Origin of the sequence: Xanthomonas sp. NCPPB 2632 (assembly GCF_041228075.2) — a bacterium.
Taxonomy (GTDB): domain Bacteria; phylum Pseudomonadota; class Gammaproteobacteria; order Xanthomonadales; family Rhodanobacteraceae; genus Luteibacter.
The window spans coordinates 744,763-860,105 of record NZ_CM192979.1 but is presented as its reverse complement, the minus strand read 5'-3'; the positions used below and the strand labels follow the sequence as shown (position 1 = coordinate 860,105).

At 66.9% G+C, this 115,343-nt stretch carries 99 protein-coding genes and 1 other RNA gene (2 of these 100 only partly in view); 28 read left to right on the top strand and 72 right to left on the bottom strand.

Features of this window, described 5'->3' with window-relative positions; translation table 11 throughout:
* The 22 genes from AB8808_RS03775 to clpB form a co-directional block, all read right to left on the bottom strand.
* Positions 1–218 carry the start of an RICIN domain-containing protein gene (locus AB8808_RS03775; RefSeq protein ID WP_369926869.1) on the bottom strand. It extends 277 nt beyond the left edge of the window, so only the first 218 of its 495 coding nucleotides appear in the window; the start codon lies at positions 216–218; its stop codon lies beyond the left edge, outside the window.
* 176 nt (positions 219–394) lie between these two features.
* Positions 395–1,078 carry a 7-cyano-7-deazaguanine synthase QueC gene (gene queC, locus AB8808_RS03770; protein ID WP_369926867.1) on the bottom strand — a complete coding sequence of 228 codons (684 nt, stop codon included), beginning with the start codon at positions 1,076–1,078 and terminating at the stop codon, positions 395–397.
* A 21-nt stretch (positions 1,079–1,099) separates the two neighbouring features.
* Positions 1,100–1,792, bottom strand: a complete 693-nt coding sequence (queE, locus tag AB8808_RS03765) for a 7-carboxy-7-deazaguanine synthase QueE (protein WP_369926865.1) — start codon at positions 1,790–1,792, stop codon at positions 1,100–1,102.
* A 4-nt stretch (positions 1,793–1,796) separates the two neighbouring features.
* Positions 1,797–2,675: a tol-pal system protein YbgF gene (ybgF, locus tag AB8808_RS03760; protein ID WP_369926863.1), complete on the bottom strand. Its 879-nt coding sequence runs from the start codon at positions 2,673–2,675 to the stop codon at positions 1,797–1,799.
* A 3-nt stretch (positions 2,676–2,678) separates the two neighbouring features.
* The gene (pal, locus tag AB8808_RS03755; RefSeq protein ID WP_036137489.1) at positions 2,679–3,188 is read right to left on the bottom strand and encodes a peptidoglycan-associated lipoprotein Pal; all 510 of its coding nucleotides are present in this window, start codon (positions 3,186–3,188) and stop codon (positions 2,679–2,681) included.
* Between the two features lie 244 nt (positions 3,189–3,432).
* Complete coding sequence (tolB, locus tag AB8808_RS03750) at positions 3,433–4,761, bottom strand: Tol-Pal system beta propeller repeat protein TolB (RefSeq protein ID WP_285403629.1); 1,329 nt, start codon at positions 4,759–4,761, stop codon at positions 3,433–3,435.
* Positions 4,762–4,872: 111 nt separating this feature from the next.
* Positions 4,873–5,814 carry a cell envelope integrity protein TolA gene (gene tolA / locus AB8808_RS03745; RefSeq protein ID WP_369926861.1) on the bottom strand — a complete coding sequence of 314 codons (942 nt, stop codon included), beginning with the start codon at positions 5,812–5,814 and terminating at the stop codon, positions 4,873–4,875.
* Positions 5,801–6,253, bottom strand: a complete 453-nt coding sequence (gene tolR / locus AB8808_RS03740; protein ID WP_036137496.1) for a protein TolR — start codon at positions 6,251–6,253, stop codon at positions 5,801–5,803. Before tolR ends, tolA begins: the two co-directional genes overlap by 14 nt.
* Positions 6,254–6,262: 9 nt before the next feature.
* A complete protein-coding gene (tolQ, locus tag AB8808_RS03735; protein WP_036137499.1) occupies positions 6,263–6,946 on the bottom strand; it encodes a protein TolQ in 684 nt (227 codons plus the stop codon).
* Between the two features lie 33 nt (positions 6,947–6,979).
* Positions 6,980–7,384, bottom strand: coding sequence for a tol-pal system-associated acyl-CoA thioesterase (gene ybgC / locus AB8808_RS03730; protein ID WP_369926859.1), 405 nt, complete (start codon positions 7,382–7,384; stop codon positions 6,980–6,982).
* Entirely contained in the window at positions 7,381–8,421 is a 1,041-nt protein-coding gene (ruvB, locus tag AB8808_RS03725; protein WP_369926857.1) for a Holliday junction branch migration DNA helicase RuvB, read from the bottom strand. The genes ybgC and ruvB overlap by 4 nt, the downstream gene beginning before the upstream one ends.
* A 77-nt stretch (positions 8,422–8,498) precedes the next feature.
* Positions 8,499–9,275 (bottom strand): hypothetical protein, encoded by a 777-nt coding sequence (locus AB8808_RS03720; RefSeq protein ID WP_369926855.1) that lies wholly within the window; start codon positions 9,273–9,275, stop codon positions 8,499–8,501.
* Position 9,276: 1 nt separating this feature from the next.
* On the bottom strand, positions 9,277–9,639 hold the full coding sequence (locus AB8808_RS03715) for a hypothetical protein (RefSeq protein WP_036137510.1): 363 nt from the start codon (positions 9,637–9,639) through the stop codon (positions 9,277–9,279).
* A gap of 195 nt (positions 9,640–9,834) precedes the next feature.
* Complete coding sequence (locus tag AB8808_RS03710; RefSeq protein ID WP_285403614.1) at positions 9,835–11,736, bottom strand: potassium transporter Kup; 1,902 nt, start codon at positions 11,734–11,736, stop codon at positions 9,835–9,837.
* A gap of 3 nt (positions 11,737–11,739) precedes the next feature.
* On the bottom strand, positions 11,740–12,339 hold the full coding sequence (ruvA, locus tag AB8808_RS03705; RefSeq protein ID WP_036137514.1) for a Holliday junction branch migration protein RuvA: 600 nt from the start codon (positions 12,337–12,339) through the stop codon (positions 11,740–11,742).
* The gene (gene ruvC / locus AB8808_RS03700; RefSeq protein ID WP_369926853.1) at positions 12,336–12,857 is read right to left on the bottom strand and encodes a crossover junction endodeoxyribonuclease RuvC; all 522 of its coding nucleotides are present in this window, start codon (positions 12,855–12,857) and stop codon (positions 12,336–12,338) included. Before ruvC ends, ruvA begins: the two co-directional genes overlap by 4 nt.
* 41 nt (positions 12,858–12,898) lie before the next feature.
* Positions 12,899–13,648, bottom strand: coding sequence for a YebC/PmpR family DNA-binding transcriptional regulator (locus AB8808_RS03695; protein WP_369926851.1), 750 nt, complete (start codon positions 13,646–13,648; stop codon positions 12,899–12,901).
* Between the two features lie 49 nt (positions 13,649–13,697).
* Positions 13,698–14,342 (bottom strand): esterase/lipase family protein, encoded by a 645-nt coding sequence (locus AB8808_RS03690; RefSeq protein WP_369926849.1) that lies wholly within the window; start codon positions 14,340–14,342, stop codon positions 13,698–13,700.
* Between the two features lie 20 nt (positions 14,343–14,362).
* Entirely contained in the window at positions 14,363–16,132 is a 1,770-nt protein-coding gene (gene aspS, locus AB8808_RS03685) for an aspartate--tRNA ligase (protein WP_369926847.1), read from the bottom strand.
* Positions 16,133–16,206: 74 nt separating this feature from the next.
* Entirely contained in the window at positions 16,207–16,800 is a 594-nt protein-coding gene (locus AB8808_RS03680; protein WP_369926845.1) for a DUF3011 domain-containing protein, read from the bottom strand.
* 107 nt (positions 16,801–16,907) lie between these two features.
* On the bottom strand, positions 16,908–17,231 hold the full coding sequence (locus AB8808_RS03675; RefSeq protein WP_369926843.1) for an FmdB family zinc ribbon protein: 324 nt from the start codon (positions 17,229–17,231) through the stop codon (positions 16,908–16,910).
* 18 nt (positions 17,232–17,249) lie between these two features.
* On the bottom strand, positions 17,250–19,838 hold the full coding sequence (clpB, locus tag AB8808_RS03670; RefSeq protein ID WP_369926841.1) for an ATP-dependent chaperone ClpB: 2,589 nt from the start codon (positions 19,836–19,838) through the stop codon (positions 17,250–17,252).
* Between the two features lie 168 nt (positions 19,839–20,006).
* Here clpB and otsB point away from each other — a divergent pair, with 168 nt between their 5' ends.
* Together otsB and otsA are read left to right on the top strand one after the other, a co-directional pair.
* Complete coding sequence (gene otsB, locus AB8808_RS03665; protein ID WP_369926839.1) at positions 20,007–20,792, top strand: trehalose-phosphatase; 786 nt, start codon at positions 20,007–20,009, stop codon at positions 20,790–20,792.
* Positions 20,789–22,210, top strand: a complete 1,422-nt coding sequence (gene otsA / locus AB8808_RS03660) for an alpha,alpha-trehalose-phosphate synthase (UDP-forming) (RefSeq protein WP_369926837.1) — start codon at positions 20,789–20,791, stop codon at positions 22,208–22,210. The genes otsB and otsA overlap by 4 nt, the downstream gene beginning before the upstream one ends.
* 6 nt (positions 22,211–22,216) lie before the next feature.
* Here the strand turns inward: otsA and pgeF are convergent, their stop codons facing one another.
* Together pgeF and rluD are read right to left on the bottom strand one after the other, a co-directional pair.
* Complete coding sequence (gene pgeF / locus AB8808_RS03655; RefSeq protein ID WP_369926836.1) at positions 22,217–22,951, bottom strand: peptidoglycan editing factor PgeF; 735 nt, start codon at positions 22,949–22,951, stop codon at positions 22,217–22,219.
* A gap of 2 nt (positions 22,952–22,953) precedes the next feature.
* The gene (gene rluD, locus AB8808_RS03650) at positions 22,954–23,928 is read right to left on the bottom strand and encodes a 23S rRNA pseudouridine(1911/1915/1917) synthase RluD (protein ID WP_369926834.1); all 975 of its coding nucleotides are present in this window, start codon (positions 23,926–23,928) and stop codon (positions 22,954–22,956) included.
* Between the two features lie 69 nt (positions 23,929–23,997).
* Between rluD and AB8808_RS03645 the strand changes: the two genes are divergently transcribed.
* Positions 23,998–24,825: an outer membrane protein assembly factor BamD gene (locus AB8808_RS03645; protein ID WP_369926832.1), complete on the top strand. Its 828-nt coding sequence runs from the start codon at positions 23,998–24,000 to the stop codon at positions 24,823–24,825.
* An 84-nt stretch (positions 24,826–24,909) separates the two neighbouring features.
* Here AB8808_RS03645 and AB8808_RS03640 read toward each other — a convergent pair whose 3' ends face one another.
* Together AB8808_RS03640 and AB8808_RS03635 are read right to left on the bottom strand one after the other, a co-directional pair.
* The gene (locus AB8808_RS03640) at positions 24,910–26,526 is read right to left on the bottom strand and encodes an NAD+ synthase (protein WP_369926831.1); all 1,617 of its coding nucleotides are present in this window, start codon (positions 26,524–26,526) and stop codon (positions 24,910–24,912) included.
* 72 nt (positions 26,527–26,598) lie between these two features.
* Entirely contained in the window at positions 26,599–27,294 is a 696-nt protein-coding gene (locus AB8808_RS03635) for a M15 family metallopeptidase (RefSeq protein ID WP_369926829.1), read from the bottom strand.
* An 85-nt stretch (positions 27,295–27,379) separates the two neighbouring features.
* On the opposite strand from AB8808_RS03635, the gene AB8808_RS03630 reads away from it, so the two are divergent.
* The 4 genes from AB8808_RS03630 to AB8808_RS03615 are packed head-to-tail and all read left to right on the top strand — an operon-like array spanning position 27,380 to position 31,848.
* Positions 27,380–28,537, top strand: coding sequence for a DUF819 family protein (locus AB8808_RS03630; protein ID WP_369926827.1), 1,158 nt, complete (start codon positions 27,380–27,382; stop codon positions 28,535–28,537).
* Between the two features lie 14 nt (positions 28,538–28,551).
* Complete coding sequence (locus tag AB8808_RS03625) at positions 28,552–29,967, top strand: SH3 domain-containing protein (protein WP_369926825.1); 1,416 nt, start codon at positions 28,552–28,554, stop codon at positions 29,965–29,967.
* Positions 29,968–29,974: 7 nt separating this feature from the next.
* On the top strand, positions 29,975–31,066 hold the full coding sequence (locus AB8808_RS03620; protein ID WP_369926823.1) for a dipeptide epimerase: 1,092 nt from the start codon (positions 29,975–29,977) through the stop codon (positions 31,064–31,066).
* 26 nt (positions 31,067–31,092) lie between these two features.
* Positions 31,093–31,848, top strand: a complete 756-nt coding sequence (locus AB8808_RS03615) for a L,D-transpeptidase family protein (RefSeq protein ID WP_369926821.1) — start codon at positions 31,093–31,095, stop codon at positions 31,846–31,848.
* Positions 31,849–32,267: 419 nt separating this feature from the next.
* Here the strand turns inward: AB8808_RS03615 and sucD are convergent, their stop codons facing one another.
* Positions 32,268–33,140, bottom strand: a complete 873-nt coding sequence (gene sucD, locus AB8808_RS03610) for a succinate--CoA ligase subunit alpha (RefSeq protein WP_036137555.1) — start codon at positions 33,138–33,140, stop codon at positions 32,268–32,270.
* 13 nt (positions 33,141–33,153) lie between these two features.
* Positions 33,154–34,314 (bottom strand): ADP-forming succinate--CoA ligase subunit beta, encoded by a 1,161-nt coding sequence (sucC, locus tag AB8808_RS03605; RefSeq protein WP_369926819.1) that lies wholly within the window; start codon positions 34,312–34,314, stop codon positions 33,154–33,156.
* A gap of 273 nt (positions 34,315–34,587) precedes the next feature.
* On the opposite strand from sucC, the gene AB8808_RS03600 reads away from it, so the two are divergent.
* Positions 34,588–36,231 carry a sensor histidine kinase gene (locus AB8808_RS03600; protein WP_369926817.1) on the top strand — a complete coding sequence of 548 codons (1,644 nt, stop codon included), beginning with the start codon at positions 34,588–34,590 and terminating at the stop codon, positions 36,229–36,231.
* Positions 36,232–36,298: 67 nt separating this feature from the next.
* Entirely contained in the window at positions 36,299–37,702 is a 1,404-nt protein-coding gene (locus AB8808_RS03595; protein ID WP_369926815.1) for a sigma-54-dependent transcriptional regulator, read from the top strand.
* Here AB8808_RS03595 and AB8808_RS03590 read toward each other — a convergent pair.
* The 5 genes from AB8808_RS03590 to AB8808_RS03570 all read right to left on the bottom strand — a co-directional run bounded on the left by AB8808_RS03590 (position 37,653) and on the right by AB8808_RS03570 (position 44,580).
* Positions 37,653–38,048, bottom strand: coding sequence for a hypothetical protein (locus AB8808_RS03590; protein ID WP_369926813.1), 396 nt, complete (start codon positions 38,046–38,048; stop codon positions 37,653–37,655). The genes AB8808_RS03595 and AB8808_RS03590 overlap by 50 nt on opposite strands.
* Before the next feature lie 122 nt (positions 38,049–38,170).
* Positions 38,171–39,733, bottom strand: a complete 1,563-nt coding sequence (locus AB8808_RS03585) for an ATP-binding response regulator (RefSeq protein WP_369926811.1) — start codon at positions 39,731–39,733, stop codon at positions 38,171–38,173.
* Between the two features lie 21 nt (positions 39,734–39,754).
* Positions 39,755–40,207, bottom strand: coding sequence for a response regulator (locus AB8808_RS03580; RefSeq protein WP_369926809.1), 453 nt, complete (start codon positions 40,205–40,207; stop codon positions 39,755–39,757).
* A complete protein-coding gene (locus AB8808_RS03575) occupies positions 40,204–42,000 on the bottom strand; it encodes a sensor histidine kinase (protein WP_369926807.1) in 1,797 nt (598 codons plus the stop codon). The genes AB8808_RS03580 and AB8808_RS03575 overlap by 4 nt, the downstream gene beginning before the upstream one ends.
* Positions 42,001–42,234: 234 nt before the next feature.
* Entirely contained in the window at positions 42,235–44,580 is a 2,346-nt protein-coding gene (locus AB8808_RS03570; RefSeq protein ID WP_369926805.1) for a GH92 family glycosyl hydrolase, read from the bottom strand.
* A 170-nt stretch (positions 44,581–44,750) separates the two neighbouring features.
* Here AB8808_RS03570 and AB8808_RS03565 point away from each other — a divergent pair, with 170 nt between their 5' ends.
* The 4 genes from AB8808_RS03565 (at position 44,751) to AB8808_RS03550 (ending at position 49,420) form a co-directional block, all read left to right on the top strand.
* The gene (locus AB8808_RS03565) at positions 44,751–45,800 is read left to right on the top strand and encodes a LacI family DNA-binding transcriptional regulator (protein WP_369926803.1); all 1,050 of its coding nucleotides are present in this window, start codon (positions 44,751–44,753) and stop codon (positions 45,798–45,800) included.
* Positions 45,801–45,910: 110 nt separating this feature from the next.
* Entirely contained in the window at positions 45,911–47,146 is a 1,236-nt protein-coding gene (gene fucP, locus AB8808_RS03560) for an L-fucose:H+ symporter permease (RefSeq protein WP_354515752.1), read from the top strand.
* Positions 47,147–47,219: 73 nt separating this feature from the next.
* Complete coding sequence (locus AB8808_RS03555) at positions 47,220–48,200, top strand: carbohydrate kinase family protein (RefSeq protein WP_369926801.1); 981 nt, start codon at positions 47,220–47,222, stop codon at positions 48,198–48,200.
* On the top strand, positions 48,197–49,420 hold the full coding sequence (locus AB8808_RS03550) for an AGE family epimerase/isomerase (protein ID WP_369926799.1): 1,224 nt from the start codon (positions 48,197–48,199) through the stop codon (positions 49,418–49,420). The genes AB8808_RS03555 and AB8808_RS03550 overlap by 4 nt, the downstream gene beginning before the upstream one ends.
* A 189-nt stretch (positions 49,421–49,609) precedes the next feature.
* Here AB8808_RS03550 and ku read toward each other — a convergent pair whose 3' ends face one another.
* The 3 genes from ku to AB8808_RS03535 all read right to left on the bottom strand — a co-directional run bounded on the left by ku (position 49,610) and on the right by AB8808_RS03535 (position 53,003).
* Positions 49,610–50,632, bottom strand: coding sequence for a non-homologous end joining protein Ku (gene ku / locus AB8808_RS03545; RefSeq protein ID WP_369926797.1), 1,023 nt, complete (start codon positions 50,630–50,632; stop codon positions 49,610–49,612).
* 68 nt (positions 50,633–50,700) lie between these two features.
* Complete coding sequence (locus AB8808_RS03540) at positions 50,701–52,611, bottom strand: CocE/NonD family hydrolase (RefSeq protein WP_369926795.1); 1,911 nt, start codon at positions 52,609–52,611, stop codon at positions 50,701–50,703.
* Between the two features lie 164 nt (positions 52,612–52,775).
* Positions 52,776–53,003 carry a hypothetical protein gene (locus AB8808_RS03535; protein ID WP_369926793.1) on the bottom strand — a complete coding sequence of 76 codons (228 nt, stop codon included), beginning with the start codon at positions 53,001–53,003 and terminating at the stop codon, positions 52,776–52,778.
* 311 nt (positions 53,004–53,314) lie between these two features.
* Between AB8808_RS03535 and AB8808_RS03530 the strand changes: the two genes are divergently transcribed.
* Entirely contained in the window at positions 53,315–56,299 is a 2,985-nt protein-coding gene (locus AB8808_RS03530) for an autotransporter family protein (RefSeq protein ID WP_369926791.1), read from the top strand.
* A gap of 63 nt (positions 56,300–56,362) precedes the next feature.
* Here the strand turns inward: AB8808_RS03530 and AB8808_RS03525 are convergent, their stop codons facing one another.
* A complete protein-coding gene (locus tag AB8808_RS03525) occupies positions 56,363–57,241 on the bottom strand; it encodes an EamA family transporter (RefSeq protein ID WP_369926790.1) in 879 nt (292 codons plus the stop codon).
* 121 nt (positions 57,242–57,362) lie between these two features.
* Between AB8808_RS03525 and AB8808_RS03520 the strand changes: the two genes are divergently transcribed.
* A complete protein-coding gene (locus tag AB8808_RS03520; protein WP_369926788.1) occupies positions 57,363–58,493 on the top strand; it encodes an aminotransferase class I/II-fold pyridoxal phosphate-dependent enzyme in 1,131 nt (376 codons plus the stop codon).
* A gap of 115 nt (positions 58,494–58,608) precedes the next feature.
* Here AB8808_RS03520 and ssb read toward each other — a convergent pair whose 3' ends face one another.
* The 6 genes from ssb to AB8808_RS03490 all read right to left on the bottom strand — a co-directional run bounded on the left by ssb (position 58,609) and on the right by AB8808_RS03490 (position 64,969).
* The gene (ssb, locus tag AB8808_RS03515) at positions 58,609–59,229 is read right to left on the bottom strand and encodes a single-stranded DNA-binding protein (RefSeq protein WP_369926786.1); all 621 of its coding nucleotides are present in this window, start codon (positions 59,227–59,229) and stop codon (positions 58,609–58,611) included.
* Positions 59,230–59,341: 112 nt separating this feature from the next.
* Positions 59,342–59,869, bottom strand: a complete 528-nt coding sequence (locus AB8808_RS03510; RefSeq protein ID WP_369926784.1) for a fimbrial protein — start codon at positions 59,867–59,869, stop codon at positions 59,342–59,344.
* Positions 59,866–62,292: a fimbria/pilus outer membrane usher protein gene (locus AB8808_RS03505; RefSeq protein ID WP_369926782.1), complete on the bottom strand. Its 2,427-nt coding sequence runs from the start codon at positions 62,290–62,292 to the stop codon at positions 59,866–59,868. The genes AB8808_RS03510 and AB8808_RS03505 overlap by 4 nt, the downstream gene beginning before the upstream one ends.
* 16 nt (positions 62,293–62,308) lie before the next feature.
* Positions 62,309–63,037, bottom strand: coding sequence for a fimbrial biogenesis chaperone (locus tag AB8808_RS03500; RefSeq protein WP_369926780.1), 729 nt, complete (start codon positions 63,035–63,037; stop codon positions 62,309–62,311).
* 29 nt (positions 63,038–63,066) lie between these two features.
* Entirely contained in the window at positions 63,067–63,597 is a 531-nt protein-coding gene (locus AB8808_RS03495) for a fimbrial protein (RefSeq protein ID WP_369926778.1), read from the bottom strand.
* Positions 63,598–63,763: 166 nt separating this feature from the next.
* The gene (locus AB8808_RS03490) at positions 63,764–64,969 is read right to left on the bottom strand and encodes an MFS transporter (RefSeq protein ID WP_369926777.1); all 1,206 of its coding nucleotides are present in this window, start codon (positions 64,967–64,969) and stop codon (positions 63,764–63,766) included.
* Positions 64,970–65,098: 129 nt separating this feature from the next.
* Here AB8808_RS03490 and AB8808_RS03485 point away from each other — a divergent pair, with 129 nt between their 5' ends.
* On the top strand, positions 65,099–66,097 hold the full coding sequence (locus AB8808_RS03485; RefSeq protein ID WP_369926775.1) for a polyprenyl synthetase family protein: 999 nt from the start codon (positions 65,099–65,101) through the stop codon (positions 66,095–66,097).
* A gap of 4 nt (positions 66,098–66,101) precedes the next feature.
* On the opposite strand, the gene AB8808_RS03480 is transcribed toward AB8808_RS03485, so the two are convergent.
* From AB8808_RS03480 to ubiH, 3 genes are all read right to left on the bottom strand, one after another.
* Positions 66,102–66,899 carry a dienelactone hydrolase family protein gene (locus AB8808_RS03480; RefSeq protein WP_369926774.1) on the bottom strand — a complete coding sequence of 266 codons (798 nt, stop codon included), beginning with the start codon at positions 66,897–66,899 and terminating at the stop codon, positions 66,102–66,104.
* 64 nt (positions 66,900–66,963) lie between these two features.
* Complete coding sequence (locus tag AB8808_RS03475; RefSeq protein ID WP_369926772.1) at positions 66,964–68,175, bottom strand: UbiH/UbiF/VisC/COQ6 family ubiquinone biosynthesis hydroxylase; 1,212 nt, start codon at positions 68,173–68,175, stop codon at positions 66,964–66,966.
* Positions 68,172–69,383 carry a 2-octaprenyl-6-methoxyphenyl hydroxylase gene (ubiH, locus tag AB8808_RS03470; RefSeq protein WP_369926770.1) on the bottom strand — a complete coding sequence of 404 codons (1,212 nt, stop codon included), beginning with the start codon at positions 69,381–69,383 and terminating at the stop codon, positions 68,172–68,174. Before ubiH ends, AB8808_RS03475 begins: the two co-directional genes overlap by 4 nt.
* 84 nt (positions 69,384–69,467) lie before the next feature.
* Here ubiH and AB8808_RS03465 point away from each other — a divergent pair, with 84 nt between their 5' ends.
* The 7 genes from AB8808_RS03465 to AB8808_RS03435 all read left to right on the top strand — a co-directional run bounded on the left by AB8808_RS03465 (position 69,468) and on the right by AB8808_RS03435 (position 77,294).
* The gene (locus tag AB8808_RS03465; RefSeq protein WP_036137628.1) at positions 69,468–70,028 is read left to right on the top strand and encodes a cob(I)yrinic acid a,c-diamide adenosyltransferase; all 561 of its coding nucleotides are present in this window, start codon (positions 69,468–69,470) and stop codon (positions 70,026–70,028) included.
* A gap of 149 nt (positions 70,029–70,177) precedes the next feature.
* Positions 70,178–72,757 (top strand): LPS-assembly protein LptD, encoded by a 2,580-nt coding sequence (locus AB8808_RS03460; protein ID WP_369926768.1) that lies wholly within the window; start codon positions 70,178–70,180, stop codon positions 72,755–72,757.
* A 30-nt stretch (positions 72,758–72,787) separates the two neighbouring features.
* On the top strand, positions 72,788–74,164 hold the full coding sequence (locus AB8808_RS03455) for a peptidylprolyl isomerase (RefSeq protein WP_369926766.1): 1,377 nt from the start codon (positions 72,788–72,790) through the stop codon (positions 74,162–74,164).
* A gap of 7 nt (positions 74,165–74,171) precedes the next feature.
* Positions 74,172–75,167 carry a 4-hydroxythreonine-4-phosphate dehydrogenase PdxA gene (pdxA, locus tag AB8808_RS03450; protein ID WP_369926764.1) on the top strand — a complete coding sequence of 332 codons (996 nt, stop codon included), beginning with the start codon at positions 74,172–74,174 and terminating at the stop codon, positions 75,165–75,167.
* Positions 75,164–75,943: a 16S rRNA (adenine(1518)-N(6)/adenine(1519)-N(6))-dimethyltransferase RsmA gene (gene rsmA / locus AB8808_RS03445; protein ID WP_369926762.1), complete on the top strand. Its 780-nt coding sequence runs from the start codon at positions 75,164–75,166 to the stop codon at positions 75,941–75,943. Before pdxA ends, rsmA begins: the two co-directional genes overlap by 4 nt.
* A 52-nt stretch (positions 75,944–75,995) precedes the next feature.
* On the top strand, positions 75,996–76,379 hold the full coding sequence (gene apaG / locus AB8808_RS03440) for a Co2+/Mg2+ efflux facilitator ApaG/CorD (RefSeq protein ID WP_369926760.1): 384 nt from the start codon (positions 75,996–75,998) through the stop codon (positions 76,377–76,379).
* 63 nt (positions 76,380–76,442) lie between these two features.
* The gene (locus AB8808_RS03435) at positions 76,443–77,294 is read left to right on the top strand and encodes a symmetrical bis(5'-nucleosyl)-tetraphosphatase (protein WP_369926758.1); all 852 of its coding nucleotides are present in this window, start codon (positions 76,443–76,445) and stop codon (positions 77,292–77,294) included.
* Positions 77,295–77,372: 78 nt separating this feature from the next.
* Here the strand turns inward: AB8808_RS03435 and secA are convergent, their stop codons facing one another.
* Both secA and AB8808_RS03425 read right to left on the bottom strand, forming a co-directional pair.
* Positions 77,373–80,096, bottom strand: coding sequence for a preprotein translocase subunit SecA (secA, locus tag AB8808_RS03430; protein WP_369926756.1), 2,724 nt, complete (start codon positions 80,094–80,096; stop codon positions 77,373–77,375).
* A gap of 133 nt (positions 80,097–80,229) precedes the next feature.
* On the bottom strand, positions 80,230–81,162 hold the full coding sequence (locus AB8808_RS03425; protein WP_369926754.1) for a M23 family metallopeptidase: 933 nt from the start codon (positions 81,160–81,162) through the stop codon (positions 80,230–80,232).
* A gap of 29 nt (positions 81,163–81,191) precedes the next feature.
* On the opposite strand from AB8808_RS03425, the gene AB8808_RS03420 reads away from it, so the two are divergent.
* Positions 81,192–81,650, top strand: a complete 459-nt coding sequence (locus AB8808_RS03420) for a DciA family protein (protein ID WP_369926752.1) — start codon at positions 81,192–81,194, stop codon at positions 81,648–81,650.
* A 1,124-nt stretch (positions 81,651–82,774) separates the two neighbouring features.
* Here the strand turns inward: AB8808_RS03420 and lpxC are convergent.
* The 16 genes from lpxC to rnpB form a co-directional block, all read right to left on the bottom strand.
* Positions 82,775–83,686: a UDP-3-O-acyl-N-acetylglucosamine deacetylase gene (lpxC, locus tag AB8808_RS03415; protein ID WP_036137646.1), complete on the bottom strand. Its 912-nt coding sequence runs from the start codon at positions 83,684–83,686 to the stop codon at positions 82,775–82,777.
* A 321-nt stretch (positions 83,687–84,007) separates the two neighbouring features.
* Positions 84,008–85,192 carry a cell division protein FtsZ gene (gene ftsZ / locus AB8808_RS03410; protein ID WP_036137648.1) on the bottom strand — a complete coding sequence of 395 codons (1,185 nt, stop codon included), beginning with the start codon at positions 85,190–85,192 and terminating at the stop codon, positions 84,008–84,010.
* A gap of 134 nt (positions 85,193–85,326) precedes the next feature.
* Positions 85,327–86,562, bottom strand: coding sequence for a cell division protein FtsA (gene ftsA / locus AB8808_RS03405; protein ID WP_036137650.1), 1,236 nt, complete (start codon positions 86,560–86,562; stop codon positions 85,327–85,329).
* 8 nt (positions 86,563–86,570) lie between these two features.
* The gene (locus AB8808_RS03400; protein ID WP_369926749.1) at positions 86,571–87,311 is read right to left on the bottom strand and encodes a cell division protein FtsQ/DivIB; all 741 of its coding nucleotides are present in this window, start codon (positions 87,309–87,311) and stop codon (positions 86,571–86,573) included.
* Complete coding sequence (locus tag AB8808_RS03395; RefSeq protein ID WP_369926747.1) at positions 87,308–88,285, bottom strand: D-alanine--D-alanine ligase; 978 nt, start codon at positions 88,283–88,285, stop codon at positions 87,308–87,310. The genes AB8808_RS03400 and AB8808_RS03395 overlap by 4 nt, the downstream gene beginning before the upstream one ends.
* On the bottom strand, positions 88,282–89,721 hold the full coding sequence (murC, locus tag AB8808_RS03390) for a UDP-N-acetylmuramate--L-alanine ligase (RefSeq protein ID WP_369926746.1): 1,440 nt from the start codon (positions 89,719–89,721) through the stop codon (positions 88,282–88,284). Before murC ends, AB8808_RS03395 begins: the two co-directional genes overlap by 4 nt.
* A complete protein-coding gene (murG, locus tag AB8808_RS03385) occupies positions 89,718–90,821 on the bottom strand; it encodes an undecaprenyldiphospho-muramoylpentapeptide beta-N-acetylglucosaminyltransferase (protein WP_369926744.1) in 1,104 nt (367 codons plus the stop codon). Before murG ends, murC begins: the two co-directional genes overlap by 4 nt.
* Entirely contained in the window at positions 90,818–92,038 is a 1,221-nt protein-coding gene (gene ftsW, locus AB8808_RS03380) for a putative lipid II flippase FtsW (RefSeq protein WP_036137663.1), read from the bottom strand. Before ftsW ends, murG begins: the two co-directional genes overlap by 4 nt.
* A gap of 6 nt (positions 92,039–92,044) precedes the next feature.
* Positions 92,045–93,127, bottom strand: a complete 1,083-nt coding sequence (gene mraY / locus AB8808_RS03375; RefSeq protein ID WP_369926742.1) for a phospho-N-acetylmuramoyl-pentapeptide-transferase — start codon at positions 93,125–93,127, stop codon at positions 92,045–92,047.
* Positions 93,117–94,481, bottom strand: a complete 1,365-nt coding sequence (locus tag AB8808_RS03370) for a UDP-N-acetylmuramoyl-tripeptide--D-alanyl-D-alanine ligase (RefSeq protein ID WP_369926740.1) — start codon at positions 94,479–94,481, stop codon at positions 93,117–93,119. The genes mraY and AB8808_RS03370 overlap by 11 nt, the downstream gene beginning before the upstream one ends.
* Positions 94,478–95,971: a UDP-N-acetylmuramoyl-L-alanyl-D-glutamate--2,6-diaminopimelate ligase gene (locus tag AB8808_RS03365; protein WP_369926738.1), complete on the bottom strand. Its 1,494-nt coding sequence runs from the start codon at positions 95,969–95,971 to the stop codon at positions 94,478–94,480. The genes AB8808_RS03370 and AB8808_RS03365 overlap by 4 nt, the downstream gene beginning before the upstream one ends.
* The gene (locus AB8808_RS03360; protein WP_036137672.1) at positions 95,968–97,776 is read right to left on the bottom strand and encodes a peptidoglycan D,D-transpeptidase FtsI family protein; all 1,809 of its coding nucleotides are present in this window, start codon (positions 97,774–97,776) and stop codon (positions 95,968–95,970) included. The genes AB8808_RS03365 and AB8808_RS03360 overlap by 4 nt, the downstream gene beginning before the upstream one ends.
* Positions 97,773–98,045 carry a cell division protein FtsL gene (ftsL, locus tag AB8808_RS03355; RefSeq protein WP_036137674.1) on the bottom strand — a complete coding sequence of 91 codons (273 nt, stop codon included), beginning with the start codon at positions 98,043–98,045 and terminating at the stop codon, positions 97,773–97,775. The genes AB8808_RS03360 and ftsL overlap by 4 nt, the downstream gene beginning before the upstream one ends.
* Positions 98,042–98,965: a 16S rRNA (cytosine(1402)-N(4))-methyltransferase RsmH gene (rsmH, locus tag AB8808_RS03350; protein WP_369931323.1), complete on the bottom strand. Its 924-nt coding sequence runs from the start codon at positions 98,963–98,965 to the stop codon at positions 98,042–98,044. The genes ftsL and rsmH overlap by 4 nt, the downstream gene beginning before the upstream one ends.
* A gap of 44 nt (positions 98,966–99,009) precedes the next feature.
* Positions 99,010–99,456 (bottom strand): division/cell wall cluster transcriptional repressor MraZ, encoded by a 447-nt coding sequence (gene mraZ, locus AB8808_RS03345; protein WP_036137675.1) that lies wholly within the window; start codon positions 99,454–99,456, stop codon positions 99,010–99,012.
* Positions 99,457–99,793: 337 nt separating this feature from the next.
* Positions 99,794–100,160, bottom strand: an RNA gene (gene rnpB, locus AB8808_RS03340) — RNase P RNA component class A.
* A 975-nt stretch (positions 100,161–101,135) separates the two neighbouring features.
* On the opposite strand from rnpB, the gene rsmI reads away from it, so the two are divergent.
* From rsmI to AB8808_RS03325, 3 genes are all read left to right on the top strand, one after another.
* A complete protein-coding gene (gene rsmI, locus AB8808_RS03335) occupies positions 101,136–101,963 on the top strand; it encodes a 16S rRNA (cytidine(1402)-2'-O)-methyltransferase (RefSeq protein ID WP_369926735.1) in 828 nt (275 codons plus the stop codon).
* Positions 101,964–102,063: 100 nt separating this feature from the next.
* Positions 102,064–103,866 (top strand): penicillin-binding protein activator, encoded by a 1,803-nt coding sequence (locus AB8808_RS03330; RefSeq protein WP_369926733.1) that lies wholly within the window; start codon positions 102,064–102,066, stop codon positions 103,864–103,866.
* A 28-nt stretch (positions 103,867–103,894) separates the two neighbouring features.
* On the top strand, positions 103,895–104,269 hold the full coding sequence (locus AB8808_RS03325; protein WP_369926731.1) for a YraN family protein: 375 nt from the start codon (positions 103,895–103,897) through the stop codon (positions 104,267–104,269).
* A gap of 330 nt (positions 104,270–104,599) precedes the next feature.
* Here the strand turns inward: AB8808_RS03325 and AB8808_RS03320 are convergent, their stop codons facing one another.
* The 3 genes from AB8808_RS03320 to AB8808_RS03310 form a co-directional block, all read right to left on the bottom strand.
* The gene (locus AB8808_RS03320; RefSeq protein ID WP_369926729.1) at positions 104,600–105,271 is read right to left on the bottom strand and encodes an HAD family hydrolase; all 672 of its coding nucleotides are present in this window, start codon (positions 105,269–105,271) and stop codon (positions 104,600–104,602) included.
* Between the two features lie 74 nt (positions 105,272–105,345).
* Positions 105,346–108,087, bottom strand: coding sequence for a putative bifunctional diguanylate cyclase/phosphodiesterase (locus tag AB8808_RS03315; protein ID WP_369926727.1), 2,742 nt, complete (start codon positions 108,085–108,087; stop codon positions 105,346–105,348).
* A 58-nt stretch (positions 108,088–108,145) separates the two neighbouring features.
* Positions 108,146–108,922: an iron-containing redox enzyme family protein gene (locus tag AB8808_RS03310; RefSeq protein WP_369926725.1), complete on the bottom strand. Its 777-nt coding sequence runs from the start codon at positions 108,920–108,922 to the stop codon at positions 108,146–108,148.
* 225 nt (positions 108,923–109,147) lie between these two features.
* On the opposite strand from AB8808_RS03310, the gene AB8808_RS03305 reads away from it, so the two are divergent.
* Positions 109,148–111,199 (top strand): M13 family metallopeptidase, encoded by a 2,052-nt coding sequence (locus AB8808_RS03305; protein WP_369926723.1) that lies wholly within the window; start codon positions 109,148–109,150, stop codon positions 111,197–111,199.
* Between the two features lie 111 nt (positions 111,200–111,310).
* On the opposite strand, the gene AB8808_RS03300 is transcribed toward AB8808_RS03305, so the two are convergent.
* The 5 genes in view from AB8808_RS03300 to AB8808_RS03280 are tightly spaced (at most 2 nt apart) and all read right to left on the bottom strand, a layout consistent with a single transcriptional unit that may run on beyond the window.
* Positions 111,311–112,045 (bottom strand): ABC transporter permease, encoded by a 735-nt coding sequence (locus tag AB8808_RS03300; protein ID WP_369926721.1) that lies wholly within the window; start codon positions 112,043–112,045, stop codon positions 111,311–111,313.
* Entirely contained in the window at positions 112,042–112,971 is a 930-nt protein-coding gene (locus AB8808_RS03295; protein ID WP_369926719.1) for an ABC transporter ATP-binding protein, read from the bottom strand. Before AB8808_RS03295 ends, AB8808_RS03300 begins: the two co-directional genes overlap by 4 nt.
* Positions 112,968–114,098 carry an ABC transporter permease gene (locus tag AB8808_RS03290; RefSeq protein ID WP_369926717.1) on the bottom strand — a complete coding sequence of 377 codons (1,131 nt, stop codon included), beginning with the start codon at positions 114,096–114,098 and terminating at the stop codon, positions 112,968–112,970. Before AB8808_RS03290 ends, AB8808_RS03295 begins: the two co-directional genes overlap by 4 nt.
* Positions 114,095–115,039, bottom strand: coding sequence for a glycine betaine ABC transporter substrate-binding protein (locus tag AB8808_RS03285; protein WP_369926715.1), 945 nt, complete (start codon positions 115,037–115,039; stop codon positions 114,095–114,097). The genes AB8808_RS03290 and AB8808_RS03285 overlap by 4 nt, the downstream gene beginning before the upstream one ends.
* A 2-nt stretch (positions 115,040–115,041) precedes the next feature.
* Positions 115,042–115,343: the 3' portion of a glycoside hydrolase family 31 protein gene (locus tag AB8808_RS03280; protein WP_369926713.1), read on the bottom strand. The gene runs 2,302 nt beyond the window's last position; only the last 302 of its 2,604 coding nucleotides appear in the window; its start codon lies beyond the right edge, outside the window; the stop codon is at positions 115,042–115,044.

Below are 115,343 nucleotides of genomic sequence, written 5' to 3'. Positions count from 1 at the left end.
TAGCGGCCGCCATCGCAGATCGAGAGATTTACCTGTCCACCCTCCGTGGCCGTGACGCAACGCGAGGGTGGATTAAGAACGCTGAAATAGGCAACCCACGTAAAGGGCCCGCCTGTGAGCATGGCCTGCGCATCCTGCTTATCACTCACCGCCGCCATGGCGGACGATGCATACGCAAAGTAAACCGCAGCTGTCGCTATAAGCAAAGCCTTCTTCATGTTCCATGTCCCCATCGATTCGGCACGTACGGATGACAGAGGTCCAAAGCCCTCGCCGTTGTCATGGCAATTGAAACCGAGCCACGTCATGCGTCGACCTTATCAGCACTTTTGCAAGCGCCTCTTTCTGCTGCCGAAAATGGGCCTGGGAATCACATGAGCTGGCATTCAGCGCATCAGGCGTAGTGCGTCGGGTCCGGCACGCCGGCCTTGGCAAATCCTTCCGCGCGCAACCGGCAGGCATCGCAGTGCCCGCAGGCCCGGCCCTGCGCATCGGCCTTGTAGCAGCTGACCGTGGCCGAGAAATCCACACCCAGGCGCATGCCTTCGCGCACGATGTCGCCCTTGCCCATCTGCATCAGCGGGGCATGGATGCGGATGCCCGCGCCTTCCACACCGGCCTTGGTGGCCACATTGGCCAGGGCCTGGAACGACTCGACGAATGCGGGGCGGCAATCCGGGTAGCCGGAGTAATCCACGGCATTGACGCCGCAGAAGATGTCCGACGAGCCCAGCACCTCGGCCCAGCCCAGCGCGATGGACAGCATGATGGTGTTGCGCGCCGGCACGTAGGTCACGGGGATGCCTTCGCCGCCGTCCTTGGGCACGTCGATGTCCGCCGTCAGGGCGGAACCGCCAATGCTGCGCAGGTCGATGTGCACGGTCTTGTGCGTCACGGCACCGAGCATGCCGGCCACCCGCGCGGACGCTTCCAGTTCGGAGCTGTGCCGCTGACCGTAAGCCACGCTCAGGGCATACACCTCGAAACCCTGCTCGCGGGCCATGGCGATGGTGACCGCCGAATCCATGCCGCCCGACACGAGGATCACGGCCTTGCGGGGAGAGGTCGAAGCATTCATGGCAATACCCTTGCAGTCGTATCAGTGGCCGGCGGCGTCGTTCCACAGCAGCTTGTGCAGCTGCAGCTGGAAGCGCACGGGCAGGCGTTCGGCGAGGATCCACTCGGCGAGTTCGCGCGGCTGGACGTTGCCCCACACCGGGGAAAACAGCACCATCGCGCGGCGATCCAGCGCGTGCTCGCGGACGATGTCGCGCGACCATTCGAAGTCGCCGCGACTGGCGATGACGAACTTCACCTGGTCGTGCGGCAACAGGTGATCGAGGTTGGACCAGAGGTTCCGCGCGCTTTCGCCGGAATCCGGGGCTTTCAGGTCCATGACCTTACGGACGCGCGGATCGACATCGGCCACATCGAGTGCGCCGGAGGTTTCCAGGGAGACCTCGTGGCCCGCATCGCACAGCTTGCGCAGCAGGATGTGGCAGCGCTTCTGCGCCAGCGGCTCGCCGCCGGTGACGCAGACATGGCGCGCGCCGTAGCGGGCCACCTCGGCGACGATGGCATCGATGTCGTGCCACTGGCCGCCGTGGAAGGAATATTCGGTATCGCACCACACGCAACGCAGCGGGCATCCGGTAAGGCGTACGAATACCGTGGGCCAGCCGATGGCGTCGGCCTCACCCTGCACGGAGTGGAATATCTCGGTGATCCGCAGCCGCTCCGCGACGGGCGAAGCCGGCGGGACAGCCGCCGGTAGTACGGTGCTACCGGTCATGGGATCAGTTGGCCGTCTGGCGCTGCAGGCGACGCAGGCGTTCCTGTGCGAGGCCGGCGGCCTTGGTGCCCGGATACTTGGTGCCGACCTGCTTCAGCGTGGCGATGGCGGCATCCTGCTGCTTCAGCTCGATCTGGCAATACCCGACCTTGAGCAGGCCGTCGGAGACCTTGTCGCTCTGCGGATACTGCTTCACCAGGCGCTGGAAGGCCTCGATGGCCACAGGGTAGTTCATGGTCACGTAGTACGACTCGCCCAGCCAGTAATAGGCATTGGGGGCCAGCGGGCTATCCGGGTACTTGACCAGGAAGTCGCGGAAACCACGCGACGCGGTGACGTAATCGCCCGCGCGCAGCGACTTGAACGCGGCGTCGTACGCGGCTTGCTGGTCGGCATTGGCCGGCTGGGAGGGCGCGCCTGCGGCAGCAGCGGCAGCGGTGCTGCCAGCGGCGGCGCCCGCGGCGGCGGCACCCGGAACGGCGTTGCCCTGCGCTGAGGCGGCCGGGGGCTGCGCCGGCGACGGCGTGCCCTGTGCGGCGGCGGCCGGCTGGGCCGGTGCACCACCCTTTTCGATACGACCCAGCCGCGAATCGACATCCGCGTACTGTGCCTTCTGGGAATCCTGGAGTTGCTGGTTCTGGTGCTGGAGCTCTTCGATCTGGCCCTGCAACTGGGAGACCTGCTGCTGCAGATCGTTCACCTGGTTGACCAGGGTGGTCGTGCCGGCCTGGGCCTGTGACTGCTGCTCCAGCCGCGCAACGCGATCGGCGAGACTGAGACGGGTGTCCTGGGCGGTGACGGGCAGAGCAAAAAGCATGGCGGACGCAAGTGCGCCCGCCATGCCAAGCCTGGCCATGTAACTGGTAGCCAGAGTCTTCTTCATCACTTACTTCGCGGTGTAGACGATCTCGACGCGACGGTTCTTGGACCAGCAGTCATCATTGTGCTCACGGCAGGTCGGCTTCTCTTTGCCGTAGCTGGTGACGTTGACCTGGCCAGCCGAACCACCGGCAGCCTGGATGGCGCTGGACACGGCATTGCCGCGACGCTCGCCGAGGCCCAGGTTGTATTCACGCGTGCCACGCTCGTCGGTGTTGCCTTCGAGGGTCATGGCCGACTGCGGACGATCCTGCAGGTACTTGGCGTGGCAAGCGATGATCTGCTGGAACTCCGGCTTCACTTCGTTCTTGTCGAAGTCGAAGTAGACGACGCGCTGACGCAGGCAAGCGTCGGTGTCGAGGTCGGACGGCTGGTACTTGCCGTCGTTCATCGGAGCCTGGGTCTGAGCGACCGGCTGCGATTCGGTCGGAGCGACCGGCTTGACCTGCTTCTTGGAGCAAGCGGCCGCGCCCACGCAGAGCAGGGCAGCCAGGGTGACAGTAACAGTCTTATTCATGGGACGTTCCTTAAAACAGTTGAGTTCCGACAGTCGGTTTTCGGGTTCGGGACAGGCACCGCCGGTTGTCCGGCTGTTTTTCTACTTACATCTACGCCGACGGGGCGCTGTCCCGCACCCTGCGTCTTCGCTCCGGCAACCGCCTTGCGGCGCCCGCCGGTTAATTGTCGTCCGCAGAAAGGGCGCGGATGCCCGCGCCCCTCCCTGGACGTTACCGATACCACGTTCCCATAGGAACGTGGTGTCAGCGCTGTCGATAGGGTCCCCACGACGGCTCGCGCACGTCGCCGTCCGAAAGGACAAGGCGCTGACGCACGGCACCGTCTGCCGAAACCGCATACAGGACACCACGCGTACCCTGCGATGCAGCGTAAAGCAGCATGCTGGCGTTGGGCGCGAAGCTGGGCGAATCGTCCACGTTACCCGGGGAAACGAAGCGCACCTGCCCGCCCAGACTGCGGTCCATGATGGCGATACGATACACGTTCCCGTTGCCCTGCACCATCGCAATCTGCTTGCCGTCGTAGCTGACCGAGGCGCTGGCGTTGAAACCACCCTGGAAGGTGAGGCGCGTGGCGGCGCCGCCGGAAGCCGACATCTGGTAGATCTGCGGCTTGCCCGAGCGATCGGAGGTAAACAGGATGCTCTGGCCGTCCGGGGTGAAGGTCGGCTCGGTGTCGATGGCGAAGTTGTTTGTCAGCCGCGTCTCGGTGTGGCTGGCCACGTCGATCACGAAGATCTCCGGATTGCCCACATACGACAGGCTGACGGCCAGCTTGCGACCGTCCGGCGACCAGGCCGGCGCACTGTTGATGCCACGCGGATGCGAGGCGATCAGGCTGCGCGAGCCGGTGGAGATGTTCTGCACGTAGACCGCCGAATTGCCGCTTTCGAACGACACATACGCGATCTTGCTGCCGTCCGGCGACCAGGCCGGCGAGAGCAGGGATTCACGCGAGCGAGCCACCACCTGCGGATTGAAGCCGTCGGAATCCGCGACGATCAGCGAGTAGGTAGCGTTGTTACCCACGCCCACGGCCGTGATGTAGGCGATGCGGGTCCAGAAGGCGCCGCGCACGCCAGTGATCTTTTCATAGATCTGGTCGGCAATCTGGTGGGCCACGCCGCGCAGGTCGCCGGCGGGTGCGGTGAACGACTGGGCCAGCAGGCTCTGCTGCTTGTTGACGTCCCACAGCTCGTAGTCGACCTTGAGGTTGCCACCGCCAGCGTCGCTGATGCGGCCGATGGTGATGAAATCCTGCTTGAGCAGACGCCAGGTGGCGAACTTGATGTCCGCGCCCTGCGACGGCGTTTCGACGATGTCGGCCTTGTCCAGCGAACGGAACTTGCCCGAGCGGTTGAAATCCGCGCGGATCACGTCGGCCACGTCGGTAGGCAGTGGCGCGCCACCGGCCTGGGCAAACGGCACGACGGCGATCGGAGTGGCCGTCTTCAGGCCGCCCACGATGTCGACGTTCAGCGACTGGGCGGCTGCCGGACCGGCCACGAAGGCAGTCAGGGCAACCAGGAGGAGAGCTAGGCGGGGGAGCATTCTGCGCATGGGCGGATTCATTGCGACCTGGGAATGAGGGACGGCGACGGCATGTTAACCCGCTGGCGAATGCCAGCATGACCCGATTATGAACCGCCCCGCCCGGCGCCTGCCGGGACGGGGCGCGTTAGATCATTGCGGCCGGAACGTGAAGGTGAGGTTGCGCTGAAACACGTCTTCGAAGCCTTGGTACGGCAAGGGCTGCGCACGCAGCACCGCGTTCTCGATCGAGGCCCGGCCGGCAGCGTCGTACGGACAGCTGGCATCCGCCTTCGCACTGAGCACCTGGCCACCCGGTATCTGGGTGATGTGCACCATGCAGGGAGCATCCGGCATGTTGTCCGGGCGCAACCAGTTGGGCGTCACGGCGTTCTGGATCGCGGCGATATAGAGGGCCTGCTTGCTGTCGTCCTTGCCGGCCTGGCCGGTCTGGACCTTGTCGGCGTACGGCAGGTTTTCACGCCCGTCGTCCTTCGCATTGGCGAGATCCTGCAGTTGCTGTTCGGCCTGTTTCTTCTTGCTGTCGGCCTGCTTCGTCTGCGACTTGGCGGCGTCCAGCTGCTTGAAGATCTCGTCGATCTGCTTCTGCTTTTCCTTTTTCTTCTCTTCCTGCTGTGCATCCAGCTCGGCCTGGCGCTGGCGCTGCTGTTCTTCCTGCAGGCGCTTGGCGTCCTCAGCCTTCTGCACGGCGTCGTCGACCACCTTTTCCTGGTCCTTCAGGGCCGGCACCTTCGGCGGCGGCGGCAGGGTCTCGACCTTGGGCTTCTCCGGCTGCGGCGGCGTGGGCGTGGGCTGTGCCGGCGGCGGCGGCACCGTGTTGGGCACCGGCTTGGCCGTGTGCTTCGGCGGCGGCGCGCCAGTGGGGCCGATCAGCGTGGCCTCGATGATCTGGCCGGGCAGCTGGATCGGCGCGGGACACTTCAGCGGGTTCCATTCCGCGGGCAAGCCCAGGGCATCGGCCCACTTTTCGTAGTCCGAGCACGGGATGATCGCGAGGCCCAGGAAGGCCACGATGCCGATGTGCAGGAGCGCGGCGAGGACAACCGCGCGCGGCGTACCGTTACGGTTTTCCATTCTGCGCGCCCGACTCCGGCTGGCTCATCAGGCCGATCTTGGAGACGCCCGCTTCCTGGAGGATCGGGAGGATCTGGTAGACCTTGCCATAGCCCACGCGCTGGTCGCCCGCCACCAGGACCTGGAGCTCGGGGTTGGCATCGTGGAAGGCGGTGATCTTGCTCTTGAACTCGTCCGCGCTGACTGGCTCGCGCTTGGTGCCGTTGGCGGTGAGGTATATCTGGCCACCCTCGTCGACGGAAACGACGACCGGGTCCTTCTTGTCCTGCAGGGACTTGGCGTTGGTCTGCGGCAACTGGATATCCACGCCGAGGTTCATCATCGGCGTGGTGACCATGAAGATGATGAGCAGCACGAGCATCACGTCGATGTACGGCACGACGTTGATCTCGGATTTCAGCTTCCGCTTGTGGCGGCGGTGCACGTTACGCGTGGCCATGGCGGGGGCTCAGGCGACGTCGTCGGCGTGGATCTGGCGCTGCAGCACCGAGGAGAACTCTTCCTGGAACACCTCGTAACGCGACGCGACACGCTCCACCTTGGTGGCGAAGCGGTTGTAGGCCCAGACCGCCGGGATGGCAGCGAACAGGCCCATGGCCGTGGCGATCAGTGCCTCGGAGATGTGCGGGGCCACCACGGAAATGGTGACGTCCTTCATCTCGCCCAGGCCCTGGAAGGCGCCCATGATGCCCCACACCGTGCCGAACAGGCCGATGTACGGGCTGATCGAGCCGACGTTGGCCAGGAATTCGAGGTTCTGCTCCAGCTTGCCGATCTCGCGGGTACCGGCCACGCGCATGGCGCGCTCGGAGCTCTCCATGATGCGGTCCGCATCGCCGGCCCGGCGCTGGCGCTGGCGGGCGAACTCGCGGAAACCCGCCTCGAACACGTTCTCGATGCCGCTCTGGCCTTCGCGGTTGCCCACCTCACGGAACAGGGCCGCCAGGTCGGCACCGGACCAGAAGCGATCCTCGAAGGTCTCGGCGTTGTCGTGGGCCGTCTTCAGCTGGCTGTACTTGCGGATGATGATGACCCACGACAGGAACGAGAAGACGAGCAGAAGCAGCATCACCAGCTGCACCGGCAGGCTTGCTTCCGCAACCAGCTTGAAAATGTTCAGTCCACCGTTCATCGCTTGAAGGCTCTCCGCCGGGTATCTGGGGCTTTAGGTAAGTGGGAAGGCTTGGAGGAACAAGCCGGCCGGTATCTGGGCAGGTCGCATGGTGACGAGGTTGACGCACGCCACGCGCACCGTGGCGCGCAACAGCGTCGTGCCCCCGCACACGATCTCCTGACCGAACAGCATACTGGCTGAACGCCGCTCTTTGACGTCCACCGTGACCTGGAGTTCATCATCCAGACGGGCCGGCCGCAGGAAATCGAGGTGCATCTCGCGGACCACGAAGCCGAGCGAGGTGGTTTCGCGCAGGGCCAGCTGGTCGATGCCCTGCGCCCGCAGCCATTCCGTGCGCGCCCGCTCCAGGAAACGGACGTAGTTGGCGTGGTAGACCACGCCGCCGGCATCGGTGTCTTCCCAGTAGATGCGTACGGGAAAGCTGAAGACACTCATGCGTCGCCCAGGAACAGGTCAGGGGCGTCGCCCTGGCGCGGTGGCGGATTCAGGCCGAGGTGGCGCCAGGCCTTGGCCGAGGCCATACGGCCACGCGCGGTGCGGATCAGGTAGCCCTGCTGGATCAGGTAGGGCTCGACCACATCCTCGAGGGTGCCGCGGTCCTCGCTGAGGGCGGCCGCCAGCGATTCCACACCGACGGGGCCGCCGTCGAAACTCTCGATGATGGTGCTCAGGAGACGACGGTCGAGGTCGTCGAAACCCTCGGCGTCCACCCTGAGCATGTCCGTCGCGGCACGGGCCAGGGCATGGGTGATGATGCCGTCGCCACGCACCTCGGCAAAGTCGCGTACCCGGCGCAGCAGCCGGTTGGCGATACGCGGCGTGCCGCGGGAGCGACGGGCGATCTCGATCGCGCCCTCCAGCTCGCACTCGATACCGAAGATTTTCGCGGCACGGCGGACGATCGCGGTCAGCTCATCCACGCTGTAGAACTCCAGCCGCTGGATGATACCGAAGCGATCGCGCAGCGGGCCGGTGAGCAGGCCCGCGCGCGTGGTCGCGCCGATCAGGGTAAAGGGCGGCAGGTCGAGCTTGATCGAGCGGGCGGCCGGGCCCTCACCGATCATGATGTCGATCTGGAAGTCTTCCATGGCCGGATAGAGCACTTCCTCCACCACGGGGGACAGGCGATGGATTTCGTCCACGAACAGGACGTCGTTCTTTTCCAGGTTGGTCAGCAACGCGGCCAGGTCGCCCGCGCGTTCCAGCACCGGCCCGGAGGTGGAGCGGACGTTGACGCCCAGCTCGTTGGCGATCACGTGCGACAGCGTGGTCTTGCCCAGGCCGGGCGGCCCGAAGATGAGCACGTGGTCGAGTGCGCCCTGCCTACGCCGCGCGGCCTCGATATAGATCGACATCTGCTCGCGCACCGTCTGCTGGCCGAGGTATTCGGCCAGGCGTTTGGGACGGATGCTGGCTTCCAGCGCGTCGTCATCCATGGCGGCGGCGGTGGAGATGATTCGGTGCTCGGACATCCTCACATTATGGCAGGATTCGCGGACCGGACAGGTCGAACCGACTGCCCGATCCGCTTTGTCAGGCCAGGCGCGGGTCAGTATCGAATAGAACGAGCCATGGTAAGCAAGGCTTCCTGGTTGGGTGCCAGTGCATCGGGGTCGACAGGCTGGAGGTTCAACCTCATGACCTTGTGGCCGGTGACCCAGCCCAGCGAGACCTGCGTGGCGCCGTCAGGCCCACGCATGGTCTGGATGGTGCCTGGTTGACCGTTGATATCGGTGTTGAGCCACTCCTTGATGACCGTAACAGACCCGCCGCCGTCTGCGTATTCGGACTCGTCCAGTTGTACCAGTCCGAGCCCGGCCACTTCCCATGAACGACTGAGGCCGGTCCAGCGACCATCCCTATTCCCGCCCGCCGTGGACACATCCACCAGTGGAAGCCCCTCGAGCAAGGTCTGGGAGATCGATGCCGGCTCATAGTAAAGATGCGGCTTGACCTGGGACAACGTCGTAAAGACTTCCTCATTGCCGCCAAGGGCGCTGCTGCGGACATGGGCAAGCGATGCGCGCACATCCGGGACATCCTCAGCCGTGTGTACGCCCCTGGAAGACTGCTCGGCAATATCCTGCTCGATCTTCGCGGCAAGGGCGCCAACGAAAGGCGATTCATTCAGCGGCACCACGTGAAGCCCCGGGGACATGGGGATGCGCGAAATGTCCAGGTCGCCCTCGCTTGTGGCCGACGTATCATCCGAGACTGCGGACGAATTACCGCTTTGCGCAGGAACGTCGACCAGAGTCGACGAGGCCGAGGCACATGCTGAGAACAGGGAAGCCGACAGGAAAGAAACATAGAGAATCTTCTTCATTTCACCACTCCGTCAGATTGCAGTCGGTCGCAATGGAATACTGAGTCTGCAGGAATCGCAGGTCATCCCCGAATACGTGGACGCCGCGCACAGTGTTGCGCGACGCATCCGCGAGGTCCCCGGCATAAGAGCGCCACGTCATGTTCCAGTCCGCCGTCACGACATGACCCGCCACGGCACCGAAACCCACGTGGGTACCCTGGGTGTACATGAAGTGGCTACGTAACGCGGGTCGATCGTAGGTAATCGACTCATTGATGGTTCCGGCGATGCAATTGGCGCGACTCAGCCATTTGACAGACGCCGATGCCTCGGAACTCACGATCAGCAACGTGAGTAAAACGATGAGCGGTTTGGCTCGCATTCCACACTCCTGAATCGCCCTCCATCGGGCGAATTCAGACTAGAAATCGTGGAGTACTTTGGAGATAGGAATCGGTCGCTACGTTGTGGACGTAAGACGCCGACGTGATAACGGGCACGACCCGCACACCGACGGCGACATGCTATTGCTCGGCTGGCCGCAGCATCGGCTTGGCGATGCTGCGACCACCGCTGCTTATATCTCGACCTGCGCGCCCAGTTCGATCAGCCGGTTGCCCGGAATCTGGAAGAAGGCCGTGGCCGGCATCGCGTTACGGGCGAGGAAGGCGAACAGCTTGTCGCGCCAGAGGGCCATGCCGGGACGGCGGGCGTCGGCGACGATGGTCTCGCGCGACAGGAAGAACGTCGTATCCATCATGTCGAAATCGAGTCCGCGTGCACTCGCGCGCGAGAGCGACAGCGGGATGTTCGGATCCTCGGCGAAGCCGTAGCGCAGCTGCAGGCCGAAGAAGCCGCCGCCGTATTCGATCACTTCCATGCGCTCGTCGAAGTCGGCCACGGGCGTTTCCAGCATCTCGACCGTCAGCAGCACGTTGCGCTCGTGCAGCACCTTGTTGTGCTTGAGGTTGTGCAGCATCGCGTGCGGCACCGAGTTCTGGTTGGCGGTGAGGAACACCGCCGTGCCCGGCACGATCAGCGGCGGATGGTCGGCGATGTTCGCCACGAAGGGCTCCAGCGCCAGGCCCGACTGCTTGATCTCGCGGACCACGAGGTCCCTGCCCCGCCGCCAGGTGGTCATCACGGTGAAGATCACCACGCCCAGCACCAGCGGGAACCAGCCGCCATGGGCGATCTTCAGCGCGTTGGCGCCGAAGAAGGCCAGGTCGATGACCAGGAAGATGACGCCGACCGTGATGACGGCCGCCCAGTGCCAGTTCCAGCGGCGGCGAGCGACGACCAGCGCCAGCAGCGTGGTCATGGTCATGGTGCCGGTCACGGCGATACCGTACGCCGCACCGAGGTTGTTCGACGAGCGGAAACCAATGACCGCGAGGAACACCAGCACCATCAGCAGACGGTTCACCCAGGGCACGAAGATCTGCCCCGACATCTCGTGCGAGGTGTGCACCACGGCCATGCGTGGCGAGTAGCCCAGCGACATCGCCTCGCGGGTCATCGAGAAGGCGCCCGAGATCACCGCCTGCGAGGCGATCACCGCCGAGGCCGTGGCCAGCGCGATCATCGGGTACAGCAGGTTCTCGGGCACCATCTTGTAGAACGGGTTTTCGATCGCGGTCTGGTCGTGCAGCAGCAGCGCGCCCTGGCCGAAGTAGTTGATGAGCAGCGCCGGCAGCACGAAGAAGAACCAGGCCAGACGGATCGGCTTCTTGCCGAAGTGACCCATGTCGGCGTAGAGCGCTTCGCCGCCGGTCAGCGCCAGCACCACGCCACCCAGCGCGATGAAGGCGGAACGGCCGTGCTCGGTAAAGAAGGTCACCGCGTACCACGGGTTCAACGCCCACAGCACCTGCGGATGCATGACCAGCTGACGCAGGCCCAGCCAGGCCAGCACGAGGAACCACACGGTCATGACCGGAGCAAAGGCCTTGCCGACGATTTCGGTGCCGTGCCGCTGGATGGCGAACAGCGCCACCAGGATGACCAGGCAGATGGGCACCACGTAGGTATCCAGCGAGGGGGCCGCCACTTCCAGGCCTTCCACCGCGGATAGCACGGACATGGCCGGCGTGATCACGCCGTCCCCGTAGAACAGCGACGCGCCGAAGATGCCGATGGCGGCCAGCACCCAGCGCGCGCGGGGCGATCCGCTGACGCTGCGCTGCGCCAGCGCCATGAGCGCCATGATGCCGCCCTCGCCCTTGTTGTCGGCTCGCATCACGAAGGTGACGTACTTCAGCGAGATCACCATCAGCAGCGACCAGAAGATCAGCGACAGCACGCCGAGCACCGCGGCAGGCTGCGGCGTCATGCCGTGCGTGCCGAGGGTTTCCTTCATGGTGTACAGCGGGCTGGTGCCGATGTCGCCGAAAACGATGCCGATGGCCCCGAGCGCCAGCGCGGCAAGTTTCTTGCCGCGGGCGTTCTGCAGTTCTTCGGCGGGATTGTGATGACCCATGACTCAGCTTCCCAGCGCGGCGCGGAGCGCCTTGCGGATAATGGCCTCGGCGGTATCGCCTTCGGCGGCCGCCTTCTGTACCAGACGCGATGCTTCCACCGGCTTGTAACCCAGTTGTTGCAGCGCCACGGTGGCTTCGCTTACCGGGTCCACCGGGATGGCATCGCCCGTGCCCGGTGCCGCCGGCAGGCGGACACCGACCGCATCCACGCGATCGCGCAACTCGACCACCATGCGCTCGGCGGTCTTCTTGCCGATGCCGGGGATCTTGGTCAGCGCCACCACGTCGCCCGCATGCACCTGCCGGGACAGTTCCTCGGTGGACACGCCGGACAGCACGGCCAGCGCGATCTTCGCGCCGATGCCGCTCACCTTCAGCAGGTTGCGGAACATGGCCCGCTCGGTCTCACGCAGGAAACCGTACAGCGCCACGCCATCTTCCTTCACCGCGTAATGGGTGAGCAGGATGACCTCCTTGCCCGTGGCGGGAAGGTCGTAGATGGTGGACATCGGCGCATCGACGTCGTAACCGACCCCGCCCACCTCGATCAGGAGGGAGGGTGGCTGCTTGCTGATAAGAATGCCTCGCAGGCGGCCGATCATCGGCGACGTCTCCATGCCGTGCGCGGGATACCCACGCGTTCGATACTGGACCGGGTGTGCGCATGGGCGATGGCGATCGCCAGCGCATCCGCGGCATCGGCCTGCAGCGGCCCCTTGATGCCGAGGAGCATCCCGATCATGTGCTGGACCTGGGTCTTGTCGGCGCGGCCGGTACCGACCACGGCCTGCTTGACCTCGGTGGCCGCGTATTCGTGCACCACGATGCCCTGGTTGACCACGGCGCAGATGGCGGCACCACGCGCCTGGCCCAGTTTGAGGGCGGAATCGGGATTGCGCGCCATGAACACTTTCTCGATCGCGGCCTCGGCCGGCGCGTGCGTGGCGATGATGACACCCAGTTCGTCGAAGATTCGCTTCAGCCGCAGCGGGAAGGTGGCCTCCCCGCTGACGGCGAGTGCGCCGTGCCAGACGTACGTCAGCGTGCCGTTGTCGGCGACATCGAGGACACCGACGCCCGTACGCTGGCTACCCGGATCGATACCGAGGATGCGGGTCATGACAGCGGGTTAGTAGGCAAGACGATAGGGAGCAGGAGGCCTCACGCCTCGTCCGCATCCTGTGTCGGGAGAACGGCGTTGTGGTAGACCTCGTCGACATCGTCGAGCGCGGTGAGCCGGTCGAGCAGTTTCTCGAAGTGCTCCAGCGCCTCGCCCGTGGGCGTGACGAGCGGGCCGTTCGGGCGCATGACCACGTCGGAGCCGTCGACCTCGAAACCCGCCGCGACAAGCGCCTTGCGCATGGCTTCCACGGCGATGGGATCGGCGGCGAGCAGCACCGTGCCGACACCGTTCTCGATGACGATGTCTTCGGCGTTGTTCTCGATGGCGGCTTCTTCGAGTTTGCCCTCGACCCCGGCGTCGCCACCGGTGTGCACCAGAACCTGGCCCACGCGGGTGAACTGGAAGGCCACCGAGTTGGTGGTGCCCAGGTTGCCGCCGAGCTTGGTCAGCGCCGCGCGCACGTCGGCCACGGTGCGGGTCTGGTTGTCGGTGACGCAGTCGATGATCAGCGCGGTGCCCGCCGGGCCGTAGCCCTCATAGCGGATCTCGTGCATGTCCGCGCCGCCCTCGGCACCCGAACCGCGCTTGATCGCGCGATCGATGGTGTCCCGGGTCATGTTGGCGGCCAGGGCCTTGTCGACGGCCGCGCGCAGGCGCGGATTGCCGTTGGGGTCGGGCACGCCGCCACGGGTGGCGATGGTGATTTCGCGGATCAGCTTGGTGAACACCTTGGCGCGCTTGGCGTCTTCGGCGTTCTTGCGACCTTCGATGGAAGGGCCTCTACCCATGTTCGATTCCTGGACTTACCGGACGGACGAGGCGCGATTCTAGCTGCAATCAGGCCGGGGGGCTAAGGGGGGCGGCAAAGCGTCCTTCACGGAGAAAGGTAACGACCTGCCTGGCCACATCCGCCGAGACCAGCAGGCCGCTGTGGCTGGTTTCCAGCACGCAGTGGTCGCACAGGCCCGGCAGACGGGTTTCCTCCACGCCCACGGAGCCGTCGTGCTCTTCGCCGATCTCGCCGACCAGCGCCCCCAGGCCAACGGGCATGCGGCCGGCGATCATGCCGACCTCGCGCGCGCCGTCCCATCGGTCCAGGCCGTGCCCGAGCAGGCCCTTGGCCTGGCCCAGCAGCATGTCGCCACCCCAGCGGTGGGTGAGGCCCCGTGCCGCGGCGCTGCCGTTGAGCGGCGAGCCGAGGCAGACGATGCGGGCCGGCGACGGCGCTTCGTCCCGGCAGGCCAGCAGGGCGAGGATGCCGCCCAGGCTGTGCCCGACGATATGCACGGGCTCCGGTGCCAGGTGGCGGATCCGTTTGCGCAGGCGCTCGATGGCCTGTTCCGGCGGCGCGACCACGCTCATGTATTCGAACGGGTGGACCCGGAACCCTTCGTCGCGCAGCCGACGGCTGAGCATCGCCATGGCGAACCCCCGCATCCACAGGCCATGCAGCAACAGCACGTCGATGGGCGAGTCACTCATGGCGGGGCGCCCGACCGAAGTCAGGGTTTGGGCGCCTCCGCGGCGACGCGGACGTGGAGTTCCTTCAGCTGGGGCTCCGACACCGACGACGGGGCGTCGGTCATCAGGTCTTGCGCGCTGGTGGTCTTGGGGAAGGCGATGACGTCACGGATGGACTCGGTACCGGCCATGAGCGCCGCGATGCGGTCGATGCCGAAGGCCAGGCCACCGTGCGGCGGGGCGCCCATGCGCAGGGCCTTGAGCAGGAAACCGAACTTGGCCTCGGCCTCGTCGGCGCCGATGCCCAGCAGGCCGAACACGGCGCTCTGCATCTCGGGGCGATGGATACGGATGGAGCCGCCACCGATCTCGTTGCCGTTGAGCACCATGTCGTAGCCACGGCTGACCGCCGTGACCGCGTGCTCGCGCAGGTCGGCGATGTCGTCGACCTTGGGCGCGGTGAACGGGTGATGGAGGGCGACGAAGCGTTTTTCCTCGTCGTCGTATTCGAACATGGGGAAGTCGGTGACCCACAGCGGCTTCCAGGTGTCCTCGACCAGGCCACGGTCGCGACCGAGCTTGATGCGCAGCGCGCCCATGAAGTCGGTCACGGTCTTCCAGGCGCCAGCGCCGAATAACACGATGTCGCCATTGGCGGCGCCGGTGAGCGCCAGCACCTGTGCCAGGGCATCGTCGTCGAGGAACTTGGCCACCGGCGAGTTGATGCCCTCGCGACCCTTGGCCAGATCGTCGACCTTGAGCCAGGCCAGGCCCTTTGCCCCGTAGCGGGCGGCGTATTCGGTCAGGCCGTCGATGTCCTTGCGCGAGAGGTCCGCCGCGCCCGGCACGCGCAGGGCGGCCACGCGGCCGGCCGGATCGTTGGCCGGCCCGGAGAACACCTTGAACTCGACGTGTTTCACCGCCTCGGCGATGTCGGTCAGCTCCAGCGCAATGCGCAGGTCGGGCTTGTCCGAACCGAAGCGGCGCATGGCCTCGGCGTAGGTCATGCGCGGGAACGCGGCGTCCAGTTCCACCTTGCGCACTTCTCGGAACACGTGGCGGATCAGGTCCTCGACGAAGTCCTGGACGTCCTGTTCCTCGACGAAGGCGAACTCCAGGTCGAGCTGGGTGAATTCCGGCTGGCGATCGGCGCGGAGGTCTTCGTCGCGGAAGCAGCGGGCGATCTGGTAGTAGCGGTCGAAGCCCGCCATCATCAGGATCTGCTTGAACAGCTGCGGCGACTGCGGCAGCGCGTAGAACTGACCCGGATGCACGCGGCTGGGCACCAGGTAGTCGCGCGCGCCTTCCGGCGTGGCCTTGGTCAGTATCGGGGTCTCGATGTCCTGGAAGCCGGCGGCATCCAGATAACGGCGCAGCTCGCGCACCAGCGCGGTACGCGTGCGCATCATCTGCTGCATCTCGGGACGGCGCAGGTCGAGGTAGCGGTAGGTCATCCGCATGTCCTCGTTCGGCGTCTCGTGCTGCGCGAACGGCAGGTCACGGGCCTCGTTGAGGATCTGCACGGTGTCGGCGAGCAACTCGACCGTGCCCGTCTTCAGCTTGTCGTTGGCCGACAGGCGGCGGCGGAGCTGGCCGGTGACCCGGATGACGAATTCGTTGCCCAGCTCGCCGGCAATGGCGAAGGCCGCGGCGTTCTCGCGCTCGATCACGACCTGGGCGATGCCCTCGTGGTCACGAAGGTCGACGAAGGCCACGTGGCTCTGCAGGCGGAGGGTGTTGACCCAGCCGCAAAGGGTGACTTCCTGGCCGACCAGGGACTCGTCGATGGCTCCGCAAAAATGACTGCGCATGCGCTTGAAGCTTCGTGGGAAAAGACCCCGGATCGTATCACGACCGGGGTCTGCCAAGCGCCGGAACGGGCTGTTCAGCGGCCGATATCGAACTTCGCGCGGCAGCCGTGATCGGCCCAGATGCCCTGGGGCGAAAAGCCGTAGCTGTAGCCCTCGCGACAGGCGGCGTCCGAGTTCTGTTCGACCAGGCGTGCACCGGGGCCCACCGGCCAGCGACACAGCACGCGCTTGTTGTCCTCGCTGTCGCACGAAACGATCTGGCCGCTGTTGCCGGCGTAACCGGGACGACCGCCATCGGGCCTGCCGTAACCGGGCGGATAGCGATCGCGATCACGGTCGTTGCCCCAACCCGGGCGACCACCGTTGTCGCCCCAGCCAGGCCGGCCACCGCCCCAGCCACCGGCTTCCTGGAAGATGCCACGGCAACCGTCGTCGACCCACAGGCCGCCGCGATCCATATCCCAGTTGCGCCCGCGGATGCACGGCGTCTGGGAATCCTGCCGGACCAGGCGCGCGTCCCGCCAGGGCACCTGGCAATAGGCGCGGCGACCGCTGTCGCTGTAGCAGTTGACCGTGTCGCCACCGCGTTGGGCGTGCGCCACGTGCGGCGTACCGAACAGCCCCGCGCCCAGCGCTACCGTGGCGACCAACCCGAGAATGCGTTTCATGCCCCTGACCTCCGATGTGTGTGTGCAAAAACTATCGGACGCATACGCAATGATGTTTGAACGGATCGCAGGAAAACGATGCCGTCGTGCGCCGGGTCAGCGGCGGGTCAGTCGCCGGACGACTTGGCGGGCGCCGGGCTGGACGCCGGCGCCGGGGAGGAAGCGGCGGCGGGAGCGGGCGCCGCCGCCGCGGGCGCCGCCGCGGGCGCACCGGACGAGCCCTCCACGAGGTTGCGCTTCTTGTCGCCGTCCTTCTTGAAGTCGGTCTCGTACCAGCCGCCGCCGGCCAGGCGGAACTGCGGCGCGCTCAGCATGCGGCCCACCTGCGGCTCGCCGCAGGCCGGGCACACCGTGGGATCGGCATCGGACATCTTCTGCAGGCGCTCGAAGCGGTGGCCGCAGGCCTTGCACTGGAATTCGTAGATGGGCATCGGGTGGAACCTCGGTAATCAGGCGGGCATTGTCGCAAAAGTGAGGTGGTTGCCGTCCGAATCCACCCGGATGGTCTGCCCGGGGACGAACGCCCCCTGCAGGATGCGCTGCGCCAGCGGGTTCTCCAGTTGCTGCTGCACGGCCCGCTTGAGCGGACGGGCACCGTACACGGGATCGAAACCCGCGCTGCCCAGCAGGTCCAGCGCCCGGTCGGTGATATCCAGCGACAGTTGCCGATCGGCCAGCCGCTTCGCCAGGTAACCCAGCTGGATGCGGGCGATCGAGCGGATCTGCGCCTTGTCCAGCGCGCGGAACACGACCAGGTCGTCCAGCCGGTTGATGAACTCCGGCCGGAAGTGGCCCTGCACCACACCCAGCACCGAGGCCTTCATCTGCATGTAGTCCGCCTCGCTGTCGCCCGCCTGCTCCTGGATCAGGTGGGAGCCCAGGTTGGAGGTCATGACGATGACCGTGTTGCGGAAATCGACCGTACGCCCCTGCCCGTCCGTGAGGCGACCGTCGTCCAGCACCTGCAGCAGGATGTTGAACACGTCCGGATGGGCTTTCTCCACCTCGTCCAGCAGGATCACGCTGTACGGACGACGACGGACCGCCTCGGTCAGGTAGCCGCCTTCCTCGTAACCCACATACCCCGGCGGCGCACCGACCAGGCGGCTCACCGAGTGCTTCTCCATGAACTCGCTCATGTCGATGCGGATCATCGCGTCCTGCGTGTCGAACAGGAAATCCGCCAGCGCCTTGCACAGCTCCGTCTTGCCGACGCCGGTGGGCCCCAGGAACAGGAACGAGCCGTACGGACGGTTGGGATCGGACAGCCCGGCGCGCGCGCGACGAATGGCATCGGAGACGGCACGCACCGCCTCGTCCTGGCCGACCACGCGCTCATGCAGAGCGCTTTCCATCTGCAGCAACTTCTCGCGCTCGCCTTCGAGCATCTTGTTGACCGGGATACCCGTCCAGCGCGCGACCACCTCGGCGATCTCCTCGGCCGTCACGCGGTCCTGCAAAAGGGTGAAGTCGTGCTTCTCCACCTGCTGGGCGGCGGCCAGCTGGGCCTCCAGCGCGGGCAGGCGCCCGTACTGGATCTCGCTCATGGCGCCGTAGTCCTGGCGACGCTGCGCGGATTCCAGTTCGAGCCGGGCCTGCTCGATCTGTTCCTTGATCTTCGTCGCGCCCTGCAGCATGGCCTTTTCGGATTTCCATACCTCGTTCAGGTCGGAGAATTCCCGATCCAGCGCCTCGATGTCGGTTTCCAGCTGGGCCAGGCGTTGCCGGGATTCGTCGTCGTGTTCCTTCTTCAGCATCTCGCGCTGGATCTTCAGCTGGATCAGCCGGCGCTCCAGGCGATCCAGTTCCTCCGGCTTGGAGTCGATCTCCATGCGGATGCGCGACGCCGCCTCGTCCATCAGGTCGATGGCCTTGTCGGGCAGCTGGCGGTCGGGGATGTAGCGCGCGGAGAGCGTCGCGGCGGCGACGATGGCCGGGTCGGTGATCTCGACGCCGTGGTGCACCGCGTAGCGCTCCTTCAGGCCGCGCAGGATCGCGATGGTGTCCTCGACGCTGGGCTCGCCCACGTAGACCTTCTGGAAGCGACGCTCCAGCGCGGCATCCTTCTCGACGTACTTGCGGTACTCGTCCAGCGTGGTGGCACCGATGCAATGCAGCTCGCCGCGCGCCAGCGCCGGCTTCAGCATGTTGCCCGCATCCATCGCGCCGTCGGCCTTGCCGGCACCGACCATGGTGTGCAGCTCGTCGATGAACAGGATGACCCGGCCTTCCTGGCGGGACAGGTCGTTGAGCACGGCCTTGAGCCGCTCCTCGAACTCGCCGCGGAATTTCGCCCCGGCGATCAGCGCACCCATGTCCAGCGACAGCACGCGCTTGTCGCGCAGGCCCTCGGGCACCTCGCCGTTGACGATGCGCTGGGCCAGCCCTTCGACGATGGCGGTCTTGCCCACGCCCGGCTCGCCGATCAGCACGGGATTGTTCTTGGTCCGGCGCTGCAATACCTGGATGGTGCGACGGATTTCCTCGTCGCGACCGATCACCGGATCCAGCTTGCCCACCTCGGCGCGCTCGGTAAGGTCGATGGTGTATTTCTCGAGCGCCTGGCGTTGTTCCTCGGCGTTCTCGGACTGCACCTTCTCGCCACCGCGAAGCTTCTCGATCGCCACTTCCAGGCGATCCTTCGTGGCGCCCGCGGCCTTCAGCGCGCCGCCCACCTCGCCGCGGTCTTCCAGCGTGGCCAGCACGAACAGCTCGCTGGCGATGAACTGGTCGCCGCGCTGCTGCGCCAGCTTGTCGGTGAGGTTGAGCAGGCGGTTGAGGTCGTTACCTATATTGATGTTGCCTTCCTGCCCACTGACGCGTGGCAGCCGGTCCAGTATCTCGCCGACCCGCTGGCGGAACGCCGGCACGTTCACGCCGGCCTGCGTCAGCAGCGGGCCAGTGGAGCCGCCCTGCTGGTCCAGCAGCGCGGCCATGACGTGGACGGGCTCGAGCATGTTGTTGTCGCGGCCCACCGCCAGCGACTGCGCATCGGCCAGCGCCTGCTGGAAGCGCGAGGTGAGTTTGTCCATTCGCATCGTCGATGTCTCCCTGGAAAGGTTATGGCGCGTCGGGGGCGCATCGCCCGCAACCGCCTCTGGCGCAAGACATGCGGGTGATTTTGCGAGCCTTCAACGGGCCATGCGCAGCACTTTTTTCACACCCGGGCCGGCATGCTCGGGGAACCGCCGCCCCATGGAGACGCCGTGACAGCCGCCCGCGACACCCTGCCCCCTCCGCCCGTCGATCTGATCGACACCGGCAGCGCCTTGTTCCTCGACGCCGACGGCACCTTGCTGGCCTTTGCCGACGATCCGGACGCGGTGGCGGTGGCCGATGGCCTCATGGACACGCTGGACACGCTGCACGATCGACTGGACGGCGCGCTGGCCCTGGTCAGCGGCCGCGCCATCGCCGGGCTGGACGCCATCTTCGACCGGCCCGGCTGGGCCGCGGCGGGGCAGCACGGCCTGGAGCGCCGCGACGGCGCGGGCCGGCTGACCACGGTACCGGTGAACGAGGCGGAACTGGCCCGACTACGCCAGACGGTGCATGCCGTGGCCGCCGACATGCCCGGGGTAAGAGTGGAGGACAAGAGCTGGTCCGTCGCGCTGCATTGCCGCGAGCGGCCCGAACGCGAGGCCGACCTGGCCCGGCGCGCCCCGGAAATCGCCGCGCGCTTTCCGGGTTTCGAGTTGCAGCCCGGCAGCTACGTCTTCGAGTTCAAGCCGCGCGGCATGGACAAGGGTATCGCCGTGGCGGCCTTCCTGGCCGCCGCGCCGTTCGCCGGCCGGCGGCCGGTGTACCTGGGTGACGACCTGACCGACGAGCACGCCTTCGCGGTGGTCAATGCGCAGGGCGGCGTGTCCATCCGGATCGGCTCGCGCACCCCGTCGCAAGCCGCTTTCACATTGTCTAGCCCGGCCGATGTCCACCATTGGCTCGATTCCGTGAAAGCCAGACTGACGCAGGGAGCCGCAAGGTCACAATGAGCCGACTAGTCGTCATATCCAACCGCGTGGCGCTGCCCAAGCAGACGCAGACCGGCGGCCTCGCCTCGGCCATGAACGCGGCGCTGCAAGAGATGGGCGGCCTGTGGTTCGGCTGGAGCGGCAACATCGCCGCCGAAACCGGCAAGGATCTGCACGAGGTCAGCGACGGGCATATCGACTACGCAACCATCGACATGTCCAAGGCGGACCATGACGACTATTACAGCGGGTTCGCCAACCGCGCCCTGTGGCCCTTGTTCCACTACCGGGGCGACCTGGTCGATTACCGCCGCGACCACCTCGAAGGTTACCTGCGGGTCAACCGGGCCTTCGCCAGGCGTGTGGCGAAGCTGATCAAGAAAGACGACGTCATCTGGGTGCACGACTACCACCTCATCCCGCTGGCCTCGATGCTGCGCGAGCTGGGCGTGGAAAACCGGATCGGCTTCTTCCTGCACACGCCGCTGCCGGCTGCCGGCCTGCTGATCACGCTGCCGCGCCACCGCGAACTGCTGGAATCCTTCGCCTCCTACGATCTGGTGGGTCTGCATACCCAGCGCGACCTGCGCGCGCTGGAGGATTATTTCCTGCACGAACTGGGTGCGGCGATGCGCACGGGCGGGCGCATCCGCGCCGCCAACGGGCGTATTTTCCGTGCCGGCGTCTTTCCCATCAGCATCGACACGGCCGAAGCGGTCGAACTGGCCCATCGGGCGGAAGACAGCGGCGCCGTGGCCAAGCTGCGGGCCAGCATCGACGACCGACAGCTCATCATCGGCGTGGACCGCCTGGATTATTCCAAGGGCCTGCCCGAGCGTTTCGAAGGTTTTGCGCGCCTGCTGCGCGACCAGAAGGACATGCGCGGACGCGTATCCCTGCTGCAGATCGCCCCGCCCTCGCGCTCCGACGTGCCGGAATACCGTTCGCTGCGGCGCGAACTGGAACGCAGCGCGGGGCACATCAACGGCCAGTATGCCGAGCCCGACTGGGTACCCATCCGGTACGTCAACAAGTCGTTCGGACACAAGGTGCTGGCCGGTTACTTCCGCGTCGCCAAGGTCGGCCTGGTGACGCCCCTGCGCGACGGCATGAACCTGGTCGCCAAGGAATACGTGGCCTGCCAGGATCCGCAGGACCCCGGCGTGCTGGTGCTGTCGCGCTTCGCGGGCGCGGCCCAGGAGCTGGATGCCGCGTTGCTGGTGAACCCGTCGGACCTGGACGAAGTGTCCGAGGCGCTGAAGCGGGCACTGGAGATGCCGCTCAAGGAGCGCCGCATGCGCTGGCAGTCGATGATGGACGTGCTCGAGCGCAACGACATCACCACCTGGCGCAACGCATTCCTGCACGCCCTGATGGAACCGCCCAAGGTGAAGCCCGAGCTCTACGTCCAGGCGCCGATGACTACCGCGCCGGGCTGAGCCCGCTCAGCGGGTCCAGATCAGCGTCGCGAAACGCCCGCTCGCCGCACCGTCGCGGCGATAGGAGTACAGCCTGTCGTCGCGAAAGGTGTCGAAGCCGCCGCCCGATATCCGGTCCACGCCAGCGGCGGCCAGTTTCAACCGTGCCAGCGCGTAGAGATCGCACAGCCAGTGACCCGGCCGGGTCGCCTCGAAGGCCGTCGCCGCGGCCGCATCGACATCGACGAACGCCGCCCTGACCTCCTCACCCACCTCGTAGGAGGCCATGCCGATGGCCGGCCCCAGCCACGCCTGGATGCCCGAGGCCGCCATGTGCTCCACGGTCCGCTCGAGCACCCCCGCCGCCAGGCCACGCCAGCCCGCATGGGCGGCGCCGATCGTCTCGCCATCGGCCGAGGCGAACAGCACGGGCAGGCAGTCGGCCGTGAGAATGGCCAATACCCGGCCCGGGCCACGCGCCACCGCGGCGTCCGCCTCCGGCTCGTCGCCATCGGCGGTGGCCGCCCCCGCCACCTGCGTGCCGTGCACCTGGCGCAGCCATAGTGGCGCCTCGGGCAGGCCCAGCGCGGGGACGAGCGCGGCGCGATTGGCCCGCACCGCGTCCACGGCGTCGCCGGAGCGCAGGCCCAGATTGAACCGGGCGTAGGCCCCGCTGGACACGCCCGGGCCCTGCCGGGTCGCCACCGCCGCACCGATCGTGTCGGGCACCGTCCACTCGGGGCGAATCCAGCTGCGCGGCATGGTCAGTCCTCGATGGGGTGCAACTGGGTATCGACCCGCAGCGACGCGATCAGGGCTTCCTGGTCGGCGGGACGCGGGGAGTCGAACTCCAGCGACTCGCCGGTGATCGGGTGCTCGAAGGCCAGCTTCTCCGCGTGGAGCGCCTGGCGCCGGAAGCCGCGCAGCGCATCGATCAGTTCCTGGCTGGCCCCGCGCGGCAGGCGCAGGCCATTGCCGTAGAGCTGATCGCCGACCAGCGGATGGCCGATATGCGCCATGTGCACGCGAATCTGGTGGGTGCGCCCCGTTTCCAGGTTGCACTGCAGGACGCTGTGCGAGCGGAAGCGCTCGCGCACGCGGTAATGGGTAATCGCCTCCTTGCCGCCGTCCTCCACGTCACGAACGCCCTGCTTCAGGCGATCGTGCTGGTGCCTGCCGATCGGCTGGTCCACCATGCCGCCGGCCACCATGGTGCCCAGCACCACGGCCTCGTACTGGCGACGCACGTCGTGCCGGGACAGCATCGCCACCAGGCCCGTATGCGCGGGCAGCGACTTGGCGACCACCATCAGGCCGGCCGTGTCCTTGTCCAGGCGATGGACGATACCGCCGCGGGGCAGCTCCGCCAGGGCCGGGGCGTGGTGCAGCAGCGCGTTGAGCAAGGTGCCCGCCGGATTGCCCGCCCCCGGGTGGACCACCAGCCCCATGGGCTTGTCCAGCACCAGCAGGTCGTCGTCCTCGTAGCGGATATCCAGGGCGATATCTTCGGGCTGGGCGTGGACCTCCGTCTCCAGCTCGGCCTCCAGCAGCACCCTTTCACCGCCGCGGACGAGGTGCCGGGGAGCCGCCGGGGCCCCGTCCAGCAACAGTTTGCCCTCCTTGATCCAGCCGGTGAGGCGGGATCGGGAGTAATCGGGGAACATCTCGGCCACGGTCTGGTCGAAACGCCGTCCAGCGGCCGTTACCGCTATCGTGGCCTCATGCCGGACCGTCGTCATACCGACCCGCCCGGCCGAAGGCCGGTTTCGGCTATCATGCCCATTCGCTTAAGCATCCGAACTCTCTCAATGCGTGCAACCAAGATCACCATTCTGCTCGTCCTCGCCCTGTCGATGAGCGCCTGCTCGATGTTCCGCAGCAAGAAGGAGACGATCGACACGATGCCGGTCGACCGGCTTTATGCCAATGCCCACAATTCGCTGGAGCACTCCGACTATTCCGCGGCCGAGAAGGCTTACCAGCGACTGATCGCTCGTTTCCCCTCGGGTGACATCAACGAACAGTCGCAGATCGAACTGGCTTACGCGCAGTACAAAGACAACAAGCCGGACGACGCTTACTCGACGATCAACCGCTTCATCAAGACGTTCCCGACCCACAAGCATGCAGATTATGCCTATTACTTGCGCGGTCTGATCAATTTCGATCGCACCGGCGGCGTCATCGAGCGTTACCTGCAGCGCGACAACTCGGGTTCGACCCGTCGCGACCAGGGTTTCAACCTCACCGCCTTCGACGATTTCAGCCAGCTGACGCGCCGTTATCCCAACAGCGCCTACGCTACCGACGCCCGCCAGCGGATGATCTTCCTCCGCAACCAGCTGGCCCGGTTCGAGATCAACGTGGCCGAGTACTACCTGCGCACCAAGGCCTACATCGCCTCGGCCGATCGTTCGCAGTACGTGGTGGAGCACTACCAGCAGTCGCCCGAGACGGCCGACGCCCTGGCCATCCTGACCCGCAGCTACCTGGCCCTGGATCGCCAGCCGCTGGCGGAACAGAGCCGCAAGGTACTGGCCCTGAACTACCCGGACCACCCGTACCTCACGGACCCGACCTGGCCGCACCACCCCTCGGTATGGCGCAAGGCGATCCCGTTCTCGGGTCACCACTGAGTCCTGTCCCCCGGGGTCGACCCGGGGCGCCATGAAAAACGCCGGCCCAGGGCCGGCGTTTTTCGTTTCAGGACACGCCGCCGGTCAACGCCAGCCGGAGGTGATCGGGTAGCGGCGTTCGCGGCCGAAGGCCTTGGTGGTGACACGGGGACCGGGGGCGGCCTGGCGGCGCTTGAACTCGTTGACGAACACCATGCGGATCACCCGGCGCACCGTGGCATCGTCGTGGCCGGCGGCGATGATGTCCTCGGCCGAGGCCTCGCCTTCGATGAACCGCTCGAGGATCGCGTCCAGCTCGTCGTACGGCGGCAGGGAATCCTGGTCGGTCTGCTCGTGGCGCAACTCGGCCGAGGGCGGTCGCTCGATCACGGCGGCGGGGATGGCGCCATCGATGGCGGCGCGCCAGCGCGACAGGGCATAGACCACGGTCTTGTAGACGTCCTTCAGCGGCGCGTACGCACCGCACATGTCGCCGTATAGAGTGGCATAGCCCACGGCCATCTCGCTCTTGTTGCCCGTGGACAGCAACAGCCTGCCGGTCTTGTTGGACATCGCCATCAGCAGCACGCCGCGCGTGCGCGATTGCAGGTTTTCTTCCGTGATGTCCGTGGCCCGGCCGGCGAACACGGGCGCCAGCGTCTCGGTCAGCGCGCCGTAGATACCCTCGATGGGCAGCACGTGGTATTCGACACCCATGTGCTCGGCCTGGGCCTTGGCCTCGCGCAGCGACAGGTCGGAGGTGTACTCCGTGGGCATCATGATGGCCGTGACCTTGTCCTTGCCCAGGGCATCCACCGCCATGGCCAGGGTCAGCGCGGAATCGATGCCGCCGGACAAACCCAGCAACACGCCGGAGAAATGGTTCTTGCCGATGTAGTCGCGGATGCCGCGGACGATGCCCGCATACATCAGCGCCTCCGGCGACCGCGTGTCCGGCGCCGGCCAGTCGACCGCGGTGAGGCGCCGCGTGTCGGTGTCGTAGTCCACGGCCAGCAACAGTTCTTCGAACGACGGCGCGCGCGCGGCGATCTCGCCATCGGCCTGGACCAGCAACGAATGCCCGTCGAACAGCAGGTCGTCCTGCCCGCCGACCAGGTTGACGTAGGCGATCGGCAGGCCGGTCTCGCGGGCGCGATCGCGTAGCAGGGCCTCGCGCGTGGCGGCCTGGCGCTTGTCCCACGGCGAGGCATTGATCACCAGGATCAGCTCCGCGCCCGCTTCGGCCACCCGGCGCGCCGGCTCGGCCTCCCAGATGTCCTCGCAGATCAGCATGCCTACCTGCACGCCCTCCATCGCGAACACCCGCGTGTCGCCGCCATGGCGGAAATAGCGTTTCTCGTCGAACACCGTGTAGTTGGGCAGCGCCTGCTTGTGATACGTCCACTCGCGCTCGCCTTCTCGGATCAACGAGGCGGCGTTGTAGACCTCGCCCTGCGCATCCGGGTAGCCGACCACGGCGGAGATGCCGCGGATCGTCGGCGCCAGCGCATGCAGTTCGCGCTGGCAGGCTTCGAGGAAGCTGGGCCGCTGCAGCAGGTCTTCCGGCGGGTAGCCGGAAAGGGTGAGCTCGGGGAAGGCGATCAGCGAGGCGCCGAGGCGGTCGCGTGCTTCATCGGCCAGCGCCTTGACCCGCCGCGCGTTGTCGGCAGTGGCGCCGACCGGAAAATCGAACTGGGCCAGGGCGAAGCGAAAGGTGGACATGGCAGATCCGTACGGCCGCGGGGACTGCCTATGATAAGGCACCGGATAAGGCATCGCCGTACCCGCGCGGCGTCACCTCACCGGCACGTCGTAGATGACCGCCCCTTCCGCGGCACCAGGTAACGTGAAGTGCCACCATTCCTGCGGATAGTTGACGAAGCCCTGCGCCGCCATGGCCCGGACCAGGCGCTGCCGGTTCTCGCGCTGCTTCGTCGTCACGCGCGGATCGTCCGTATGCGCCATCGGGTCGAAATAATCGAAGTCCGTACCCATGTCGAGCGGCGTGCACCGCGGGCCGGTGCATTGCATCAGCGTGAGGTCGACCGTCGCGCCACGGCTGTGGCCGGATACCGGCGCGATGTATTCGCCCAGCAACTGCGCCTTGTCGAGGTTCGGGTAATGCAACGCCTTGGCTGTCGGCTCGTCGGGCCGGCCCGCCCAGCGCACGAAGGCCGCCACGGCGCGTGCCGGGCGATAACAGTCCCACAGGCGCAGGCGATAACCCTGAGGGCGCAGCGTGGTCTCTACCCGGGCCAGCGCCTCCGCCGCCGCGGTACGCAGGAGGCAGACCGGCGCGAGGTAGCCCGGCACCGGCGCGCCCGTGAAGTTGTCGCTACCGGCGTACTTCATATCCTGGGCGATGTCGGGCACCTGCCGGCGCACATCGACGAGGCCCGCCTCGGCGGGCGTGCGCGCATGCGACAACGGCGGCGTTCCCGCCATCGCCGGAAGCATGCCCAGGACCAGGGCCGGCAGCGCGAAGGGCATCGTTCGTCTCGTCATGCCGCCATACTGCCATGCTGCCGCGTCCCGCGATTGCTGACATCATGGGGGTTCGCCGAGGGAGCAGTGCATGATTTCAACGGTGTGGCCCTACCTGGCCGTCATGTTCCTCGTCGCGGGCGTGTGGCCGGCGATCGAGCGACGCCATGGCGGGAAGATCTTCGACATCCTGCCGCCTATCGTGCTCACCTATCTCAGCGTCACGGCGCTATCGATGGCTGGGTTGTGGTCCGCTTCGGTCGAGATACGCGCCGCCCAGTCGGCCATCGTGGCGCAGTTGGTCCCGGCCCTGATCTTCCTGCTGATGATCGGCTGCGACGTACGGGCCATCGTCCGCCTGGGGCCTCGCGTGCTCGGCGTCTTCGCCTGCACCTCGGCCAGCCTGTTCGTCGCCTTCGTCCTCACCTTCCTGCTCTACCGTCACTGGTTGCCCGGCGATGGCTGGAAACCGCTGGCCGCCCTGTCCGGGAGCTGGGTCGGCGGCACCGCCAACCTTATAGCGGTCAAGCAGGCCATCGGCATGTCCGACACCTCGCTGGCCACCGCGCTGCTGACCGACGCCCTGTGCTACTCGATGTGGGTGGTCGTGCTGTTCTCGGTCGCGCGCCTGGCCCCCGCCTTCAATCGCTGGACCCGGGCCACCTCGAGCGCCGACATGGCCGACCTGGCGATGGCGGACAGCGTGCCGCGGCCACCCGCGACGACCGAAGGCGTGCTGCTGTGGCTGGGCATCGCCTTGCTGGCAGCGACGCTGGCCTCCGCCGCCGGCGCACGGCTTCCCGTCGGCGGCATGGTCTCGGCCACGACCTGGACGATCCTGGTCGCCACGCTTGCGGGGCTGGTGCTGGCACAGACACCGCTGGCGCGCCTGCCCGGTGCCCCGGCGGTATCCAGTGCGATGCTGGTCTGCGTCGTCGCCGTGCTCGCCTCGCAGGGCAGCTTTGCCGGTATCGCGGCCGCGCCGGTGTACCTGCTGTGCGGGGTCACGGTGATCGCCCTGCATGCCGTCCTGCTGGTCATGGCCGCGCGGCTGTTCCGCTTCGACCTGTACCTGTGTGGCATCGCCTCGCTGGCCCACATCGGCGGGGTCGCCGCCACACCAGTACTGGCGGCCACCTATGCCCGCTCGCTGGTGCCCGTCGGCATCCTGCTGGCCCTGCTGGGCTATATCCTTGGCACCGGCTTCGGCCTCGTCGTCGCCGCCGTGCTGTCCCGACTCGCCGCCTGACCGGAATTCCACGCATGCCCCTGTTCCGCCATGCCCTGCTCGCCGTCGCCATCGTCATGGCATGCGGTGGTGCGTGCCCTGCCGCCGATCGTACCGCCGCGGCGAACGAGCCGCCGGCCAGCGGCGCCACGGCCATCCCCGGTGTGCTCGACGCGCAGCTTTCGGCGGACTACTGGGTGTCGCGCCTGCCGGACGCCGACGGTGTCGTGCTCGATCGCGCGGCCATCGACGCGCTGAACCGGACGCTGCTGCGCGTCGACCCGTCGATGCACGACCTTCGACACCTGCCGGCCACGCTCACGCACGCGCAGGTGGCGGCGCTACTGGCGAAGGTGTCGAAGCGTCCCACGTCACCGTTGTTCGGCACGGACGGCCGGCCCCTGCCCCGCCCGGTCCTGGAAGCCGTCCTGGCCAACGACGCGTCGGATGCGGTGCCCGACCGGATAACGCCGCGTTACGGCATGGCCGTGCGCCGCACGCCGTTGCGCAGTCATGCGACGGCGCTGCGCGTGTTCAGCCGGCCGGGCGACACCGATATCGACCGCTTCCAGGAAAGCACGCTGTTTCCCGGCGATCCGGTCGCGGTGGTGCATGCGAGTGCGGACGGTGCCTGGGTGTTCGCGATCAGCACGCGCTACGCCGCGTGGACGCCCGCCGACGCCATCGCCTACGGCAGCGCGACGCAGGTGTTCACGCATGCGGATGCCACGCCCTATCGCGTCATTACCGGCGCCATGCCGCGCACGGTCTTCACGCCGGAGGCGCCTGCCTTGTCGGCCCTGCCACTCGACATGGGCACGCGCGTGCCGCTGGACACCTCGCTGCCTGCGGATCAGCCCGTCAACGGCCAGCATCCCTACACATCGTGGGTACTGAGCCTGCCAGTACGCGACGCGCAAGGCCAGCTGTCGTTCCGGCCCGCCCTGCTCCAGCGCAACCAGCCGTCGGCCGCCGATTACCTCCGCTTGACCCGGGCGAACATCATCCGCCAGGCCTTCCGCTTCCTCGGCGAGCGCTACGGCTGGGGACATGACTTCGACGGGCGCGATTGCAGCGGCTTCGTTTCCGACGTCTACCGCAGCATGGGCGTGCAGATGCCCCGCAATACGGGCGACCAGGCATCCAGCCCGGGCCTCGCGCACACGCTGTATACCGGCAAGGACGACCACGAGACGCGCCTGGCCGCCGCCTTGGCGCTCGATGTCGGCGACCTGGTCTACATCCCGGGCCACGTGATGATGGTGATCGGCAAGGTCGATGGAAAACCGTACGTCATCCACGACGTGGGCGGCATCGGCCTGCACCAGGCCGATGGCAGCCTGCGCCGCATCAAGCTCAACGAAGTGGCCGTGACGCCGCTGCTGCCGCTGATGTTCGACGAGCGCACGAGCTTCCTCGATCGCATGACCGGCATCGTACGCATCCGTTGAGGTGGCCATGAAGATCGTCGCATGCCACGTCGCCCTGCTCCGCGTACCGTTGCGCACGCCGTTCCGGACGGCCTTGCGCGAGGTGGACCGCGTCGAGGACGTCGTGGTCACGCTGCAGGCCGACGATGGCCGGATCGGCTACGGCGAGGCACCCCCAACGGCCGCCATCACCGGCGAGACCCTCGGCTCGATCACGACAGCGATCACGCAACACATCGCTCCGCGACTCATCGGCGAGGACATCGCCGACCTCAATCGCGTCGCGGGGCTGATCCAGGCGTCGATCGTCGGCAACCACAGTGCAAAAGCCGCGGTGGACATCGCGCTTCACGACCTGTGGGCCCAGCACCACGGCGCGCCGCTCTACCGCTTGCTCGGTGGCGGATGCACGCAGCTGACCACCAACCTCACCATCAGCGTCAACGCGATCGACACCATGGTCGACGACGCCCTGGATGCGCTGGCGCGCGGCTACAGCGCGCTGAAGATCAAGATCGGCAAGGACACCGATGACGATGTCGCGCGGGTCAGGGCCATTCACGCCGCGGTAGGCGACCGCGCGCTTCTGCGCCTGGATGCCAACCAGGGCTGGACGGCCAAACAGGCCGTACGGGCGATACGGCGACTCGAAGACGCCGGTGTACCGATGGACCTGGTCGAACAACCGGTCAAGGCGAGCGACCTCGATGGCCTCGGCTACGTCACCCGTCATGTGGAGACGCCGATCATGGCCGATGAAAGCGCCTTCGGTCCGCACGAAGCACTCGAAGTGATCCGCCGGGGTGCCGCGGACATCATCAATATCAAGCTTATGAAGGCCGGCGGTGTCGCCAATGCCCTGCGCATCGCCGACCTTGCCGGGATGCACGGCGTGCCGTGCATGATGGGCTGCATGCTGGAAAGCAGCGTCAGTGTGGCTGCCGCGGCGCACGTGGCTGCCGCGCGATCGCAGATCATCACCCGCGTGGACCTGGACGGCCCGTCGCTGTGCGCGTTCGACCCCGTAGACGGCGGCGCGCATTTCGATGAATCGCGGATCACCCTCTCGGATATGCCGGGCCTGGGTGTCCGCGCCGTCCGCGGACTCGAACCCCTCTGAACCCTTGCCCTCATCAAGGTGAACGTATGCACCGTTTCCTTTCCGTCCTCTTCGGTGGCTTCCTCGTCTCGCTGGCCGCAGGCGCCAGCGCCTTCGAAGCCCCGGTGGCCTGGTCCGTTTCGCGGCAGATGATCGTCGTGACCACGGATGACTGGAACACCGACCATGGCACGCTGCGCAGTTACGAGCGCGATGCGGGCGGTTGGCATGCGCTCGGCACGCCGGTGCCGGTCACTATCGGCAAGCACGGCAGCGCCTGGGGTATCGGCTTGCATCCGGCACCGACCGAGGGCCCGCTCAAGGTCGAGGGCGACGGTCGCAGCCCGGCCGGTATCTTTCGCATCGGCGAAGCGTTCGGTTACGCGGAAAGCAACACCACGGCCCTGCCGTACCGCGGCCTGACCGCCTCGGACTATTGCGTGGACGTCGGCAGTTCGCCTTATTACAACCAGCTGGTCGACGAGAGGAAGGTGGGCGAAGAGGCAGTCGCCGGCGCGACCGAGCCCATGCGCCGCGACCTGCACTTCCATGGCGACCACGCGTATCGGATCGGCTTTGTCATCGAGCACAACGCCGCGGGTCGCAAAGGCGCGGGCAGCTGCATCTTCGCGCACCTGTGGAAATCGCCGACATCGCCCACCGCAGGCTGCACGGCGATGACCGACGACGCGATGGAACGTTTGCTCGGCTGGCTCGATCCGAAGAAGAAGCCGGTGTTCGTTTTGTTGCCGCGTACAGAGTACGGACGACTTCGTGATGCGTGGAATCTACCTGCGCTGTAGCTGGTCACAGAGTGACCAACCGAACGCAAGTGAACGCTACCCAAGGCAAAAAGTGACTTATCCACACGGTTATGCAGGCGGTATCCACATCCGCTGTGGATAAAGCTTTACGAAGTCGACGCTAACTGGTCACTAACTAATCAGTGCAACTCAAGTCGCTGTTACCAAAGGCGGATTCGGAGTTATGCACATGGTTATGCAGTCGATGTCCACACAGGTTGTGGATGAAGTCGGACGCAGGGTATGGAACGTCCGGGTGTAGGAAACGCGGGGTCCGATGCTGTGCATCGCTTCATTCGGTGGCGGAAGGTCGAGGGTTCGCGCACGTGCGTGCGCTCCTACGGGCGACGATTTCTCAAAAAAAACCGCGACCCGGAGGCCGCGGTTTTTCCGACACTCGCCGAGGCGAGCGACGTGTCTTACTTCATCAGACCCGCGAGGGTCTTGCCGAGGTCGGCCGGGGACTTGACCGTGGTCACGCCTGCCTTCTCGAGCGCGGCGAACTTGGCTTCCGCCGTGCCCTTGCCGCCGGAGATGATCGCACCGGCATGGCCCATGCGCTTGCCCGGAGGCGCCGAGGCACCGGCGATGAACGACACCACCGGCTTCTTGACGTACTGGCTGATGAACTCGGCCGCATCTTCTTCCGCGCTGCCACCGATTTCGCCGACCATGATGATGCCTTCGGTCTGCGGATCGTCCTGGAACAGCTTCAGGCAGTCGATGAAGTTGAGACCGTTGATCGGGTCGCCGCCGATGCCGATGCAGGTGGACTGGCCCAGGCCTTCGTTCGTGGTCTGGAACACCGCTTCGTACGTGAGGGTGCCCGAACGCGAGACGATACCGACCTTGCCCGGCTTGTGGATGTGGCCCGGCATGATGCCGATCTTGCACTCACCCGGGGTGATGACACCGGGGCAGTTCGGACCGACCAGCACGACGTCCGGGTGCGACTTCAGCACGTTCTTGACGCGCATCATGTCGAGCACCGGAATGCCTTCGGTGATCGTGACGATGATCTTGATGCCACCGGCGATGGCTTCGAGGATCGAGTCGGCCGCGAACGGCGGCGGCACGAAGATGACCGACGCGTCGGCGCCAGTCTGGTCGACCGCGTCACGCACCGTGTTGAAGACCGGCAGGTTGATGTGCTCGGAACCACCCTTGCCCGGCGTGACACCGCCGACGACCTTGGTTCCGTAGGCAATCGCCTGTTCGGCGTGGAAGGTACCCTGCTGCCCGGTGAAACCCTGGACGAGGACCTTGGTGTTCTTGTTGATCAGGACGCTCATTTGAATATGCTCCTCAGGCCGCTGCGGCCACGGCCTTCTGGGCCGCATCGTTAAGATCGTCGGCCGGCGTGATCGCCAGGCCCGAGTTGGCCAGGAGCTTGCGACCTTCATCGACGTTCGTACCCTGAAGGCGCACGATCACCGGAATCTGCAGACCCACTTCCTTCACCGCGGCAATGATGCCCTCGGCGATCAGGTCGCAACGCACGATGCCGCCGAAGATGTTGACCAGGATGGCCTTGACCTTGTCGGACGAGAGGATGAGCTTGAACGCCTCGGAGACGCGCTCCTTGGTGGCGCCGCCGCCGACGTCGAGGAAGTTGGCCGGCTCGCCGCCCGCCAGCTTGATCACGTCCATCGTGGCCATCGCCAGGCCGGCGCCGTTGACCATGCAGCCGATCGTGCCGTCCATCGTGACGTAGTTGAGGTTGTGCTGGACGGCGGCCGCTTCGGCGGCGTCTTCCTGCGTGAGGTCGCGCATGGCGGCCAGGTCGGCGTGACGGAACTCGGCGTTGTCGTCCGAGTTGACCTTGCCGTCGAGCGCGGCGAGGTTGCCGTCCTCGAGCACGGCGAGCGGGTTGAGCTCCACCAGGGCCAGATCTTTCTCATTGAACAGCTTGTAGAGGCCGAGCATGATCTTGACCAGCTGGCCGACCTGCTTCGGGTTCAGGTCCATCTTGAACCCGAGGTCGCGGCACTGGTACGGCTGCAGGCCTTCGACGAAATCCACCTGGAAGGTGTGGATGTCTTCCGGGGTCTCGGCGGCCACCTGCTCGATGTCGACGCCGCCATGCTTGGAGGCGATGAACGAGATCGACTTGGTGTCACGATCGGTGAGGATCGAGAGGTAGAGTTCCTTCGCGATGTCGGTCGCGTCGGTCACCAGCACCAGGTTCACCGGCAGCGCACGGCCGGCGGACTGGTAGGTTTCCATGTTGGTACCGAGCATGCCCTTAGCGGCATCGCGGACGGCATCGAGGCTGCGGCAGAACTTGACGCCACCGGCCTTGCCGCGGCCACCGGCATGGATCTGGGCCTTGACCATCCACTGCGAGCCACCAAGGTGCTTGGCGGCGTCGACAGCGGCATCGGGAGAGTTGGCAACCTTGCCCGGCGGCACGGCGATGCCGTACTTGGCGAACAGTTCTTTAGCCTGGTACTCGTGGAAATTCATTCGATACCTCGAGCGAACGGGAGAAGCGTGTGAATGCATGCGGGCCAGGAGCGGCCTGCACGGGAGTGGGGGATGCTTCGATCGATCACGCCAGAATGACGCAATACGGCCGCGTATTTTCCCGGAAGGCGCCCCGGATGGAAAGGGGCGCCGCGACATTCGCCCCGGGAAGGCCGGTCCGGGCTGCAGGAACCGTGTGTTGCCGCGCCCCCCGCCCCGCCTATACTGGCCCTCATCGAGGCCCCGGGGGGCCACAGGCGGAGAACCATCCACGTGTCCACGCCCGCGCCGACCAGCGCCTCCAGCTCGCGCGCCGTACAAAACACGGCCCGCCACGAACTGTTCTTTTTCAACTACTTCCGGCTGGGTCAGGCCGCGGTCTATACCGCGCTGGCGTTCCGCCCCGAGCACATGAACTGGCCGGCCCTGCCGGAGCCCCTGGCCGCCCGGCTGCTCGCCCTGGCCTATCTGCTGGCCGCCCTGGTCATGGTCTCGCGCACCCGGATTTCCCTGCACCGCCCGGTCCTGATCGTCTCCATCGGCCTGACGCTGGACATCGCCGCCGCCCTGTTCGCCCTGATCCTCATGCACGACGTGCGCATGGGCGTGGCCATGATGCTGGCGGTCAACATGGCCACCGGTGCCCTGCTGCTGCCCTTCCGGCTGTCGATGTTCTTCGCGGCGCTGGCCACCCTGGCCATGCTGGGCCACTGCCTGTTCGACCTGAACGACCCCACCGCCGGCGACCGCGAACTGGTGGAATACGGACTGTTCGGCGCGGCCTACTTCGCCTGCGCTTCGCTGTGCTACATGCTGGGTCGCAATATCCGCGCGTCGGAGGCCCTGGCCGAGCAGCGCGGCATCGACCTGGCCAATCTGTCCCAGGTGAACGAACTGATCATCCGGCGCATGAAGACCGGCGTGCTGCTGGTCGACGAAGGCAACCGCATCCACCAGCTCAACGAGTCGGCCTGGATGCTGATGGGCAACCCGTCGGCCGAACAGCGCGACCTGGGCAGCCTGGCGCCGGAACTGTCGCGGCGGCTCTACCACTGGCGCACGTCCGGCAAGCTGGACGAGAGCGCGACCATGCTGGCCGACGGCACTCCCGAGGTGATCCCCCGGTTCTCCCGGCTGGCACCCAACGACGACTCCCATGTCCTGATCTTCCTCGACGACACCTCGCTGGTGTCACGGCGTGCCGAGGAACTGACCCTCAGCTCGCTGGGGAGGCTGTCCGCGTCGATCGCCCACGAGATCCGCAACCCGCTGGCGGCGATCCACTATTCGGCCCAGTTGCTGGCCGAATCCACCGACATGAACGATACCGACCTGCGCATGGTCGAGATCATCAACAACCATTGCTCGCGACTCAACGAGATCATCGAGAACATCCTGCAGCTGTCCCGCCGCGAACGGTCGCGCCCGGAGACGCTGGACCTGAGCCAGTGGGTGCACCACTTCGTCACCGAATACCGCCTGGGCAACGATCTGGGCGCGGATATCCTTCGCGCCGTCTCGGGCAGCGAGCCCGTGGCCGCCGTGGCGGACCCCCAGCACCTGCAGCAGGTGATCTGGAACCTGGTCCAGAACGCCCTGCGCTACGGGCGCATGCCGGGTGAGCCCGCCCGCGTCATGCTGGTGGCCCGTCACTCGGAGGCCGGCATTCCCATCCTCGAGGTGATCGATCGCGGGCCGGGCATTCCGCCCAAGGTGGCCGCGCAGATCTTCGAGCCCTTCTTTACCACGCACGAATACGGCACGGGCCTGGGCCTTTACCTTGCCCGGCAGATGACCGAGGCCAACCAGGCGGCCCTGGAATATGTACGCGTGGCCGGCGGCGGCAGTTGCTTCCGGATCAGCCTCACACCGCCGGCCCGCACGGCGGCGACCGTGCCCCTGGCGGCCAGGGCGTGAACGGCGCCCTTTGCGCGGGACGCCAGGACGGTTACATTGGCTGTCATCACCGAACCTTTCGGAACTCATGAGCAAGCAGTCCGTACTGGTCATCGACGACGAACGCGATATCCGTGAGTTGCTGACCATCACCCTTGGGCGCATGGAGCTCGACGTCGACGCCGTGGGGAGCGTCACCGAAGCACGGAACGCCCTGGCGTCCCGTCGCTACGACCTGTGCTTCACCGACATGCGCCTGCCCGACGGCAGCGGCCAGGAGATCATCGAGCTGATCGCCGCCAACCATCCGGACATGCCGGTGGCGATGATCACCGCCTACGGCAACGTCGATGCGGCGGTGACCGCCCTCAAGGCGGGCGCGTTCGACTTCGTGTCCAAGCCGGTGGATATCCACCTCCTGCGCCGCCTCGTCCGCACGGCCCTGCGCCTGTCCGAGGAACGCCGGACCGAGAGCGGCGCCAAGGGCGCACCCGGTGCCGACCGCCTGATCGGCGATTCGCCGGTCATGACCGAAGTGCGCGGCAAGATCGTCAAACTGGCGCGCAACCAGGCGCCGGTGTACATCGGCGGCGAATCGGGCGTGGGCAAGGAACTGGTCGCCCGGCTGATCCATGAGCTGGGCCCGCGTGCGGCCGGCTCCTTCGTGCCCGTGAACTGCGGCGCCATTCCGTCGGAACTGATGGAAAGCGAGTTCTTCGGCCACCGCAAGGGCAGCTTCACCGGAGCCCATGCCGACAAGGAGGGCCTGTTCCAGGCAGCGCAGGGCGGCACGCTGTTCCTCGACGAGGTGGCCGAACTGCCCCTGCACATGCAGGTGAAGCTGCTGCGGGCGATCCAGGAAAAAGCCGTGCGCCCCATCGGCGGCCGTGACGAGATCCCCGTGGACGTGCGCATCCTTTCGGCCACGCACAAGAACCTGGCCCTGCTGGTCGAACAAGGGTTGTTCCGCCAGGATCTGTTCTACCGCATCAACGTGATCGAGCTGCGCGTGCCGCCGCTGCGCGAGCGCCGCGGCGACGTACCCAAGCTGGCCGAGTTCGTCCTGCGCCAGCTTGCCGTGGAATCCGGCGGCGGCGCGCCCGGCCGGCTGCAACCCGAAGCGCTGGCCGCGCTGGAGGCCTACCAGTTCCCCGGCAACGTGCGCGAACTGGAGAACATCCTCGAGCGCGCCATGGCCATGTGCGAAGGCGATGCCATCGAGGCGGAGGACCTGATGCTGCCGCAGCGTACGGCGGCACCCTCGCCTTCCGGTGCGGATGTCGCCTCGGGCAGCGTGGCTCCCCCGCCGGCCAGCGGACTCTCGGCCGGCGGCGCCGATGGCTCGCTGGAAGATTTCATTTCCAACATCGAGCGCGACACCATCATCAAGGCGCTGGAAGAATCGCGGTACAACAAGACCGCCACCGCCAAGAAGCTGGGCATCACGTTCCGCGCCTTGCGCTACAAGCTGAAGAAGCTCGGGATCGACTGATGCGCCACCAGGCGTAGCCACGGCGTGCCGCCACGGTCAGGCTGCCGTAGACGATCACCGCCAGCATGGCGTTGAGGATCAGGCAGCCGAACAGCGCCCAGCCGCGCTGGAAATCCTCATCGGGTGACGGCAGCCGCAGCCAGGGGGTGATGAACAGCGGCACCTGCATGACCCCGCGCACGAGGTCGAACGTCAGGCCCTCCACGCATCGCGGATACAGGCAGGAGGTTTGCCAGAGCAGGAGCGACAGCGATGCCATGAGGTGCGCCAGGCTGGCGACGATGAAGCCGACGAGGCGCGTGGCGATCGTCATGCGACGCACGATGGCGTCGGCTTCCTTTTGCATATCCCAGAACATCGCACTCCCCGAAGCCGTGGCAGCCTGCGTGGACGCAGGCACGTATCGGGGAAGACGTTATTCGGATACCCCTTCCATCGATATGGAAGGATTCTGAAAAATGGACGGAATCAGCCGCCCTTGCTCTCGCTCGCCTCCAGCGCCTCACGCACCTTGCGCAGCAGGGCACGCGACTGGATCGGCTTGTGCAGCACGTAGAGGTGATCCAGCTGCGGCAGTTCGTCGAGGTTGGGCGGGGCGTCCGGACGGGCCAGCAACAGCACCGCGCGGCTGTAGCCGTGCTCGAGCAGCGCGGCCAGCGTGCGCACGCCGGTGAACAGGTTCATATCGGCGTCCATCACCACGAGGTCCGGCACGCCGTGGGCCTCGATCCATTGCAGCGCGGCCGTGCCACTCTGGCTGGCGCCAGCCTGGTAGCCATACGCATCCAGCGTGTCGACCAGCAACGACAGCTGCACCGCTTCCTCGACGACCACGAGCACGCGCTCGGCTTCGCCCTGCAGCGACGCATCCATGATGGACGCCGGGGCGGCATCCTCGTCCTCGCTGTTGAGTGGCAGGTAGAGGTGGAACTGCGTGCCTTCACCCACCACGCTGCGCACGCGCATGAGGCCGCCGTGGCTGGCGACGATGCGCTTGCACGAGAGCAGGCCGAGGCCCGTGCCGGTCTCCTTGGTGGTGAAGAACGGCTCGAACAGGCGCGACAGGACTTCCGGCGGCATGCCCAGTCCCGTATCGATCACGGACAGGCGCAGGTAACGGCCCGGGTGCGGCTGCTCGCCTTCGAGGAAAAAGTCGTCCGCCAGGCTCGCCTGCGCGGTCTCGATACGCAGCGTGCCGCCGGCAGGCATGGCCTGGAAAGCGTTGAGGCTGAGGTTGAGCAGGCACTGCTGCAGTTCGGTGTGGTTGCCCTCGAAGGTGACATCCGCGTCGTAGACCTCGATCGTCATGTCGACGGTGCGCGGCACGCTGCCCTGCAACAGCAATTTCAAGGCATCCAGCAGGGCGCCCAGGCGCACCTGTTCCGCGCGCCGCGCGCCCCGCGCGAACGACAGCATCGACGACACCATCTCCAGGCCACGGCGGCCACAGTCGCGCACCAGCGTGCCCAGGCGGGCGAGGCGCGGGTCGTCGGCATAGTCTTCCAGCGTATCGCCGGCCAGCAACAGCGGCTGCAGCAGGTTGCGCAGGTCGTGGCTGAGGCCGCCGGCGAGCAGGGCCAGGCTCTCGAAGCGCTGCGCGCGGATTAGTTCCTGCTCCGCACGCGCGCGACCGCGCTGCTCTTCCGCTTCGCGCAGGGCACGCCTTACGGCGGACGCCAGTCGCGCCGTGTTGTGCTTGAGGATGTAATCCGTGGCGCCGTTGCGCAGTGCCTCGATAGCGGCTTCCTCACCGAGGGTGGCCGAGATGAAGATGAAGGGTATGGCGGTATTGCGTTCGCGCAGCAGCTGCAAGGCCCGCTCACCGCTGAAGGTGGGCAGGCTGAGGTCGGACAGCACGATATGCGGGTCGAAGTCGTCGAGGCCCGCGAGGAACGCCGCCTCGTCGTCGACGAGCAACACCTCGTAGTCGAGCCCGTCCTGCTCCAGCTCGGCCTGGATGAGCTCCGCATCGAGCTCGTTGTCCTCCACCTGGAGGATGCGCACTTTCCGGTTCTGGTCCTGCCCACCCATGTCAGTCGCCCGGCTCCTGGCTCAATCGCCTTCCGGGCGCTGGTTCAGCACCGCCCAGAAGTGGCCGAGCGTCTGCACGGCGGTGAAGAACTGCTGCACGTCGACCGGCTTGAGCACATAGGCGTTCACGCCGAGGTCCCAGCTGCGGGCCAGGTCGCTCTCTTCGCGCGACGAGGAAAGGATCACCACCGGCAGGCGGCGCCACCGCTCTTCCGTTCGCAACTCCTTGAGGACCTCCAGGCCATCCTTGCGCGGCATCTTGATGTCCAGCAGGATCACCGCCGGGTCGCCCGGCTCACGTGTCGCGTAGGGGCCGCGGCGGTGCAGCCAGTCGAGGCAGTCCACGCCGTCCTCCACGTGCACCACGGGATTGGCCAGCTTCGCTTCCTTCAGGGCGTCCATCGCCATTTCCGCATCGGCCATCGAATCTTCGACGATGAGGATCGTGTGCAGCTTGGCCTTGGCGTCGATCATGTGTCACCTGTGTGGGCGTCCGCATTATCGGAAGCCGGCAATGAGAAGTGGAACGTCGCGCCGAGGTCCGTCTCGCCCTCGGCCCAGGTCCGCCCGCCATGTCGCGCAACGATGCGGCGCACATTGGCCAGACCGATACCGTTACCCGGGAACTCCGAGGCGCGGTGCAGGCGCTGGAAGACACCGAACAGCTTGCTTGCGTACTGCATGTCGAATCCGGCGCCGTTGTCGCGCACGGAAAACTCGTAGTCACCCGCCGCGCTGCGCTCGAGGGAGACCTCGATGATCGCCTTTTCGCGGTTGGCGGTGTACTTGACCGCGTTACCCAGCAGGTTCTGCCAGACGGTGCGCAGCATGTTCTCGTCGCCGACGACGATGGGCAGGGGAGCGATCCGCCACTCGATCTGGCGGTCGCGCGCCTCGGTTTCAACCAGGGCGCGGGCCTCTTCCACCAGCGACTGCATATCCACCGCCTGCAGCCGCAACGCGCCGCGGCCCAGGCGGGAGAACACCAGCAGGTCGTCGATCAGCTGCGCCATGCGGCGGGAGGAATGGGTGATGACGTCGATGTAGTGCCTGACCCGGTCGTCGGAACGGTCGGCCAGGTGCGCTTCCAGCTTGCCAGCGAACCCGGCGATGTGCCGCAGCGGCGCACGCAGGTCGTGCGAGACGGAATAGCTGAAGGCCTCCAGCTCGCGGTTGACGTCGGAGATCTGCTCCACCTTGCCCTCGAGCTGGCGATTGAGCTCGCTGACCTTCTGCTCGACCAGCGCTCGCGCCGTGATGTCGCTGACGGTCAGCAAGACCGCCGGCGCATCGTTGTCCGACTCTTCGATACGGCGTGCATTGATCACCACGAAGCGGTCGATGCCGTCCACGGTGCGCTGGGTGAGTTCGTAATCCCACAGTTCGCGATCGCGCGCCACCACGTCGCTGAGGCGCTGCAACAGCGACGTGTCGCTCCATGCGCCTTCGCCGATCTCGTTGATCGGCAGCTTGCTGTCACGCTCACGGTCGAAACCGTACAGCTCTGCGAACGCCGTATTGACCAGCAAGGTACGCAGCGAAGCGTCCAGCATGGCGATGGGCTCGCGCACGGCCTGCACGATCAGTTGGGAGCGATTCACGGCGTCGGACGCCTGCACCTCCGCTTTCAGGCGGATCGCGATCTGTCGCTCGGACACCACCACCACGATCGCCAGCAGCGCGATCTGCGCCAGCGAGGCGATCAGCAGCACCGTGCGGTTGTCCGATGCCGAATCCAGGGCCTGCATGCGCCGCTGTTCCAGCAGCGTGGATTCCTCCGCCAGCAGGTCGATCACCGTCTGGCGAATGGGAAAGAGGACGCGTATGTCCTCCATGGCCTTGAATGCGCCTTCGCGATCGCCCGCCCTGAGCCGGTCCATCGCCCGCTCGCAAAGGGTCGCCCGGCTGTTCGCCATCGCCTCCAGGCCGCCCAGCCGCGTGAGCTGCTGCGGATTGTCGGACATCATCCGGCGCAGGTCGCTCATCAGACCGGGAACCAGCTTGCGGTTCGCGGACAGCCGCTCTTCCAGCTGGGGGTCGGCCGGCGCGCCCGCCAGGAGGCTGTACGCCGCCGCCTCGCTGCCGCGCAGGATGGCGTCGACGCGATAGACGCCCGCCTTGATCTCGGCCGTATGGGTGACCCAGTCGCGGGTGGACAGGGCGGCATCCGAACTGGACCGATTGACCGCGTACGGCAAGGCCACGATGACGAGCACTGCCGTGAGCAGACTCGCGATACGCCAGCGCGCCCCCATCCTTACGATCATGCTGTCGTGATCCCCGCGACGAATCCTGCCCCTGAAGGACATGGATTATAGACGCTGGGTACTTCGATTCGCTGGTGACGCAAGGACACACCCTGGGGACGCGATAACGGGTACGCCCCTTCCCGCCACGTGCCGGTCCGGCAGCGGCGGGATAAGTGACGCACCCGTTGGATGGAAGGCGTGCTTAATGCCCAAAAAGACGTGAAGGTCCCGTGAGTCCTGCCGAAGGCGCGCTCAGGGAGCCGCCCCGGTCATCGAGTAAGGCGCCGAGCCCGGTTGCTGGCCCCAGCCTTTTGCCGGCTCCGCCTGCATGGTGAAGTGCAGCTCACCCCCGGCCACGATCTCCTCGTGACGGATGAAGGTGCGGTCCAGCGGCTTGCCGTCGAGCGTCACCCGGCCGACATAGGGGTGGGCCGCATCGAGCCGGTCGGTGGACACCGTGAACCGCTTGCCGCCGGGCAGGTTGAGCGTGGCCTTCGCCACGAACGGCCGCCCGATCACGTACTCGTTGCTGCCGGGCGCTACCGGGTAGAAGCCCAGCGAGCTGAAGATGTACCAGGCGGACATCTGGCCCAGGTCGTCATTGCCGACCAGGCCAGTGGGCGTGGGGGAGTATTGCGTCTTCATGATCTGGACCAGACGTTCCTGCGTCTTCCAGGGCTGGCCGGCGTAGTCGTACAGGTAGGCCACCTGGTGGCTGGGCTCGTTGCCGTGCGCATACCAGCCGATTAGGCCGGTGATGTCCTCGACGTGGGCGAACGACTTGGGGTCCACCTTGGCATCGAACACCGAATCCAGTTTCTTGACGAAGGCATCCGCTCCGCCCAGGGCCGCGATCAGTCCGGCGACGTCCTGCGGCACGTACCAGGAGTACTGCCACGCGTTGCCTTCGGTGTAATCGCTACCATAGGCGGCCGACGACGGATCGAACGGTTCGCGGAAGGCGCCATCGCTCTTGCGCGCGCGAAGGAAGCCGGTGCGGGTGTCGAAGCTGTTCTTCCAGTTGCCGGCACGCTTCATGAAGGTCGCGGCGACATCGTCCTTGCCCATAGCCTTGGCCATGCGCGCCAGCGACCAGTCGTCGAACGCGTACTCGACGGTCTTGGACGCGGCTTCGGGCTGCCGGTCGATCGGCACATAGCCGAGCTTCATGTAATCGTCCAGGCCTCCGTAGGGACCGTACGTGGCACTGGCGACCATCGCCGCCAGCGCCTTGTCGGCATCGAACCCGCGGATACCCTTCATATAGGCATCGGCGATGACCGGCACGGCGTGGTAGCCGACCATGCACCAGGTTTCCATGCCCTGGTAGGCCCAGATCGGCAGGATGCCGAAGGGGCTGGCTTCGCGCGCCGCGATCAGCGAGTTGACGAACTGGCTGCTCATGTCGGGGCGCAGCAGCGTCACCAGCGGCTGCTGCGCGCGGTATACGTCCCACAGCGACCACGTGGAATAGAAGTCGAAGCCCTTGGCGGTGTGCACCTGGTTGTCGGGGCCGCGGTACTGCCCGTTGACGTCCATCGACAGGCTGGGCGAGATCATCGCGTGGTACAGCGCGGTGTAGAACATGCGGCGGGTGTCCGCCGGTGCCTGCACGTCCACCGTCGACAGCACCTTTTCCCACGCCCCGCGCGCCTCGGCGCGGCGCGCGTCGAAGTCGAAGCCCTGGCCATCGGTGTCCAGGTTGGCCATCGCGTTGTCCTCGCTCACCGAGGACACGGCGACCTTCACCACCAGCGGCGTGCCCAGGTTCCCGAAGTCGAACACGCCCTCCAGCGCGCGACCGCTGATGCCGTCGGTGTCGTCGGCACGGTTGCCCGGCCCACCGAAGCCGCGGTAGGCGATCGCCTCCTCGCGGTTTTTCAGCGCGCGGGAGGTCATCGGCTGGTTGAAACGCATGGCGAAATACAGCTGGCGGCCGGGGGCCCAGCCCCGCGTGGTGCGTCCGCCGGTAACCGTGCCGTCCGCGCGCACGCGCAGCGACGACCACAGCACCTTGCCGTCGTAGTCGTAGATGCTCGGCCGCAGGTCGAGCAGCAGGTGCGCCGGCTTGCCGGCCGGGAAGGTGTAGCGATGCCAGCCTACCCGGGCACCGGCGGTCAGTTCCGCACGTACGCCGTAGTCGGCCAGCGTAACGGCGTAGTACCCTGCCTCGGCACGTTCGGTCTTATGGTCGAAACGCGAGCGATAGCCGCTGCCGGGCTTGTCGGGCGAGCCCGGGTCCAGCTTCACGTCACCGGCAACGGGCATGACGAGGACATCGCCCAGGTCGGAATGGCCGCTGCCGGAGAAATGCGTATGGGAGAAACCGAGGATGCTCGTGTCGCCGTACTGGTAGCCGGCGGCCCATTTGTAGGCGTGCTTGAAATCCGGCATCGCCGTGTCGGGAGACAGCTGGATCATGCCGAAGGGCACCGTGGCGCCCGGAAAGGTATGACCGTCCCCACCCGTGCCGATCATCGGATCGACCGCCGAAAAGGCGCTGGTGGGTCTGTCGGTGGCGGCGGCGGCAAGTATCGGCAGGGTGAGGCCCAGGGCGACGGAAAGCAGGCCGCGACGCAGGCGGGCGGAGTTCGGCATGGATGGATCCCCTCGAATGAACGCTTGACGAGCGGTCACGATCGTTTGGATCGTGACAAACGGATCGAACGTAGCAAAGATAGCCGGCCCATGCATGTTGCAGTGCGTGATGCATCCCAGACCACACCGCGCGATGATCGCCCGGTTTAGATCGTTTGAAGGAGCCCTGAATGCCGAGGATCGCCCCGCAACGCCGCAAGGTGACCCTCGCCGACATCGCGCTGGGGTGCGATGTGTCGCGGGCCACGGTATCGCTGGTCCTGCGCGGCAGCCCTCTGGTCAACTCCGCGACGCGCGCGCGGGTCGAGGCGGAGCTCAAACGGCAAGGCTACGTCTACAACCGTGCGGCGGCCAACCTGCGCCGGCGCACGTCTTCCAGCATCGGCCTGGTCATCAACGATTTGGGCAACCCGTTCTTCGCCGAGTTCGCGGCGGGCGCCGACGAGGCGTTGGCCAGCGCCGGCTACGTCACCCTGCTGGGCAATACCGGCGAATCGCCGGACCGCCAGCAGGCCGTGCTCAACTCCCTGATCGAACACGGCCCCGCCGGCATCATCCTCTCGCCGGCCGAAGGCAGCGAGGGCGAGCAGGTGCTGGCGGCGGTCGGCATGCACACGCCCCTGCTGGTGTTCAACCGCGAGCTGCCGGACGACGAAGGCGCCCATCGCTGGGACACCCTGGAGATGGACAACGAGCACGGCGCCCGACTCGCCACCGAACACCTGATCGGCCTCGGCCATCGTCGCATCGCCTTCTTCGGCGGCCACCGCGATTCCAGCTCGGTGGCCCAGCGTCGGAAGGGCTATGCCGGCGCCATGCAGGACGCCGGCCTGCCGGTCGATCCCGCCTGGCTGGTGGAAAGCGCGCCCACGCGCCTGGAAGCCGCCCGGCAAACCGGCGCACTGTTCGCCCGCGACCCGGCGCCCACTGCGGCCGTCTGCTACAACGACGCCGTGGCGCTGGGCCTGATCCTCGGCCTGACCAAGCGCGGCCGGCGCCCGGGCGAGGATTTCGCCCTGACCGGCTTCGACGATGTGGCGGAGGCCTCGGTGTGCGTGCCGCCCCTCACCACCGTCGCGGTCGATCCGCGCGGCCTGGGCCGGCGCAGCGCCGAACTCATCCTCGAACGCCTTCGCAACCCCGAGACGGACACCGCTTATACGATCGCGCCGGTACGGCTGGTCGTACGCGAAAGCAGTTGCCCGCCCTCTTCACCCTGACCCACCACCTGGAGCGCCCCATGGCCACCGGATCCACGCCATTGCCCACCTCGTCGTCGACGAGCACGGGCGACACCCGTTACACCTACTTCCCGCTCGCCCTCGGCGTGATGACCACGATCTTCTTCATGTGGGGCTTCCTGACCTGCCTGAACGACATCCTGATCCCGCACCTCAAGGGTGTGTTCGAGCTGAACTACTTCCAGGCGATGCTCATCCAGTTCACCTTCTTTGGCGCGTATTTCATCATGGGCCTGCCTGCGGGCAAGCTGGTGGCCGCGCTCGGCTACAAGAAGGGCATCGTTGCCGGCCTGATCATCGCGGGCATCGGCGCGGCGCTGTTCTGGCCCGCCGCCGGTATGCGCGTCTATCCCATCTTCCTCGGCGCGCTGTTCATCCTGGCCACCGGCATCACGGTGCTGCAGGTGGCGGCGAACCCGTACGTCGCGCTGCTGGGTCCCGAGAAGACGGCTTCCAGTCGCCTCACCCTCGCCCAGGCCCTCAACTCGTTCGGCACCTTCCTCGCTCCGTTCTTCGGTGGCGTGCTGATCCTGTCCAACGCCGTGAAGAGCAGCGACGACATCGCCAAGCTCAGCGCCGCCGAGCAGGTCACCTACCGCGCGACCGAGGCCAGCGCCGTGCAGGTGCCGTACATCGGCCTGGCCGTGGTGCTGGTGCTGATCGCGATCGGCGTGTATCTGTTCAACCTGCCCAAGTTGGAAGAAACCACCGAGAAGGCCGACGAAGGCCACCACTCGCTGATGGACGCGCTGAAGACCCCGCACGTGTTTTTCGGTGTGCTCGGTATCTTCTTCTACGTCGGTGGTGAAGTCTCGATCGGCAGCTTCATGATCAACTACCTGCAGCTGCCTGAGATCGGCAACATGACGGGCGAAGTCGCCGCGTCGCACGTCGCCTTCTACTGGGGTGGCGCGATGGTCGGCCGCTTCATCGGTTCGGCCCTGCTGGCCAAGTTCTCGCCGCGCGTCCTGCTGGCCGTGTTCGCCGCCATCAACGTGCTGCTCGTCATCACCACCATGATGACCACCGGCACCGTGGCCGTTTACAGCATCGTGGCCATCGGCCTGTTCAACTCGATCATGTTCCCGACGATCTTCTCGCTGGGTATCGAGCGCATGGGTCCGCTCACCAGCAACGCGTCGAGCCTGCTGATCATGGCCATCGTCGGCGGCGCGCTGATCCCGGTCATCCAGGGTGCGGTCGCCGACCACATCGGCCTGCAGCACGCCTTCTTCATCCCGCTCATCTGCTACGCGTACATCGTGTTCTACGGCCTGAGCGGCTCGAAGATCCGCAACGTCCCGGTCGCCGCCAAGGCCGGTTGACGCTCGTCACGACGGCCGGCGCCCCGCCGGCCGTCGTGCTTCCCCTTCCCTGTCCCCAAGGACACGCGTACGCATGTCTTCCATCCTCTGCTTCGGCGAGGCGCTGATCGATTTCCACGCACAGCCCCAGGGCGGCGCCGGTCAGCCTCCCGCCTTCGTTCCGTTCGCCGGTGGCGCCCCCGCCAACGTCGCGGTCGCCTCCGCCCTCCTGGGCGCCAAGGCCCGCTTTGCCGGCATGCTCGCCCGCGACATGTTCGGCGACTTCCTGCTCAAGAGCCTGACCGACCTCGGCGTCGGTACCGACGATGTCGCGCGCACCGACGAGGCGCGCACCGCGCTGGCCTTCGTCGCGCACGATGACAAGGGCGACCGCAGTTTCAGCTTCTATCGTCCGCCCGCGGCCGACCTGCTGTTCCGTCCCGAGCACTTTCGCGCCCAGGCCTTCGACGACCTGTCGATCTTCCACGTCTGCTCCAACTCGCTCACCGAGGCCGCGATCGCCGCGACCACGGTCGAGGGCATGCGCCGCGCCCGCGCGGCCGGGGCGCTGGTCAGCTTCGACATGAACCTTCGGCCGGCCCTGTGGCCGAAGGACGAAGCTCCCCTGCCCCGCCTGTGGGAGACCCTGCACGAGGCGGACCTGATCAAGCTCAGCGCCGAGGAGTTCGCGTTCATCCACACCGACGCCGACACCGACGACGCCGTGCTTGCCCGGCTGTGGGAGGGCAAGGCCCGCCTGCTGCTGGTAACCGACGGTGGTGAACCGATGCGCTGGTTTACCCGCGCGGCAAGCGGCGAGCTGTCCGGCTATGCCGTCGAGGCCGTGGACACCACGGCCGCGGGCGATGCGTTCGTCGGTGGCCTGCTGTCGCGTCTGGACCACGAGGGCGTCACCCCGGCCAGCTTCGACGCGTTAATCGCCCATGAAGCCCGCCTGGTCGAGCTGATCCGTTTTGCCGCCGCCTGCGGTGCGATCACCGCGACCCGCAAGGGCTCGTTCACCGCCATTCCCGACCAGGCCGAAGTGAAGGCCTTCATGGAGAAGCACGCATGACGACTGTCCCCCGCCCCGATTTCCATTCCGTCGACGTCCTCCGCGACCATGTCGCGAAGACCATGGCCTTCTACAAGCCGAACGAGGTCGATCCGGCCGGCGGCTTCTTCCAGTACTTCAAGGACGACGGCTCGGTCTACGACCGCGGCCATCGCCACCTGGTGTCGAGCACGCGCTTCGTCTTCAACCATGCCATGGCCTACCTCGAGTTCAACAAGCCCGAGGACAAGGACCTGGTCATGCACGGCCTGACCTACCTGCGCGAGGTGCACCTCAACCCGGAGACCGGCGGTTACGCCTGGACGATCGCCGACGGCAAGCGCGACGACCAGATGAACCACTGCTACGGCCTGGCCTTCATGCTGCTGGCCTATTCCTGTGGCGTGAAGGTCGGCTTCGACGAAGCGCGCGCGTGGCAGGGCGAGATCTGGGACCTGCTCGAGAAGCGCTACTTCGAGCCGGAGTACGGCCTGTACCGCGACGAGGCGGACAAGGACTGGAACTTCACCGGCTATCGCGGCCAGAACGCCAACATGCACATGACCGAAGCGATGATCGCCGCGTGGGAAGCCACGAAGGAGGATCGTTACCTCGATCGCGCTCTGCTCCTGGCCGAGCACATGACCCAGCGCCAGGCCGGGCTCACCCCGCAGAAGCTGGTGTGGGAGCACTACCACAGCGACTGGACGATCGACTGGGAATACAACCTCGACAACCCCAAGCACCTGTTCCGCCCCTGGGGTTTCCAGCCCGGCCACCAGACCGAGTGGGCGAAGCTGCTGATGATGCTCGATCGCTACACCAAGGGCACGCCGAAGCATAAGGACTGGCTGGTGCCCACCGCGAAGCACCTGTTCGACGAGGCGCTGGACAAGGCCTGGGACAACGAGCACGGCGGCATCGCCTACGGCTTCTCGCCCGAGGGCGATGTCTGCGACGACGACAAGTACTTCTGGGTACAGGCCGAATCGCTGGGCGCTGCGCAGCTGCTGTTCGAAACCACGGGCGAGAAAAAGTACGACGAGGCCTACGAGAAGATCTGGGCCTACAGCTGGCAGCACTTCGTCGATCACACGTACGGCGCCTGGTATCGCATCCTCAAGCGCAACAACGAAAAATACGACGACGAAAAGAGCCCCGCCGGCAAGACCGACTACCACACCATGGGCGCCTGCTACGAGATCATGGCCTCCCTCCGCCGCATGCAAAAAACCGCGTAGGAGCGCACGTTGTGCGCGATCCCTCAATGGCCCTACCGCGAGGGAAGCCGCAAATCATGTTCTGGCGGGCGGTTCCGGACCGCCCGCCAAAGCGGCTCCAGGCTCTGGGCTCTAGACACCCCATCCCAAAGCCACCCGTCCAAGACAACCCATACCCGCCAGACCCGCGACGATAATCGCCGCACCGTATCACCCCGCCCGCCGCCTGGCCGGCGCCTTACGTGACGTCCCCTTCCGCGCCGGATTCTTCTTCGCAACCGCCTTCGCGGGCGCAGCCTTCGCGGCCGCTGCCTTGGCGGGAGCCGCTTTCTTCGCCGCGCCCTTCGCCACTGCTTTCTTCGTCGCAGCCTTGCCGTTGGCGGCTTTCTTCACCGGCATCTTCTCAGTCGGCGTCTTCTTTGCCGGCGTGCGCGTCTTCGCACCCAGGCTCTTCTTCAGCAGCGCCATGAAGTCCACCACGTTGGTGGTGGCGTTTTCCGGTGTGCGGTCGTCATCGTCGTCCACGGTCGTCGTGACGCCCTTGCTCTTGAGCCGTTTCTCGATGACGCCACGCAGCTTGTCGCGAAATTCGTCGCGGTAATCACCGGGCGACCAATCCGCTGCCATGGACTGGATGAGGTCGGCAGCCATCTCGATTTCACGGGGCGAAATGCGATAGGCCGTCGCGGCCTTGTCCGGCAGGTCGTAATCGCTCAGGTCCACGATCTCGGACTGGTAGCGCAGGATATTCAGCACCAGGCCGTCGCCCTGCGGCATCACCGCGGCCAGGTATTCCTTCGTGCGGATGACGACACGCGCGATGCCGATCTTGCCGGTCTTCTTCAGGGTTTCGCGCAGCAGCACGTAGCCCTTCTCGGCCTTCTTCGCCGGCAGGAGAATATAAGGCTTCTCGAAATACGACGGCGCGATGGACCCGGCATCGACGAAGGCGTCGATCTCCACCGTCTCGTGGGCATCGCTGGCGGCGTTCTTGATGTCCTCCTGCTCGAGGACCACGTAGCTGCCTTTCTGGTATTCGAAGGCCTTGACGATGTCCTTCCAGGGCACTTCCTCGCCGGTCTCGGCATTGACACGCTCGTAGCGCACCGGCGTGTTGCTGCGCTGGTCGAGCATGCGGAAATGCAGGTCGTTGCGACGTTCGCCCGACATGAGTCGGATCGGCACGTTGAGCAGGCCGAACGATAACGTACCGGTCCAGATGGGGCGTGCCATGCGGGCGATCCTCGGGCGGCGGGTAAGCCCCGAGGATCGCCCCGACGGCGTGCAGGTAACGCCAACGCTTATTTCGCGCCGTCCACCACGGGCAGCTCGATCGCGCTGGCCTTGCCCGGCGCATGCCATACCTGCTGCGTGGCCTTGCGGTAATCGGCAGGCCTGGCGAAGAAGATATTCGGCACGAAGGTCTGCGGGTTGCGGTCGTAGAGGGGGAACCACGACGATTGCACCTGGACCATCACCCGATGCCCGGGCAGGAAGGTGTGATCCACCGTGGGCAGGCCGAAGCGGTAGGCCAGGGGCGTGTCCGGCGTGAGCGGTTTCGCCTCGGTGAAGCCCTCACGGTAGCGACCACGCAGGATGTCCATCGACACCGCCAGTTCGTAGCCTCCCATGGCGGGACGGGAGGCATTGGTTTCCGGATAGACATCGATGAGCTTCACCACCCAGTCGCTGTCGGTGCCACTGGTGGAGGCGTACAGGTCGACCTGCGGCGCGCCCGCCACACGCAGGGGTGCGGTGAGCGGCTCGGTCACGTAGGTCAGCACATCCGGGCGGCCGTCGACGAAGCGCTGGTCCTGGACCAGCCACGTCGTCCACGACTGACGATCGGCAAAATGGACCGGGCGCGGTACGTAGGGCACCGGCTTGGCGGGGTCGGACACATATGCATCGTAGTCCGACGTACCGGCCTTCGGCGCCTCAAACGACAACTTTCCATTGGCATTCAGGTACAGCGGCCGGGTCTTTTTTCCCTGCGGCCAGGACGAAAAGCGATCCCAGTGGTTTTCGCCGGTGTTGTAGATCAGCACGGGAGGCGTCTTCGCCTTCGGCGCTCCGTCGACCAGATACTGGTTGAAGAACGGCAACAGGACGTCGCGGCGGAACTGCAGCGCGGTGTCGCCGTCCCAGGCCAGCGCACCCAGCGACGAGCCGTCGTAGTTGACCTGGCTGTGGCGCCACGGCCCCATGACCAGGTAGTTCATGTCGTTGGCGCGGTCCTTCGGTTCGACCGCCTCGTAGCTGTGGATGGCGCCCCACATATCCTCCTGGTCCCACAAGCCCTGTATCCACATCACCGGCACTTCAAGCGGCTGTCGCGCCATTTCCCTGTCGAGTGCCTGGGCCTGCCAATAGGCGTCGTAGGCCGGGTGCTCACTCAGCTTTCGCCAGTAAGGCAGCGCGTCGAGACCGGCCGCGCGGGCGTAATCGCCAGCGGAACCGGCCTGGAGAAAATTGGTGTAGTCGTCGTAACCGGCCCGGCTGATGGTCTCGCCCTTGCCACGCCGTGCGTTCTGGCCGGCGATGTAGTCGAAGTTGGTCTGCCGGAACGCGCCGTAATGGAACCAGTCGTCGCCCATCCAGCCATCCACCATCGGGCTCTCGGGTGCGGCCACCTTCAGGGCGGGATGCGGGTTGACCAGCGCCATGACGACGGTGAAACCCTCATAGGACGAACCGATCATGCCGACCTTGCCGTTCGACTCGGGCAGGTTCTTCGTCAGCCAGTCGATGGTGTCGTAGGCGTCGGTGGAGTGATCCACCGCCGATGCATTGAGCGGACCACGCAGCGGGCGGGTCATGACATAGTCGCCCTTGGAACCGTACTTGCCACGGATATCCTGAAAAACACGGATATAGCCGGCATCGACGAACACCTCGTCACCCTGCGGCAGCACGTCGCGCATCGTTTTGGCGTCGGCCCGGCTGGTCCGGCCATCGGCGTCGTACGGTGTGCGTGTCAGCAGGATGGGGGCACGGTGGGCGTTACGTGGCATCACGATCACGGTATGCAGCGTGACCCCGTCGCGCATGGGGATCTCGACCACCCGCTTGATGAAGTCGTCGGCGGCAGTGGGACCGGCAAAGCTCGCCGGGATATCCGGCGTCATCGGTGCGGTCTGGGCATGGGCCAGGCCGGCGGTCACGGCGAACGAAAGCGCCAGCAGGCGCGGCAGGAGCGGGCGGGAGGTCATGGCAGCGGAGTCCTAGGGCGGCAGGCAACCGCCCTAGCGTGCCGCATTGGGGTCGGGACGGCCACGCCCCAAAGGGGGCAAGCACGACGATCGTGCAAAAAAAGCCGCTCCGAAGAGCGGCGTTTTTCTCATCAGGCCCCGAAGGACTCCGACGATGGACGAACTTACTGGGCCGGAGCGGTCGAAGCCGGAGCCGGGGCAGTAGCCGTGGCGGCCGGTGCGGTGGCGGCAGCAGCCGGGGCGTCGGCCGGCATCGAAGCCGGAGCGGCAGCCGGTGCGGTGGCGGCGGCAGCCGGGGCGTCGGCGGGGGCGGCGTTGTCTTCCGACTTGTTGCAGCCCGACAGGGCGGCGACGGCGACGAATGCCAGGGCGGCGATGGAAATGACCTTCATGATTCTTTGCTCCTCAATGTGTAATACATAAACGGGTACGTCGTGGAAATCCTGCCTGGAAGGCAGCATGCCCCAGAGTAGCCGCGTCGGTAGGCGGTTGGAACTCGCATCCTCGACGAAACCGTCCGAAGATAGGCTCTCCTAGGATGCAACGACGATAATGAAGCGTGGATGTCCGGCGGCGCAGCGCTAGACGTGCTCGCAGACATTTTCAGAATAATCGCGTTCCCCCCTCGGAAGCCAGTCCCTATCCTGTCAGCTGGAAGTTGCCATCGGCGCCCTGCCGATGACCAGACAAGGAGAAAGGCCTCGTGAGCACCCCCCACCCCTCCCGCACCCCGCGGCGCAAGCCGCAGCGCCGGCGTTACCTCGCCGCCATGGTCAGTGCCGTCCTGGCACCGGTCGCCGGTGCGGCACCGCCACCCTGGGTCGTCGATGGCGGCATCCTCGACATCCCGGGCGAGGCCTTCGAAACCCGGGGTGAGTCGGAATCCGTGCTCCTCATCAGGGGCGGTGGTGGCGCCACCGCGCGCAGGGCAACCCTCGAAACCTACGGCGGCTCCGCCAGCGCCGTCGAGGTACGCGGGGCGGGCAGCACGTTCGAGATGACCGGCGGCACCCTGAAAACCCACGGCGGTGGTTCCGCGGCCCTCTGGGTCCAGGGCACCCGACGCGCGAATGTCGCACTGCGCGATGTCACCCTCGTGACGGAGGCCGGCGTCGCACGCGGCGCCTATTTCAACCAGGACGGCGCCGACGGGCAGTTCATCCGGGGCAGCGTCACCACCACCGGCAACACGTCGATCGGCGTGCTCGCGGAAAACGGTGGCAGCTTCTCGCTGGCGGGTACGCAGGTTCTCACGACGGGAAAAACCTCGCACGGCGCCGAGGCCACCGGGGCCGACTCATCGCTGCGCGCCAGCAAGGGCGCCACCATCACGACCCAGGGCGAGGGCGCGGCGGGCGTCAACATCGGCGCCCAGGCAGTGGCAACCATCGCCGACAGCACCATCCTCACCCACGGAGCCTATGCGCCGGCACTGGCCGGGCAGGAGCAAAGCGGCACGGTCACCGTGCTCGACACCTCACTCACCACGACCGGCGACAACGCACGTGGCGTCACCACGGCCGACGGCGCCAACATGCGCCTGGAAAGCACACGGATCGACACCGCGGGTGCGGGCGCGACCGGCGTGGACGATCGCGCCTCGTCGGTCGTGCTGATCGACGGCGAGGTATCCACGCGCGGCGACCGGGCGTACGCCGTCAACGCCCGGGGCGGCGAGTACGCCGGCCGCAGCCCCCTCGTCTCGCTCACCGGCACGGCGCTCAAGACGGCCGGCATTTCCGCGCACGCGGTGCAGGCCCTGGGCGGAGGCGAAGTCCGCCTGATAGAAGCCACGGTGACCACCACCGGCGCCACCGCACACGGCATTGCTACCAGTCAGGGCACCGTCCGCGCGGACGATACGCAGATCATGACGCACGGTGCCGGCGCGTATGGCGCCGTCGTGCTGGGCGGCGGCAGCCTATATGTCGACGGGGGCACCATCGGCAGCGAGCACACGGCGGTGCTCCGCCTTCGCGATCCCGGCACCGTACGCTTCGCCCATGGAGCACGCCTCGACGGCGCCGAACACGGCCTGATCGATGTCGATCCGGCGTCCTCGCTTCCGTTCACCGTGGTCCTGGACGAAAATGCGCAGGCCTTTGGCGACATTCGCACCGCAAGCCCATCCACTTCGCCTTCCGCGCAGGCCAGCGGACTGTCCCTGGCCATCAGCCGTCGTGCCTCCTGGACCGGCGCCACCACCATCGTCCGCGATCTCACGCTCGACAGCGGTGGCACGTGGAACGTCACGGCCGACAGCGAGATCGCCAACCTGCACCACCGGGAAGGCACGCTGGCTTTCGCTCCCGCTGCCGCGGGCACGTTTCTCCACCTGACGATCCGGGGCGACTACCACGGACAGGACGGCCTTTTCGTCATGCGCGCGCGCCTGGGCGACGATGGCTCACCCGCCGATCTCATCCATGTGCGGGGCAACGCCTCCGGCTCCGGGCGCATTGCGGTCACCTCTCTCGGCGGTACCGGTGCGGAGACCGTGGACGGTATTCCGCTGATCCGCATCGATGGTCGCTCCGATGCGGTCTTTCGACTGGACGGCCGCGCTGTCGCCAGTGCCTACGAGTATTTTCTGCACAAGGGTTCGGCGCGCGCGCCAGGCGACGGCAACTGGTACCTGCGCTCGTCGCGCGAGCCCGACCCCGTCGTCGATCCGGCGATCGAGCCCCCCGTCACGCCGACACCGGAAAACCCTGACATCGATCTACCGGCGGACGTGCTTCCACCGCCACCGCTGCCGGAGACACCGCGCGTCCTGCGTCCGGAGGTTGGCACCTATCGCGCCAACCAGGCTGCCGCGCTGGACATGTTCCAGGGCGGGATCGGCGGTGGCCAGGACGACGAGCACGACGATGTCCGAAAGAGTGTCTGGGTGCGCTTCGATCGCCGACACACGGCGTTCGACATCGGCGACCAACTCGCGTCGACCAGCGGATCGAGCGAACTCACCCTCGGCGCCGACCTTCTCCGCGGCGCCTCGGATGCCGAGGGCTACGCCGGCGTCATGGCATCGACGGGCCGCGCCGACACAGGCGCCCGGTCCCGTGTCACGGGCTACGCCGCCAAAGGCCGCGTCCGCGGTTCGGCAGGTGGGCTGTACGCGGGTATCCGCACCGACAACGGCATCTACGTCCGCGGGTGGACCCAATACGCCCACCTCAGTCAGCGCGTGGAGGGCAGTGCGTTGCGCATGGAGCGTTACGGCAGCGGCAACCTCAGTGCCAGCATCGAAGCAGGCCGACGCTGGCGCCGCGCGCTCAATCCCGATACCGATGTCTACCTGGAGCCGCAGGCGCAAGTTACGGCCATGCGCCTGAGCGGTGGCGCGCATCGCGAGGCCAACGGCACGCAAGTGGCTCCGCTGCACGGTAGCGGGGCCACCGCACGCCTGGGCCTTCGTGGTGCGGCGCGCTGGCACACGCCGTCCGGGCACACGGCGTCGCCCTACTTCACGGCCAGCTGGCTGCGTCGCCTGGGCCACCTGGATGCCACCCGCTTCGACGGCGACGCATTTTCCCCGGGCGTGCCACGCAATGCGTACGCCATAAAACTGGGGCTCACCTTCCTCCGTGCCACGCACTGGCGGATGTGGACGGATGTCGAAACGCGCTTCGGTGCCAACGGCTACCGTCGCGTCACGGGCAGCCTGGGTATCCGACGGGTCTGGTGAATCATGTTTCCGGATCGCCGCAAGGCGATCCGGAGCATCGGGTTGCCTCAGCCCACAACGTCATCACCCCACGACTTCGGGGGACACCGCCACGGAACGCTTCGCGGTAACGGTGCTGCCGATGGACGCCAGCACGATGCAGCCGATGGCCAGCCACTGCGACAGCGCGAGTATCTCGCCGAGCAGCAGCATCGCCAGCAAGGAGGCCACGGCAGGCTCCAGGCTGACCATGATGCCGAAGGTCTCACTCGGCAATCGTTTCAACGCCATCATCTCCAATGACATGGGAATGGCGCTCGATATCACCGCCACGCCCAGGCCCGCGAGCAGCACGCCCGGCTCGAACAAGGCCGCACCGGCATGCATCACGCCAAACGGCACGACGACGAGGCTCGCCGCCACCAGTCCGAGCGACACGGAATGGCCGGCGTGCAGGTGCCCGGCCTGTTTACCGAAGACGATATACAGGCCCCAGCAAACCGCCGCACCCAGGGCAAACATCACGCCGGTCGTATCGACGGTACTCCGCCCACCCAGCGGCAGCAGTATGGCCAGCCCGACCGCAGCGCAGGCAAGCCAGACAAAATCCACCGCACGGCGCGAACCGATCATGGCGACCGCCAGCGGCCCGCTGAATTCGATGGCGACGGCCACACCAAAGGGAATGGTCTTCAGCGCCATGTAAAACAACAGGTTCATGACACCGAGCGTCAAGCCATAGCGCACCACGAAACCGGCGTCGCGCCGGTTCAACGGCCACCGCCAGGGTCGCCACACCACCAGCAGTACCAACGCTGAGAAACCCACCCGCAGGGCCGATGTGCCTTCGGCGCCGATAAGCGGAAACAGCGTCTTCGCAAACGACGTACCGATGCACAACGACGTGACCGAGCCGAGCACGGCAAGGGCCGGCAGCCAGAGAGGGACGGGGCGGGAATTCATGCCGCCACTTTAACGAGATGGGAACATGCATGCCATCGATCGTTTGGCCGTCCATTGGGAAGGCCGCTGGAGAAACCCGACCCGCAGGTCTTATAGTTCGCGGCCGCACGGAGATTTTCGCATGACCGCCCTTCCCGACTTCCGCCTGGAAACCTATTTTTCGCGCTGGGAATTCCGTGCACGCCATAACCTGGCCGCCTCGGATGCACAGAGCATGACGTTGTCGGCCCTGCTCGAACTTGCCGAACCAGCGGATCGCATCGCCTTCGAATCGCTTTCGCTCGGCTACACCCAGACCTATGGCGAACCAGCGTTGCGCGAGGCCATCGCCGCCACGTACGAGCAACGACAGGCAGCCGATGTGCTCTGTTTCGCGGGTGCCGAGGAAGGGATCTATGTCGCCATGCGCGTGCTGCTGGAACCGGGCGACCATGCCATCGTCGTCACGCCCAACTACCAGTCCGCGGAAACCGTACCTGCCGCGATTTGCGCGGTTACCGGCATGGCCCTCGATCCCGACGACAACTGGTCCCTGGACATCGACGCCGTTGCGGCGGCGATCCAGCCCAACACACGGCTCGTGTCGATCAATTTTCCCCACAACCCGACCGGCAAGATCCTCGAGCGCGAACGCTTCGACGCCCTGGTCGCGCTCTGCCGCCGACATGGTATCTGGCTGTTCAGCGACGAGGTCTATCGGGGACTGGGCGCCAGCGGCAGCGTGCACCTGCCCCATGTCGCCGACGTGTACGAACGTGGCATCTCGCTCGGCGTGATGTCGAAAGCCTACGGCCTGCCCGGACTGCGCATCGGCTGGATTGCCTGCGCCGACCGTTCCCTGCTACAGCGCATGGAGCGTTACAAGCACTACACGTCGATCTGCAACGCGGGCCCATCGGAACACCTCGCGCTCATCGCCCTCAAGGCGGCCAACGTCATCCTGGAACGCCAGCGTGGTCTTCTGGATGCGAACCTGGCCTTGCTTGACACGTTCTTCGCCACGTGGCGCGATCGCTTTACGTGGTATCGACCGGATGGCGGCTGTATCGCCTATCCACGCTATCTCGGCCTGGAAGGCGTGGACGCATTCGCGGAGTCACTGGTCGAAGAAACCGGCGTCCTGCTGCTGCCGGCAACCCACTACCGTTCTACCTTGACGCCCACACCGACGGATCGCTTCCGCATCGGGTTCGGTCGCGCCGATCTCGCGGAGGGCCTTGACGTGCTGTCCGGTTACATGGGCCGCAAGTAACGCTAGTGCGGTGTCCGGGAGCTCGCATGGGACACGTAACCAACGGGCGCCTAAAATAAAACGGGCGCCCCTGCAGAAGGGCGCCCATGACACGCTCGGAACGGGACGATACGACTTAGAACGGGATATCGTCGTCGTCGAAGCCTTCGTTGACCGGCGGTGCCGAGCGCTGCGGAGGCGCATTGCCCCCGCGCGGCTGACCGTAGTCATCACCACCGCCGCGTTGCTGACCACCGGCGCCGCCGCCGTAGTTGCCGCCGCCACGCTGCTGGCCGCCACCGCCGCCACCCGCAGCGGCACCGCCACCGCCACCGCCGCCGAAGTTGCCGCGTGACGGCTGGCGCGCACCGCCGCCCTGACCACCGGCGAAGTTACCGCCACCGCCGCCTTCGCCACCGCCCTGACCACCGAGCATCTGCATCTCGTTGGCGATGATGTCGGTCGAGTAGCGCTCGATACCGTCCTTGTCGGTGTACTTGTCGGTGCGCAGCGAGCCCTCGATGTAGACCTGACGGCCCTTCTTGAGGTATTCGCCGGCGATCTCGGCGAGCTTGCCGAACAGCTTCACGCGGTGCCACTCGGTCCGCTCCTGCTTCTCACCGCTCTGCTTGTCGGTCCAGGCCTCCGAGGTGGCCAGGCGCAGGCTGGTGATCGCCGTGCCGCTGCCGGTGTAACGGGTCTCGGGGTCCGCGCCGAGGTTGCCGACGATAATGACCTTGTTTATGCCGCGTGCCATGGATTTCCCTCGTAATTCATATCGTAGGACGACCGGGTAGTTTGGGCGATGGCCGCCATGACCGCAAACACTGGATGGCGGGCGTCCGCCGGGCCGTTGTGTGGGCCCAGTCTCATTCCCATCTGATCTGGACCACGGCAGAGGCGCCGGCGGCACCCGCCTGTAGCGGGCCGACGCGCACATAGCGGGCCTCGAAGGCCAGCCTCGCCTCTCCCTGGCCCCACTCGAACCCCACCGGGGTCGTGCCATCGGGCAAGACGGCGTCATCCGTGCCGGTGCGCAGCTCGATAGCGACGCCGCCCGCCCCGCCGGCCACGGCGAGGTATCGCGGGTCGGGTGCATAGGCAGGCGCACGTACGGTGACCGTGGCCCGCGAGGCCCCGATGCAGTCCACTCCGATGAAGGAGCCGCCTCGCCACGTACTTGTCGCCCCAAGCCGCCCCAGGTCGGCAAACGTCACACTCCCCAGATCGATCCGGAGCCGGACATTGGAGAGGACGCAGGACGGGATCACGGCCCCCGTGACCTCGAAATCCAGCGTGTCGTCGGCGCACGCGATCGGCGAGACCAGCGCGGCCGCCAGGGCAAGCGTTACGCGGCCCCGATGGGCGCGTCTCGTGCCGAGGTTCCCGACCCTCATTGGCAATCTCCTTCGTGCTGTTCGAGCGTGCCCTGCTGTCGGACAGCCGTCATGCTCAGGACGCAGCGGCCCGCGCCCGCGCCGGACCAGCGGACGGTAATGGGCAGGGGGGGTTCATCCCAGCGGACCAGTGCCCTGCCACCCTGCCCGACGAAGCCCATCGAGCGACCCTGGCCATCGATCACCTCGGCGCCGAAAGGCAGCGGCGTGCCATCGCGCATACGCCCGGCGATCAGGACCGTGGGGTGGGCCTCGGTATCGAACGGCAGCAGGACGATCGCGCCCGCCGTGGGGACGACCCGTGCCTGCGTGGCGCCGAACGTGATACCCAGAGGCAGACCCGTCGGGTCGATGTCCACGTGGTTCCAGCGGTAGGGGGCCAGGTCGGGAAGCACGGCATAGCCACGACGATCGATTTGGCCGACCGACGATGCGGCCAGCCGCGCACCCGTGGCATGCCGCGCACGGACCAGTCCCATCGCCTCACCCAGGTGAGGGGCGAGCGTCACACCCCCCGCATGGACGATGGCTGCGCCCGACGCGGACAGCGACGCGGACGATGAACCGGTCGACCGGCTGATGGCGAGGCCGATGTCCCCGCCGCCCGACGCACGTGATGCCGAGGCATCCAGGCGCTCGCCTGTGGCTTTACCCGAGGCCATCGACGCGGCATACCCCCATCCACGATTTTCCCGGGTAGCTCCCGTTACGCCTGCCTGCCACTCACCGCCATGCTCGTCGGCGCGCCAGGCGAATCGAGCCTGGGCATGGCGCGCACCTCCGCCCAGCGGCACCGAAACGGAAACCTGCCCTTCCGTGGCGCCAGAACGTCCGTCGCCCGCGGCACCACGACGTCGTCGGCGGACCGACAGGTCGAGCGCTGCGGAGGCCCACAGGCGACTCCATGTCAGCGCGAGGTCCGAGACGGAAGCGTCGCCCGACCGTGAGAGGTATGACAGGCCGACGCCCAGAGCACCACCGCCTTCCCCGAGCGACCGCTGGTAAAGCATGTCGATGCGCTGCTCGCGCGCGCGTCGCGCGCGGGGCATCCGCGTTTTGCGCCGGTTCGGCACGCCGCGATGGGTGATGCCATGCGTGACGCTGGCAGAGAACAGGCTGTCGTCGCGCCAGCGTACGCCGTAGCGACCGCGCCAGCGGGATTCGCCGGAGCGGCCCCGGGGACCGCTGGCTTGCATGCCATCCAGCGAGAAACCGCCGTGGCGCGTATCGATGGCCGCACCGGCAGCCAGCCAGCGGTCATCCCGCAAGCGGCGATGACCCGCGTACAGCGTCACACCGTGCGAAAACCCCTGCCGCCAGAGCGCCTGGACCAAGGGCGCATCACGCCGACCTGCCGCTTGCGAATGGCCGACGGCCACCGCGAAACGGTGCTCGCTTTCGGACAGCAGTTCCGGCATGGGCGAATAGGGCACACGCATCTGACGGTGGCCACCTCGCTCCTCCTCGATGTCGACGACCAGGTGGCCACCCTGCGCGGACGCGGGAAGATCGTCGAGTACGAAGGGACCCGCGGGAACGGATACTTCCCTGAGGAGCGTCCCTCCCTGGGAAATGCGCACGCGGGCCCGACTGGATGAGACGCCACGAACCACGGGCGTGTAGCCGAGGGTGCCGCGTGGGTTCATCCGGGCATCGCTGGCCAGCTGGATGCCTCTGCCCCGAAGTGGCTCGAACAGATCGACGGCAAGCGAGAGATCGCCCACGCGCCACGACGCATCCATCGCCTCGAAGGGATGCTGGAGGAACGTCTGCGTCGAGCGATAGCGTCGAGCGGTCATCGCACCCGAGTGCCGTAACCGCCATGGCCCCATGTTGAGCCCCGCATCGTCGGCCAGGAACATCGAGCGCCTGTGCCGTCCACGGGACGATGCGTCCTGCATGTTGAGACGCCAACCCAGTAGCCCGGCAGCGATACCCCGGGCCCACTGATGGCGGGGAGGGACGCCGCGCCGCCGACGCACCAGCAGGGCCTGCGGAATCTCGACGTCGAGGCGCTGCTCGGCAACGTCCAGATGGGTACGCGCGCCCGGGACGCGACGGCCCAACGGCTCGCAGGGATCGTCGTCACCGGGAATACTGGTTGCCGCCAGACCGGCACGCTCCAGTTCGGCACGCGCAAGGCAGGGAACGGCATCGCTTCCCGGTTCACGCTCGACGAATCGCATGGAGCGACGTGCCTGCCACTCGTCGTTCAGCCACAGATCGACTTCGTAGACGCCGGGGAGCACGGCGTTACCACGACGAAATCGCGACAGATCGACCGTCATTGCCGCACCGCCCGGCAGGAAGCTGGCATCAAAGTCGACCGCCTTGCCATCCTGGGCATGCGCCCATCGCGCCAGCAGGGCAAGCATACCCGCCACCAGCGGGATGACATGCCACGGGTGCCGTCGTGGAGCCATGGGATGACGTTCCTCTTCATGGCGTCACGTCGGCCTGCCCAGGAACGAGGGCACCGAAGTCGTTGATCGATGCAAAAGACACCCGTGCGTGTTGCCCGGCTGTCGCGGTGTCCGGCAGGGCAAGCCGCGTCGTGGCACCGGGTTCGACCATGCCGCCACCCAGCGACCAGGACCCGGCTTTTACATCGTCGGCGAGGAGCGTCACGTCGTTGAACGAAACGACATAGGGTGAGGCGTTGTGTACCTGCACGGCAGGACGATCTCCCTCGCGCACCAGGGACCATTGCAGTTTTTCCGTGGCACGCACGACAGGCAGGGCGAGGCCGTCCGGCCGGTGGAAAAGTTTCAACCGGTGACGGAAAGCGAACTGCAGGAGGTTCTGGTCGGCAGCGCCCTCGGCTCTTGGCGGGATTTCCAGTACGTTGAGCCAGTAGAGCTTCTCCTGATCCGTGGGGAGCGCATCGCCCGCGTGCACGATACGTAGCGTATGGCCCTGGCCCGGATCGATACGAAACACGGGCGGCGTCATGACGAAAGGACTCCTGGCGCTCTGCGGCGTCGACGCTTCGTCGCCGTCATCGACCCATGCCTGCACGAGCGCGGCTTCCTCACCCTTGTTCTGGATACGGACGGCGACATCGCGCTGTTGCGCGGGAAACACGATGCGCGTGCCGCTGATGACCACAGCGGCATCCGCGCAGGGAGAGAACAGGCTGGCAACGACAATCAGTGGAAGAAGGCGCATGGGAACTCCTGTACGCAGGATCGGTGACATCAGTCGTAGACGATCTGGAAGCCGACACTCGAGTTGGCCGTGCCCGCCGTGGCACCGCCGAGGCTGATGTAACGCGCGATCAGCGGAATGGACGCCTTGTGCTCGCTGATCTCCACGCTGGGGGAATCCTGCGTGTAGAGGTTGATCGACTTGCCTGTGCTGTCGGCGATGTCGACCTGCACGTTGGTCGCCGCATCCACCGCCGGCTCCACCTTGAGATGGCCGCTGACGGGATCGAGCAAGGGGCTGGCCGGGTCGAACCGCACCTTGGCCTTCAGGCCATCCACGCATTCGTCGTTGCCACCGACCAGGATGACGAAGCCGCGATCGCCCGCGGTCTGGTTGACCGTCGCGAGGCTTGCCGCACTGATGCGGTCGAGGGCCACGACCTTCCTGGCCGCTCCCGTGCCGGGCATCACGTTTTCCGCCTTGCAGGTGGTGGCTTCGATGCGTCCGGTGATCTGAATGGTGCCGTCGTTTTGCGCCAGCGCGGGCAGGGACGCGACGAGCGCGAACGATGCGACGAACATCGAAGAAGCGGGTTTCCTGTACATGGACGGCAACCTCTTGGAAGGAGAGAAGGGTGCGCGGCATGACGAACGAAATACGACGCGCAGGCCAAGTCTGACCGCACGTTCCTGCGTGAATCGATATGGCTATTCTGAAAAGGGGATGACAGCCGAAGACCGTAAAGCGTCAGACGGACTCGTCTGCCGCCACGCCCGGCATACCCGCGATTCGCCGCGTCCCGTACACCACGAGCGGCAACCAGAGCAGGGTGAACGCCGCCGCGCCTCCGAACACGCCATAAAGGCCGAGCCTTCCGAGTGCCAGCCCACCCAGCGCGCCGCCGACGAACGCACCGAAGAACTGCGACGTGGAGTACGCGCCCATGGCCGCACCCCGCAGCGCGGCGGGTGCCAGGCGCGACACCAGGCTGGGCATGGCGGCTTCCAGCAGGTTGAAGGCGGCGAAGAAGAACGTAGCCGCCACGCCAAGGACGACCAGGTGGTTGCCGCCCCACGCCATGCCAGCCAGGGACAGGCCGAGTACGAAGACGCAGCCGACGATCACACGGGTCGCGCGCTCGATGTCACGCATCCGCGGCAGCAGCGCTCCCATGGCCACCGCGGCCAGGGTCAACACGGGCAGGTAGAGCATCCAGTGATGCGCTACGGGCAGGTGCAGCACGTCGGTGAGCAGCAAGGGCAGCCCGACGAAGGACGCCGTCAGCAACGCATGCAGGAAGAAGACCGATCCGTTCAGGACGAGCATGCGCGTGTCCACGAACATCGATGCCAACGTGCGCCAGGTCACCGTCATCGGTAACGCCTGACACGCCGGCGTGGGCACCTGCCACCAGAGCATGACGATGGCAGCGACCGCCAGGAGCGAGGTCAAACCAAACAACCCCGGAAGACCAGCGATCGCCTCGAGCGGCGGCCCGAGCACGAGCGCCAGCAGGAACGACATGCCGATGCTCACCCCGATGATGCCCATCACCTTGCCGCGGTTGGCCTCGCAGGTGAGGTCGGCGGCCAGTGCCGTCCCGGCGCCAGCGACGGCCCCCATGCCCTGCAGGGCTCGCCCGAGCACGATGCCGGTCAACGTATGCGAAAGCGCCGCGACGATACCGCCCACCGCGAAGACCACCAGACCCAGCGTAATGGCCGGCTTGCGACCGATCCGGTCCGACAGCAGCCCCAGGGGAATCTGCAGGCACATCTGCCCGATGCCGTAGACGCCCAGGGCGAGCCCGATCAGCCAGGGCGTGGCGCCCGGCAGGGCCCGCGCATACACGGAAAACACCGGCAGGATCAGGAAAAGCCCGAACAGGCGAAGGCTGATGACGCCCGCCAGCGTCAGCGCGCTACGCCGCTCCAGGGAACTGAGTTTGCTCACCGACAGGGTCCGGGCGAATCACCCGCGAGGGGCGTCGACCGACGATTATACGGGCCCCATCCGAATCCACGGCGAAACCACGTAGCAGACCCTATACTGTGGGCTGATTTGCCGCACGCGACCCGATAGATGGACTCCATAGCATCCCGCTCGACCTCCCTCGACTTCGCCGACGTCCGTGCGCTGGCCGCCGACGACATGAAGGACGTCGACGCACTGATCCGCCAGCGGCTGTCCTCGGATGTGGTCCTGATCAATGCGATTGCGGACCACATCGTTGCCGGCGGCGGCAAACGGCTCAGGCCGATGCTGCACGTTCTTGCGGCACGCGCGGCGGGTTATGCGGGCAAGCAACACGCCAAGCTGGCCGCCATCGTCGAGTTCATCCATACCTCCACGCTGCTGCACGACGACGTCGTCGACGAGTCGGACATGCGACGCGGACGCAAGACGGCCAATGCGTTGTGGGGCAATGCGGCCAGTGTCCTGGTAGGCGATTTCCTCTATTCGCGCTCGTTCCAGCTGATGGTCGAGCTCGACGACATGCGGATCATGCGCATCCTGGCCGACACCACCAACACCATCGCCGAGGGCGAGGTGCTGCAGCTGCTCAACATCGGCAATGCGGACGTGGACGAAGCCGCCTACCTCGCCGTCATCGAACGGAAGACGGCCGTCCTGTTTGCCGCTGCCACCGAACTCGGCGGCGTGCTGGGCGGCTTGCCCGAGGCACAGGTGGTGGCGCTGCGGCGCTACGGCCTGGAACTGGGCTATGCCTTCCAGATCGCAGACGATTTGCTCGACTACGTATCCGATGCGGAAACCCTGGGCAAGAACATCGGCGACGACCTTGCCGAGGGCAAGCCCACCCTGCCCCTGATCTATGCCATGCAGGTGGCCGACGACGAGCAGCTGGCGTCGTTCCGTCATGCCATCGAGCACGGCGGACTGGACTCGCTCGACCGCATCGTGTCGGCCATCCGGGATTCGGGTGCGATCGAGCGCACGTACGAGAAGGCCGTGATCCATGCCACGGCGGCGCGCGAAGCGCTTTCCGCATTGCCCGCCTCGCCTTACCGCGACGCACTGGCGGCGCTCGCCGATTACTCGGTCGAACGCCGCTTCTGACGGATTATTTCCGCGCGGCGAACGACTCGCTCAGCCACGCCCGCATAGCGGTGTAGGCACGTTTGGCCACCTTGTCGTCGTAGCGGCAATTGCCGGTTGGCGAGGTGGCTTCCTTCTCCGTGAAGCAGTGCACGGCGCCACCGAAATCGGTCGAGGCCCAGTCCACCTTGCCCCCGCGCATCTCTGCCTCGAACGCGGCGCGCTGCTCCGGCGGCACGTTGGTATCGTCCGCGCCGTTGAGCGCCAGCACGTGCGCATGAATCTGCGAAGCGAGCTTCGGATCGTCGGTGGAGAGCAGGCCGTGGAAGCTCACCACCGCGGCCAGGTCGGCGCCCGTGCGCGCAAGGTCGAGCACGGCCGAGCCACCGAAGCAGAAGCCGATGGCGGCAAGGCGCATCGGATCGATCGGCGCGTTCTTTTCCTGGGCCTTCAGCTCATCGAAGGCGCGCGTGACACGCTGGCGCATGATCGTGCGGTCGGCGTACAACGGCTTCACCGCGACACCGGCCTCGGCCTCCGAGGTGGGGCGGATATCGCCGCCGTACATGTCGGTCAGGAGGATGACGTAATCCTTGCCCGCGATCTCCTTGGCCTTGGCCACGGCGCGGTCGTTGACGCCGAACCAGTTCGGCACCATGACCAGGCCGGGCCGTTTTCCGGCCGCCGCATCGTCGTAGACGAGGACACTCTTGAAGGTCACGCCGTGATCGGTCCATTGGACCGGCCGCGCGACCATGGCCGCGGAAGCGGCGCCCATGGAACCAATAACCATTAAGGACAAGGCTAGCAGCGTGCGGCGCATCGGCATCACTCCCCGGAAAGCGCCCAGCATAGGCGCCCCGGGGGCGTCACGGCCAGTCGTCCGGTCAGCGACCCGCGGCGTGCCTGGCCAGCGGCCGCTTGAGCGGCGCCAGTGCATTCACCAGGCGCATGCCCAGGCCACGCGCCGCGACCAGCGGGGGCGACGTCCAGCCGTAAACCCGCCCCAGGGCATCGAACGACCAGGCATCGATGCCGTTGGCACTGCCGCGCCGCCGCGCGTAACGCCGCAATACGTGCGACGCGCCGATATCACGCCCGGCATCGCGCGCGGAGACCAGCGTATCGCGCAAGGCCTCGACGTCGCGCAGGCCGAGGTTCACGCCCTGCCCCGCCAGGGGGTGAACCGCGTGCGCCGCGTCGCCGAGCAGTACCGTGCGGCCGGATTGATAGCGGTCGGCCAGGCGCAGGCGAAGCGGGAACGCGGCGCGACGGCCCACCGACAGGATCTGCCCAAGCCGGAAGTCGCTGGCCACGCCGAGCGCATCGCGGAAGGCCTCGTCGTCCAGGCCCATGACCCGATCGGCCTCGGCATCGGGCAGTGTCCAGACAATGGAACTGCGGCCGTCGCCCAACGGCAGCAGGGCGAGGGGGCCGGAGGGGAGGAAGCGCTGCCAGGCCGTGCGCTCGTGGGGATGCGCCGTGGTGACATGCGCCACCACGCCACGCTGTGCGTAGTCGTGTCCGTGGGTGTCGATTCCCACCATGGCGCGCAGCGGCGAGTCGGCGCCGTCGGCGGCCACGACCACGCGTGCCGCGATGAACCGGCCATCGTCGAGTTCGAGCTGCGCGCGATCCTCACGCTCGGTGTAGCCGACCACCGCCGCGGGCACGACGCACTGGACACCGGCGTCGTCCAGGGCACGCCACAGGACCGACTGCACCAGCGTGTTCTCGACGATGTAGCCGAGCACGTCGCGCCCCTCGTCGGCGGCGTCGAAACGCAACGCGGCGCCGGTCTCGGCATCCCAGACCGCCATGTGTTCGTAGCCGGAGGCACGTGCGTCGCGAATGCCGGCCCAGGCGCCCAATGCGTCCAGCAGCAGCACCGACGACGGGGCGAGACCGACCACGCGCAGGTCCACCTCGTCCTCCGCACGCCATGCCGCCGGTTCGCGAGCATCGACGAGCGCGACCGCAAAACCCGCCCGGGCCAGCGCCAGCGCCGCCGCGGCACCGACCATGCCACCGCCGACGACCGCTACGTCGAGCGGACCGCCGCGGCGACGCGACGAGGGGGTCATGCCGAGGTCGCTCATGGCGTCGGCTCGCGCACGGCGAACGGCGCGTTCGCCCGAAACCCCATGCCGCGACGGCCGAGCGCATGGCGCAACGGTGGCACGCGATCCAGCGCCAGCATCGCCAGCGAACGCAAGGGACCCAGCAGGGGCTGGTCGAGGCAGGCCAGGCGAACCAGGCCGTGGCTCATGGCCATGGTGCCGTCGCGATCCGGCGTCCGGCGGCTTGCGTACTCGGCAAGCAGCGACGGGGCGCCCGGGTCGTCGGCCACGGCCACCAACTCGGCCAGGGTCAGGGCATCGCGAAGGCCCAGATTGAACCCCTGTGCGCCGATGGGATGCACCGTCTGCGCGGCATTGCCGACCAGCACCGCGCGGTCGGACGTGACCGCGGACGCCGCCACGCGACGAATGGGATAGGGCGAGCGCTTGCCGGGACGCGTCAATCGCCCCAGCCGCCAGCCGAAGCGCTCCTGCGCCAGCGCGCAAAAGGCGGCATCGTCCATGGCCGCCACCGCATCGGCCTGGTCGGCGGCGACGGTCAGGACCACCCCGATGCGTCGATCCGCCAGCGGCAACACCGCCACCGGGCCGGCATCGGTAAACCGCTCGAAGGCCCGCCCGCCCGGATCGCGCTCCGGCGTGAACGTACTGACGAAGAGAGCCTGGTCGTAGTCGTACTCGTGGGTGGCGATACTCAGCTGTGAGCGCACCCCGGAATGCGTGCCGTCCGCGCCGACCAGCAACGACGTGTGCAGGGTGCGTACGCCGCCCTGCGTCGCCACTTCCACCGCCCAGCCATTCCCTTCGGAACGTATCCGCTCCACCCGTCCAGGCGCCAGCCGGGTCAGGTGCCGACACCCGTCGAGGCGGGCCAGGAGCGCCGCACCCAGTTCGCGCGCGGGCAGCGTCCAGCCGAGCGCGTCCACGCCTTCGTCGTCGTCGCTCATGCGAACACTGCCGAAATCCCCGGACCGGCTGGTATGGATATGCGTGATCGGCGTGGCGCGATGCTCCGCGAACGCCCAGACGCCGATGGCACGCAGGCCGTTCACCGTGGCGCGCGCCAGGGCGAGGTTGCGCTCGTCGTAGCTGGGCTGTTGCCCGACCGTGGGGGCGGCCGCTTCGATCAGCACGGCGGGCACGCCGGCCGCGTCCAGCGCGATGGCGAGGCTGGCACCGACCAGGCCGCCGCCGACGATGAGGATGGGTTCGGGTGTTGGGCTCATGGCGGAATCATACCGCCGCCGCGTGAATGCGCCGGCGTTGCGGCCCCCTGCCGCAGGGGTTGCCGCGCTGGCTAGAATGCGCCCATGGCCAATCGACTCTCCAAGATCTACACCCGCACCGGCGACGACGGCAGCACCGGCCTCGGCGACGGCAGCCGCACCGGCAAGGATTCCCTGCGGGTGACCGCCTACGGCACCGTGGACGAGCTCAACAGCACGATCGGCCTGACGCTGGCGGCCGATGGCGTGGACGACGATGTCCGCGAGGCCCTGGTCCAGATCCAGCACGAGCTGTTCGACCTGGGCGGCGAACTGTGCATCCCCGGCATGGCGATGATCCAGGCCGCGGACATCGACCGCCTGGAAACCGTCCTCGACGGCTTCAATGCCGACCTGCCGGCACTGAAGGATTTCATCCTGCCCGGCGGCGGCATGGCGGCCGCCACCTGCCACGTCGCCCGGACGGTCTGCCGGCGCGCCGAGCGCGATGTGGTGGCCCTGTCCCGCGACGAGGCCATCCGCCCCGAGGCGCAGCGCTACCTGAACCGGCTCTCCGACCTCCTCTTTGTTCTCGCCCGTGTCCTGGCAAGGCGCAGCGGGCATGGCGAGGTGCTCTGGCAGCACGTGCGCCGCCCGCGCGGCTGAGTCGGCGGTGTAAGCTCGCGGGGCCGGAGCGGCGATCGACGCCGCGCCTCAGGATGGGGTTCATGCTCATGGGTGACGTGCCATCGTGCCGCCGCATAGGGGATTCTGCTAAGTTGGCCGCCTTTCGTAACCCGGATAAGACCGAGCCCGTGACGTCACGCATCAGCATCCTGCCTAAACGCCGCCTGCTGGCGACCGCCGTCGCCCTCATCGTTTCGGCCCCTGCCTGGCAGGCGCAGGCCCAGAGCGCCCCGACCCAGGGTGAAACGCGCGCCGTGGCACCGGTGGCGTCTACCGTGCCTGTCACACCGGTGGCCTCCACGCCGAACGCCGCCATGGCGCCCGCGGAGACCTGTCCACTGGGCTCGTTCATCTGCCCGCCCCGCCCGATCAGCTACGCGTTGTGCCGTCCGAACGCCATGCTCGACTTCTATGAGCCCGGCGTCACCAGAGACAGCACGCTGCGCGACACAGCGGTGACCGATGTCCATTCGGGCATCGACGACGGCAACGCCAGCGGCGTCAAGGTCGAAAGCCCGGAGCCCAACCTCTACCACATGACCGGCGGCGTCCGCCTGGAGCGCGCCGACCAGGTGCTGCGCGCCAACGACGTCACCTACAACTCCGATTCCACGGCCTACGACGCCAAGGGCAACGTGAAGTACCAGGAGGCCGGCATGCTGGTCTCCGCCGACCGCATGACGGGCACCACCACGCCCAACGACGGCGACGCCTACAACGTGCGCTACCAGTTGCTGCAATCGCGCGGCAATGGCGTGGCCGACCACGCGAAGATCATCGACCCGCAGCATGGCCGCTTCCAGATGGCGTCCTACTCCACCTGCGACATCGGTTCCCGCAAGTGGGAGTTCCGCGCCAAGACGATCATCCTGAACAAGGAAACCGGCGTCGGCGAGGCGCGCAGCGCCACGATGCGCGTCATGAACGTGCCCGTCGCGTACCTGCCGTACTTCACGTTCCCGCTGGACGATCGCCGCAAGAGCGGCTTCCTGTACCCGACGTTCGGCTCGTCCAGCCGTTCGGGCATGTATCTCAACCTGCCGTACTACTGGAACATCGCACCCAACTACGACGCGACGATCACGCCGGGCTACTACAGCGACCGTGGCTTCCTGCTGGGCACGGAGTTCCGCTACCTGCTGCCGCGCTCCAACGGCACGTTCGACCTGCAATACATGGCGCACGACAAGGGCCCGGACCAGGACGAGAGCGGCACCAGCGATCGTGACGGCTCCACGAAGCGCTATCTGGTCCAGATCACCAACTCGACCAACCTCGGCGCCGGCTTCGGCTTCGTGGCGAACATCAACCGCGCATCCGACAACCAGTATTTCCGGGATTTCAGCAACGACCTCTATCAGTCGGCTGTCGGCATCCTGAGTTCCAGTGCCTATGTCACCAAGGGTGGAAAATACTGGAGCGCCTCACTGGGCGCGGACGATTACCAGAACGTGGACGCCGGGCTGCCGAACTGGGTGGTGCCGTACCGCCGCTGGCCGCGCGCGACGTTCAATCTGCAGGCACCGCTGAACAACTGGCTCGACGTGGGCGTCGATTCGGAAGCTGTGGCTTTCCGCAAGATCGACAAGCAGCCGTTCACCCCACAAAATCTCGGCAAGCTGGGCCAAGTCGACGGCAACCGGCTCGACCTTGCGCCCTACCTGGCCGCCGATTTCTCGGGCGCCTCCTGGTTCATCCGGCCACGCGTCGAGTATCGCTACACCGATTACCGTCTGGATTCGGACTACCAGTACTACCATTTCGCGCAGCAGAGCCCGTCGCGTTCCGTCCCCATCAGCAGCCTCGACGCCGGCCTGATCTTCGATCGCCAGACCAGCCTGTTCGGCACCAATTACACGCAGACCCTCGAACCGCGCCTGTATTACCTCTACGTGCCGTACCGCAACCAGTCCAACCTGCCCACGTTCGACACCAATGCGATGTCGTTCGATTTCTGGCAGCTGTTCACGACCAATCGCTTCTCCGGCGCCGATCGCCAGATGGATGCGAACAACCTGACCGCCGCGTTGACCACGCGACTGCTCGATGACACCGGCGTCGAGCGCCTGTCGGCCAGCATTGGCCAGATCAAGTATTTCAGCGACCAGAAGGTGCAGATGCCGGGCGTCGCGCCGACCGACTTCAGCCGGTCCGACTACGTCGCCCAGCTGGGCGTTCAGTTCAACGACAAGTGGCGCCTGAACAGTTCCTACCAGTGGAACCCGAACAAGCAGCCCAGCACCTACGTCAACGACCAGAACATGATCTACAACTCCGGGCGCAACACCGACCTGGCGACGGTCATGGTCCAGCGCCGTATCAAGGGCGACGGCATCGTCAACTTCTCCTACCGGTACCGCCGCGGCGTGATGGAACAATTCGACACATCCGTGGTCTTTCCTGTGTCGGAGCGCTGGCGCGCGCTGGCCCGCTGGGTCTATGCCCGCCGGGACATCGTGCCGGTCACCTTCAACGGCGGCCTCCCGTTTACCACCTTCGACTACTCGCACCGGACCCTGGAAGCCGCGGTGGGTATCGAGTACGACAGCTGCTGCGTCGCCTTCCGCGTGCTCGGTCGCCACTACGTACACGACTACCTGCGCGAGACGGACAACGCGGTGATGTTCGAGGTGGAATTCAAGGGCTTGGGCTCGCTCAACCCGCAATCGGGCGCCTACCTGCGCCGTGCTATCCTTGGCTATCAATAAGTGGGGCAGGTGCCCCGGGCTCCCTATTCGATGAAGCAGATCCTCTCGTACTCCCTGCTCGCCGCCTCCCTCCTGGTGGCGATGCCCCCGGCCCATGCCCAGTTGATGCCTTCGGCCCAGCCGACGACGTCGGGCGCGACCGCCGGCAACGGTTCGATCGACCGCATCGTCGCGGTGGTCGAGGAAGACGTCATCCTGCAGAGCGAGCTGGACGAGGCCATCAACGCCATCGTCCGCCAGTACGCCTCGAATCCGGGCCAGCTGCCGCCGAAGGACGTCCTGGCCCGCCAGGTGCTCGACCGCCTCATCCTGATGAAGCTGCAGGTCCAGCGCGCCAACGACCAGAACATCCACGTGTCCGACCAGGACATCGACCAGGCGGCCACCAACGTGGCCCAGCAGAACAAGATGAGCCTCGACCAGCTGCGTGCGGCAGTGGAGCAGGACGGCTACAGCTACGCAGCGTTCCGCCAGCAGCTGTCCGACCAGATCATCGCCCAGAAGCTGCACGAGAGCGTGGTGCGCGACCAGGTCACCGTCACCGACGCCGAGGTCAACAACCTGCTGGCCAGCCCGAGCTACAAGGCCGGCGAGGTCCACCTCGCGCACATCGCCATCAGCACCCCCGCCAATGGCGGTGCCGCCGACATCGCGCAGGCGGAAGCCAAGGCCGCCGAGGCGATCAAGGCGATCAAGGGCGGCATGGACTTCAACGCCGCAGCCATCCGCTTCTCCGACGCGCCCGACGCGCTGGACGGCGGCGACCTGGGCTGGCGCCGCCTGGACGAAGTGCCGCCCGCCTTCGCGGACGCTGTCGCCACCCTCAAGCCGGGCGAGACCACCGCCGCCCTGCGCGGTCCCACTGGCTTCCACATCCTGAAGCTGGTCGACACGCGCGCGCCGGGCCGCCAGATCGTCACCGAGTACCACGCCCGTCAGATCCTCATCAAGCCGTCCGAGCTGGTCACGCCGGAGCAGGCCGAGAAGAAGGCGCAGGACCTGTACACCCGCATCGTCGACAAGAAAGAAGATTTCGCCAAGCTCGCCAAGGATGAGTCCAAGGACAACACCACGGCGAACAACGGCGGCGACATGGGCTGGTTCGCCAAGGATGCCTGGGGTCAGGCCATTGCCACGCAGGTCGAGCAGCTGAAGGACAACGAGGTCTCGCACCCCATCCAGACGGATGCCGGCTGGATCGTCCTGCAGCGCCTGGGCTCGCGCCAGAGCGACCTGACCGACCAGTTGCAGCGCGACCAGGCCCGTCAGGCCATCGGCAACCGCAAGGCGGAAGAAGCCTACGAGAACTACCTGCGTGAGCTGCGTTCCACATCCTTCGTCGATATCCGCGTGCCCGAGCTGAAAGACCCGAACGACAAGCAGGCAAGCACGGCCTCCACGCCGTAATACCACCATGACCGCGACCACCCTGCCACGGCTCGCCGTCACCGCCGGCGAGCCTGCCGGGGTAGGTCCGGAGCTGGTTGCCCGCCTGGCGGCCAGCGATCTCCAGGCCGATATCGTCGCCATGACCGACCGGCAGTTGCTTAGCCGCGCGGCCGCCGCCGCCGGCATCACGCTCCATATCGACGACGATAACGGTCAGCGCATCGGCAGCCGGACACCCGGGCACGTCCGCGTGCGACACGTGCCGCTGGGAGCGCTGGAGACCTTGGGCAGCCCCGACCCACGCAACGCTCGCCACGTGCTGGACATGCTGGCCGCGGCCGCCGATGGGTGTGCCACGGGCGAGTTCGATGCCGTGGTCACCGGCCCCGTGCAGAAATCCAGCATCAACGAGAGTGGCATCGCCTTCAGCGGCCACACCGAGTTCTTCGCCGAGCGCGCGGGCGTCGATGTGGTGATGATGCTGGCCAGCCCCGAACTGCGCGTCAGCCTGGTCACGACCCACCTCCCCCTGTCCGCGGTGCCTGCGGCGGTCACCGCGGCGCGCATCGAGCGCACACTGCGCATCGTGGCGCGCGCACTGGTGCAGGATTTCCGCCTGGCCTGCCCGCGCATCGCCGTGCTCGGCCTCAATCCGCACGCGGGCGAGGGCGGCCACATGGGCCGCGAGGAACTGGACACCATCATCCCGTTGCTGGATCGACTGCGCGACGAAGGCATGATCCTGCTCGGCCCGCTGCCGGCGGACACGGCCTTCGTTCCCGCCATGCGCGAGCACTACGATGCCGTGCTGGCCATGTATCACGACCAGGCCCTGCCCGTGCTCAAGAGTGAAGCCTTCGACCGAACCGTCAACGTGACGCTGGGGCTGCCTTACATCCGTACCTCGGTAGACCACGGCACGGCGCTGGACCTCGCGGGCACCGGCCGCGCGGATCCGGCCAGCCTGTTCGCCGCCACCCGTCTCGCCATCGACCTCGCCCGCCACCGGGCCACGCCATGAACACACGCCCCAAGAAGAGTTTCGGCCAGCACTTCCTGCACGATAAGCGCTACATCGATCGCATCGTCGCGTCCGTCGCACCCAGGGATGGCGACACCGTCGTCGAGATCGGGCCGGGCGAAGGCGCCATGACGATGCCCCTGCTGGCCGTGGCGAAGCGCATGACGGCGATCGAGCTGGATACCGACCTCATTCCCGGGCTGCAGGCCCGCGCGGCCGCCATCGGCGAGTTGTGCATCGTGCACTCGGACGTGCTCAAGGTCGATTTCACGGCGCTGGCCAGTGAACTCGGCGCCGAGCGACTGCGCATTGCCGGCAACCTGCCCTACTACATCTCCAGCCCGATCCTGTTCCATTGCGTGGCCCACGCCGCAGCCATCCAGGACATGCACTTCATGCTACAGAAGGAAGTGGTCGACCGCATGGCCGCCGAGCCGGGCAGCAAGGTCTACGGGCGCCTCAGTGTCATGCTCCAGCTGGCCTGCAAGGTGACGCCGTTGTTCACCGTGCCACCGGGCGCGTTCCGGCCGCCACCGAAGGTCGACTCCGCCGTGGTCCGCCTGGTTCCGCTGCCTCAAGAGGCGCTGCCCACGGGCGATCCGGCACGCATTCACACGATCGTGAAGGCCGCCTTCGCGATGCGCCGCAAGACCCTCTCCAACACGCTCAAGGGCCTGGTGGACGAGTCGACGATCCGTGAACTCGGCATCGATCCGCGTGCACGCGCCGAGACACTGGCGCCGATGGACTTCGTGAAGCTCGCAAACGCGGGCTGAGCGCGTTCAGGGCATACTTGCCCACCCCCTTCCCGTGCTCGACAATCCCTCCATGAACTCTAAACAGCCCTACACGATCGACGTGGAGGTCGAAACCCGCTTCGTTCCCGACCAGTCGCAGCCCAAGGACAACCGCTACGTGTTCGCCTACACGATCACGCTGCGCAACGCCGGCGATTCCGGCGCACAGCTGCTGACACGGCATTGGGTGATCACCGATGCGAACGGCAAGGTCGAGGAAGTACGCGGCGACGGCGTGGTCGGTGAACAGCCGTGGATGCGGCCCGGCGAATCGTTCGAATACACCTCCGGCGCCGTACTGGAGACCTCGGTCGGCACGATGGAAGGCAGCTACCGCATGGTGGCGGACGACGGCACGCACTTCGATGCCCCGATCGCGCCCTTCGTGCTTTCGATCCCACGCACGCTCCACTAGGATCGAAGCCATGGATAGTGTGCATGCCCGCGCCGACGACGGCGCGACGGAGCGACAGGACTGATGGCCGTCTACGCGATCGGCGATGTCCAGGGTTGCTACCCCGAACTCCAGCGCTTGCTGGAGAAGCTTCGTTTCGACCCGACGAACGACAAACTCTGGTTCTGCGGCGACCTTGTCAACCGCGGCGGTGAGTCGCTGGCCACGCTGCGGCTGATCCACTCGCTGCGCGACAGCACCATCATCACGTTGGGCAACCACGACCTCTCGCTGCTCGCCATCGGCCAGCGTCGTGAGGACGCGCAGCAACGGGTCAACCCCGAGTTGCGCGAAGTGCTGTTCGCCGACGATGCCCCGGTGCTGCTCGAGTGGCTGCGCATGCAGAAGCTGCTGCACCACGACGAGGCCCTGGGCTGGACCATGATCCATGCGGGCATGGCGCCCATGTGGACACTGCGCCAGGCCCAGCGCGCGGCCCTTGACGTCGAGCGCGAGCTCGGTGGCCCACGTCACCAGCGACTGCTGAAAAACCTTTTCGGCAATCGCCCGCCGGGCTGGAACAATCGCCTGCAGGGCGTGGAGCGCCATCGCGCCACCATCAATACGCTGACACGCATGCGCTACTGCGACGTCACCGGACGGATCGATTTCGAAGGCAAGGGCACGCCCGGCACGCAGAAGCCGGGCATGTATCCCTGGTTCGAAGTGCCGGGCATGCGTCGCCGCGAAACCCGCATCGTCTGCGGCCACTGGTCCGCGCTGGGGCGGTTCGCCGGCCTGGGTGTCTATGCCATCGACACCGGTTGCGTCTGGGGCGGGCAGCTCACCGCCCTGCGCCTGGACACCGAGGAACCGGAATACATCACCGTGAATGCCGAGCCGCATCGGCAGAAGCCCAAGGGCGGCGGCGACTGACCGATAACTACCGACTGCCTGATAAAAACAAACCCGCCTTTCGGCGGGTTTGTTTTTATCAGGCAGGGCCACCCTGTTTCAGGTGAGCTGGCCGTGGCAATGCTTGTACTTCTTGCCCGAGCCGCAGGGGCAGGGATCGTTGCGACCAACCTTCGGACCATCGTTGACGACGGAAGGCATGATCGGCGCGGCGACCTCCGCCGGGCCGTTACCCTGGGGCAAACCCGCGGCCTGCGCATCCGCATGCTGGAATTGCAGCGCCTGGCCGTCGGCCGCACGTTGCTGCTCCGCCTCCATCGCCAGCACTTCGTCTTCACTGCGAACGCGGATACGCGCGAGCATCTGCACCACTTCGCCCTTGATGCGATCGAGCATTTCGGAGAAGAGCTCGAACGACTCGCGCTTGAATTCCTGCTTCGGCTGCTTCTGCGCATACCCGCGCAGATAGATGCCCTGGCGCAGGTAATCCATGCTGGCGAGGTGCTCCTTCCAGGCATTGTCGACCACCGAGAGCATGACGTGCTTCTCGAGCGAGCGCATGGTCTCCGCGCCGATCTGGGCTTCCTTCTCGGCGAACAGGGCGTCAACCGCTTCGCGCACGTGCTCGAGGATGCCTTCGGCGTCCACTTCCTTCTGTGCCTCGACCCACTGCGGCAGGTCGATGCGCAGGTTGAGTTCGCTGGCTAACTCGCGATCGAGGCCGACGAGGTCCCACTGGTCGTCGATGCTGTCCGCCGGCACGAAGCGACGCACCAGGGCAACCACGACGTCCTGGCGGATGTCGCCGATCATGTCGGAGATGTCGTCGGTTTCGAGCAGTTCGTCGCGCTGCGCGTAGATCACCTTGCGCTGGTCGTTGGCGACGTCGTCGAAGTCCAGCAGGTTCTTGCGGATATCGAAGTTGTGCTGCTCGACCTTGCGCTGCACCTTCTCGATCTGACGGGAGATCAGTCGATCTTCCAGCGCCTCGTCTTCCTTCATCCCGAACATCTGCATCCAGCGGCCGATGCGCTCGCCGCCGAAGATGCGCATCAGGTTGTCCTGCAGCGACAGGTAGAAGCGGGACGAGCCCGGATCGCCCTGTCGGCCCGAACGGCCACGCAGCTGGTTGTCGATACGCCGGGATTCGTGGCGCTCGGTACCGATGATGTGCAGGCCGCCGGAAGCGAGCACCTGGTCGTGACGCGTTTTCCAGTCCTCGCGAACCTGCTTGCGCTCGGCGTCGGAGGCTTCTTCGGGCAAGGTGGCCAGCGCCGCCTCGAGGCTGCCGCCCAGCACGATGTCGGTACCGCGACCGGCCATGTTGGTGGCGATGGTGACCGCGCCCGGCGCACCGGCCTGCGCGACGATGTGCGCCTCACGCTCATGCTGCTTGGCGTTGAGCACTTCGTGCGCGATGCCTTCCTGCCGGAGCAGTCCGGAGACCAGTTCGGAGACGTCGATGGACGCGGTGCCGACCAGCACGGGCTGGCCGCGTTCGTGGCAGGACTTGATGTCGGCGATCACCGATTTGTACTTGGCATCCGGACCGAGGAACACGGAATCCGGATTGTCGACGCGCACCATCGGCTTGTGCGTCGGGATGACCACGACCTCCAGGCCGTAGACGGTCTGGAATTCGTAGGCTTCCGTGTCGGCCGTACCGGTCATGCCGGACAGCTTCTTGTACATGCGGAACAGGTTCTGGAACGTGACCGTCGCCAGGGTCTGGTTCTCGCGCTGGATGGGCACGCCTTCCTTCGCCTCGACCGCCTGGTGCAGGCCGTCGGACCAGCGGCGACCCGCCAGCGTACGACCGGTGAACTCGTCGACGATGATGACCTCACCGTCGCGCACGATGTAATCCACGTCGCGCTGGTAGATGCCGTTCGCGCGCAGCGCGGCGTTGAGGTGGTGCACCACCGCCAGGTTCTTCGAATCGTACAGACCGCTGTCCGGCTCGATGACACCCGCCTCGCGCAACAGCTGCTCGGCGTGCTCCATGCCCTCTTCGGACATGTGCACCTGCTTCTGTTTCTCGTCGACAAGGTAGTCGCCCGGGGCCTCTTCCTTTTCCTGCCGGATGAGGCGGGGCACGATCTTGTTCACCGCGATGTACAGCTGCGGGGAATCCTCGGCCGGGCCCGAAATGATCAGCGGGGTGCGGGCCTCGTCGATGAGGATGGAGTCCACCTCGTCGACGATGGCGTAATGCAGGCCGCGCTGGTTGCGCTGTTCCTTGCTGAGCGCCATGTTGTCGCGCAGGTAGTCGAAGCCGAACTCGTTGTTGGTGCCGTAGGTGATGTCCGACTGGTAGGCCTCGCGCTTGTCCGCGTGGTCCATGCCCGGGTACACGACGCCGACCGTGAGGCCGAGAAAGTTGTACAGCCGGCCCATCTGGGCGGAGTCGCGACGCGCCAGGTAGTCGTTCACCGTGACCACGTGAACGCCCTTGCCTTCCAGCGCATTCAGGTACACCGGCAGCGTGCCGACGAGGGTCTTGCCCTCACCCGTACGCATCTCGGCGATACGGCCCGAGTGCAGCACCATGCCGCCGATCATCTGGACGTCGTAATGGCGCATGCCGAGCACGCGCTTGGCCGCTTCGCGGGTGACCGCGAAGGCTTCGGGCAGCAGCTTGTCGAGCGCCTCGCCCGCAGCCAGCCTGCCGCGGAACTCCTCGGTTTTCCCGCGCAGCGCATCGTCGGAAAGCGTTTCGAATTCGGGCTCCAGGGCGTTGATGCGCTTGACCGTCTTGGAGAGGTCGCGCAGCACACGCTCGTTACGGCTGCCGAAAATACTCGTCAGTGCACGATTGAACATCGATCATCCGGATCTGAAACGAAAAAAGGGCGCCGGAAGGCCTTAAGCCGAGCGGCACGAAGGGACGATCATACTACGCCCGCCCCTGGCTTTCCTCGGGGTGGCGGCATGCCGCCACGGATTCAAGGCCGGATCAGCGGTGGCTGCGGACGAAGGCCAGCGGATTGACTACCTGATCGTGGTACCAGACCTCGAAATGGACGTGGGAGCCGGTGGAGCGGCCCGTTGAACCGGCCTTGGCGATCACGTCGCCCACCCTGACCCGCTCGCCCGGGGTGGCGACGATGGCGCTGTTGTGGGCGTAACGGGTCATGTACCCGTTGCCGTGGTCGATTTCGACGACATCGCCATAGCCGCTGCGCTGACCGGCAAAGGTGACCATGCCTTCGGCGACCGCCGTCACCGGCGTACCCGTCGGGGCGGCGATGTCGATGCCCGTGTGCCGGGCACTGTGCCCGCTGAAAGGATCGGGACGACCGCCAAAGTAGGAGGAGATGTAGCCGTTCACCGGCATGCCCGTCGGCCGCAGGCTGGACTCGATCCGGCGATCCATGAGCATGTCGCTCAGGGCCTCGAGCTGGACCTGCTGGGTATCGAACTGGCCCGATAACCGGTAGATACCGCGATCCAGCGATCCTGGCAGGGTATAGGCGTCGCCAGCAGCGGTCGGTTCCGGACCACCCTGCCCCGGCACCTCGTCGAAGTCGAACTCGCCGGCGTCGAGCTTGCCCACCTGGGTCAGGCGCTCGCCCAGCGCGTTCAGGCGGATGGATTGGGCCTGCAACTGGCCCAGCTTCACGGCCAGGGCGTCGAGGTCTCGCTGGGCGTCCCGCCGGATCTGTGCCACCTGGGCATCCTGGTCGCCCACCTGCTGCTGAAGACCCTGGATATGACCGAGGGCACGGCCTCGGGGACTGGCCACGGCCAGGGCGACGACCGCACCGACGCAGGCAATGCCCAGCACACCGGCCAGGGCGACAGCGGCCATCTTGCAGCGCAGGCGCCGGCAGGAGAGGTCCAGCGTTTTCGGTCCTTTCTGACCGCGTGACACGAGTATGATCTGCATACGTTCCACATCGAAAAGTCCATCGGCCCATGCCACCGCCGTCCAAGCCGTCCCGCCATGCCACCCGTGGACTGAAATCCATCGTGGACGTGGGACCCGTCGCGTCGCTCGCCGCCAAGGCGCGCGAACTCGACCAACTGGACCGCCAGCTGCGCGCGACCCTGCCCTCGCCCATGCGCGACCACATCCGCTTCGCGGACCTGCGCGATGGCCGACTCGTCTTCCTGGCCCCATCGTCGGCATGGGCTTCGCGGGTGCGCCTTTACCAGACGCAGATCCTCGAAGCCGCCCGCGCCATCGGCGCGAAGGCCTACTCGGTCGCCGTGAAAGTGGCACCCTTGCCGCCCGTGGAGGTCATTCCCGACCGGCACAGGCCGCTTTCCGCCGGTGCGGCCAGTCACCTCCGGTCCGCCGCGGCGTCGCTGTCCGATCCCACCCTGCGGGATCTCTTCCTCTACCTGGCTCTCCAGGCAGACAACGAAGATTAATCAAGCACTTAGCGTTCGCCATGGTGAATGCGTAAGTTATACCGCCTCCATGAGGTGGCGAACTTTATAGCATGCATTCACGGGAGGGGCACCTGCCGTGCACACCACGTTCACATCCGCGGGGAGCTTGGGTTGAGATGCCTGGAGCAGGAGCCGGGGTGGGCGGCGACGGCAAGAGCCGGCGGGTGCCACCCTCGGGGCCACGCCTGCGGCGACCCGCTAAGGAAGGGCCGCTCCGCGGCCGTTTGTCTATTCCCCTTCGGGGCGGGTCGGGCTTCGCCCGGGGATTTTCGATTCGCCATCCATGGCTCAGCGAAAATGGCCGGCCGTCCTGGCCGGCCCCGCTGCGCGGCCTTGTCCGTTCGAAGCCCTCGCCTGCGGCTACCGGCCACGAGGGTGGCACCCGCCGGCTCTTTCACGGACTGAGGTTGCGTGTGGGAAAAGCTAAGAGCCAGGTTTCGCTTCGTTGTTGGGAACGCTCACTTGCCTGATGCGCACGGCATCAGCCGCCTTGGGTGGTGTTGAGGGTTCGCGCACACGCGTGCGCTCCTACACACAGCCGACGGATCAAGCGTTGAATAGACCGGCCCTACCTTCGGGGTAGGAGCGCACGATGTGCGCGAACAACCAACAAAGTGCTGACGCCGTACCCCGACCGCTACTCGCTCACCCCACGCGCTGCTCGCCCAACACGCCACCTCAGTTTGAGGAAGAGCCGGCGGGTAGCCCCCTCGGTGCCGGTCGCCGCAGGCGAGGGATTCGAACGGAAAAAGCCCGAAGGGGGCCGGCCAGGACGGCCGGCCGTTTCCGCTGAGACAGGAGGTCGAATCGGAAACCTCCGTTCGAAGCCCGACCCGGCCCGTAGGGCAATAGATAGACGGCCGCGCCAGCGGCCCTTCCTTAGCGGGTCGCCGCAGGCGTGGCACCGAGGGGGCTACCCGCCGGCTCTTGCGCCAGAGCACACGGCACACGGTACACGGCACACGGCACACGAAAACCGTATCGCGAAAAGATGTCGCGCACATCGTGCGCTCCTACAACACAAACGCATGCGCGAACGAACGAAAAAACCCGCCTCGGTGGGCGGGTTTTTCGTGTTGCTGATGTGTCGTCTTGGCTTCGGCTCAAACCGCCTGGGCGGGATGGGCGTAGGAGATCGGCGCCTTGGCCGGGTCCTTGAAGCTGACTTCTTCCCACGCCGCGGCATCGGCCATCAGGCTACGGAGAAGCTTGTTGTTGAGCTCATGCCCCGACTTGTGCGCGGAGTACGCGCCGATAAGGCTGTGGCCGAGCATGTAGATGTCGCCGATGGCGTCGAGGATCTTGTGCTTGACGAACTCGTTGTCGTAACGGAGGCCGTCTTCGTTCAACACGCGGTAGTCGTCGAGCACCACGGCGTTGTCCATCGAACCGCCCAGCGTGAGGTTGCGCTCACGGAGCATTTCGATGTCGCGCATGAAGCCGAACGTACGGGCGCGGCTGACTTCCTTGACGAACGAGGTCGTCGAGAAATCCATCTCGGCCTGCGAGTTGCGCTTATTGAACAGCGGGTGGTCGAACTCGACCGAGAAGCCGACCTTGAAACCGTCGAACGGCTCCAGCTTGGCCCACTTGTCGCCGTCCTTGACGATCACCGGCTTCTTGATACGGATGAAACGCTTGGCCGCGTCCTGTTCCTCGATGCCAGCGGACTGGATGAGGAAAACGAACGGACCGGCGCTGCCGTCCATGATCGGCACTTCCGGCGCCGACAGGTCGACATACGCGTTGTCGATGCCCAGGCCGGCCATCGCGGAGAGCAGGTGCTCGACCGTCGAGACGCGGACCTCGCCCTGGATCAGCGTCGTGGAAAGACGCGTGTCACCGACGTTTTCCGGGCGGGACTTGAGCTCGACCGGGGGATTGAGGTCGGTGCGGCGGAACACGATACCCGTGTTCGGCGCGGCCGGACGAAGCGTCATGTACACCTTGTCGCCGGTATGGAGACCGACGCCCGTGGCGCGAATGATGTTCTTGAGCGTGCGCTGCTTGATCATGTTGGGTCGAACCTTCTTGGCAGCAGCCTAAAGTAGCGGTCATGCTAACACAGTCTTAACCTGTGAATAAACAAACCAGACGGTACAGTCCAGTGTCGCTTCACTGTTCCTTCAGCATGAAGGACAGGCGATTCTCACCGCCCGTGCGACCGAATTGTTCGTCCTGTCAAGCATTTACAAGCTGCTGAAATACGGTCCGCTTTTCCGTCGGCGAAACGGGGACGCTCCGCCGCCCGGACGGGACGGCGGCGGAGCGTCGGTCAACCCGGCGTCGTGCCGGGTCGTCCTCACGTTGTCCTTAACGTGCCTTGGGGTGGTGCGTCAGTCGGCCTGGCGACGCAGGAAAGCCGGGATGTCGAGGTAATCGATCGCCGGCTCGGCGTTCTTCGACGGGGCCGGCTCCGAACGCACCGACGGCACGGCGTCCGACTGCGCGTAGTCGACCACTTCGTTGCCGGTACCCGTGCGCAGCACCACCGGACGCGGACGCTGGCGCATCTCGACCTGCTGCTGCACCGGCTGGCGAACCGGCTGCTTGGCCGTGGCGCCGACGCGGTTGAGGCCGGTGGCGACCACCGTGACGCGGACGTCGTCCTGCATTTCCGGGTCCAGCGAGGTGCCGATCACCACGGTCGCATCTTCCGAGGCGAAGTCGTGGATCACGCGACCGATCTCGTCGAACTCGCGCATGGTCAGGTTCGGACCGGCGGTGACGTTGACCAGGATGCCGCAGGCACCGGCCAGGTTGACGTCCTCGAGCAGCGGGTTGTTGATCGCGGCCTCGGCGGCGGCCTGGGCGCGGTCGTCGCCGCGTGCCGTGCCGGAGCCCATCATCGCCATGCCCATCTCGCTCATGACCGTGCGCACGTCGGCGAAGTCGACGTTGATCAGGCCCGGGGCTGTGATCAGGTCGGCAATGCCCTGCACGGCGCCCTGGAGCACGTCGTTGGCGGCCTTGAACGCGTTGAGCAGGGTGACTTCACGACCCAGCACCGAAAGCAGCTTCTCGTTCGGCACGGTGATCAGCGAGTCGACGTGCTGGGAGAGGTCCTCGATACCCTTGAGGGCGACCTGCATGCGACGACGGCCCTCGAACGGGAACGGCTTGGTCACGACCGCGACGGTCAGGATGCCCTTTTCCTTGGCCAGCTGCGCGACGACCGGCGCTGCGCCGGTGCCGGTGCCGCCGCCCATGCCGGCGGTGATGAAGACCATGTCCGCGCCTTCGAGCATTTCCTCGATGCGCTCGCGGTCTTCCAGCGCGGCCTGACGGCCGACTTCCGGATTGGCGCCCGCACCCAGGCCCTTGGTGACGTTGCCGCCCAGCTGGAGATGCGTGCGCGAGGCGCAGCTCTTCATCGCCTGCGCGTCGGTGTTGGCGACGACGAACTCGACGCCTTCGATATTGGAGTTGACCATGTGGGCCACGGCGTTACCGCCACCACCACCCACGCCGATGACCTTGATGACCGCATTCGGTGCCAGCTTTTCGATGAGTTCAAACATTTCCCGTCCTCCGCAGAACTTTTAGTTTTTTTGGTTTATGTCCCTTGCCCGACTCCTGTCGGCCATGGGTTGCGGGCCATCCTGCTGCCCCGGCGCCCCCCTTCCATCGGGCACCGACTAATTCGATACGACGCTCAGAAATTCTTGGTGAACCAGCTTCGGAACTTTTCAACCATGCTGCCGACATTGCCGGCGGCGGAATGCGTGTGGCGCGCGGCACCCGTGGAGCGCGACCCGTGCAGCAGCAGGCCGACGCCGGTGGAATGCAGCTCCGTGGAGACCACGTCGCCCAGGCCCGACACATGCTGGGGCACGCCGACGCGCACCATCTTGTGGAAGATTTCCTCGGCGAGCTCGAGTGCGCCTTCCATCCGCGACGCGCCACCGGTCAGCACGATGCCGGCGGCGACGAGGCTTTCGTAACCCGAGCGGCGCAGTTCGTCCTGCACCATCTCGAATATTTCCTCGTAGCGGGCCTGCACCGACTGGGCCAATGCCTGTCGTGCGAGGCGACGCGGCGGGCGATCGCCGACGCTGGGGACCTGGATGGTTTCTTCCGCATGCGCAAGCTGCGCAAGCGCGCACGCGTATTTGATCTTGATCTCTTCCGCGTGAGCGGTGGGTGTGTGCACACCGTAGGCGATGTCGTTGGTCACCTGGTCGCCACCGACCGGTAGCGACTTGGTATAACGAATCGCACCCTGCGTATAGATGGCGATATCGGTGGTGCCCGCGCCGATGTCGACAAGGCACACGCCGAGTTCGAGTTCATCCTCGGTCAGCACCGCTTTCGCGCTCGCCACCGCGGCCGGCACCAGTTCGTCGACGGACAACCCGCAACGCTGGATGCACTTGGAGATGTTCTGCACCGCACTGGCCGCACCCGTCACCAGGTGCACACTGGCTTCAAGGCGCACGCCGCTCATGCCGACCGGATGGCGGATGCCGTCCTGGCCGTCGATACGGTATTCCTGCGACTCCTTGTAGAGCACCTTGCGGTCGGCGGGGATCGCCACCGCGCTGGCGGCTTCCAGCACCTGCTCCAGGTCCGCGGCCATGACCTCGCGGTCGCGAATGGCCGCGGTACCGTGCGAGTTGCGCGTTTCCAGGTGGCTGCCCGAGATGGAGGCGTATACCGAGCGGATGTCGCAACCGGCCATCAGCTCGGCCTCTTCCACCGCACGCTGGATGGAATGCACCGTCGATTCGATATCCACCACCGAGCCGCGCTTCATGCCGCGCGACACATGCGTGCCGATGCCGATCACTTCGATCGGTTCGCCAGGCTCGTATTCGCCCACGATCGCGACGACCTTCGACGTTCCGATGTCGAGGCCGACGACGAGCTGTTTGTCGTTCTTGTTTCTCATGATCCTGCTCAACTTCCGACCTTGGGTGTGGCCGTGGTTTCCGGCTGCGGCCACCGGATGGCGAATCCGTTGGTGTAACGAAGGTCGGCGTAGGCGAAACCGCCATGCCGACCGGCGACGAGTTGGGGGTAGACATCGAGGAACCGCGCCAGGCGACGGTCGGCCTGCTCACGGTCGCCGATCACGATCTCCGCGCCACTTTCAGCCGTGACGCTCCAGCTGCCGCGCTCGCTGAGGCTGACGCCGACGATGGACAGGCCGGTGCGGCCTTCGAATGCCTTCTGCGCCTGCGCGTAGAAGCTGACCACTTCGGCCAGGCGCGAATCCGGCCCGCGAAGGCGCGGCAGGTCGCCCATCTGGTCGGCGCCCGGCGCATCGAAAACCAGGCCCTGTCGGCTGATCAGGCGATCCTCGTTCCAGCGCGCGAACGGCTGCCGCTCGTAGATGCGAACCAGCAGCGTATCCGGCCAGCGCTTGCGCACTTCCACCGACTCCACCCACGGCAGGCTGCCAATGGAGTGGCGCACGGTTTCCAGGTCGGTGGCGAAGAAACCCTTGCCGAGGCTGGGTAGCACGGCGCTGCGGATCTGCTCCGCGCTGACGTGGGCGAACTCCGCTTCCACCTTCAGTTGCGTAACGGGCCAGCGACCGGCGGCGAACCAGCCCTGCATGACGCCGACCACGGGCAACACCACCAGCGTTATGGCGATGCCCCAGGCAACCAGACGCGTGGCGGCGGAACCCCTCATGCGCGGGCAGCCTCCCGTTCCATCGAGGTTTCCAGCACGCGCCAGCACAGCTCGGCGTAGCTCAGCCCGGCGACGGCCGCCGCCTTGGGCACCAGCGAATGCGACGTCATGCCCGGGGCGGTGTTCACCTCGAGCAGCCAGTTCTTGCCATGGCGGTCGCGCATGACATCCACGCGCCCCCAGCCGAAGCAGTCCAGCGCGTCGAAAGCCTGCACCGCAAGCGCGCGCATGGCGTCTTCCGCGTCACCGGACAGGCCGGGCACGAGGTACTGCGTGTCTTCGGCCACGTACTTGGCGTTGTAGTCGTAATACTCGCCCTGGGGCACGATCTTGATCGTGGGCAGCACCTCGCGGCCCAGGATGCCGACGGTGAACTCGCCACCTTCGGTGCCGTCGCCCTCGATCAGCGCTTCCATCAGCATGTCGCCCGGGTAACGGCGGGCCAGTTCGACGGCCGCATCCAGGCCGGCTTCGTCGAACACGCGCGTGACGCCCACGCTGGACCCTTCCCAGGCCGGCTTCACGATCAGCGGAAAACCGACCTCGCGGGCCGCGGCATGCACGTCCGCGCCGCGTGGCAACGCCTTGAATGTCGGGGTGGGCAGGCCGAGTGCGATCCACACCTGCTTGGCGCGCACCTTGTCCAGCGACAGCGCCGAACCGAGTACGCCGGAGCCGGTATAGGGCACGCCGAGCGACTGCAAGGCACCCTGCAGCTCACCGTTCTCGCCGCCCGCGCCGTGCAGGATGTTGAACACGCGGGCGAAATGGCCGGCGCGCACCGCATCCAGCAAGGCGGGAATGCCATCGATGGGGTGTGCATCCACGCCGAGCGAACGCAGCGCCTCGAGGACGCCACGGCCGGAGTCGAGCGACACCTCGCGCTCGGCGGAATTGCCGCCCAGCACGACGGCCACGCGGCCGAAACCGGCGGCGTCGTTGACGATGCGGGGGAAGCGGTCGGAGCGGTTCACGGAGAAGTCCTCAGGTGGCCGACACCGGCCAGGTCGATGGCGGCGGCGCCGATGTCGCCGGCGCCGAGCAGCATGATCAGGTCGCCGTCGCGCGCCAGCGCCGACAGCGTGTCGCGCAGGTCGCGCGGATGGTCGACCAGCACCGGGTCGGTCTTGCCACGGGCACGGATTGCACGGGCCAGTGCCTTGCCGTCGGCGCCCGGAATGGGCGACTCGCCCGCCGGGTACACCTCGGTCAGCACCAGCACGTCGACCTCGGCCAGCACGTTGGCGAAATCGTCGAGCAGGTCGCGCGTACGGCTGTAGCGGTGCGGCTGGAAGGCCACGACCAGGCGACGATCGGCCCAGCCGCCGCGGGCGGCGGCGAACACCGCGGCCAGCTCGCGCGGATGGTGGCCGTAATCGTCCACGAGCAAGGCGCTGCCGCTATCCAGCGCGATCTCGCCGCGCCGGTGGAAGCGACGGCCCACGCCTTCGAAACGTGCCAGCGCATGCGCGATCGCTTCCGCCTCGACGCCGAGCTGCCAGCCGACGGCGGCCGCGGCCAGCGCGTTCTGCACGTTATGCCGGCCAGGCAGGTTGAGGGTCACCGGCAGCGTACCGTCCATGCCCGGCAGGTGCAGGTCGAAGTGCATCTCGAAGCCGATCTGGCGGACGTTGGTGGCCGTGACGTCGGCGCCGGCGTTGTCCACGCCGTAGGTCATCACACGGCGCGAGGTGTCCTGCGCCAGCTTCGCGGTTTCCTCGTCGTCGATGCACAGCACCGCCATGCCATAGAACGGCAGGCGATGCAGGAAATCGCTGAAGGCCTTCTTCACCAGCGCGAAATCGCCCTGGTAGTTCTCGAGGTGGTCGGCATCGATGTTGGTGACCACCGCCATCACCGGCGACAGCATCAGGAACGAACCGTCCGATTCGTCCGCTTCGGCCACGAGATACTGGCCCGTGCCCAGGCGCGCATTGGCACCGGCGGCATTGAGCTGGCCACCGATCACGAAGGTCGGATCGTAGTCGGCCTCGGCCAGCACGCTGGCGACCAGGCTGGTGGTGGTGGTCTTGCCGTGCGTGCCCGCGATGGCGATGCCACGACGGAAACGCATCAGCTCGCCGAGCATTTCCGCACGCGGCACCACGGGGATGCGCGCGGCGAGCGCGGCGACCAGTTCGGGATTGTCCTGGCGGATGGCGCTGGAGGTGACGACCACATCCACGCCGTCGATGTTGACCGCCTCGTGACCGATGCACACCGTGACGCCGAGCCCGGCCAGGCGCGCGGTGGTGGCCGAGGGCGCGCGATCGGAGCCGGACACGCTGTAACCGAGGTTGGACAGCACCTCGGCGATGCCGCTCATGCCGACGCCGCCCACGCCGATGAAGTGGACACGGCGGAACGAGGTCATGAAATCGTCGTGGGCGCGCAAACGACCGGGCGTCATGCGGAAACCTCCATGCAATGACGGGCAATCGTGGATGCGGCGTCGGGCTTGGCCAGCGTGCGGGACGCGATGGCCGCGGAAAGGATCTGCCGGCGATCGGCCAGCATGTCGGATAGCAGGTGGGCGAGCATGTCGCGCGCACCGCTCTGTGCAAGGGTAGCGTCCGCCACCAGCCGCGCACCGCCGGCATCGACCATCGCCCGCGCATTGGCGGTCTGGTGATCGTCCACGGCATGCGGAAAAGGCACCAGCAGCGCTTCGAGGCCGGCCGCGCAGAGTTCGGCCACGGTCAGTGCGCCGGCGCGGCAGACGACGACATCGGCCCACTCGTAGGCACCGGCCATGTCGTCGATGAAGGCGACGATATTGGCGGCGATACCGGCTTCGGCGTAGGCGGCACGGGCGTCTTCGAGGCCGCGCTCACCGGTCTGGTGCACCACTTCCGGCTCCAGCCGGTCGCCCTGACCGTTATCGGCCATCCGGCGAAGCTCGGCCAGCGCCGCGGGCACGGCCATGTTCAGCGTCCGCGCACCGAGGCTGCCGCCCAGCACGAGCAGACGCGGACGGCCCGTACGACCGGTCATGCGCATCTCGGGTGGTGACAACGCGGCGATGCGTGAACGCACCGGGTTGCCCACCCACTCGCCGTTGGGAAGCACGTTGGGGAAGCCGGTCAGCACTTTGCGCGCGAAGCCAGACAGCTTGCGATTGGTGAAACCGGCCACGGCGTTCTGCTCGTGCACCACCAGCGGGATGCCCGCGAGGCGCGCGGCCACGCCGGCCGGTCCGGCCACGTAGCCGCCCATCGACAGCACGCACGCCGGACGCAGGCGACGCAGCAACGCGAGCGACGCGAACAGTGCTCGCACCAGCATCACCGGCGCCATGAGGCGTGTCTTCAGGCCCTTGCCACGCAAGCCGCCCACGGCAATGGTGTGCAGGTCCAGGCCGTGCGCGGGCACCACGCGGGTTTCCATGCCGCCTTCGGCACCCAGCCAGGCCACGGGCATGCCGCGCGAACGCAGTTCGTCGGCCACGGCCAGGCCGGGGAAGATATGGCCGCCGGTACCGCCGGCCATGATCAGCACCGGGCGCGTCATGCCGCACCCCCGAACGCCGCCGAATCCGGCACGGCGTTGGCCGGCAGGCGCACGGCGGTCTGTCGCGCGTCTTCCGCGCGGTTGATCTCGAAGGTGGCGCGCAGCAGCACGCCGACCATGGCGCAGGTCATCAGCACCGACGAGCCGCCGGAGCTGATCAGCGGCAGGGTCAGGCCCTTGGTCGGCAGCACGCCCAGGTTCACGCCGATGGACACCATGGCCTGGAAGCCCAGCATCAGCGAGATGCCGTAGGCCACGTAACCGGAGAAGCGCTGGCCGAGCTCGACGCCCTTGAGGCCCATGTACAGACCACGGCCCACCAGCACGATGTAGAGGAAGATCACCGTGACGATGCCGGCCAGGCCCAATTCTTCGGCCAGCACGGCAAGGATGAAGTCGGTATGCGCCTCGGGCAGGTAGAACAGCTTCTGCACGCTGGAACCCAGGCCCACGCCGGTCCATTCGCCACGACCCACGGCGATCAGCGCCTGGGTCAGCTGGAAACCGTCGTTGAACGGGTCCTTCCACGGATCGAGGAAGGACGTCAGGCGCTTGATGCGGTAGTCCTCGGCGGTGGCCGCGTAGATCAGCGCCGGCACCAGCGGCGTCGCCAGCACCAGCAGGTTGCGCATGCGCGCGCCGGCCAGCCACACCATGCCCACCGTGGTGGCGACCACGAGCGCGGCCGAACCGAAGTCGGGCTGGGCCAGCAACAGCAGCACGATGAGGCCCGCCACGCCCACCGGCTTCACCACGCCGAAGAGGTCGTATTCGACACCTTCGCGATGACGGACCAGATAGCTGGACAGGTAGCCGACCAGGATCAGCTTCACCGCTTCCACGGGCTGGAAGCTGGTCACCAGCAGGTTCACCCAGCGACGCGCGCCGTTGATGCGCATGCCGAACACGGGCAGGAACACCATCAGCAGCATGATGACGCCGAACAGCAGCAGCAGGAAGCTGTGCTTTTCCAGCACTTTCAGTTCCGTGCGCATGGCCGCCGCGGCCAGGCAGCCGCCCAGCACGAGGAACACGAGGTGGCGCTTGAGGTAGTAGAAGGCACCCTGGTGCGAACCGTCGGCCACCGCGATCGAGCTGGACGTGACCATGATCACGCCCAGCGTCGCCAGGGCCAGCGCGGCCAGGAGCAACGGGAGATCGAAGCTCCCGCGGGGGCCCTGACGGCGTTTGGCCTGTTTGTTTCCGAAGCCGAACATGATCGCTTAGCGCACCTTCAACGTGGCGAGACCGATGAGCACCAGCACGACGCTGATGATCCAGAAACGGACGATGACCCGCGGCTCGGGCCAGCCCTTCAATTCGAAATGATGGTGGATCGGTGCCATGCGGAAGATGCGCTTGCCGCGCAGCTTGAAGCTGCCGACCTGGAGCATCACCGAGGCGGTTTCCATGACGAACACGCCACCCATCACCAGCAAAACGATTTCCTGGCGCACGATCAGCGCCACGCAGCCGAGCGCCGCGCCGATGGCCAGCGCGCCCACGTCACCCATGAACACCTGGGCCGGATACGTGTTGAACCAGAGGAAGCCGAGGCCGGCCCCGGACAGAGCGCTGCAGAAGATGGCCAGCTCGCCGGCGCCCGGGATGGCGGGGATACCGAGATATTCGGAAAACAGCTTGTTGCCGGCGAGGTAAGCGAAGATGCCCAGCGCACCGGACACGAGCACGCTCGGCATGATCGCCAGCCCGTCCAGGCCGTCGGTGAGGTTCACCGCGTTGGAGAACCCGACGATGATGAAATAGCCCACCACGATGAACAGCAGGCCGAGCGGGATCGCCACCTGCTTGAACAGCGGCACGTACAGGGCGGTCTCCGCCGGCAGCTGATGGGTCTGGTAGAGGAACACCGCGGCACCCAGGCCGAACACCGACTGCCAGAAGTATTTCCAGCGGCTGGCCAGCCCGCGGCTGTCCTTCAGCACCAGCTTGCGGTAGTCGTCGTAGAAACCGATCACGCCGAACAGCAGCGTCACGGCGAGCACCACCCACACGTAGCGATTGGACAGGTCGGCCCACAGCAGCGTGGCGATGCCCACGGCGAACAGGATCAGCAGGCCGCCCATGGTGGGCGTGCCGGCCTTGGACAGGTGGGTCTGCGGACCGTCGCTGCGCACCACCTGCCCCGCCTTCAGCGCGGCCAGCTTGCGGATCAGCAACGGACCCAGCAGCAGCGAGACCGACAGCGCCGTGAGCGCCGCCATGATCGCGCGAAAGGTGATGTACTGGAAAAGATGCACGGACGCGAAGTGCCGAGCCATCCATTCCGCCAGTTCAAGCAGCATCGGAGGCTCCTTCAGCGTATTTCTTCATCGCCGCCACGACCCGGTCCATGCCGGAGGAACGTGACCCCTTCACGAGGCAGGTAACGCCCTCGTGGACCTGCACGCAGGCCGCCTCGATCAGCGCCTCCTGCGTTGCGAAATGCTGTGCGCCCGCACCGAACGCCTCGACGGCCGCCGTGCTCTTGGCACCGGTGGCGAGCAGGCGTTCGATACCGCGGCGGTGCGCGAGATCGCCGATGCCCGCGTGCAGCGCCAGCGCGTCCGGGCCCAGTTCGGCCATGTCGCCGAGCACCAGCCAGCGCTCGCCCTGGGCCAGCGCCAGCGTGTCGATCGCGGCGGCGGCGGAACCGGGGTTGGCGTTGTAGCTGTCGTCGATGAGCGTCCAGCCACCCGCCATCGGTTCACGCTGGAGGCGTCCGGCCACGGGCGGCACCTGCTCCAGGCCCTCGACGATGCGCGCCACCGGCACGTCCAGCGCAATCGCGATCGCCGCGGCGGCCAGTGCATTGGCCACGTTATGCCGGCCGGGTAGCGGGAGGTGGACATCGCCGTCGCCGTGCGGCGTGGACAGCACGAAATGGGTGCCGTCGATGCGCTCCTCGACGATATCCGCGCCGATGTCCGCGCGATGGTTCAGCGCATAACGCAGCACCCGGCGCGCACCGGCCAGGTTGGTGAACAGACCGCCGAAGCGCTCGTCGTCCGCGTTGATGATCGCCACGCCGTCGGCGGAAAGCATCTGGTAGAGCGCGCCCTTGGTCTCGGCCACACCTTCCAGCGTGCCCATCCGCTCCAGATGCGCGGGTGCGATGGAGGTGACCAGGCCGATATCCGGTCGCGCGATGGCGGCCAGGTACTCGATGTCGCCCGGCTTGCCGGCACCCATCTCCAGCACCGCGTATTCCGTGCCTTCGGGCATCGCCAGCAAGGTCAGCGGCATGCCGATCTCGTTGTTGAAGTTGCCGGCGTTGACGTGCGTGTGGCCGTGGCGCGAGAGGATCGACGCGGTGAGCGTCTTCACCGTGGTCTTGCCATTGGAACCGGTGATGCCGACGACACGGACATGGCTGTTGGCACGCGCGGCGCTGGCCAGGTCGCCCAGGGCGGCCTGGGTGTCGTCGACGATCACCTGGGGGATCGACGCGTCGACAGGACGGGTGACCAGCGCGGCGACGGCACCGCGCGCCGCGGCCGCCGCCACGAAGTCATGCGCATCCACACGCTCGCCGGGCAGCGCCACGAACAGGTCGCCGGCCTTCAGCGTACGGGTATCGATCGAGAAGCCGCTCACCTCGACATCGGCGCCATGCAGGCGGCCGCGGGTCCAGAGGGCGACGGCGGACAGGCGCATCATGCGCGGGCTCCTTTCTTGCCGGATTCCATCGCCTCGCGGGCGACGGCGAAGTCGTCGAACGGCCGCTTGCCGTCCGGGCCTTCCTGATAGGTTTCGTGGCCCTTGCCGGCGATGAGCACGACGTCGTCGGCCTTCGCATCGGCCAGGGCCAGGGCGATGGCCTGGGCACGGTCGCGCTCCACCATCGCGGTGTCCGGATGGGCGAAGCCGGCCACGATCTGGGCGACGATGGCATCGCCGTCCTCGGTGCGCGGGTTGTCGTCGGTGACGATCACCACATCGGCCAGGCGCTCCGCGATGGCGGCCATAAGCGGACGCTTGCCTTGGTCGCGGTCGCCGCCGGCGCCGAACACGCAGATCAGCTTGCCCTTGGTATGCGAACGCAACGCCAGCAGCGCCTGCTTGAGGGCATCGGGCGTGTGCGAGTAATCCACGACCACCAGCGGCTTGCGCCCGTCGCCGCCGAGACGGCTCATGCGTCCGTTCACCGGCTGCAGGGACTCCAGCGCGGCGTGGATACGCTCGAACGGCTCGCCCAGCGCGCCGAGCACGGCCGCGACGGCGAGCAGGTTGGCCACGTTGAAACGGCCCAGCAGGCCACTGCGCACCGTGCGCATGCCCCAAGGCGTATCCAGGTTGAACGACAGGCCCTTGGCCGAGGTGACCACGATGTCCGCGCGTACCTCGGCATCCTTCGCGGTGCTGTCGGTGGCCATGGACGTACGCAGCCGGACCACGCCTTCCGGCAGGCCCTTGACCAGTTTCGCGCCAAACGGGTCGTCGATGTTGATCACTGCGGCGGCCAGGCCCGGGAATGCGAACAGGCGGGCCTTCGCCGCGCCGTAGGCTTCCATCGTGCCGTGGTAATCCAGGTGGTCGCGGGTGAGGTTGGTGAACACGGCGATGTCGAACGCCACGGCGTTGACGCGACCCTGCTCCAGCGCGTGCGAGGAGACTTCCATCGCCACGTGCGTGGCACCGGCGTCGCGGAATTCGGCCAGGCGCGCCTGCATGCTGATGGCGTCGGGCGTGGTCCGTTCGCCCTCGGCGATCGCGCCGTGCAGGCCGGCGCCGAGCGTGCCGATGGTGGCCGGCTTGCGGCCGAGGAATGCCAGCGCCTGCGCGATCAGCTGCACCGTGGAGGTCTTGCCGTTGGTGCCGGTCACGCCGACCACGTCGAGCACGGCCGACGGGTCGCCATGGAAGCGGGCGGCAAGCGCACCGGCCTTCTCGCGCAGGCCGTCCACGGCGATCACCGGCACGCCGGCGTCCACCGCGGCGAACGGCGGCTCGGCCAGCACCACGGCGGCGCCCTGCGCCACGGCCGTGGCGGCGAAGTCGATACCGTGGCCCTTGCCGCCGCGCAGGGCGACAAAGGCCTGGCCGGCCGTTACCTCGCGCGAATCCAGCGAGAGACCGGACACGGCGATATCGCCGGCGCCCGGGGCGTCGGCGATATCGCGGAGCAGGTCGGTAAGGGCGAGGGTCACGGCACCACCTCTTCCGCCGCACTGTCGTCCGCCTGCGGCGGCGGCGCGTTGGCCGTGCCGATCAGGCCGCCCTGGCTGGGGCCGCCGACATACCAGCGACCCACGTTGTCCGGCGGGATGTCGAGCAGGCGCACCGCGCCTTCCATCACCTGGGCGAACGCGGGACCCGCCACCGAACCGCCGTAGTAATGGCCGCCCTGCGGATCGTTGATAACCACCACGGTGACAAGGCGCGGATTGCTCGCCGGGATCATGCCGACGAAGAGCGAGATGTAGTTCTTCGCGAAATACCCGCCCACGGAGAACTTGTGCGAGGTACCGGTCTTGCCGGCCACGCTGTAGTTGGCGACGGAGGCGAAACCGTAGCCGGTACCGCCCGGCTGCAGCACGGTTTCCAGCATACGGACCAGTTCGTGCGCCACCTCGGGGGTGATGACCTGGTTGGGCGGGTTGTCCGCGCCCTTGATGAAGCTGGGCGCACGCAGCGCGCCGCCGTTGGCGATGGCAGCGTAGCCGGTGGCTAGCTGCAGCGGCGTCACGCTCAGGTTGTAGCCGTAGGCCATGCGCGACTTTTCGATCGGCTTCCAGGTGCGGCTGACGGGCAGGTAGCCCGCCGCTTCACCGGGAAATCCGCTACCCGTGCTGTTGCCGATGCCGAACGACTTCCACATGGAGTAGAGGAAATCGGTGTCGAGCGTCATCGCGATCTTGGCGGCGCCGACGTTGGACGATTTGGTGATGACGCCGGTGGGCGTCAGCGTGCCCCAGTTGTGCGTGTCGCGCACGGGGTGGCCACCCATCATCCAGGTGCCCGGCGAGGTCTCGATCATCGGGGAGGTGGGCGTGTACTTGCCGCTGGTGAGCGCGGCGGCCATGGTGAAGGCCTTCATCGTCGAACCCGGCTCGACCACGTCGGTGACCGCGCGGTTGCGGCGGTCGCCCGGGGAGCTGCCGCGCACGGCATTCGGATTGAACGACGGCAGGTTGGCCATGCCCAGCACTTCGCCGGTGTGGACGTCCATCACCACGATGGAGCCGGAGTCGGCCTTGTTCTTTTCCAGCGCATCCTTCAACGCGCTGTACGCCAGGTACTGGATGCGGCGGTCGATGGACAACGTGATGTCACGACCCGGCTGCGGCTCTCGCACCAGTTCGACGTCTTCCACCACATGGCCCATGCGATCGCGGATGACCCGCTTGGCGCCGGGCTTGCCCGACAGCCATTCGTCGAAGGCCAGTTCCAGGCCTTCCTGGCCGTGGTCGTCGATGTTGGTGAAGCCGAGGATGTGGCTGTTCACCGCGCCCGACGGGTAGTAACGACGGTACTCGCGCTGCGATGAAATGCCCGGGATCTTCAGGTCGACGATCGCCTGCGCGTCTTCCGGACGCAGCTGGCGGGCGATGTACATGAATTCCTTGTCCGCGCGCTGTTCGATCTTCTGCTTCAGGTCGTCGGCGTCGACGTGCAGCGCCTTGGCCAGCTCGGGAATGCGGTCGGCGTTCTCCAGCACTTCCGGCGGATTGGCCCAGATCGAGGCGACCGGCGTGGACACGGCCAGCGGCTCGCCGTTGCGATCGAAGATGGTGCCGCGCGACACGGCGATAGGCATCTCGCGCAGGAAGCGCGCATCGCCCTGGTCCTGGTAGAACTGTTTGCGGACCACCTGCAGGTCGAACGCGCGCACCACCAGGCCGGAGGCAGCCACGCACAAGAGCGCGACGATCACGGTCATGCGCTTGCGCGGGCTGGGGCCCTGGCCGCGACGGCGGCTGGGCACGACGGGCTTGCCGTAGCGGGCCTTCATCGACGCACCAACTGGATGTCTTGCGGCTTCGGCGTGAACATTCCGAGCTTGCCGCGCGCATCGGCATCGATGCGGCTGGGCTCGGCGTAGGTGGCCTGCTCCAGTTCGAGGCGCCCGTACTCCACGCCCAGGTCGTCCTTCTGGCTTTGCAGCCGCGACAGTTCGACGAACAGCACGCGGCTTTCGTGGCGCGTCCACACCACCCCGATAGCGCTGGCGATGACCGCCAGCAGCAGGAGGGAGAGGCAGATGGCGCCGAAGACCTTCATGCAAGCTTCTCCGCGACGCGCAGCACGGCGGAACGCGAACGCGGGTTCGCGGCCACTTCGGCGTCGGAGGGAAAGATCGCCTTGCCGACCGACTTCAGGCGGGCCAGCTTCGCTTCGGTCGGCGGGCCGCGACGACTGCCCTGCACACGGCCTTCGTGCGAGCGGATGAACTGCTTCACCGTGCGATCTTCCAGCGAATGGAAGCTGATCACGGCAAGGCGTCCACCGATATGGAGCAGCTCGAGTGCGGCGTCCAGGCCACGCTCGACGGAATCCAGTTCGGCGTTGACCCGGATGCGCAGCGCCTGGAACGTACGCGTGGCGGGATTCTTGCCCGGCTCGCGACGACCGACGCAACCGGCGACCAGGTCGGCCAGTTCCGCGGTGCGCGTAATGGGGGCGGTGGCACGGCGCTCGACGATCACCTTGGCGATGCGGCGGCTGAAGCGCTCTTCGCCGAAACGCCAGAGCACATCGGCGATATCGAATTCCGAGGCCTCGGCAAGGAAATCGGCGGCGCTGATGCCGCGCGTCGTGTCCATGCGCATGTCCAGCGGCGCGTCGGCCATGAAGCTGAAGCCGCGGCTGCGATCGTCCAGCTGCGGCGAAGACACGCCGAGATCGAGCAGGATGCCGTCGAGGCCGTCTGCCAGGGCGGGCCATTCGCCCATGGTGGCGAAGTTGTCGTGGCGCAGCGCGACACGCGGGTCGGCGGCCAGGCCGGCTTCGGCCACGGCGATGGCCGACGGGTCACGATCCATCAGGAACAGGCGGCCCTCGGCCGAAAGACGGTCAAGGATCGCCGAGGCATGGCCCCCGCGACCGAACGTCCCATCCAGATAGCGTCCGTTACCGCGCAAGGCGAGGCCCTCCACCGCTTCGTCGAGCATCACCGGGATGTGCACATCGCGCCCCGCCATCGCCACATCCCGCTCCCGTTCCACCAGCACCTCGAATTAGTTCGTCACAACCGCAGTTCCGCCATGTCGTCGCTGATGTCTTCTTCGCCGATGGTCTGGCGAATCTTCGCGAGGTGGGCCTGTTCGCTCCAAAGCTCGAACTTGTTGCCCATACCCAGCAGGACGGCTTTCTTCTCCAGCCCCGCCGCCGCCCGCTGACTGGATGGAAGGAGGATGCGTGCGGCCCCGTCGGGTTCGACGATGGACGCGGCACCCACCAGCTTCATCTGCAACGCGCGATGGACGGCCTTGACGCTGGGCAGCGCGTTGACCTGGTCGCGCACCTGTTCCCACTCCGCGTACGGAAAGATCCAGAGGCAACCGGCATCGAAGGGGTTGTAGGTGATCACCAGACGGTTCGCGCAGGCGTCGGCCACGAGATCCCGATACGAGGTCGGGATCGTCAGACGACCCTTGTCGTCGATCGTGATGGCTGTCTCACCTTGGAACATTGTCTGCTGGCCGCCCCACCGAAACCCACGATTTCACACTGGGGCCCACGATAGTCTCGGCACCTGAGACTGTCAAGGAAATTTTTCTTGTGAATCAAGGAGAAAGGGCAGGTTCATGACCAATTCCAGCCGTTTATGAGGAAGGGGCGGGAGGTGGTTGAATCATTGGAGTTTTTTGCGATTCACGTCGTGATTTACGGTGTGTGCGTCGCGTGAAATGGGCGGCGTGGCTGAACTCACGTTCACTCAACCCGGCCTCCACCGATGTGACGACGGCATTCACCCGTATTCCACACGCGAAAACGGCGCCGTCGCGAGACGGCGCCGTCACAAGAAGAGAAGGAGTCGGCCTGTAAGCCGGGTTCTGTACGTCTTGCGACGCGACAGTCATTCTTCTCGGCCTGGCGTCACCGCCAGGCTCCAGCAACCTACCCGGGGACGACGCGGGCAACGTCATAGTCCCCTTATTTGGTCTTGCTCCGGGTGGGGTTTACCGTGCCATGCGACGTTGTCCCCGCACGCGGTGCGCTCTTACCGCACCCTTTCACCCTTACCTGATCCCCTTGCGGGGCCATCGGCGGTCTGCTCTCTGTTGCACTGGCCGTCAGCTCACGCTGCCCAGGAATTACCTGGCACCCTGCCCTATGGAGCCCGGACTTTCCTCGATACGCCCGAAGGCGCGACGCGACTGTCCGGCCGACTCCATCTCGGATTGTACGGCATAACGCGATATCGGCGACGGGTTGGGTGTTGTGCTGGGGCTCGCCTTCGGCATCGTGTTCGGATTTGGGCCTTGGAGCAAGAGCCGGCGGGTAGCCCCCTCGGTGCCACGCCTGCGGCGACCCGCTGAGGAAGGGCCGCTGGCGCGGCCGTATTCTTATGGCCCTTCGGGCCCGGGTCGGGCTTCGCACAGGGGTTCTCGACTCGACATCCTGTCTCGCGAGAACGGCCGGCCGTCCTGGCCGGCCCCCTTCGGGCCTGATCTGTGCGAATCCCTCGCCTGCGGCTACCGGCACCGAGGGGGCTACCCGCCGACTCTTTCCAAGACTGAGGTGGGTTGTGACGCGAGCGGTCGCAGAGATGCGGGGTATGGCGTCGTCGCTTTGTTGGCTTTTCGCCCACATCGTGGGCTCCTACCACAGGGGTAGGACAGGTTGTGGCATATCCAACGCGTGATCTGCCGGCTTGGGGGTAGGAGCGCACGCATGTGCGCGAACCGTCAACGTACCTAAGGCAACCGATGCCATGAGCAACAGGCAGGCGAGCGTTCCCAGCAACGAAGCGAAACCCAGCTCTGCGCTCTCCCCACACGCAACCTCAGTGTCAGGAAGAGCCGGCGGGTGCCACCCTCGTGGCCGGTAGCCGCAGGCGAGGGATTCGAACGGACAAGGCCCGAAGGGGGCCGGCCAGGACGGCCGGCCGTTTTCGCGAGACAGGAAGTCGAGTCGAAAACCCCCGTTCGAAGCCCGACCCGGCCCGAAGGGCAATCAATAAACGGCCGCGCCAGCGGCCCTTCACTAGCGGGTCGCCGCAGGCGTGGTCACGAGGGTGGCACCCGCCGGCTCTTGCTCCAGCGCTCCAGCGCTCCACGGCTCCACGGCTCCACGGCTCCAGAGCATCAACGCCCATTCCCCCACATCCACTTCTACAATGCCCAGCCACGCCCACCGGATGCACCGATGACCCAACCACGCCCCGGCATGCTCCATGTCGTCGCCACCCCCATCGGTCACCGCGACGATATCGCCGCCCGCGCCATCGAGACGCTGCGGCGGGTGAAGGTCATCGCCGCGGAAGACACCCGGCACACCCGCCCGCTCTTGCAGCACCTCGGCATCGACACGCCACTGGTGGCCCTGCACGACCACAACGAGCGCACCGCCGTCGACGGCCTCGTCGAGCGCATGCGAGCCGGCGACGACGTGGCGCTGGTGTCCGATGCGGGCACGCCGCTGATCAGCGACCCGGGCTTCCGCCTGGTGCGTGCTGCCCGCGCGGCCGGACTCAAGGTCAGCCCCGTGCCCGGCCCCAGCGCCGTGATCGCCGCGCTGTCGGTGGCCGGCCTGCCGAGCGACCGCTTCGTCTTCGAGGGGTTTCTGTCGGCCAAAGCCGGGGCCCGGCGGGGGCGCCTCGCCGAGCTTGCCGGTGAGTCGCGCACGCTCATCTTCTACGAGTCGTCGCATCGCATCCTCGAATCCCTGGAAGACATGCGCGAGGCGTTCGGTGCCGACCGCGAGGCCGTCGTTGCACGCGAGCTCACCAAGATGTTCGAAACGGTGCTGGACGGCTCGCTGGCGGCGCTGGTCGAGCGCGTGGCGGCCGACCCGAACCAGCAGCGCGGCGAGTTCGTGGTGATGGTGGCCGGTCGCGAGACCGGCGACGACGAACGCCTGGCCGAGGGCCTGCGTGTCTTCGCCATCCTGAAGGACGAACTGCCGCCCGCCCGGGCAGCCAAGCTCGCCGCCGCCATCACCGGCGCGCCGCGCAAGGCGCTCTACGGGGCATAAGCTCCTTCCTGCCTCACGCCGGCCTCGCGGGGCGATGGGCTATGATCCGGTCGTTTCGGCGCCGTCAGGGGCCGACGTGACCATCAAGGAATCACTAGCGATGCGACCGATTCGTGCCTCGATCCTCGGCCTCCTTATCTGCGCCGGCCTGGCCGGCTGCGTAACCCAGGGCGGTGTCCAGCCACACGGTGCCGCCCCCTCGGGTGAGGCGACGCAGGCGGCGCAGGCCATGTACATCAAGGGCCAGTTCGACCAGGCCGCCCAGGCCTACCTTGCCCTGGCCGCGCAGGACGGCGATCGCCGCGATTACTACAAGCTGCTGGCCGCCGAGTCGTACCGCCAGGAAGGCGCGCTGGATCGGGCCGCCCCCATCGTGGCCGATATCCGTCGCCCGCGACTGGAAGGCGAAGACTCGCTGCGACTGGACGCGCTGCGCGCCGAGATCGCCCTGAAGAACAACGATCCGGCCACGGCGCTGTCGCTGACCGGCAAGCCCGCCTCCCGCGTATCGCCCCAGGTGACGCAGCGGCTGGCCGAGCTTCGCGCGCGTGCGCAGGCCGCGTCGAACGACCCCTGGAGCGCGGCGCAGACCCGGGTGGAACTGGACGGTCAGTTGCGTGGCATCGACCGCGAGCAGAACCGCCAGCAGATCCTGGCCCTGCTTACCGGCCTGGGCGCGCAGCCGCTGGCCGACCGCAGCGCCGCCCTGTCCGCCAACGACCCCATGAAGCCGTGGGTGGTGGAAGCGCAGTCGCAGCTCGGCAGCGTGTCCCGCTCGCCGGCCGTGCTCGATCAGGCCGTGGGCACGGTCAGCGGCGACAAGGGCGTGAGGGAAGGCTATAAGGTGCCTGGCAAGGTCGCCCTGCTGCTGCCGCTCAGCGGCCCGCTCGCCGGTGCCGGCGCCGCCATCCGGGACGGCTTCTTCACCAACTACGTGGATGCCGGCCGCACCGGTGCCGCGCGACCGGAAGTCGCCGTGTACGACTCGGGCAACGACGCCGCGCATGCGGTGGCCGCGTACGACAAGGCCGTGGCCGAGGGTGCACGCTTCGTCGTCGGCCCGCTCAACCGCGATGGCGTGTCGGCCATCTTTGCCAAGGGTGCGTTGCCTGCGCCGATGCTCACGCTGAACTACCCGAACGACAACAAGAACCTGCCGCCGTCGGGCGCGAACGAGTTCGGCCTGATCCCGGAGACCGAAGGCGCGCAGGTGGCCGACCACATGGCGGACCGTGGCATGAAGACGGCTACCGTCATCGTGTCGACGGACGATTTCGCCCGTCGTGCCGGCAACGCCTTCAAGGCCGAGTGGCAAGCACGCGGCGGCACGCTGGCGGCCCAGATCACGCTCGACTCCGGCAGCATCGACTTTGCCTCGCAGCTGTCCGAGCCGGTCGGCCAGGACCCCGACACCAGCGGCGTCTTCATCAGCATGAAGCCGCCCCAGGCACGCCTGCTGATCCCGCAGCTGCGCCTGGCCAAGGACACCCTGCCTGTGTTCGCCACTTCCCATGTCTACGGTGGCAGCGACGATCCGACCGCGGATCGCGACCTGGAAGGCGTGGAATTCTGCGACGCGCCGTGGTTGTTCGACGCGCAACCGGGCCTCGCCCGGCGCAGCGAGTTGAGCAACGCCATTCCGGCGACGCGCGGCGTCACCGCTCGCCTGTTCGCCTTCGGCATGGACGCCTGGGGCCTGGTGCCCTACATCGACTGGATGCGCGGCCACCCGGGCAGCTACCTGCCGGGCGCGACGGGACAGCTGGTGGCGGACGAGTTCGGCAGGGTGCGGCGCGTACTCATCTGGGCGCGCTTCGCCGACGGCGTGGCCCGCCCGGTCGCGGGTAGCCTCGAGCTCGAAGCGCCGGCAACGGCTCCCAGCGTGGAAAGCGGCGGGGCCTGATCCCGCCGGCGCGAACCGGGAGGTTCGCGTGACCGCAACAACCAAGACCGCCACACCGCGCCGCGCCACCGGAGATCGTTTCGAGGGCGCGGCGTTGTCGTTTCTGCGCGCCAGCGGCCTGCGACTGGTACAGGCCAACTTCCTCTGCCGCCATGGCGAGATCGACCTCGTCATGCGCGAAGGTCCGACCCTGGTCTTCGTCGAGGTGCGCTACCGACGCGACGCCCGCTTCGGCGGCGCGGCGGCGTCGGTCACCGCCGCCAAGCGCCGCAAACTGATCAGCGCCGCGCACCTGTGGCTGGGCTGGCATCCGCACGACGCCCACCGCCCCTGTCGTTTCGATGTACTGGCCTTCGAAGGCGATACCGTGGAATGGATACGCGGCGCGTTCGATGCGGGGTGAAGGACATAGGGAGGTGGGGAGGTGGGGAGGTCGGTTCGTCGGTTCGTCGGTTCGTCGTTGTAGGAGCGCACGCACGTGCGCGAACCCTCAGCATATATAAGGCGAACGATGCCGTACTCATGCGGGATGCGGGCGGTTTGGGGCGTCTGACGAGCGCACGTCGGATGCACGGAAACGCTGGCTCGTTTAGACGTTTGGCTTCATTCGCCTTGGTTCGGAGCTGAGGGTTCGCGCACGTGCGTGCGCTCCTACCCACCCACCTGCCTACCCACCCACCCCGCGCCGGATGCAACCCCCCGCTGGATGCAAGGTCATGGCGATCCTGGCGGGTCAGGTGGCGTGGGAAAACCTCTCAGCGGGCATCGAGGCAAGGTCGCCGATGGCGTCGATCGTGATGTCGGGCGGGGTGGCTTCGAGGTCGGCGCCGGCGGCGGCCGCGTAGTGGCCCTGCCTGACGAAGACGGTGGTGACCTTGTCGCCCATCCGCTCTTTCATGGCGACCAGGATGCGCGGCTTGTCGTCCACCATCACGTAATGGTCGGCCGGGTAGCGGCGTTGCAGGTCGTCGAGCATGTCCTCCTTGTGCACGTAGATCAGCACGTCGCCGCGGAAGGCATCCCACAAGCCGGCGCGGCGGATCTTTCGCGGCTGGAACACCGTGTCGCCGTCGGACATGATCACCGGCCGACCCATCGTGCGTACGTGATCCACGGCCTCGAGCGCACCGGTGAAGCGACGCGCGTCGAACGGGTAATCGAGCAGGAAGAAGGCGAGGTCCATGTATGGCGTGGCGCCGTCGTTGCCGCGCAGCCGCTGCAGCGCGCCCAGGTAATCCGCGTAGCCGACCTGGCTGCGGATCTCCTTGTCGATGGCGTTGTAGCGGTCGCGGCCGTCGACACCGACGGCTTGCTCGAGGCGCGCCGCGAGATCGGCGCCGAAGCGGTCGTTGTCGAGCAGCGTGTTATCGACGTCGAACAGGAAAACAAGGGAATCGTGGGGCACGGGGCATCCTTAGCGCGGGTACGTCGACCGTTGTACATGGGGCCCGGTCATGCCGATGCGAAGCCCCGGATCGATCATGCCCTGCGCGGCGGCACCAGTGACAGCCGTTTGCCACCGGCGGCCTTGTTCGGCGCCAGCAGTCGTTCGATCTCGTCGGGTGGCAACGGTCGCGAATAAAGGAACCCCTGCCCCTCCTGGCAGCCGGCACGCAGCAGGAATTCGTGCTGAGCCTCGGTCTCGATGCCTTCGGCGATGGTATGCAGGTCGAGGCTGCGTGCGATGGCCACCATCGCCTCGGTGATCGCCACATCGTTGCTGTTGTCCGGCAGGCCGGTGACGAACGAGCGATCGATCTTGAGGTAAGCGACGGCAGGCAGCTTGAGGTAAGCCAGCGACGAATAGCCGGTGCCGAAGTCGTCGATGGCCACGCCCACGCCCAGGTTGTGCAACGACTGCATCGAGCGCTCGGTGTCTTCGCCCAGGCGCAGGATCGCGCTTTCGGTCAGTTCCACCAGCAGGCGCTCCGGCGCGATGCCGGCCGTGCGCAGTGCCTCGCTCACGGCGGGCAGGAAGTCCGGATGACCGAAGGAACTTGCCGACACGTTCACCGCCATGCGCAGCGACGGCAGATGGGCATCGTCCCAACGCTTCAGCTGCGCGCACGCGGCACCCAGTACCCACTGGTCGATCTGGCGGATCAGGCCCAGGCTTTCCGCGATGGGAATGAACTCGTCCGGCGGCACGTTGCCACGATCGGGGTGGCGCCAGCGGATAAGGGCTTCCACCGCCACGATGCGCCCGGTTTTCATTTCCACGCTGGGCTGGAACACCAGCACGAACTCCTTGCGTGACAGCGCCTGGCGCAGCTCGGACGCCAGCTTCAGGCGGCGCCGCGCATCGGCGTGCATCTTCGGCGTGTAGAACCGCAGCGCGTTGCGCTCCTCGGTCTTGGCCACGTACATGGCCGCGTCGGCATGCGCGATCAGCGTGACCGCGTCGTTGCCGTCCAGCGGATAGCCCGCGATACCGATGCTGGCGCTGACGAACAGCTCGTAGTCGCCCAGGTCGAACGGCCGGGCCAGCGCGGCAAGGATCGCCTCGGCCACGGTGAGGGCCTCCTCGCGCGAGCGCAGGTCGGCGAGCAGCACGGTGAACTCGTCGCCGCCGATGCGGCCGGCGACATCGAGCGGCGCGAGCTGGGCGCGGATGCGCTCGGCCACGCGCATCAGCAGGGCGTCGCCGGTGGCATGGCTGTAGCTGTCGTTGACCACCTTGAAGGCGTCCAGGTCGACGAACAGGACGGCGACCGCCCCGCGCTGATGGGCGGCGCGCGTGATGGCCTCGGCGCAGCGTCGTTCGAATTCCGAGCGGGTGGCCAGGCCAGTCAGCGGGTCGTGGCTGGCCATGTGCTGCAGGCGCTGGCGGTCGGCCTTGCGCGCGGTGATGTCCGACACGACGGCCACGTAGTGCTGCGGACGCCCCTCGCTGTCGCGGATGGTGCTGATGCTGAGCAGTTCCGGATAAGTGGTGCCGTCGGCACGCCGGCTCTCCACCTCGCCCAGCCAGTTGTCGCCCGCCGCGATGTCGTCCCACAGGCTCTGCGGCAGCGGACGGCCGTCGGGCAGGCTGCGGGTGGCGTCGAAGCGCGTGCGTCGCAACACCTGCAGGGGAATGCCGGTGAGCTTGGTGTGGGCCGCGTTGGCCGTGGTCACCCGGCGGTCGGCATCGGCGATGATGACGCCCTCGGCGATGCTGGCCAGGGCTTCGGAGGCGATCTTGCGCTCCTGCTCCATGGCCACCCGGTCGGAAATGTCGCGCACGATGGCCTGCGACACCTGGCGCGAGCCCCACACCACCAGGCTGCTCTGGGTTTCCACCGGGCGTACGCTGCCGTCGGCGTTGCGCAGCGAGCCCACGCCGGCATACACCGAGCCCTCGACGAACAGGCTGGCCAGCCGGAGACCGATCAGCTCCCCAGGCTGGCAGCTAGCCCAGGCGGCGGCGCGATGGTTGGCGTCCAGGATGCACCCGGTCGCCTCGTCCACCATATAGATCGCATCCGCGGCGCTGTCGAACAGCAGGCTGTAGCGCTCCTCGGTGCCACGGATGCCGGCGAGTATCCGCTGGGCCATGCGCAGCCACAGCAGCGACGCCAGGGCCGCCACGCCCAGCACCGTGAAGAACAACACGCGCCCCAGCCAGGAAGCCCCGTTGGCGATATCGAGCGAGAACGCCTTGGCGCGCGGTTCGATATAGGTGTTGAGCGCGGCGATGCGACGGCGCTCTTCATCCAGCAGGCCCTGCGCCGGCGTACCGGTGCTGTACGCGTACTCCAGCCGTTGGGCGATCCGGTCGATCTCGGCCAGGCTGGCGTCGACGGAGCGCCACTGGGCGATGGCTTCGCGGACATAGGGCATGCCGTCGAAGTAACGAAAGATGAAGACCATGCCGGGAATGGCCTCGGGGATAACACCGCCCCGGGCGAAGCCCTCTTCCACGGCTTGCTTGCTATAACGGCCGCTGGCGATGGCATCGCGGGAACCGCGGTCGGCCATGAGCACGGCAAAGTTGCGGCGGAAGTCGGCCAGGTCGCCCGGCCGGCCATGCGCGGCATATTCGTCCAGGTCGATCACCGCCTGTTTCTGCGCCTTGGCCCAAAGACTCTCGCCGTTGAGAAAACCGGCGAGAGTCACCTGGGTCTGCAGGGCAACCCACGTCAACGCGAGAACGAGGCCCACGACAGCCACGAGCGCATAGGCCAGCGGCCTGAGGCGCCTCGACAGCGGTTGGGGGTGAATGGCCTCTACACGACGCATCGCTTCCTCAGGTCTCGCACTAACGTGATATTGCGCCATAAGACGCCCAACATGCGAGTTACGCGGCAACCACGTTCGACGTGCGAACCGGGGCTGCGGCATCCATGCAACGGTCGAGCGTGATGCTCATGCCGACGTAACTGCGACTCACACATTCCCTGATGTGCTCGATCCGGTCCACCGGCGGGTTCGATCCCAGCAGGGTACAGACGATCTCCAGCGCTTCCCATGGATGGGTATCGTCATACGCCGCGTGAAGCTGAAGCCAACGCAGGCCGGCTTTACGGCCCGAAATCGGCAGGCTCTCCGCGTAGGCCTGGCTGTCGTAGATGATCTGCGACCAGTCCCCGGTCGCCCCTTCCACGGCATAGTTGGTGGCCGCGATGCCCGCGGCGAGGGAATCGTCCCGGCTGACCTCTTCGCACCAGTTGGCCAGCACCTGGCTGCCCTTGGGCGGCTCGGCGGTCAGGACGTCCTGGCGCGACACGCCAGCGGACTCGGCCCAGTTGAGCCAGTACTCGGCGTGGTTCTGCTCCACGCGGATGTTGCGCACCAGCCACCGGCGGGCCAGGTCGTCGCCCGGGCTGCGGCCGTACCGTGTCTTGAGCAGGCTGTGCGACATGTAACCCGGAAACCGCTCGATGACCGGCCACACGCCGACCATGAAGTTGCGCGTGGTCACCGGATCGAGCGTCGCCGTCTTCATCGCTTCCCACATGTCGTGGCGGACGAGTTGTCGTCGGGCATCTTCACAAGAGGACACCATGTCCTGGGTCCAGGTGGGATAGCTTGCGATGTCGGTCTGTGGACCCGTGAGTTCGAAACGTGCGTTCATGATGGATCTCCCTAAAGATCTGCTAGCACTGGAAGGTCCGGACAAGCCGGGGGTGACCCGCGGCCGGCCCGTGCCGACCCCCTTGCGGGGCCGGACGATCATTAGGGCATATCCCCCGCGGGGCTTTCCTGCGAGGCGGCCGCCACCGCCCTGGCCCATCGGTCATGCACACATCGCACGGTTCCCGGTTTATGGTGGGCGCCCTTTCCTTCGTAGGACTCGTCCATGGCAAATCTCCACCGGATTCTCGCGACCGCTATTTCCTGCGGCCTCGCTTCCGCCGCGGCGATGGCCGCGCAACCCGTGGGCGTCGATCTGAAGGGCATGGACCGCTCGGTGCAGCCCGGCGACGACTTCGACGGCTTCGCCAACGGCAACTGGCGCAAGACCGCGCAGATTCCGGCCGACCGTGCCAGCACCGGCGTGTTCCTCGAAGTGTTCGAAAAGGCCGAGAAACGCAACGCCGAACTGATCAAGGCCGCGGGCGAAGGCCATCCGGCGGCCGGCAGCAACCAGCGCCTGATCGCCGACTACTACAAGGCCTACATGGACCAGGCGGCGATCGAGCAAGCCGGCCTGGCCCCGCTCAAGCCGGCGCTGGACGCGATCGATGCGATCGGGGACAAGGCCGCCCTGTCCACGGCCCTGGGCGCCCAGCTGCGCGCCGACGTCGATCCGATCAATGCGACCAACCTCGACACGGGCCACCTGCTGGGCCTGTTCGTCGCCCAGGGCCTCGAAGATCCGACGCGCAACATGCCCTACCTGCTGCAGGGCGGCCTGGGCATGCCCAATCGCGACTACTACCTGAAAACCGACAAGGACATGGTCGAGACGCGTGGCAAGTACGCCGCCTACGTCGAGGCCGTGCTGAAGCAGTCCGGCACGCCCGACGCCGCCGCCAAGGCCAAGGCCGTCATGGCCCTGGAAACGAAGATCGCGCAGGCGCAGGAATCCATCGTGGACAGCGAGGACATCCACAAGGCGAACAATCCGTGGCCGCGCACCGCCTTCGCCAGCAAGGCGCCCGGCATCGACTGGAACGCGTATTTCAAGGCGGCCGCGCTCGACGACCAGCCGACTTTCATCGTCTGGCAGCCCGGTACGGTGACGAAGTTCGCCGCGCTGGTCGCCAGTGAGCCGCTGGACACCTGGAAGGCATGGCTGCGCTTCCACACCCTCAACGAGAACGCGTCCGGCCTGCTGCCCAGGGCCTACGACGACCTCGCCTTCGGCTTCTACGGCAAGGTGCTCACGGGCACGCCGCAGCAGCGCGAGCGCTGGAAGCGTGGCATCGGCCGCGTCGACACCGACCTGGGCGATGCCGTGGGCCAGATCTACGTGAAGCAGTACTTCCCGGCGTCGTCGCGCAGTGAAGTGCAGGACATGGTGAAGAACATCCTGAAGGCGTTCGATGCACGCGTCGACACGCTCGCCTGGATGTCGCCGGCCACCCGGCAGAAGGCCAAGGCCAAGATCGCCACCATCAAGGTCGGCGTGGGCTACCCGGACACCTGGCGCGATTACTCGACGCTGGAGATTCGTCCGGACGACGCGCTGGGCAACCACCAGCGCGCCGAACTGGCCGAGTACCGGCATCAGGTCGCCAAGCTGGGCAAGCCGGTGGACCGCGACGAATGGTGGATGACGCCGCAGACGGTCAACGCCGTGAACCTGCCGCTGCAGAACGCGCTCAACTTCCCGGCCGCCATCCTGGAGGCACCGTTCTTCGACCCGAAGGCCGACCCCGCGTCCAACTACGGATCGATCGGCGCGGTGATCGGGCACGAGATCAGCCACAGCTTCGACAACACCGGCGCCGAGTTCGACGCGCAGGGCCGCCTGGCCAACTGGTGGACCGACGCCGACCAGAAGCACTTCAAGGATGCGGGCCAGCGCCTGGTCGAACAGTTCAACGCGTACGAACCGCTGCCCGGCCTGCACATCAACGGCCAGCAGACCCTGGGTGAAAACATCGCCGATCTTTCCGGACTCACCATCGCCTATGCCGCCTACAAGGAAAGCCTCCACGGCAAGCCGGCCCCGGTGATCGACGGCCTGGACGGCGACCAGCGCTTCTTCCTCGCCTTCGCGCAATCGTGGCGCAGCAAGACCCGCGACGCGGCGATGCGGGCCCAGGTGATCGGCGATGGCCACGCCCCCGGCGAGTTCCGCGCGCAGACGGTGCGCAACCTCGACCCCTGGTACGACGCATTCAAGGCAAAGCCCGGGCAGAAGCTGTACCTCGACCCGACGCAACGCGTCAAAATCTGGTAAGCGACCGCCGCCGGCGTCCCAGGGCGCCGGCGGTGGCACCACGACAACGCCCTGCACAACGGCAACGTGCTGAACAACGACAACGCCATGTAGGAGCGCGCGTGCGCGCTCCTACATGATGCGGTCGGGTGTTGGGGCGGGGCGGGTGAGGCGCCGCTCCAGGTATTGCAGCGCACCGTCCAGGGTCAGTGCCAGCGCACCGACCAGCAGGGCGCCCTGGATCACGTAGGCGGTGTTGTTGCCGACCAGCCCCTCGACGATGGGCGAGCCCAGCGTCGTGGCGCCGACGGTCGACCCGATGGTCGCCGTTCCCACGCCGACGATGGCCGACAGACGTACGCCGGCCATGATCGGCCCCATGGCCAGCGGCAGTTCGATCTCCCGCAGGCGACGCCAGCGGCCGTAACCCATGCCGTCGGCGGCATGCAGCGCAGCCGCGGGTACATTGTCCAGGCCCGCGACGGTCTGTCCGAGCACCGGAATCACGCCGTACAACGCCAGGGCCAGCAAGGTGGGCGCCGATCCAAAGCCCAGCAGCGGCACGGCGATGGCCAGCACCGCCACCGGCGGAAACGTCTGCCCGATCACCGCCACCGCACGTACCGTGGGTAGCAGCGAACGACCCATCGGACGCGTCACCAGCACACCGAGGCTCAGCCCGGCGATTGCCGCGACCGCGGTGGCGGCGAGCACCAGGGCCACGTGGGAAAGTGTCAGCACGGCGAACGACGTGCGCACGTACACCGGATGACTCAGCGCCGGCCATGCCGCGTGAAACAACGGCGCCGCGTGCGGCAGCACCAGCACCAACGCCAGCAGGACCGCGGCGGGCAACAGCACCCTCACGGAAGCGGTGCCACGAGATCGCCCAGGCGCACCACACCCACCCGCCGGCCACCCTCGTCCACAGGCAGGCAGTCACGCCCCTGCGTGAGCATCGCCGCCAGCGCGTCCTGCAGCGATATACCGATATCCAGCGCGTCGCCGTCGGCTTGCTCGCCGACGCGGAGCACCTCGCGCACCGAACGCACGGCCAGCTCACGCAGGCGCACCCGCGCGCCGCCGACGAACGTGCGCACGCGCTCGTCCGCCGGCTCGCGGATCAATTGCAACGGCGTGCCGACCTGGGCCAGCCTGCCCTCCAGCATCAGGCCGATCCGGTCGCCGAGGCCGAACGCCTCGTCCATGTCGTGCGTCACGAACAGCAACGTGGTGCCGCTGTCGCGCTGTATCGCCTTGAGGCTGCGTTGCAGGGATTCGCGCGTGAGCGGATCGAGTGCGCCGAACGGCTCGTCCATCAACACGACGGGGGGTCGCGCGGCCAGGGCACGTGCCACGCCCACACGCTGCTGCTGCCCACCGGACAGCGTATCGGGATAACGATCGATCATGCCGGGTTCGTCCAGGTGCAGCAGGTCGATCAGTTCGCCGACGCGCGCACGTATGTCGGCATCGCTCCAACCGAGCAGACGCGGCACGGTGGCGATGTTTTCGCCCACGGTGCGATGGGGGAACAGGCCGACCGACTGGATGGCGTATCCGATGCCCCGGCGCAGCGTCTCGGCATCGACCGTCGTCACATCCTTGCCGTCCACGCGCACCGTGCCGTTGTCTACGTGTTCCAGCCGGTTGACCGTGCGCAGCAGCGTGGACTTGCCCGAACCCGATGGCCCGACCAGGACGAAGAACTCGCCCGCCTCGATACGCAGCGAGAGATCGTCGATGACCACCTGCGTACCGTACGACGTGCGAACGTGCTCGAACTCGATCATGCGGGGCGCTCCGTCAGCACGAGCAACGATTGGAAGAAAAGGTCGACCGCCAGCGCCAGCGCGATGATGGCCAGGGTACCCAGCAGCACCATGTCCGTCGCACCCTGGCCGATGCCGAGGAAAACGAAACGACCCAGCCCGCCCGCGCCGATCAGGGCAGCGACCGTCGCCAGTCCCACGGTCTGCACCGCCACGATGCGCAAGCCGGCCAGCAGCACGGGCCAGCCCAGCGGCAATTGCACACGCAGCAGCACCTGCCGCCGGGTCATGCCCAGGCCGCGCGCCGCCTCGCGCGTATCCGCCGCCGTGGCGTCCAGTCCGGCCACGGTGTAGCGGACCACCGGCAACAGCGCATACAGCACCAGCGCGAAGACCGCGGGTGCGGCCCCCGTACCGCCGAAACCCAGCGCGCCCAGCGCGGGCCACCTGCCGGCCAGCCACGCGAACGGCCCGATCAACAAGGCGAACAAAGCCAGCGAGGGCACCGTCTGCAGGAACGCCAGCACACCGACCAGCGCCCCGTCGGTACGCCGCGTTCGCCATGCCCACCAGCCCAGCGGCGCACCGATCGGCAGCGCTATCGCCAGCGTGGCGGCCGCGAGCAGCACATGCGTCAGCAAGGCGTCGGCGAACGGCGCGCGTTGTGCCGCGTATTCGCGCAGCAACGCCAGACTATCGAACGTCCCGGCCATCGCCATACCGGCCAGCGCCGCTGGCACGCCGACCCAGGCAAGCACGCGTATCGGCCGGGGCATCGCGGACAGCCGGTCCAGCAACAGCAAGGCCGCTGCCAGCCACATCACCCAGAACCCGGTGCCCAGCTGGATACGCGTACCGGTCGCGGCGCCCTCCAGCAGGGCCCGCGCGTCCATGCCGGCCAGCAGCGGCAAACCGACCACGCCGGCCCACGCCAATACCGCGGTGATGAACGCACGACCCCGCACGCGCACCGTGCCCAGCGCGCCCGCCAGCAGCCATACCGTCGCCAGCACCCACACGTGCGGACTGGCCGCGGGACCGCTGAGGAGGCGGTTCGGCGCCACGTGCAGGAAGTCGGCGAACACGGCGGCAAGCGCTCCCGCTCCCGTCAGCACGATCACCGGCAACGCCGCACCCCGCAGCGTCACAACAGGCCCTGCGTGCGCAGGTAATCCGCTGCCACGGCCGATGCCTGCTCGCCATCGATCTGCGTGCGCGCGTTGAGCCGGCGCAACACCTCGACGGTCAGCGGCCTGAATGCGGCTTCCAGGGACGTTCGCATGGCGGGATAGCGCCTTAGCGTGGCATCGCGCACCACAGCGGCTGGTTGATAGACCATTTCCACGTGCTTGGGATCGTCGAGCACGACCAGCCCGGTGACGGCCAGTGCGCCGTCGGTGGAATAGACCATGCTGGCATTGACGCCGGAGGTTCCCTCGGCCGCGGCCTTGATCGTGGCGGACGTATCGCCGCCGGCCAGTACCAGCAACTGGTCACCACGCAGCGTAAACCCGTAGGCCGACTGGAACGCCGGGAGTGCCGCGTCGCTTTCCACGAACTCGGCCGATCCGGCAAGGTAGACGTCGCCACCCGCACGCACCCAGCGCGAGAAGTCGTCGAGCGTGCGCAGCCGCCGGGTGCGGGCGAGGTCGGCGCGCACGCCGATCGCCCAGTGATTGTCGGCCGGCGCGGGGCGCAGCCAGATCAGCTGGTTCGCCGCCGCATCCAGCGATGCGGCGAGGGCCCACGCCTGCGCCGCGTCACGAAAGGCCGGGTCGTTTTCCCGATGGAAGAAGAAGGCGGCGTTGCCGGTGTATTCCGGATAGACGTCCAGATCGCCGTTGAGCAGGGCCCGGCGCACGATCGAGGTGGGGCCCTGCTGCGTGCGATCGATGACGGGAATGCCCGCATGGCGCAGCACCTGCAGCACGATCTGGCCGAGTACCGCGCCTTCGTTGTCCGCCTTGGAACCCACCCGCACGGGCGGCTGCGGCTGCGCCTGGGCTTGCGCTTGCACAGCGAAAACGGCCGCGAAGGCCACCGCGCCCGAAAGCAACGACGACAGCCAAAGGCCGCGGCGAAGACGCACGCTCAGCGCTCCAGCACGTCGACGAAGCCGCGCTTGAGGGCATCGTCGATCGGCGTCGCCGCCACGCTCGCCGGCAGCGCCGCGTAGCGGGACTCGAACGCGGCCACCGCGGCCATGAAGCGATCGCCACGGCCGGCGTCGTCGCCCTGCTCCACCGCATAGGCCAGCACGCGAGATGCCTGGCTGGCCAGGTCCACCTCGTCGGGCAGCGCGGAGATGTCGCCCCATACCTGCTTGAGGTAGAGCACCGCATCGGCAGCACGCCGCATGCGTCGCAGCAGGCCCGACGTCGGCACATGCGCCG

Bases quoted from the DNA above. Each gene is read 5' to 3' on its own strand.
- queC (WP_369926867.1), bottom strand. From the start codon at position 1,078: ATGAATGCTTCGACCTCTCCCCGCAAGGCCGTGATCCTCGTGTCGGGC.
- queE (WP_369926865.1), bottom strand. From the start codon at position 1,792: ATGACCGGTAGCACCGTACTACCGGCGGCTGTCCCGCCGGCTTCGCCC.
- ybgF (WP_369926863.1), bottom strand. From the start codon at position 2,675: ATGAAGAAGACTCTGGCTACCAGTTACATGGCCAGGCTTGGCATGGCG.
- pal (WP_036137489.1), bottom strand. From the start codon at position 3,188: ATGAATAAGACTGTTACTGTCACCCTGGCTGCCCTGCTCTGCGTGGGC.
- tolB (WP_285403629.1), bottom strand. From the start codon at position 4,761: ATGAATCCGCCCATGCGCAGAATGCTCCCCCGCCTAGCTCTCCTCCTG.
- tolA (WP_369926861.1), bottom strand. From the start codon at position 5,814: ATGGAAAACCGTAACGGTACGCCGCGCGCGGTTGTCCTCGCCGCGCTC.
- tolR (WP_036137496.1), bottom strand. From the start codon at position 6,253: ATGGCCACGCGTAACGTGCACCGCCGCCACAAGCGGAAGCTGAAATCC.
- tolQ (WP_036137499.1), bottom strand. From the start codon at position 6,946: ATGAACGGTGGACTGAACATTTTCAAGCTGGTTGCGGAAGCAAGCCTG.
- ybgC (WP_369926859.1), bottom strand. From the start codon at position 7,384: ATGAGTGTCTTCAGCTTTCCCGTACGCATCTACTGGGAAGACACCGAT.
- ruvB (WP_369926857.1), bottom strand. From the start codon at position 8,421: ATGTCCGAGCACCGAATCATCTCCACCGCCGCCGCCATGGATGACGAC.
- AB8808_RS03720 (WP_369926855.1), bottom strand. From the start codon at position 9,275: ATGAAGAAGATTCTCTATGTTTCTTTCCTGTCGGCTTCCCTGTTCTCA.
- AB8808_RS03715 (WP_036137510.1), bottom strand. From the start codon at position 9,639: ATGCGAGCCAAACCGCTCATCGTTTTACTCACGTTGCTGATCGTGAGT.
- AB8808_RS03710 (WP_285403614.1), bottom strand. From the start codon at position 11,736: ATGGGTCATCACAATCCCGCCGAAGAACTGCAGAACGCCCGCGGCAAG.
- ruvA (WP_036137514.1), bottom strand. From the start codon at position 12,339: ATGATCGGCCGCCTGCGAGGCATTCTTATCAGCAAGCAGCCACCCTCC.
- ruvC (WP_369926853.1), bottom strand. From the start codon at position 12,857: ATGACCCGCATCCTCGGTATCGATCCGGGTAGCCAGCGTACGGGCGTC.
- AB8808_RS03695 (WP_369926851.1), bottom strand. From the start codon at position 13,648: ATGGGTAGAGGCCCTTCCATCGAAGGTCGCAAGAACGCCGAAGACGCC.
- AB8808_RS03690 (WP_369926849.1), bottom strand. From the start codon at position 14,342: ATGAGTGACTCGCCCATCGACGTGCTGTTGCTGCATGGCCTGTGGATG.
- aspS (WP_369926847.1), bottom strand. From the start codon at position 16,132: ATGCGCAGTCATTTTTGCGGAGCCATCGACGAGTCCCTGGTCGGCCAG.
- AB8808_RS03680 (WP_369926845.1), bottom strand. From the start codon at position 16,800: ATGAAACGCATTCTCGGGTTGGTCGCCACGGTAGCGCTGGGCGCGGGG.
- AB8808_RS03675 (WP_369926843.1), bottom strand. From the start codon at position 17,231: ATGCCCATCTACGAATTCCAGTGCAAGGCCTGCGGCCACCGCTTCGAG.
- clpB (WP_369926841.1), bottom strand. From the start codon at position 19,838: ATGCGAATGGACAAACTCACCTCGCGCTTCCAGCAGGCGCTGGCCGAT.
- otsA (WP_369926837.1), top strand. From the start codon at position 20,789: ATGAGCCGACTAGTCGTCATATCCAACCGCGTGGCGCTGCCCAAGCAG.
- pgeF (WP_369926836.1), bottom strand. From the start codon at position 22,951: ATGCCGCGCAGCTGGATTCGCCCCGAGTGGACGGTGCCCGACACGATC.
- rluD (WP_369926834.1), bottom strand. From the start codon at position 23,928: ATGACGACGGTCCGGCATGAGGCCACGATAGCGGTAACGGCCGCTGGA.
- AB8808_RS03645 (WP_369926832.1), top strand. From the start codon at position 23,998: ATGCGTGCAACCAAGATCACCATTCTGCTCGTCCTCGCCCTGTCGATG.
- AB8808_RS03640 (WP_369926831.1), bottom strand. From the start codon at position 26,526: ATGTCCACCTTTCGCTTCGCCCTGGCCCAGTTCGATTTTCCGGTCGGC.
- AB8808_RS03635 (WP_369926829.1), bottom strand. From the start codon at position 27,294: ATGCCCTTCGCGCTGCCGGCCCTGGTCCTGGGCATGCTTCCGGCGATG.
- AB8808_RS03630 (WP_369926827.1), top strand. From the start codon at position 27,380: ATGATTTCAACGGTGTGGCCCTACCTGGCCGTCATGTTCCTCGTCGCG.
- AB8808_RS03625 (WP_369926825.1), top strand. From the start codon at position 28,552: ATGCCCCTGTTCCGCCATGCCCTGCTCGCCGTCGCCATCGTCATGGCA.
- AB8808_RS03620 (WP_369926823.1), top strand. From the start codon at position 29,975: ATGAAGATCGTCGCATGCCACGTCGCCCTGCTCCGCGTACCGTTGCGC.
- AB8808_RS03615 (WP_369926821.1), top strand. From the start codon at position 31,093: ATGCACCGTTTCCTTTCCGTCCTCTTCGGTGGCTTCCTCGTCTCGCTG.
- sucD (WP_036137555.1), bottom strand. From the start codon at position 33,140: ATGAGCGTCCTGATCAACAAGAACACCAAGGTCCTCGTCCAGGGTTTC.
- sucC (WP_369926819.1), bottom strand. From the start codon at position 34,314: ATGAATTTCCACGAGTACCAGGCTAAAGAACTGTTCGCCAAGTACGGC.
- AB8808_RS03595 (WP_369926815.1), top strand. From the start codon at position 36,299: ATGAGCAAGCAGTCCGTACTGGTCATCGACGACGAACGCGATATCCGT.
- AB8808_RS03590 (WP_369926813.1), bottom strand. From the start codon at position 38,048: ATGCAAAAGGAAGCCGACGCCATCGTGCGTCGCATGACGATCGCCACG.
- AB8808_RS03585 (WP_369926811.1), bottom strand. From the start codon at position 39,733: ATGGGTGGGCAGGACCAGAACCGGAAAGTGCGCATCCTCCAGGTGGAG.
- AB8808_RS03580 (WP_369926809.1), bottom strand. From the start codon at position 40,207: ATGATCGACGCCAAGGCCAAGCTGCACACGATCCTCATCGTCGAAGAT.
- AB8808_RS03575 (WP_369926807.1), bottom strand. From the start codon at position 42,000: ATGATCGTAAGGATGGGGGCGCGCTGGCGTATCGCGAGTCTGCTCACG.
- AB8808_RS03570 (WP_369926805.1), bottom strand. From the start codon at position 44,580: ATGCCGAACTCCGCCCGCCTGCGTCGCGGCCTGCTTTCCGTCGCCCTG.
- AB8808_RS03565 (WP_369926803.1), top strand. From the start codon at position 44,751: ATGCCGAGGATCGCCCCGCAACGCCGCAAGGTGACCCTCGCCGACATC.
- fucP (WP_354515752.1), top strand. From the start codon at position 45,911: ATGACCACGATCTTCTTCATGTGGGGCTTCCTGACCTGCCTGAACGAC.
- AB8808_RS03555 (WP_369926801.1), top strand. From the start codon at position 47,220: ATGTCTTCCATCCTCTGCTTCGGCGAGGCGCTGATCGATTTCCACGCA.
- AB8808_RS03550 (WP_369926799.1), top strand. From the start codon at position 48,197: ATGACGACTGTCCCCCGCCCCGATTTCCATTCCGTCGACGTCCTCCGC.
- ku (WP_369926797.1), bottom strand. From the start codon at position 50,632: ATGGCACGCCCCATCTGGACCGGTACGTTATCGTTCGGCCTGCTCAAC.
- AB8808_RS03540 (WP_369926795.1), bottom strand. From the start codon at position 52,611: ATGACCTCCCGCCCGCTCCTGCCGCGCCTGCTGGCGCTTTCGTTCGCC.
- AB8808_RS03535 (WP_369926793.1), bottom strand. From the start codon at position 53,003: ATGAAGGTCATTTCCATCGCCGCCCTGGCATTCGTCGCCGTCGCCGCC.
- AB8808_RS03525 (WP_369926790.1), bottom strand. From the start codon at position 57,241: ATGAATTCCCGCCCCGTCCCTCTCTGGCTGCCGGCCCTTGCCGTGCTC.
- AB8808_RS03520 (WP_369926788.1), top strand. From the start codon at position 57,363: ATGACCGCCCTTCCCGACTTCCGCCTGGAAACCTATTTTTCGCGCTGG.
- ssb (WP_369926786.1), bottom strand. From the start codon at position 59,229: ATGGCACGCGGCATAAACAAGGTCATTATCGTCGGCAACCTCGGCGCG.
- AB8808_RS03510 (WP_369926784.1), bottom strand. From the start codon at position 59,869: ATGAGGGTCGGGAACCTCGGCACGAGACGCGCCCATCGGGGCCGCGTA.
- AB8808_RS03505 (WP_369926782.1), bottom strand. From the start codon at position 62,292: ATGGCTCCACGACGGCACCCGTGGCATGTCATCCCGCTGGTGGCGGGT.
- AB8808_RS03500 (WP_369926780.1), bottom strand. From the start codon at position 63,037: ATGCGCCTTCTTCCACTGATTGTCGTTGCCAGCCTGTTCTCTCCCTGC.
- AB8808_RS03495 (WP_369926778.1), bottom strand. From the start codon at position 63,597: ATGTTCGTCGCATCGTTCGCGCTCGTCGCGTCCCTGCCCGCGCTGGCG.
- AB8808_RS03485 (WP_369926775.1), top strand. From the start codon at position 65,099: ATGGACTCCATAGCATCCCGCTCGACCTCCCTCGACTTCGCCGACGTC.
- AB8808_RS03480 (WP_369926774.1), bottom strand. From the start codon at position 66,899: ATGCGCCGCACGCTGCTAGCCTTGTCCTTAATGGTTATTGGTTCCATG.
- AB8808_RS03475 (WP_369926772.1), bottom strand. From the start codon at position 68,175: ATGAGCGACCTCGGCATGACCCCCTCGTCGCGTCGCCGCGGCGGTCCG.
- ubiH (WP_369926770.1), bottom strand. From the start codon at position 69,383: ATGAGCCCAACACCCGAACCCATCCTCATCGTCGGCGGCGGCCTGGTC.
- AB8808_RS03465 (WP_036137628.1), top strand. From the start codon at position 69,468: ATGGCCAATCGACTCTCCAAGATCTACACCCGCACCGGCGACGACGGC.
- AB8808_RS03455 (WP_369926766.1), top strand. From the start codon at position 72,788: ATGAAGCAGATCCTCTCGTACTCCCTGCTCGCCGCCTCCCTCCTGGTG.
- pdxA (WP_369926764.1), top strand. From the start codon at position 74,172: ATGACCGCGACCACCCTGCCACGGCTCGCCGTCACCGCCGGCGAGCCT.
- rsmA (WP_369926762.1), top strand. From the start codon at position 75,164: ATGAACACACGCCCCAAGAAGAGTTTCGGCCAGCACTTCCTGCACGAT.
- apaG (WP_369926760.1), top strand. From the start codon at position 75,996: ATGAACTCTAAACAGCCCTACACGATCGACGTGGAGGTCGAAACCCGC.
- AB8808_RS03435 (WP_369926758.1), top strand. From the start codon at position 76,443: ATGGCCGTCTACGCGATCGGCGATGTCCAGGGTTGCTACCCCGAACTC.
- secA (WP_369926756.1), bottom strand. From the start codon at position 80,096: ATGTTCAATCGTGCACTGACGAGTATTTTCGGCAGCCGTAACGAGCGT.
- AB8808_RS03425 (WP_369926754.1), bottom strand. From the start codon at position 81,162: ATGCAGATCATACTCGTGTCACGCGGTCAGAAAGGACCGAAAACGCTG.
- AB8808_RS03420 (WP_369926752.1), top strand. From the start codon at position 81,192: ATGCCACCGCCGTCCAAGCCGTCCCGCCATGCCACCCGTGGACTGAAA.
- lpxC (WP_036137646.1), bottom strand. From the start codon at position 83,686: ATGATCAAGCAGCGCACGCTCAAGAACATCATTCGCGCCACGGGCGTC.
- ftsZ (WP_036137648.1), bottom strand. From the start codon at position 85,192: ATGTTTGAACTCATCGAAAAGCTGGCACCGAATGCGGTCATCAAGGTC.
- ftsA (WP_036137650.1), bottom strand. From the start codon at position 86,562: ATGAGAAACAAGAACGACAAACAGCTCGTCGTCGGCCTCGACATCGGA.
- AB8808_RS03400 (WP_369926749.1), bottom strand. From the start codon at position 87,311: ATGAGGGGTTCCGCCGCCACGCGTCTGGTTGCCTGGGGCATCGCCATA.
- murC (WP_369926746.1), bottom strand. From the start codon at position 89,721: ATGACGCCCGGTCGTTTGCGCGCCCACGACGATTTCATGACCTCGTTC.
- murG (WP_369926744.1), bottom strand. From the start codon at position 90,821: ATGACGCGCCCGGTGCTGATCATGGCCGGCGGTACCGGCGGCCATATC.
- ftsW (WP_036137663.1), bottom strand. From the start codon at position 92,038: ATGTTCGGCTTCGGAAACAAACAGGCCAAACGCCGTCAGGGCCCCCGC.
- mraY (WP_369926742.1), bottom strand. From the start codon at position 93,127: ATGCTGCTTGAACTGGCGGAATGGATGGCTCGGCACTTCGCGTCCGTG.
- AB8808_RS03370 (WP_369926740.1), bottom strand. From the start codon at position 94,481: ATGATGCGCCTGTCCGCCGTCGCCCTCTGGACCCGCGGCCGCCTGCAT.
- AB8808_RS03360 (WP_036137672.1), bottom strand. From the start codon at position 97,776: ATGAAGGCCCGCTACGGCAAGCCCGTCGTGCCCAGCCGCCGTCGCGGC.
- ftsL (WP_036137674.1), bottom strand. From the start codon at position 98,045: ATGAAGGTCTTCGGCGCCATCTGCCTCTCCCTCCTGCTGCTGGCGGTC.
- rsmH (WP_369931323.1), bottom strand. From the start codon at position 98,965: ATGGCGGGGCGCGATGTGCACATCCCGGTGATGCTCGACGAAGCGGTG.
- mraZ (WP_036137675.1), bottom strand. From the start codon at position 99,456: ATGTTCCAAGGTGAGACAGCCATCACGATCGACGACAAGGGTCGTCTG.
- rsmI (WP_369926735.1), top strand. From the start codon at position 101,136: ATGACCCAACCACGCCCCGGCATGCTCCATGTCGTCGCCACCCCCATC.
- AB8808_RS03330 (WP_369926733.1), top strand. From the start codon at position 102,064: ATGCGACCGATTCGTGCCTCGATCCTCGGCCTCCTTATCTGCGCCGGC.
- AB8808_RS03315 (WP_369926727.1), bottom strand. From the start codon at position 108,087: ATGCGTCGTGTAGAGGCCATTCACCCCCAACCGCTGTCGAGGCGCCTC.
- AB8808_RS03310 (WP_369926725.1), bottom strand. From the start codon at position 108,922: ATGAACGCACGTTTCGAACTCACGGGTCCACAGACCGACATCGCAAGC.
- AB8808_RS03305 (WP_369926723.1), top strand. From the start codon at position 109,148: ATGGCAAATCTCCACCGGATTCTCGCGACCGCTATTTCCTGCGGCCTC.
- AB8808_RS03295 (WP_369926719.1), bottom strand. From the start codon at position 112,971: ATGATCGAGTTCGAGCACGTTCGCACGTCGTACGGTACGCAGGTGGTC.